This is a genomic window from Vicinamibacterales bacterium (assembly GCA_036496585.1).
Classification (GTDB): Bacteria; Acidobacteriota; Vicinamibacteria; order Vicinamibacterales; family 2-12-FULL-66-21; genus JAICSD01.
This window is the reverse complement of record DASXLB010000060.1, coordinates 56,932-156,089: the sequence shown is the minus strand read 5'-3', so window position 1 is coordinate 156,089 and position 99,158 is coordinate 56,932. Positions and strand designations below refer to the sequence as shown.

At 67.4% G+C, this 99,158-nt stretch carries 82 protein-coding genes (1 of these 82 running past the window's edge); 53 read left to right on the top strand and 29 right to left on the bottom strand.

Annotated features, from left to right (window positions below):
* On the top strand, positions 1 to 2,023 hold a 2,023-nt coding region (locus tag VGI12_18085; protein ID HEY2434588.1), incomplete at its 5' end, for an alkaline phosphatase D family protein.
* A gap of 66 nt (positions 2,024 to 2,089) precedes the next feature.
* The gene (locus tag VGI12_18080) at positions 2,090 to 4,297 is read left to right on the top strand and encodes a DUF3738 domain-containing protein (protein HEY2434587.1); all 2,208 of its coding nucleotides are present in this window, start codon (positions 2,090 to 2,092) and stop codon (positions 4,295 to 4,297) included.
* Between the two features lie 165 nt (positions 4,298 to 4,462).
* Here VGI12_18080 and VGI12_18075 read toward each other — a convergent pair whose 3' ends face one another.
* The 6 genes from VGI12_18075 to VGI12_18050 all read right to left on the bottom strand — a co-directional run bounded on the left by VGI12_18075 (position 4,463) and on the right by VGI12_18050 (position 13,377).
* Entirely contained in the window at positions 4,463 to 5,467 is a 1,005-nt protein-coding gene (locus tag VGI12_18075; GenBank protein ID HEY2434586.1) for an ROK family protein, read from the bottom strand.
* Between the two features lie 94 nt (positions 5,468 to 5,561).
* Entirely contained in the window at positions 5,562 to 7,019 is a 1,458-nt protein-coding gene (locus VGI12_18070; GenBank protein ID HEY2434585.1) for a multicopper oxidase domain-containing protein, read from the bottom strand.
* 294 nt (positions 7,020 to 7,313) lie between these two features.
* Complete coding sequence (locus VGI12_18065; GenBank protein ID HEY2434584.1) at positions 7,314 to 8,486, bottom strand: efflux RND transporter periplasmic adaptor subunit; 1,173 nt, start codon at positions 8,484 to 8,486, stop codon at positions 7,314 to 7,316.
* Positions 8,483 to 11,644 (bottom strand): efflux RND transporter permease subunit, encoded by a 3,162-nt coding sequence (locus tag VGI12_18060; GenBank protein HEY2434583.1) that lies wholly within the window; start codon positions 11,642 to 11,644, stop codon positions 8,483 to 8,485. The genes VGI12_18065 and VGI12_18060 overlap by 4 nt, the downstream gene beginning before the upstream one ends.
* Positions 11,645 to 11,647: 3 nt before the next feature.
* The gene (locus VGI12_18055; GenBank protein ID HEY2434582.1) at positions 11,648 to 13,054 is read right to left on the bottom strand and encodes a TolC family protein; all 1,407 of its coding nucleotides are present in this window, start codon (positions 13,052 to 13,054) and stop codon (positions 11,648 to 11,650) included.
* 17 nt (positions 13,055 to 13,071) lie between these two features.
* Entirely contained in the window at positions 13,072 to 13,377 is a 306-nt protein-coding gene (locus VGI12_18050) for a PadR family transcriptional regulator (protein ID HEY2434581.1), read from the bottom strand.
* Positions 13,378 to 13,663: 286 nt separating this feature from the next.
* Here VGI12_18050 and VGI12_18045 point away from each other — a divergent pair, with 286 nt between their 5' ends.
* From VGI12_18045 to VGI12_18030, 4 genes are all read left to right on the top strand, one after another.
* The gene (locus VGI12_18045) at positions 13,664 to 15,841 is read left to right on the top strand and encodes a PAS domain S-box protein (protein ID HEY2434580.1); all 2,178 of its coding nucleotides are present in this window, start codon (positions 13,664 to 13,666) and stop codon (positions 15,839 to 15,841) included.
* 235 nt (positions 15,842 to 16,076) lie between these two features.
* Positions 16,077 to 16,667, top strand: a complete 591-nt coding sequence (locus VGI12_18040; GenBank protein HEY2434579.1) for a cupin domain-containing protein — start codon at positions 16,077 to 16,079, stop codon at positions 16,665 to 16,667.
* Positions 16,668 to 17,021: 354 nt separating this feature from the next.
* A complete protein-coding gene (locus VGI12_18035; GenBank protein ID HEY2434578.1) occupies positions 17,022 to 19,565 on the top strand; it encodes an ABC transporter permease in 2,544 nt (847 codons plus the stop codon).
* A gap of 45 nt (positions 19,566 to 19,610) precedes the next feature.
* Positions 19,611 to 20,306 carry an aldo/keto reductase gene (locus VGI12_18030; protein HEY2434577.1) on the top strand — a complete coding sequence of 232 codons (696 nt, stop codon included), beginning with the start codon at positions 19,611 to 19,613 and terminating at the stop codon, positions 20,304 to 20,306.
* A 7-nt stretch (positions 20,307 to 20,313) separates the two neighbouring features.
* On the opposite strand, the gene VGI12_18025 is transcribed toward VGI12_18030, so the two are convergent.
* The 3 genes from VGI12_18025 to VGI12_18015 form a co-directional block, all read right to left on the bottom strand.
* Positions 20,314 to 20,685 carry a VOC family protein gene (locus VGI12_18025; protein ID HEY2434576.1) on the bottom strand — a complete coding sequence of 124 codons (372 nt, stop codon included), beginning with the start codon at positions 20,683 to 20,685 and terminating at the stop codon, positions 20,314 to 20,316.
* A gap of 286 nt (positions 20,686 to 20,971) precedes the next feature.
* Positions 20,972 to 23,518, bottom strand: a complete 2,547-nt coding sequence (locus tag VGI12_18020; protein ID HEY2434575.1) for a sugar-binding protein — start codon at positions 23,516 to 23,518, stop codon at positions 20,972 to 20,974.
* A gap of 160 nt (positions 23,519 to 23,678) precedes the next feature.
* Entirely contained in the window at positions 23,679 to 26,027 is a 2,349-nt protein-coding gene (locus VGI12_18015) for an ADOP family duplicated permease (protein HEY2434574.1), read from the bottom strand.
* A gap of 243 nt (positions 26,028 to 26,270) precedes the next feature.
* Here VGI12_18015 and VGI12_18010 point away from each other — a divergent pair, with 243 nt between their 5' ends.
* From VGI12_18010 to VGI12_17980, 7 genes are all read left to right on the top strand, one after another.
* Complete coding sequence (locus tag VGI12_18010) at positions 26,271 to 28,628, top strand: hypothetical protein (GenBank protein HEY2434573.1); 2,358 nt, start codon at positions 26,271 to 26,273, stop codon at positions 28,626 to 28,628.
* A gap of 58 nt (positions 28,629 to 28,686) precedes the next feature.
* Positions 28,687 to 29,898, top strand: coding sequence for a hypothetical protein (locus VGI12_18005; GenBank protein ID HEY2434572.1), 1,212 nt, complete (start codon positions 28,687 to 28,689; stop codon positions 29,896 to 29,898).
* A 97-nt stretch (positions 29,899 to 29,995) separates the two neighbouring features.
* Complete coding sequence (locus tag VGI12_18000; protein HEY2434571.1) at positions 29,996 to 32,467, top strand: ABC transporter permease; 2,472 nt, start codon at positions 29,996 to 29,998, stop codon at positions 32,465 to 32,467.
* Between the two features lie 99 nt (positions 32,468 to 32,566).
* Positions 32,567 to 32,947, top strand: coding sequence for a hypothetical protein (locus tag VGI12_17995; GenBank protein HEY2434570.1), 381 nt, complete (start codon positions 32,567 to 32,569; stop codon positions 32,945 to 32,947).
* A 262-nt stretch (positions 32,948 to 33,209) separates the two neighbouring features.
* The gene (locus VGI12_17990; protein HEY2434569.1) at positions 33,210 to 35,243 is read left to right on the top strand and encodes an adenylate/guanylate cyclase domain-containing protein; all 2,034 of its coding nucleotides are present in this window, start codon (positions 33,210 to 33,212) and stop codon (positions 35,241 to 35,243) included.
* Positions 35,240 to 36,358, top strand: a complete 1,119-nt coding sequence (locus VGI12_17985; GenBank protein HEY2434568.1) for a M48 family metalloprotease — start codon at positions 35,240 to 35,242, stop codon at positions 36,356 to 36,358. Before VGI12_17990 ends, VGI12_17985 begins: the two co-directional genes overlap by 4 nt.
* A gap of 41 nt (positions 36,359 to 36,399) precedes the next feature.
* A complete protein-coding gene (locus VGI12_17980; protein HEY2434567.1) occupies positions 36,400 to 37,800 on the top strand; it encodes a mechanosensitive ion channel family protein in 1,401 nt (466 codons plus the stop codon).
* Here the strand turns inward: VGI12_17980 and VGI12_17975 are convergent, their stop codons facing one another.
* The 6 genes from VGI12_17975 to VGI12_17950 all read right to left on the bottom strand — a co-directional run bounded on the left by VGI12_17975 (position 37,801) and on the right by VGI12_17950 (position 44,511).
* On the bottom strand, positions 37,801 to 38,295 hold the full coding sequence (locus tag VGI12_17975) for a hypothetical protein (protein HEY2434566.1): 495 nt from the start codon (positions 38,293 to 38,295) through the stop codon (positions 37,801 to 37,803).
* Complete coding sequence (locus VGI12_17970) at positions 38,296 to 39,477, bottom strand: hypothetical protein (GenBank protein ID HEY2434565.1); 1,182 nt, start codon at positions 39,475 to 39,477, stop codon at positions 38,296 to 38,298. It abuts the gene before it with no gap.
* Positions 39,478 to 39,554: 77 nt separating this feature from the next.
* Positions 39,555 to 40,532 (bottom strand): ornithine cyclodeaminase family protein, encoded by a 978-nt coding sequence (locus VGI12_17965; GenBank protein HEY2434564.1) that lies wholly within the window; start codon positions 40,530 to 40,532, stop codon positions 39,555 to 39,557.
* A 46-nt stretch (positions 40,533 to 40,578) separates the two neighbouring features.
* Positions 40,579 to 42,270 (bottom strand): gamma-glutamyltransferase, encoded by a 1,692-nt coding sequence (gene ggt / locus VGI12_17960; GenBank protein ID HEY2434563.1) that lies wholly within the window; start codon positions 42,268 to 42,270, stop codon positions 40,579 to 40,581.
* Positions 42,271 to 42,304: 34 nt separating this feature from the next.
* Positions 42,305 to 43,006: a glycosyltransferase family 2 protein gene (locus VGI12_17955; GenBank protein ID HEY2434562.1), complete on the bottom strand. Its 702-nt coding sequence runs from the start codon at positions 43,004 to 43,006 to the stop codon at positions 42,305 to 42,307.
* Positions 43,003 to 44,511: a radical SAM protein gene (locus VGI12_17950; GenBank protein ID HEY2434561.1), complete on the bottom strand. Its 1,509-nt coding sequence runs from the start codon at positions 44,509 to 44,511 to the stop codon at positions 43,003 to 43,005. Before VGI12_17950 ends, VGI12_17955 begins: the two co-directional genes overlap by 4 nt.
* An 85-nt stretch (positions 44,512 to 44,596) precedes the next feature.
* Between VGI12_17950 and VGI12_17945 the strand changes: the two genes are divergently transcribed.
* From VGI12_17945 to VGI12_17935, 3 genes are read left to right on the top strand one after another with little or no spacing between them, the layout of a single operon-like run.
* Positions 44,597 to 45,340 carry a class I SAM-dependent methyltransferase gene (locus VGI12_17945; GenBank protein HEY2434560.1) on the top strand — a complete coding sequence of 248 codons (744 nt, stop codon included), beginning with the start codon at positions 44,597 to 44,599 and terminating at the stop codon, positions 45,338 to 45,340.
* Positions 45,319 to 46,896, top strand: a complete 1,578-nt coding sequence (locus tag VGI12_17940) for a hypothetical protein (GenBank protein HEY2434559.1) — start codon at positions 45,319 to 45,321, stop codon at positions 46,894 to 46,896. Before VGI12_17945 ends, VGI12_17940 begins: the two co-directional genes overlap by 22 nt.
* A complete protein-coding gene (locus VGI12_17935; protein HEY2434558.1) occupies positions 46,884 to 49,004 on the top strand; it encodes a hypothetical protein in 2,121 nt (706 codons plus the stop codon). The genes VGI12_17940 and VGI12_17935 overlap by 13 nt, the downstream gene beginning before the upstream one ends.
* A 149-nt stretch (positions 49,005 to 49,153) precedes the next feature.
* Here VGI12_17935 and VGI12_17930 read toward each other — a convergent pair whose 3' ends face one another.
* Positions 49,154 to 50,056: a VWA domain-containing protein gene (locus VGI12_17930; GenBank protein ID HEY2434557.1), complete on the bottom strand. Its 903-nt coding sequence runs from the start codon at positions 50,054 to 50,056 to the stop codon at positions 49,154 to 49,156.
* A 62-nt stretch (positions 50,057 to 50,118) separates the two neighbouring features.
* On the opposite strand from VGI12_17930, the gene VGI12_17925 reads away from it, so the two are divergent.
* The 3 genes from VGI12_17925 to VGI12_17915 all read left to right on the top strand — a co-directional run bounded on the left by VGI12_17925 (position 50,119) and on the right by VGI12_17915 (position 55,016).
* The gene (locus tag VGI12_17925) at positions 50,119 to 51,933 is read left to right on the top strand and encodes a carbon starvation protein A (GenBank protein HEY2434556.1); all 1,815 of its coding nucleotides are present in this window, start codon (positions 50,119 to 50,121) and stop codon (positions 51,931 to 51,933) included.
* 62 nt (positions 51,934 to 51,995) lie between these two features.
* A complete protein-coding gene (locus tag VGI12_17920; GenBank protein HEY2434555.1) occupies positions 51,996 to 52,334 on the top strand; it encodes a helix-turn-helix transcriptional regulator in 339 nt (112 codons plus the stop codon).
* A complete protein-coding gene (locus VGI12_17915) occupies positions 52,335 to 55,016 on the top strand; it encodes an ABC transporter permease (protein HEY2434554.1) in 2,682 nt (893 codons plus the stop codon).
* A gap of 74 nt (positions 55,017 to 55,090) precedes the next feature.
* Here VGI12_17915 and VGI12_17910 read toward each other — a convergent pair whose 3' ends face one another.
* Genes VGI12_17910 through VGI12_17900 form a run of 3 tightly spaced genes read right to left on the bottom strand, consistent with a single transcriptional unit; the run spans position 55,091 to position 57,740 of the window.
* A complete protein-coding gene (locus tag VGI12_17910) occupies positions 55,091 to 55,765 on the bottom strand; it encodes a GDSL-type esterase/lipase family protein (GenBank protein HEY2434553.1) in 675 nt (224 codons plus the stop codon).
* Positions 55,762 to 56,508, bottom strand: a complete 747-nt coding sequence (locus VGI12_17905; GenBank protein ID HEY2434552.1) for a DUF6438 domain-containing protein — start codon at positions 56,506 to 56,508, stop codon at positions 55,762 to 55,764. Before VGI12_17905 ends, VGI12_17910 begins: the two co-directional genes overlap by 4 nt.
* Complete coding sequence (locus VGI12_17900; protein HEY2434551.1) at positions 56,505 to 57,740, bottom strand: dipeptidase; 1,236 nt, start codon at positions 57,738 to 57,740, stop codon at positions 56,505 to 56,507. The genes VGI12_17905 and VGI12_17900 overlap by 4 nt, the downstream gene beginning before the upstream one ends.
* A 77-nt stretch (positions 57,741 to 57,817) precedes the next feature.
* Here VGI12_17900 and VGI12_17895 point away from each other — a divergent pair, with 77 nt between their 5' ends.
* From VGI12_17895 to VGI12_17835, 13 genes are all read left to right on the top strand, one after another.
* Complete coding sequence (locus VGI12_17895; GenBank protein HEY2434550.1) at positions 57,818 to 58,228, top strand: OsmC family protein; 411 nt, start codon at positions 57,818 to 57,820, stop codon at positions 58,226 to 58,228.
* A 9-nt stretch (positions 58,229 to 58,237) separates the two neighbouring features.
* The gene (locus tag VGI12_17890) at positions 58,238 to 59,335 is read left to right on the top strand and encodes a heparan-alpha-glucosaminide N-acetyltransferase domain-containing protein (GenBank protein HEY2434549.1); all 1,098 of its coding nucleotides are present in this window, start codon (positions 58,238 to 58,240) and stop codon (positions 59,333 to 59,335) included.
* Between the two features lie 38 nt (positions 59,336 to 59,373).
* Positions 59,374 to 60,513 carry a DGQHR domain-containing protein gene (locus VGI12_17885; protein HEY2434548.1) on the top strand — a complete coding sequence of 380 codons (1,140 nt, stop codon included), beginning with the start codon at positions 59,374 to 59,376 and terminating at the stop codon, positions 60,511 to 60,513.
* Between the two features lie 297 nt (positions 60,514 to 60,810).
* A complete protein-coding gene (locus VGI12_17880; protein HEY2434547.1) occupies positions 60,811 to 61,239 on the top strand; it encodes a hypothetical protein in 429 nt (142 codons plus the stop codon).
* Positions 61,236 to 62,000, top strand: coding sequence for a 5-oxoprolinase subunit PxpA (locus VGI12_17875; protein HEY2434546.1), 765 nt, complete (start codon positions 61,236 to 61,238; stop codon positions 61,998 to 62,000). Before VGI12_17880 ends, VGI12_17875 begins: the two co-directional genes overlap by 4 nt.
* A complete protein-coding gene (locus VGI12_17870; GenBank protein HEY2434545.1) occupies positions 61,997 to 63,214 on the top strand; it encodes an MFS transporter in 1,218 nt (405 codons plus the stop codon). Before VGI12_17875 ends, VGI12_17870 begins: the two co-directional genes overlap by 4 nt.
* A 99-nt stretch (positions 63,215 to 63,313) precedes the next feature.
* Positions 63,314 to 63,535 carry a hypothetical protein gene (locus tag VGI12_17865; GenBank protein HEY2434544.1) on the top strand — a complete coding sequence of 74 codons (222 nt, stop codon included), beginning with the start codon at positions 63,314 to 63,316 and terminating at the stop codon, positions 63,533 to 63,535.
* 89 nt (positions 63,536 to 63,624) lie between these two features.
* Positions 63,625 to 64,395, top strand: a complete 771-nt coding sequence (locus VGI12_17860; GenBank protein ID HEY2434543.1) for a hypothetical protein — start codon at positions 63,625 to 63,627, stop codon at positions 64,393 to 64,395.
* Positions 64,392 to 65,702: a S41 family peptidase gene (locus VGI12_17855; protein ID HEY2434542.1), complete on the top strand. Its 1,311-nt coding sequence runs from the start codon at positions 64,392 to 64,394 to the stop codon at positions 65,700 to 65,702. Before VGI12_17860 ends, VGI12_17855 begins: the two co-directional genes overlap by 4 nt.
* Positions 65,675 to 66,592, top strand: a complete 918-nt coding sequence (locus VGI12_17850) for a hypothetical protein (GenBank protein ID HEY2434541.1) — start codon at positions 65,675 to 65,677, stop codon at positions 66,590 to 66,592. Before VGI12_17855 ends, VGI12_17850 begins: the two co-directional genes overlap by 28 nt.
* Positions 66,593 to 66,629: 37 nt before the next feature.
* Positions 66,630 to 67,421, top strand: a complete 792-nt coding sequence (locus tag VGI12_17845; protein HEY2434540.1) for an enoyl-ACP reductase — start codon at positions 66,630 to 66,632, stop codon at positions 67,419 to 67,421.
* A gap of 24 nt (positions 67,422 to 67,445) precedes the next feature.
* The gene (locus VGI12_17840) at positions 67,446 to 67,721 is read left to right on the top strand and encodes a BON domain-containing protein (GenBank protein ID HEY2434539.1); all 276 of its coding nucleotides are present in this window, start codon (positions 67,446 to 67,448) and stop codon (positions 67,719 to 67,721) included.
* Between the two features lie 61 nt (positions 67,722 to 67,782).
* Complete coding sequence (locus tag VGI12_17835; GenBank protein HEY2434538.1) at positions 67,783 to 68,466, top strand: hypothetical protein; 684 nt, start codon at positions 67,783 to 67,785, stop codon at positions 68,464 to 68,466.
* Positions 68,467 to 68,498: 32 nt separating this feature from the next.
* On the opposite strand, the gene VGI12_17830 is transcribed toward VGI12_17835, so the two are convergent.
* From VGI12_17830 to VGI12_17815, 4 genes are all read right to left on the bottom strand, one after another.
* Positions 68,499 to 71,000, bottom strand: coding sequence for an HD domain-containing phosphohydrolase (locus tag VGI12_17830; protein ID HEY2434537.1), 2,502 nt, complete (start codon positions 70,998 to 71,000; stop codon positions 68,499 to 68,501).
* Positions 70,997 to 72,679 carry a S8 family peptidase gene (locus tag VGI12_17825; GenBank protein ID HEY2434536.1) on the bottom strand — a complete coding sequence of 561 codons (1,683 nt, stop codon included), beginning with the start codon at positions 72,677 to 72,679 and terminating at the stop codon, positions 70,997 to 70,999. The genes VGI12_17830 and VGI12_17825 overlap by 4 nt, the downstream gene beginning before the upstream one ends.
* Positions 72,680 to 72,921: 242 nt before the next feature.
* On the bottom strand, positions 72,922 to 74,262 hold the full coding sequence (locus tag VGI12_17820; protein ID HEY2434535.1) for a sigma-54 dependent transcriptional regulator: 1,341 nt from the start codon (positions 74,260 to 74,262) through the stop codon (positions 72,922 to 72,924).
* Between the two features lie 63 nt (positions 74,263 to 74,325).
* Positions 74,326 to 74,742, bottom strand: a complete 417-nt coding sequence (locus tag VGI12_17815) for a PH domain-containing protein (protein HEY2434534.1) — start codon at positions 74,740 to 74,742, stop codon at positions 74,326 to 74,328.
* A 126-nt stretch (positions 74,743 to 74,868) separates the two neighbouring features.
* Here VGI12_17815 and speY point away from each other — a divergent pair, with 126 nt between their 5' ends.
* From speY to VGI12_17790, 5 genes are all read left to right on the top strand, one after another.
* The gene (gene speY, locus VGI12_17810) at positions 74,869 to 76,068 is read left to right on the top strand and encodes a deoxyhypusine synthase (protein ID HEY2434533.1); all 1,200 of its coding nucleotides are present in this window, start codon (positions 74,869 to 74,871) and stop codon (positions 76,066 to 76,068) included.
* A 64-nt stretch (positions 76,069 to 76,132) separates the two neighbouring features.
* A complete protein-coding gene (locus VGI12_17805; GenBank protein HEY2434532.1) occupies positions 76,133 to 76,555 on the top strand; it encodes a DUF5615 family PIN-like protein in 423 nt (140 codons plus the stop codon).
* Positions 76,536 to 77,375 (top strand): ROK family protein, encoded by an 840-nt coding sequence (locus VGI12_17800; protein HEY2434531.1) that lies wholly within the window; start codon positions 76,536 to 76,538, stop codon positions 77,373 to 77,375. The genes VGI12_17805 and VGI12_17800 overlap by 20 nt, the downstream gene beginning before the upstream one ends.
* Positions 77,372 to 78,601 carry an N-acetylglucosamine-6-phosphate deacetylase gene (gene nagA / locus VGI12_17795; GenBank protein HEY2434530.1) on the top strand — a complete coding sequence of 410 codons (1,230 nt, stop codon included), beginning with the start codon at positions 77,372 to 77,374 and terminating at the stop codon, positions 78,599 to 78,601. Before VGI12_17800 ends, nagA begins: the two co-directional genes overlap by 4 nt.
* Complete coding sequence (locus VGI12_17790; GenBank protein ID HEY2434529.1) at positions 78,598 to 79,497, top strand: DUF4097 family beta strand repeat-containing protein; 900 nt, start codon at positions 78,598 to 78,600, stop codon at positions 79,495 to 79,497. Before nagA ends, VGI12_17790 begins: the two co-directional genes overlap by 4 nt.
* 30 nt (positions 79,498 to 79,527) lie before the next feature.
* Here VGI12_17790 and VGI12_17785 read toward each other — a convergent pair whose 3' ends face one another.
* On the bottom strand, positions 79,528 to 80,280 hold the full coding sequence (locus VGI12_17785; GenBank protein ID HEY2434528.1) for a 7-cyano-7-deazaguanine synthase: 753 nt from the start codon (positions 80,278 to 80,280) through the stop codon (positions 79,528 to 79,530).
* Between VGI12_17785 and VGI12_17780 the strand changes: the two genes are divergently transcribed.
* Complete coding sequence (locus tag VGI12_17780) at positions 80,279 to 80,686, top strand: 6-carboxytetrahydropterin synthase (GenBank protein HEY2434527.1); 408 nt, start codon at positions 80,279 to 80,281, stop codon at positions 80,684 to 80,686. The genes VGI12_17785 and VGI12_17780 overlap by 2 nt on opposite strands.
* Here the strand turns inward: VGI12_17780 and VGI12_17775 are convergent.
* Positions 80,664 to 81,491, bottom strand: coding sequence for a transporter (locus VGI12_17775; GenBank protein ID HEY2434526.1), 828 nt, complete (start codon positions 81,489 to 81,491; stop codon positions 80,664 to 80,666). The genes VGI12_17780 and VGI12_17775 overlap by 23 nt on opposite strands.
* A 41-nt stretch (positions 81,492 to 81,532) precedes the next feature.
* Between VGI12_17775 and VGI12_17770 the strand changes: the two genes are divergently transcribed.
* Together VGI12_17770 and VGI12_17765 are read left to right on the top strand one after the other, a co-directional pair.
* Complete coding sequence (locus tag VGI12_17770) at positions 81,533 to 82,249, top strand: ubiquinone/menaquinone biosynthesis methyltransferase (protein HEY2434525.1); 717 nt, start codon at positions 81,533 to 81,535, stop codon at positions 82,247 to 82,249.
* Positions 82,250 to 82,294: 45 nt separating this feature from the next.
* Positions 82,295 to 82,723 carry a hypothetical protein gene (locus tag VGI12_17765; GenBank protein ID HEY2434524.1) on the top strand — a complete coding sequence of 143 codons (429 nt, stop codon included), beginning with the start codon at positions 82,295 to 82,297 and terminating at the stop codon, positions 82,721 to 82,723.
* A gap of 45 nt (positions 82,724 to 82,768) precedes the next feature.
* Here the strand turns inward: VGI12_17765 and VGI12_17760 are convergent, their stop codons facing one another.
* Genes VGI12_17760 through VGI12_17750 form a run of 3 tightly spaced genes read right to left on the bottom strand, consistent with a single transcriptional unit; the run spans position 82,769 to position 86,199 of the window.
* Positions 82,769 to 83,935: a CoA transferase gene (locus VGI12_17760; protein HEY2434523.1), complete on the bottom strand. Its 1,167-nt coding sequence runs from the start codon at positions 83,933 to 83,935 to the stop codon at positions 82,769 to 82,771.
* Complete coding sequence (locus tag VGI12_17755; GenBank protein ID HEY2434522.1) at positions 83,932 to 84,993, bottom strand: hypothetical protein; 1,062 nt, start codon at positions 84,991 to 84,993, stop codon at positions 83,932 to 83,934. Before VGI12_17755 ends, VGI12_17760 begins: the two co-directional genes overlap by 4 nt.
* A gap of 48 nt (positions 84,994 to 85,041) precedes the next feature.
* On the bottom strand, positions 85,042 to 86,199 hold the full coding sequence (locus VGI12_17750; GenBank protein ID HEY2434521.1) for an aminotransferase class I/II-fold pyridoxal phosphate-dependent enzyme: 1,158 nt from the start codon (positions 86,197 to 86,199) through the stop codon (positions 85,042 to 85,044).
* Positions 86,200 to 86,252: 53 nt separating this feature from the next.
* Between VGI12_17750 and VGI12_17745 the strand changes: the two genes are divergently transcribed.
* Positions 86,253 to 87,050, top strand: a complete 798-nt coding sequence (locus VGI12_17745; GenBank protein ID HEY2434520.1) for a formylglycine-generating enzyme family protein — start codon at positions 86,253 to 86,255, stop codon at positions 87,048 to 87,050.
* 48 nt (positions 87,051 to 87,098) lie between these two features.
* On the top strand, positions 87,099 to 87,800 hold the full coding sequence (locus tag VGI12_17740) for an SIMPL domain-containing protein (GenBank protein ID HEY2434519.1): 702 nt from the start codon (positions 87,099 to 87,101) through the stop codon (positions 87,798 to 87,800).
* Between the two features lie 24 nt (positions 87,801 to 87,824).
* Here the strand turns inward: VGI12_17740 and VGI12_17735 are convergent, their stop codons facing one another.
* Positions 87,825 to 89,171, bottom strand: coding sequence for a DNA recombination protein RmuC (locus VGI12_17735; protein ID HEY2434518.1), 1,347 nt, complete (start codon positions 89,169 to 89,171; stop codon positions 87,825 to 87,827).
* Between the two features lie 146 nt (positions 89,172 to 89,317).
* Between VGI12_17735 and moeB the strand changes: the two genes are divergently transcribed.
* From moeB to VGI12_17680, 11 genes are all read left to right on the top strand, one after another.
* Positions 89,318 to 90,511, top strand: coding sequence for a molybdopterin-synthase adenylyltransferase MoeB (moeB, locus tag VGI12_17730; protein HEY2434517.1), 1,194 nt, complete (start codon positions 89,318 to 89,320; stop codon positions 90,509 to 90,511).
* 48 nt (positions 90,512 to 90,559) lie between these two features.
* Positions 90,560 to 90,886, top strand: a complete 327-nt coding sequence (locus VGI12_17725) for an iron-sulfur cluster assembly accessory protein (GenBank protein HEY2434516.1) — start codon at positions 90,560 to 90,562, stop codon at positions 90,884 to 90,886.
* Positions 90,887 to 90,961: 75 nt separating this feature from the next.
* The gene (sufB, locus tag VGI12_17720) at positions 90,962 to 92,407 is read left to right on the top strand and encodes a Fe-S cluster assembly protein SufB (protein ID HEY2434515.1); all 1,446 of its coding nucleotides are present in this window, start codon (positions 90,962 to 90,964) and stop codon (positions 92,405 to 92,407) included.
* A 47-nt stretch (positions 92,408 to 92,454) separates the two neighbouring features.
* A complete protein-coding gene (gene sufC / locus VGI12_17715) occupies positions 92,455 to 93,198 on the top strand; it encodes a Fe-S cluster assembly ATPase SufC (GenBank protein HEY2434514.1) in 744 nt (247 codons plus the stop codon).
* Between the two features lie 71 nt (positions 93,199 to 93,269).
* A complete protein-coding gene (gene sufD / locus VGI12_17710; protein HEY2434513.1) occupies positions 93,270 to 94,619 on the top strand; it encodes a Fe-S cluster assembly protein SufD in 1,350 nt (449 codons plus the stop codon).
* Between the two features lie 73 nt (positions 94,620 to 94,692).
* Positions 94,693 to 95,901 carry a cysteine desulfurase gene (locus tag VGI12_17705; GenBank protein ID HEY2434512.1) on the top strand — a complete coding sequence of 403 codons (1,209 nt, stop codon included), beginning with the start codon at positions 94,693 to 94,695 and terminating at the stop codon, positions 95,899 to 95,901.
* Complete coding sequence (locus tag VGI12_17700) at positions 95,901 to 96,344, top strand: SUF system NifU family Fe-S cluster assembly protein (GenBank protein HEY2434511.1); 444 nt, start codon at positions 95,901 to 95,903, stop codon at positions 96,342 to 96,344. The genes VGI12_17705 and VGI12_17700 overlap by 1 nt, the downstream gene beginning before the upstream one ends.
* Positions 96,341 to 96,736 carry an iron-sulfur cluster assembly protein gene (locus tag VGI12_17695; GenBank protein HEY2434510.1) on the top strand — a complete coding sequence of 132 codons (396 nt, stop codon included), beginning with the start codon at positions 96,341 to 96,343 and terminating at the stop codon, positions 96,734 to 96,736. Before VGI12_17700 ends, VGI12_17695 begins: the two co-directional genes overlap by 4 nt.
* A gap of 40 nt (positions 96,737 to 96,776) precedes the next feature.
* Positions 96,777 to 97,232, top strand: coding sequence for an Rrf2 family transcriptional regulator (locus VGI12_17690; GenBank protein ID HEY2434509.1), 456 nt, complete (start codon positions 96,777 to 96,779; stop codon positions 97,230 to 97,232).
* Between the two features lie 40 nt (positions 97,233 to 97,272).
* Positions 97,273 to 98,463 (top strand): cysteine desulfurase family protein, encoded by a 1,191-nt coding sequence (locus tag VGI12_17685; protein HEY2434508.1) that lies wholly within the window; start codon positions 97,273 to 97,275, stop codon positions 98,461 to 98,463.
* Positions 98,464 to 98,566: 103 nt separating this feature from the next.
* Positions 98,567 to 99,158, top strand: the 5' portion of a protein-coding gene (locus VGI12_17680) for an MqnA/MqnD/SBP family protein (protein HEY2434507.1). Its footprint extends 236 nt past the window's final position; the window shows 592 of its 828 coding nt (coding positions 1-592); its start codon is at positions 98,567 to 98,569; the stop codon falls past the right edge of the window.

Sequence of the window (99,158 nt, the reverse complement as noted above, 5' to 3'; positions counted from 1 at the left end):
AGCCTCGCTGGCGTGGGGCGGCTTGGCGCGAGCGTCCACCACGAGCTGGACTGAGCGGCGGGACGTCTACCCAGAGGGCGTCGCGTCAGGCGATCCCGACTCGAGCAGCGTCATCCTCTGGACTCGCCGGCCGTTCGAGTCGGGCGGCCGACGTGTGCTCACGGTGGAGGTGGCCGAGGATGATGCGTTCCGGCGGGTCGTCGCAAAGGCGTCCGCGCCGGTCTCAGCGGAATCGGATTGGACGACGCGCGTGCTGGTCGGTCATCTCAAGCCCGCGCGCGTCTACTGGTACCGCTTCACCGATGGCGAGGGGAACGGGAGCCGCGTTGGCCGCACGATCACCGCGCCGCTGGCGAACGATCCACGGCCGGTCAATTTCGCCTTCGTCAGCTGCCAGAGCCTCAATGAAGGCAAGCTCAACGGCTATCGCCGGATGATCTTCGAGGATGAGCGCGCGGCGCCAGCCGATCAACTCGGTTTCGTGCTCCACCTCGGTGATTTCATCTACGAGATCGTCGAATATCCCGACGAGGTGCCGACGCGGTACGATCGCACGATCTACGACGTCGGCCGGATTCCCGATGGCGGTAAGAGCAGCAACAATTTCCACTACCCGCTCACGGTCGAAGGCTATCGCGTCGTCTACAAGGGCTACCTGGCCGATCCCGACCTGCAAGACGCGCGAGCGCGGTGGCCGTTCGTCGCCATCTGGGACAATCACGAATTCTCCTGGCAGGGGCGGCAGAGCATCGTCCAGGCCGGGGGACCTCCGCAACCGGGCCAGACCGTCAAGGTCGCCGCCAACCAGGCATGGTTCGAATATATTCCCGCGCGCGTGAAGGCGCCGAGCGGATCGCTCGACACGTTCGGCACCGTGACGGTGAAAAATGTGCCGATAGAAAAGTGGGACGACAGTGGCCTCGGGATCGAGCCCAACAACCTGAAGGCCATTAACAGCCTGATCGGGTATCGGACTTTTCGATACGGCCGGCACCTCGATCTTATTCTCACTGACCAGCACAGCTTCTGCGGTGACGACCCGACCGATGCGGAGGGCGTTGGCAAGATTTACGATCCGGCTTTTAACGGGATGTTCTCTGAACCGGCGATGATCGCGCTCGATGCCGGCCGCACCTTCAACGGCGGCAAACCGCCCGCCGAACTCAGCTTTGGCGACATAAGCATCCCGAATCCTCGAAAGGATTCACCGCCGCGCACGGTGCTCGGGACCCGTCAGAAGAAATGGTTCATGGACCAGCTCCGCCGGTCCGCGGCAACCTGGAAGATCTGGGGCAATTCGCAGGGTGCCCTCGATTTGCGGGCCGACCCCCAAAACCTTCCAGAGGGGCTGCTTCCCGATGGACTGACCTGGCCGGCCGACACCTTCGCGCAGATCGGCAGCGGCGATTATGGCAGCGCCTACCACGAGCGTGGCGAAATCTATGACCTCGTCCGCGATTCAAAGATCACGGGGTTCGCGATCGTGTCGGGCGACCGTCACAGCTTTTGGGCTGGCTATGCCGCCTCCCGATTGCCACCCGCCAAGTTCGAGCCGGTCGGGATCAGTTTCGTCGGCGCCTCGCTGGCCAGCCCTGGGGCGATGGAGGCTTATGAGCACAGTCTTCGCAAGGATCATCCGCTCCGTTCGCTGTTCCTGGCCGACCGGCCGACGGGTAAGCCCGAATGGACCTACAACATGCTCCTCAAGCACGGCGTCCGCTCGTGCCTCGAATACGCCAAAAGTTTCGACCTGAAGCGCGCTCACGCCGTTTCCAATCCGGAACTTTCTCCGCACCTTGAATTCGTGGACATGGGCGGTCACGGCTATGCGACGGTGCGGCTCACCGGCGATGAAATGCGGACCGAGTTCGTTTGCATTCCACGCCCGATCACGCGCAGCGATCGTCCCGATGGCGGTCCTCTTCGCTACCGGGTCGTCCACACGGCATCGCTCTGGAAACCGGGCGAGCGGCCTTTGCTGCGCCAGCAAGTCATCGACGGTGATCCCGGCCTTTCGATCTGAGATGGCTCAGGCCGATGAGTGCGTCCGCCGCTATGCTTGCGGTGGGGGCCGCTCGTTCGACGGCCGATGACGAGTGTCCGCTCGGCCCACTCTTCGAACGTGGTTAGCGACTGGCCGCCGAGGGTTTCCGAATCCGGCCGCGGCCGTCAGAAGCGCCTGCGGTTTTTAGGGACCGATGTGAGTGGTTGCTATACTTTTCCCATGCCAGACGAACTGCTTGCCGAGGCGCGGGCAAGGGCCGGACGGGCGCCGCTGGCAGTCAGAGGCGCAGCCCTCCTGCACATCGCGCGGGTGCTCACCACGCACGACCGGACCGAAGCCGATCGAACGCTGACCGATGCGTTGGCGGCGATCGACACGCTCCCGGAGGACGAGCGCGAGATCCTGCGCGGCGAAGCGGCCGGGCTCGCTGCCACCGTTTCGCCCGCGCGCGCGTTCGAGATTGCCGAGACGCTGACGTTCGAGCGCGCCTCGGTCATCGAAATGATGCTGTTCCGGATGTCTGACCACGGCTTCCGTCGGGAAGCAGCGGCGTATCTCAAAGAATCGGGCATCGGCACCGAGTTCCCGTTCTCGGCGGTGACCCCGACGATCGGTCAATCCGACGACGACGAAGAGCGACGCGCCGTCCTCCGGAAGTCAATTCAGGCCATGCGCGAGCGGAACCCGGATCCCACCAGACGATCGTTCCGCCGCCGGCAATTTGTCGAAACGTTCACGTACTTCTGGCCGTCGCTTCCATCTGAAGAAGCGCGCGCGGCGATTCGAGACCTGATCGACGGGATTCTCGCCGAGCCTGACGGGGCAACACGGGCGTCGTTCGGCGCCGGTTCGCACCAGGTGCGATTTTCATCGACCCACGACGGCGACTTATTCGGGATTCTTGGCCCGCTGCGTCACCTCGACCCAGAACTGGCCGGCTTTGTCGTCCAGCGCAGTCGCGACCTGTCGGCCGCAGCGGCGAAGTACCCGTATGGCATGGAGTCGATGACCGAGGCAATGACAGCCGAACAGGCGCCGCCCTCGGCCGAACAGATCGCGGCGGCCTGCATCGACGGCATCAGTGTCGGCTCGCGTTTCATTCCGATCTCCGAGGCGATCCGGACCGAGTTTGCGGAGGCGTTCGATATCGCGCTGGACCACTACGACGCCGACATCGATCCGATGCGGCCCAATCTCGTGCCACAGCAGTGCTGGCCATCGGCGGCGGACTTCAGAAACATCCTCTACAAAGCGGGCGTGCACGAAGGCGCGGTGGCGGCAAAGTATCTCGATCGGATTCCGGATCCGGCGTTGCGCCTCTTCGCGCAGATCGAGTTGGCCGCCGCGCTCGCGGGTCTCCCGCAGCTCGGAAGCCGTACGATGAGTACGGGCCGCGGGAGTCTGCGCGATATCGTGCGGCCTCAGCCACAGCCGCCTCGCGGCGACCTGCCTGCGAACGTTCCGTTCCTTCGCGCGCTCTCGACTGAAAAGCCCCGTGTGTCACCGTCGCGTCAGCCGCACATTGTGCCCGCCGCCGCGCCGGTCGCCGAGGGGCCGACCGGCGGTAACGGATCCGATTTCATCGACGTTCGCAATGCCTCGCTGAAAGGAATGTTGTCGCAGCTCCACGAGATGCCGGCGTCGCGGATCGAATGGGCGTCAAGCGTCGACGCGAACGCGCGGTTCGATTTCGCGCTCGTCCTGCCGCGACCCGAGCCGCGCACAACAATGGTCGGGTTGCTGCGCGACGGCATCGCGGCGCATTTTCATCTGCGTGTCTCGGTCGAGGATCGCGTGGGAGAGGCGTGGGTGTTGACGGCACCGAATGGCATCAAGGCTCGGGTGCTTCGCACCGGTGCAGGAACTGAAGGGTTTGCTCACTTTTCGATATCGACCAGCTCGTTTGACATCAGCTTGGACGCATCTGCGCCCGTGCCCGAAGGCATGCGGCTGGATCAGATTCTCGGGCGCCAGTTCGATCCGTCCCAGGTCGGTCCCGATCGGATGTTCGCCGAGATGCGCGGGCAGACGACGCGCCACATGGCGGCGATGATGTCCAGCGGATCGTTCAGCGGCCTCAACGCGTCGCTGAGCATCGGTGACCTTTGCACGATTGTTGAAGCGGGCCTCGATCGCCCGCTCGTCGACGAGACCGGACTGACGGGACTCTACGTCATCAACGTCGAGACGAACGCTTCGAGCGCTGGCGAGTTCCTTCCCGTCCTCGCGGGTCGCCTCGGTCTGGTTCTCTCCTCGGCAGAACGCACCGTCCCGACCCTTGTCATCGGGTGACCCGGTTACGCCGACACTGACGACTATCGTGACGGAAGGGCTAGCGCAGGCTACCAAATCCAGGGGGCGGCTCCATCAAGAACACGCGCCCACAACACGCTATTCCTCGATCTTCTTGCGGAGGATGATCGGCTCAGCGTCTTATGCGGGTGAATCCCCGCTAGCTCACAGGTGCAGCGTTTGCAGAGCACCCAACGCGGCGCCGCGTGCGCCGGCGGCATCGCCGTTGGGCATGACATGGATGCGGGGCTGCTGTTCTGCGCGCTGCGGGCCCATGCCGGCTCGCACCGCTGCGACCCACCACGCCTGAAAGTCCGGTGACACCTCGAGCGCGCCGCCGCCGATCAGGAACGCGTCGGGATCGAGAAGGTTCGTGATCTGGTCGAAGAACAAGCCGAGGGCACGCGCCTGCGTGTCGAAAATCGCCCGGCACATCTCATCGCCGCGTTCGGCATACCCGCGAACCTGCTTGGCTGCTGCCGCGACGGGGATGCCGCTCAAGGGGTGCCCACGATGCTGCTCGACGAACATCGGCAGAAGCGTTCGCTCGATGGCAGTGAGGGAGCAGACCGACTCGAGATCGCCCATGCGCCCGCAGTTGCATGGTGGCCGCAGCCCATTTAGCGCGGGAATCGCCTCACACGGAATGAGGACATGGCCGATTTCGCCACCGAAGCCATTCCGCCCCTCCACGACGCGACCGTCGACGACGAGTCCGCCGCCGAGGCCGGTGCCGATAATCGCCGACACGCTCGTCGCCGGCCTCGAGCCGAACAAAGACATGTGACCCCACAACGCTGCGGCGTTGCCGTCGTTCAGGTAAGTAACCGGGAGACCGAGCCGCGTTTCGAGCCCACCGCGCAGGTCAAAACCCGGCCAGCTCTCGTGTGCAAAGTTTGTCGATCCCCTCGCGCTCAGTACGCCCGTCGCGCTCGCCGGGCCAGGCGTGTCGAGGCCGACCGCGAGGATGGCGTCGCGGTCCACTCCGTACCTCGCCGTCACGAGGGACAAGCCATCGACGATCCGAGTCAGACAGATGTCGGCTCCTTCTTTCGCGCCAGCGGGGTGCTCCGCGAGGCCGGGAACCAGGAAATCGCCGCTGTCCGCGTCAAGCAGGGTGTAATTGATGGCGGTGCCGCCAAGATCGATACCAGCAACGATCCGACGCATATTACGAATGTTATCAGGTACCAAGACTGCGCGGTGAACGCGTCGACGCCGTCCTCGTTCAACGGCTGGCCGCGATAAGTCGCGTAGGATTGCCCTAAGGCGCGTATCGAAACAGGGCCATGAAACCGAAGTCCATGTGCACTTGCTGATGGCAATGGAAGAGCGTCGGACCAGGATTGTCGGCGATGAAGTCGAACTCCAGTTCTTGGAAGCCGCCTAACATCACGACATCCTTCATCACGCCGGTCGTGGGTTTTCCGCCGACGCGCGTCAGCTCGAAGCTGTGCCGATGTAGATGCAGCGGATGCACGTCGTCGCTGGCATTACGAAACTTCAGCCGGTAACGATGTCCCCGCTGCAGCGTGTGCATCGGCGTCATGGCGTCAGGCGAGAATGCCGAGCCATTCAGCGTCCAGACGTTGAAGCCGTGCGCTGCCGCATTCTGCTTGCCGATCGTGAAGTCGATCGTTTCGTCCGGCGATGGCGAGGTCGGTCTCGACTTGCCGAACCGCGCGTAGTCCCAACGAAACGGCTGCGGTTTGCTCCACTGCGCCGATCCTTTTCGCCCGGCGTACTCGACCACGATGCCCATGCCGTGGCGGCGGTCATCGTCGGCGAGATCGCCCATCACCCAGACACCGGGATGCTTCATCTCGACGATGGCAGAAATCCGCTCGGCCGTGCCCAGCCATAGCACCGGTACGTTCGTTGGCGTCGGCACTGGGTTCCCGTCGAGTGCCAGGACGCGAAAGACGTGCCCTGGCAGGGCGAGGCTCCGGATTTCGGTCGCGCTCGCATTGAGGACGTGGAACAGGATGCGCTCGCCCTGCTTCACCCGCAAGGGCTCGCCGTGGCCCCGCATCCGTCCGTTGATGCTGAACAAATCGTAGCCGGCCTCGAAGCCTTTCTGCGTGCCTTTGCGTCCGGCGTCGGCCGCCTTGCCGATGTCCTGCAGCGTTTTGAGCGGTGCGCCCGCCAGCATGTCCATCGCCATGTCGCCGCCGCGGCTCCACGACGGCTCGAACTCCTTCAAGACGAGAAACACCTCGCGGTCGTAGGCGCCGGCGTTCGTCTTCGGCTCGATGTACACGGGGCCGGCTTGACCGGTGTAGGTGCCCCGATTCAGGTCCGCGCCCGCCGCAACGTGCGTGTGGTAGAACCGGAATCCAGACGGGCGCGGGATAAACGAGACGCGGCGCCTTCCGTGCGCGGGGACGAACGGCGTGCCTTCTTCGGCGGCACCGTCCACCTCGCTCGATACGGACTGACCGTGCCAATGCACCAACTCCGGCGTGTCGGTGTCGTTGACGATGTCGACCACGACCGGCTGTCCCTCCTTGAAGCGCAGCAGTGGACCAGGGAATTGATCGTTGTACAGCGTCGTGGACACGATGTGTCCAGGCGCCAGATCGACAAGCCCGGTGGCAATGCGGATCGTGTAGTCGGCTGTGACACCGGTGGGCTGCGCGTCGAGACGAAGCGGCTGAGATATCGCCCCAGCAAACGGCGCGAGTCCCGCAAGCTTGAGGAAGGAGCGGCGATCGATTGTCATCTGCGGTACCGTCCGAATACAGCCACCGACCAGGGGCTCGCGCCGAACGCGCCGAGCTGCGCGGCGCTCCGCCAGCGTCCCCACCAGTCGAATCCATCGAACGCGCCTTGCAAGGCACGCGAATCACTTCCGAGCCTTCGAAGACTCAACATGAGTGGCGCCGCCTCAATCGTCATCAGCAAACCGCACAGCGTCAGGACGGCGGATACAAAGGCCGGCACTGCTGCTCCCTGAACACTGTGGCAGCGACCATCGACGCGTGTGTCCGATTCATCGGAAATAGTCAACGCGGTCTCACGCGATCTTGCTCAGTTTGGGCCGCACTTGTGTTCCAGATCGGAGTTCATCGGTGCCACGAACAGCAATTTCGTCTCCGGACTTGAGATCGCCGAACACCTCGACGAGCGGCCCGGAGGCCAGCCCGGTCTTCACGTCGACCCATTCCGTGCGGCCACTGCGTACGCGGATGACAAAGGTGCGGCCGGTTGTGCTGGCAACGCTGCCGCTGGGCACCAGGAGCGAAGGCGTCGTTCGCCGCACCGGCCAACGGACCTGACAAAAGGTGCCCGGGGCGAGCCGCCCGTCGGCGTTATTCACCTCAAGTTCAACCGCCATCGTCCGCGTAATGACATCGACCGCCTGCGAAATCCTCGCGACCGTTCCGGAGAACGTCTGGCCCGGATAGGCCGCCACTGAAAAGGTCAGCGCAGTACCTGGGGTCATACCTGCGGTATAGGCTTCGGGGACGGGGATCACGAGCCGCAGGCGATTGCTGGCCACGATGCGCACGATGGGTGCGGCTCCCGATCCTCCCGCTGGCCCTACGAGCGCGCCGGGATGTACGTTGCGCTCGGTGACGACACCCGCAAACGGCGCCGTGATCCGGAGATAGCCTTCCATGTCGCTGATCGATTTGAGCGCCTGGCGGGCCGCTTCCACGTTTTGTTGCGCGGCGGCGATCTGTCCCTGATCGGCTTCCACTGCCTTCTGGGCCACGAGGACGTCATTACCAGCCACCACACCCGGCGTAGCCGATGCCGCCTTCAACTTGTCGTACGTGCTCGACGTGGCTTCGGCCTTCGAGCGAACGGCGACGAGTTGGGCCTCGGCACTCTGCACCTTCGACCGCGCCTCGGCTTTCTGCGCGCCGAGCTCGGGCGCGTCGAGAACGGCGAGCTGCTCGCCGGCCTTCACCCGCGAGCCTCGGTCGACACTGATCGTCTTGACGAAGCCGTTCACGCGGGAATACAACGCCACAGTCTCGTAAGGGGCCAGCTCACCGGGTAGCGACAGCGTGACGTCGAGCGGTTGCTCAACGACCCTGACTACCTCGATCGTCGGCGGGCCTGACGGCGCGGACTTGTCGGTTGTCTGCGCCGGCGCCTTATCGCGACACGCCCCGACGGCCAGCATCGACAGCACGGCCGACACGGTGCCTGCTCGCGTCATCCGTCTCTGCACGCTCATACCGCTCCCTGCCCACGATGGGCGCTCGCCGGATCGTCGGGATCCAAAGACGGCGACCCGACACGCACTGACTGCTGCACTAACGAATAGACCGATGGCAGCACGATCAGGGTCGCAACCGTGGCCGCCGCAAGACCACCAATCACCGCGCGCCCAAGCGGTGCCGTCGCCTCCGCCCCTTCACCCAGCGCCAGCGCCATCGGGACCATGCCGGCGATCATCGCGGCACTGGTCATGAGCACGGGCCGCATGCGGGACTTGGCGGCCTCAATGGCGGTTTGCAGCGGCGAGGTCCCGTGTATGCGGGCCTGTTCGGCAAAGGTCACGAGCAGGATGGAGTTCGCCACGGCGACGCCGACGGCCATGATCCCGCCCATGAACGACTGCACGTTTAGCGTCGTCCGCGTGACGAACAGCATCAGCACCACGCCCATCAGAGCGGCCGGCACGGTGGATACCACGACGAAGGCGAGGCGCAACGACTGAAAATTCGCGGAGAGGAGCAGGAAGATGACGACCACGGCCACAACAAGTCCGGTCGTGATGTTCGTGAAGGTCGCGCGCATCGCGCCGATCTGACCGCGCACCGTGACCGCGCCGCCGCGCGGCGGCGCGCCCGCGCGCGCAATCGCGGCGTCCACCTGGCCGACCGTGCGTCCCAAATCCTGGCTTGCAATGTTCGCGGTCAGGGTCACCATGCGCTGGCCGTTGATGCGATCGTACTCGCCGACGATCGTGGCGTCGTTGATGGTCGCCACGTCACCGAGCATCGCGTGGGCGCCGCGATCCCCGCTCACCGGCACCACGCGGAGATCGTCGAGCGTCGTCACTTGCGGCTGCGGCACCTCAACCTGCACCTGAAAAGCGATGCCGGTGCGCGAATCGGCCCAGTAATTGGGTGCCACGAAACGGCTGGACGAAGTCGACGCCGCAAACGATCGCCCGATCTGATCGACGGTCACACCGAGTTGGCCCGCCATCTGGCGGTTCACGTCGACCTGAATCGCCGGATAGTCGAGGGCTTGGCCGTACTGCAGATCGCGTAGTGCTGGAATGCGCGCGAGTTCGTCCCGCATCTTGGCGGCGAACGTCCGGCTGGCAGCGAAGTCCGGGCCGGTGATGGCGACCTCGACCGGCGTCGACGTGCCGAAGTTCATGATCTGGTTGACGATGTCGCCCGGCTCGAATGAGAACTGCGCCATGGGAAAGCGCGTTTTGAACCGTTCTCGCAGCGTTTCCTCGAAGTCGACGAGCCGAATGCCCGCGGCTCGCCTGAGCGCCACCTGCAGCACGCCTTCGTGCGACCCGCCGGTCCACAGGAAGATCGTGTTGATCGGATATGACGAAGGCTGAACGCCGACATACCCGAGGCTGATCTCAACGTTGTTCGGGCCGGCAGCGCTCTTGATCTCGTCGAGCACGTCGGTCGCGAGGCGCTCGGTCGACTCGAACTTGGTGCCGGCGGGCGCGCGGAATCGCAGCCGGAATTGGCTGACGCCGCCGGCCGGGAAAATCTCGCGTCCCAAGTTGAGACCAACGAGTGCCACGACAGCAATGGTGACGACCGCATAGACCACGACCAGGAGCCAGCGCGCCGGAGCGAGCGCTTGCAACATTCGGCCGAGACGCTCACGCAACCGATCCACCCAGTCGGTCGTATGAGCGGCCTTGGGCGACGTCTGATGTCTGCCGAGCAGCCAGACCGACAGCACCGGCACCAGCGAACTGGCGAGAAAGAACGATGCGATCATCGAGAAGCCCACCGCAAGCGAGAGCGGCACGAACAGCGATCGCGAGACGCCGCTCATGAAGAACGACGGCACGAACACCGCCACGACGGAGAACATCGCCAGCAGGCGAGGGACGACGACCTCCCCGCTGGCGTCAAGCACGGCGCGCGCGACCGATCCGCCGCGCGCCAGATGGGTATGGATGTTCTCGATCGCGACCGTCGCTTCGTCCACGAGGATGCCGACAGCCAGCGCCAGACCGCCCAGCGTCATGACGTTGATCGTCTGACCGGCGCCCCATAGGGCGATCACCGCCGCCAACAACGCAAACGGAATGGTGACGACAACGATGGCACTGCTGCGCCAGTCGCCGAGAAAGATCAGCACCATCACACCGGTCAGAAGGGCGCCGATCGCCGTCTCCCGCAGCACGGCCTGCAATGACATCGACACGTTGCGCGACTGATCCAGTTCGTAGCTCACTTTGATGTCGTCGGGCACGAGCGCCTGGAACCGAGCGAGGTTCGCTTTGACCTCACTGACCACATCTAGCGTCGAGGCGTTCGGCCGTTTCGTCACTGGAATGTAGACGGCGCGACGGCCGTCGACCAACGCATAGGCGGTCGGAATGTCCGTGCTGTCGCTGACCGAGCCGATGTCGCGAATCGAGATCGGCGGTCCTGCGCCCATACGGATCGGCAGTTCAAGCAGGTCGTTGATGTTGGAGACCACGGCATTCATGGCCGAGATGCGCGTTTCATCGCCGATGTTGACACTGCCCGACGGCATGATCACGTTTCCCGTCGTCACGGCCTTGATCACGTCGTCCGGCGACATGTTGTACGAGCGGAGGCGATTCGGATCGACGCGGATCACAATCGTTCGCTGGCTGCCGCCGAACGGCGGCGGCGACGTAAGACCGGGCAGCGTCGCGAACTGCGGACGGACGCGATTCAGCGCGAGGTCCTGGATCTCGCCGAGGCTCCGGCTCTCGCTCGAGAACACCAGATAGCCGACCGGCACCGTGCCAGCGTCGAAGCGCATGATGAACGGTCCCACCGTGCCGGGCGGCATGAACGCGCGCGCACGGTTGACGTAGCCGATCGTTTGCGCCAGGGCCTCCGCCATGTCGGTGCCGGCATGGAACGTCAGCTTCAGTAAACTGGTGTTCTGGATCGACTTCGATTCAACACTCTCGATCCCGTTCACGTATAGGAAGTGGTACTCGTAGTAGTAGGTGATGTACCCCTCCATCTGAGCCGGGCTCATCCCGCCATACGGCTGCGCGACATAAATCACGGGCAGATCGAGATCAGGGAAGATGTCGGCGCGCATCCGACTGACTGCAAAGACGGCCGTCAAAGCCACGGCCATGACGGCGACCAGGACCGTGATCGGACGACGGAGAGCGGCCCGAATCAGCCACATCGGTCAATGAACTCCAGAAGCAGGGGGCAGCAGCGAGAGAAAGGGCGCGAGCGTGCCTTGCGAGACCGATTGCGCCAGCAGAGCGTGCCACACGTCGATGCGTGCCAACTGATCCTGCACTTCCGCCTGCGCCAGCAGACTCTGCGCGTCGGCGACTTCGACAATGCTGGCAAGGCCGGCTTGATAGCGCGCGCGGGCCTGCGCTTCCGTCTGCGTGGCCGCCGCTAACTGGAGAGGGGTATTCGCCGCGATCGCACGGGCCGCGTCCAGCATGGCGGTTGCGGTCCGCTGCTGACTCGTGACGGTCAGGAGCGCCTCATCGAACAGCGCCGTCTGCGAGCGCGTCGTAGCCGCCGCCGCAGCTTTTCGCGCGCGAAGGCTAGTGAAGTCGAAGACGTTCGGAAACACAATCTGCACGCCAGCGGCCCAGTTCGTGCGCTCGAGTCCAAGGCCGGCAACACTACCGTCCAACTCGCCGTTCGGGTTCGCGCCGCTCCCGCGCGCAAACAGGCTGGACTGCAGGTAGAAGCGCGGCAAGTCCGTCCGTGCGAGGACATTTTCCTGAGTCCGAGCGGCGTCTACGTCGGCTTGGCGCACCAGTGTCAGTGGATGCGGCACAGGACCGGCAGGCATCACGGCGGTCGGCACATGATCGATCAAAGACGCGGCGTCGATGGTTACGGCACCCGTCGTTACGCCAAGCGCGCGGGCGAGCGCGATCTGTCCGAGCGTGACCGCCTTCTGCGCTTGAATCAGCCGCGTCTGGGCGGCAGCGCGTTCGGCGTCGCTGCGCGACGCCTCCGCTCCTGGCCGCAGTTGATTGTCCACGAGCGTGTGGACGGCCCGAGACAGCAGGTCCCGGCGATCGAGATCAGCCTGGAGCGCCGCGACCGTCCGCTGCGCGCCGGCAATGCCCAAGAATATGTCCGCGACTGCTGCTTGAATGTCCAGGCGCGTTAAGGCTTCCCCGGCGCGCGCGCGGGCGACAGCAACCTCCGCGGCTGAGACGTTTGCCCGCCGAAGACCGAAATCGACCGGCTCCCACGAAAACAGCGCACCAACCGCGCTTCCCCACACGCTGCCGCTCGACGCCGAGGGAAGGACAGGCCCGGACATCGCCGGGATCACCGATTGCGGAAGCACCTGGCCGAAGATGTTGTTGGCGGTGCCGAGGTTCGACTGCCACAGCGAATCGAGCCTCGGCAGGTATGCCGATTGCGCCACGGTGACACTTGCGGCGGATGCGTCGATCTGCTCGAGCGCGGCGCGGACGGTTGGATAGTGATCGACGGCGTACTGGATGGCCTGATCGAGGGTGAACACTTGTGGCCCCGCAGGGGGCTGCGCCGCCGCAAGCGTCGGCACCAGAAGACCGACACAAGACCAGGCACACAGTTCGATTCGTTTCATGGGTCAGCTGATGACCGTCAGTCGTGTTCGAACATTTCGCCGAAGAGCTCTTGCACGCGCTTCCGCGCCGTTGCCAGCGCCTTGCGGCCGAGGGCCGTCGCACGGTAGACACGACGGTTGCGGCCGTCTTTCTGCATCAGGCGAGACACCAGATAACCCTGCTTTTCCATGCCGTGCAGGATCGGATAGAGCGTTCCGGCGCTGAGGCGGTAACCGTGATGGCCGAGTTCATCGATCATCCATTGTCCGAAAATAGGCTGTTCGGCTGCGTGGTGCAGGATGTGAAGGCGGATCAGGCCATTGTAGAGGTTACGATCTTCCATCGGTATTCGATGTCTGATATCGATATCGAGTCGCGAGTGTAGAGTCAGCAATTGGATCTGTCAACACGATGACCCGCCGTCGGACCGCCGGGGTCACTTTTGGAAGAGTGGCGTTCGCCCGACGGCATCTGCGATAGGCCGCGCTCCGCGACGCCGTGAACGCCACGATCCAACCTCGTGCGCAGCGAAAAACATTCTGCGCCCGCTTCACCGCACACGACACAGTTCTCGACCGTCAGCACCCTGGACAGCGCTTTCCGAGCGGATTCGTTATCATCCGACCAGGATGCGCGCGGGAACCGTATCGGGCCTCACCAGCGGAGTCGCGATCCGCCGCTCGTCCTGGTGTGTCGTGGGGATGCTGCTGTGCGTACTTGCCGGTTCTGCGAGCGCAGCACCAGCGCCGAAAAACGTCGTGGTGCTGTTCAGCGACTTTGGACAGCGCACGAACTTCCTGGATTTGTTCGAAACGTCGTTGCGCTCCCAGGTGCCGGCCCCCATCACGTTTTACGAGGCCTATCTGGACTCCCCGCAGGGGGGTGACGCATCGTATCTGCGGAGCGAAGCGGACACCCTTCGACGTCGATACAACGGACTGAAGCTCGACGCTGTGATTGCCGTCGGACCGTCAGCGCTCCAGTTCGCGTTCCAGTATCGCGACTCGATCTTTCCGGCTGTGCCGATCGCGTTCACCGGACTCGCCACTCGGCAATTCGCGGGACAAACCTGGCCGGGCGTCACCGGCCTGACCACGCCCGTTGGCCTGGGTGAAACCATCGATCTGGCGCTTCGGCTTCAGCCGGACACGACGACCGTCGCCGTGATCGCGCCGAGGGAGGATCCTTACTGGCTGGCGGCAACCCACACCGAGCTCCTTCGTTACCACGACAGGATCAAGGAGCTCTACTTCTACGGCCCTGCCAATCGTGAGTTATTCGAGAGAGTGACGGCCCTGCCCGCACACACCATTGTGCTGTTTCATTTCGCGCCGCCAGTATCCGGCCAGCCGCCGCTCGCCGGTCTGGATCTCATCGACGCGGTTGCAGCGAAGATGCCGACCTACTCCGCATGGCGATCGCTCTGCCTCGGTCACGGATGCATCGGCGGAGCATATGGAGACAGCGCGAAAGAGATCGTGCACTCCGCAGAATTGACGGCGCGCCTGCTCGCAGGGGTGCGAGCCGAAAGCATTCCTGTCGTGAACGCCGCCAGTCTCACCGTTCAGGTCGATTGGCGGGCACTCCAACGATGGCACCTTCCCGTCTCGTCCCTTCCGCCAGGCAGCGAGGTCTTATATCAGGAGCCCTCTCTGTGGGAACGCGGCCGTCGATACTTCATTGCCGGGGCGGCTGTCATTGCGCTTCAGACATTGCTGATTTGTGCACTGTTCTGGCAGAGGGCACAAAAGAGAAAGACAGAAGGGGCGCTCCGCCAGTCTGAGCAGAAGTTCTCCAAGTCGTTCCGCCGAAGCCCTCTTGCCGTCACGCTCACGCGCCTGAGTGACGACCGCTACCTCGACGTGAACGATACGTTCGAACAACAGACGGGGTGGACGCGCCAGGACGTCATCGGCAGGACCCCTTTCGACCTTCATCTCTGGGAAACCCCGGATGAGAGGATGTCGATGGTCGAACAGCTTCGGACGACTGGCACCGTGCGAGATCTGGAATTCAGAGCGCGCAAAAAGGACGGGACGATCATCACGGTTCTTGGTTCAGCGGAGTTGATTGACGTGGATGGCGAGCCGTGCGCGCTATGCGTCGCTGCCGACATCACCGAACGGAAGTTGGCGGAGGAGGCGCTTGCTGGTGTCGGTCGCAAGCTGATCGAAGCGCAGGAGGCCGAGCGCACGCACCTTGCAAGGGAATTGCACGACGACATCAATCAGCGCATTGCCGTGCTGGCGATGAATCTTCACATGCTGCGGCGAGGACTGTCTCCCTCTGAGATCGACACCGGCGAACGCCTCGATAACGCCTACGAGCAGGTGAGGAACCTGGCGGCCGACATTCAAGCGCTGTCCCATCGCTTACATTCGTCACGACTTGAATACATCGGCCTGGAAAGGGCAGTGAGCGGGTTTTGCCGGGAGCTGTCAGAGCGGCAGAAACTGAAGATTGAACTCCACGTCGAGAACCTCCCCGACGCGCTCCCTCCCGAAACCGCTCTGTGCCTGTTTCGAGTGTTGCAAGAGGCTGTTCACAACGCACTGAAATATAGCGGTACGAGTGAGTGCGACGTCACGCTGACGGGAAAAGCCACCGACATCCAACTGGTCGTGCGAGATTCGGGAGCTGGCTTCGATCCCGACAATCTCAAAGGTCAGGGACTGGGGTTGATCAGCATGCGGGAGCGGCTGCGACTGCTCAAAGGTCAGCTGTCGATCGAGTCGCGACCGCAGCACGGCACGACCATTCGAGCGAGTGTCCCCGTGGATATGAAAGTGCCGGTGCTCTCGCGCTAGTGGAAGTGGCGCAGGCCGACGGTCGCGCCGTCATCCTACACGCTGAGCGTCTGAGAGCGCGCTGCTCCCGCGACCATCACGCAGCTCTCTCGGGGCGGCCAGTTCCGTCGCGGCGCGCGCGATCTGGTCATGGCGGCACGACGCGGAACGATCCCGGCCCAGGCGCAGTCTGGCGCCGTGTCACGGCGTACACTGCACCCTGAGGTGACGGGTGAAATCCATAACACTTGCGACTGTGGTGACAATCGTCGCGATGGTGACGGGCGGGCTGTGCACGGCGGTGTCCCGAGCCGATCAATCCGCTGCGGTTCGACGTTCAGACGCAACGGTCCGCCCACTCCTGATGGAAAAAGACGAGGGAGAGCTGCGGACTCGCCGCATTCACACGGACGGCAGTTCCCCGGCGTCCTCCCAATTCATGCTGAAGGTGAGCCCGAAGAACAATGGCTCCCGGGATCTCGTAGCCGGGACTGAACTGCTGGCCCCGGGAGCGACATTACCCAAACACAGGCACCTGATTCAGGATGAAATCCTGCTGATCCAGAGCGGAACGGCACACGTGTGGCTCGGAGAAGAGGAGCGCGATCTCCATGCGGGAGGGCTGGTTTTTATCCCGGCCAATACGTGGATCAGCGGCAAGAACATCGGCACTGAACCGATCGCCCTGACGTTCGTCTTCTCGGCACCGGGGTTCGAGGAGACGATGAGATGTAACTCCGTGCCCGCCGGTGAGACACCGACCCCAATCACCCCGGAGGAGCAGGTGGCCTGCGCCCACCTCGGGCACTCCGAGAGCGCGGCCCGGCCAGCCAATTCGAAGAAGTGAGCAGACGCGAATACCCGGTCGTGTGGCCTTTCGCGGCCACGGCTCTCTGGCGGCGGTCCGTTGAACCTGATGGTTCGTTCGGCCTGACGCGCACGAGCATGGTCTGGCAGGACCGTTCGAAACTGAGGCCTGCCGCGCAGATTCGGCCCTCAGTTGCTTGTCGCAGGAAGTTGTCGCGTCATGGAGTGGTACGTCGTTTCCTCCGCAGTCGATGCGTGTTCGAGTACAGGGTCTTGATCCTGAAAAACTCTACCTTCGCAGTATGCAGACGCTGCCGATCACGTCCGAAAGGCTCGGCGAGCTCGAGGAGTGTGCACGTCGACGTGGAAAACGCCTGCCGATGCTCTGGGGACAGTGATTGAATCGCTGGCCCGAATGGCCTTTGACAAAATGACTGCTGATCAATTTGCGATCGATGTTCGCGGGGGGTTCAAAGCACTCGTCCGATCGCCGGGGTGGACGGCGGTCGCCATTCTCTCGATTGCGCTGGGTATCGGCGCCAATCTGCTGGTCTTTGCCATCGTCGACGCCGTCCTGCTTCGGCCATTTCCGTACCACGATCCAGGAAAGTTGACGTTTCTATGGGGAGCGAAGTCTCAGGAGGTCCGCCGAGGGATTTCCGGTCCAGACATGGAGGATTGGCGGCGTGAAAGCCGCTCCTTCATCGACATCGACGCCTTCCTCGAACAGATGTCGTTCAGCGTGGGAGATGGTGGTGACACTGTCGGCGGCGCCTGCGTCGGGCCCTCGGTGTTACCGATTCTCGGTGTCGCTCCGGCGCTAGGGCGGAACTTCACTGTTGCGGACACCGTTGGCGAAGGACGGCCCGTCGTCATCGTCAGTGATGCGTTCTGGCGAGCGCGAATGGGCGCCTCGCCTTCTGTGATCGGCTCGGCGCTCACCCTGAACGGACGCTCGTATCAGGTGGTCGGCGTGGCACCCAGGGGATTCTTCTTCCCCGACACGAACTCGCAGATTCTCCAGGCATCGCCCTGCGGCATGGCGAATTTCCGCGAACGTGGGTCACCTGTCATGCACGCGATCGGCCGACTTCGAGACGGTGTGTCGCTTGCGCAAGCACAGGCAGATCTCGATCTGATCAACAAACGACTGGCACAGGCGTACCCGGACACCGACAGGGACGTCACGGTCGGGCTCCAGCCAATTCGCGATGTCGTCGTCGGCAAGTACGAGCGGGCGCTCTGGCTCCTGCTCGCGGCTGTCGGTCTGGTGCTGTTGATCGCGTGCGCGAACGTTGCGCATCTGCAGCTGGCCCGCGGCGTCGACCGGCAGGTGGAGCTGGCCGTTCGGTCAGCAATCGGCGCCGATCGTCGTCGCTTGTTCGCACAGCTCCTCACAGAGAGTCTTGTCGTCGCGTCGGCCGGCGCCGCGTGCGCGCTGGCCCTGGCGTGGCTCGGCATTCGTGTGGTTCGGTCGCTGTCGCTGATCGACATCGCCCGCATCGACGCGGCGCGCGTCGACCTGCGTTTGCTCGTGTTCGCGGCCGTCCTCGCACTCGTGGTCACGGTCGTCGCTGGTGTCTGGCCAGCGTGGAAGAGCGCGGGCGTCCACGTCAACGACACGCTGAAGGTCGCAGCGGGCAGCATCACGGTAGCGCCGAGGCGCGCGGCGCGCGAACTGCTCGCGACGACCGAGCTGGCGCTGGCGACAGTCCTGCTCGTGAGCGCTGGACTATTGGTTGGGAGCTTCGTCCGCTTGAGCACGGCTCGGTGGGGGTTCGATCCTCAGAATCTCTTCATCACGGCTGGATTGAAGACCCCGCCGGCGGCCGCGGCGTCGCCGCAGACGTTCGCGGCATGGACGGCGGCGATTCGCGCCCGCATGCGTGCCATCCCTGGCGTGGACTCTGTTGGCGCCGGTGCAGGAATGCCCTTGGACTATGTCTGGTCTCCGTCGCAAGTCCGCGTCGACGGGACCACGACCGACGGCGCTGGATGGACGATCTGGGAGGGATATTTTCACGCGCTCGGTACTCGCGTAATCGAGGGCCGCGAGTTTGGGGCGGGCGACTCTGCATCGGCGCAGCCGGTCGCAGTCGTGAGCCGCGCGTTCGCGCACAGGTTCTGGCCCGACCGGCCAGCGGTCGGACACACGTTTCAGTTGATGTATTTCCGCACTGTCAACGACAAGATCGCGCCGGATATCGAAGCACGGATGAAAAAACGCGATCGTTCCGTGCTGAACGATCCGGCCGCCTGGGAAGTCGCGGGGGGCATCACCTGGCATGTGATCGGAGTCGTCGAAGACGTTCGCGCCTTCGGTCTCGACCAGTCGCCGGAGCCCACCTTCTATCTCAATTTCCATCAGGCTCCGGCGCGCTGGAATATTCGCAGCCACGAAATGTTTTCGGTTCGGACTCACGGAAACACTGCCGCGCTTTTCGATGCCATCAGGAACGCCGTCGCTTCGATCGATCCGACGGTACAGGTGCGTTCGGTTCAGTCGGTGTCCGAGCTCGTTGCCCGCTCGATTGGAGGGCGGGGCTCGACGCGCCTGATGACGCTCATCTCGGGCCTGTTCGCCACGCTCGCGCTGGTTCTCACGATGAGCGGTGTCTTCGGCATAGTGCTGCACACGGTCAACCAGCGCCTGCCGGAGATCGGAGTACGGATGGCGCTTGGCGCAGATTCCGGCGACGTGGCCCTGCTGCTGCTGTCATACGCAGGGCGAATCATTCTGCCGGGCATTGCGTTAGGGACGACGGTCGCGTGGGCAGTATCGCGACTGCTCAGTTCGCTCGTGTTCGAAATCACGCCGACCGATCCCGCGACGTACGTTGCCAGCATCGCGCTCTTGATCGCATGCGTCCTGGTGGCTTGCATCGTTCCAATTCGTCGCGCGATGCGGTTCGACCCAACCAAGCTCTTTCGGGCGTGAGACACCAGCGCCTCTCAGTCCATGACTGTTCCAGAATGAGCAGGCATGAAGTGCCGGACAACCCCTCACGCAGGAACTGACGGAGCGGGATCGGTTGCTGCGAGTGATGCTCTCGTAACCCTTGGGGCGCTGACCGATCTGGTCCGCCAGGGGAAAATCCGCTATATCGGTACCTCGAAGCTGAGCCCGTCGCGGATTGTCGAGGCGCAGTGGGTTTCTCGTGACCGGCACTTGGAACGGTTCGTAACCGAGCAGCCCACCTACCCCATCCTGACGCGCGGCATCGAGCCCGAGATCCTGCCCACCGCCGGCCGCTATCGGATGGGCGTCATCACCTACAGCCCCCTCAACGGCGGCTGGCTATCCGGGGCGTGGACCCGCGATGGTGGTGCGCCCGAGCGGGCCCCGGCCCGGCGCCGCCTGCGGGAAAGGTTCGACATGGCACTGCCCGCGAATCAAGCCAAGCTCGATGCCGTCGAGAAGCTGGGCGCCCCGGCCGCCGAGGCCGGGATCACCCTAATCCAGCTGGCGATCGCGTTCGCGATCAACCACCCCAGCGTGACCGCGGCGTTGATCGGTCCGCGAACACACGAGCACCTCGAGTCCCAGCTGTCCGCCGCCGACGTCGTGCTGGACGCCGCGGTGCTAGATCGTATCGACGAGATTGTCCGCCCCGGTGTGACGCTGAATTCCGCAGACGTGGTCAGCCCACCTGACGACCCGTCGGCGCGTCGCCGGTAGCAGTTCGCTATTCCGAATTCGCTCCGAACGCGAGGAGGCGGCCGTCACAGTCCTTCAGGACGAATTCCCGCGAATGCCACGTTGTGTTGACAAGGTCTCGCGTGAACTCCACACCTCGGGCGGCGTACTCGGCGTACAACGCGTCCGCGTCGTCGACGAACAAGTAGGCGTCGAGGAGCTCGTCGTCGTATTTGTCGGGATTCGGCGCGGGCGGGTCGGCGCAGCGGAAGTGGATTCTGTGCTCGTCGCGCGCGACGATGGCATAGACCGGCGGATCCTGCCAGGTGCCGAGACAGTCGAAGCCGAGCTTGTCCTGGTAGTACATAAGCGTCGCGCGCATGTCGGTTGTGAAGAACTGGGGCGCGATTTGACGAATCACGTCCGCAACTTACCACGCGCACGATTCGAGAAAAACAGTCTCCGGTTGTCACCCGAGCGGCATGTGTCGCTGGACGAATGGCTGGCCCAGCCTCAATCAGAATTCACGCGGGCGACGCCGACACGGTCGATATTTCCTGCGTGGCCACATACCGCGTAACCCCGTAGCGGTACTAACCTTTGCTCATGCTTGCTAAGGCTGCATGAGCGGTTGGCCAGCTACGCGACGGGTGTCCACCGAAGCGCGAAGCGCAGAGCCGGCGCATGCGCGCGCATGACAATGCCGTTCACGATAACCACTTGTGGAAGTACCAGCCGTCGGTTCCGGCGACGCCGTTGCGTCCCCCGGTGATGGTGTTGAATCCGCCCCAATAGTAGTCGTAGGGACTCGCGGTCCTGTTGTTGGAGACTTTCAGCAGGTACGGATCGGTATTGAGCCGGTTCGCTTCGGCCTCGGTGAGCGTATGTGTTCCGAAGAAGAAGTCGCTCAGGAACTTGCCTTCGACCGCGGCGCTGGCCGCGCCGTGCGGATCGCCCTTCGACACGTAGTTGCCGCTGTTGAACTTCACCCGCGCGTCGCCATCCACTCCCATCGTCCTGTACACCGCCTTCGCGATCTGCAGGCTTATGTTGTCGGTCATGGCGCCGTCGTTGTAGTCGTTGAGGTTCGTGTCGATGAGAATCGCGCGATCCGGCGCGAGGGTGGCGACCAGTAGCGCCTGGTCGAAGGGCAGCCGGCCGTAGCCGCCATAGCCGTAGGAACCCGCCTCGTGCCTGTACATGTGTCCGTAGGGCATGAAATGACGGAATAGTTCCGTCTCCCGGACGCGGTTGTGACGATAGCTGTTGCCAGGTCCTTCGGTGCCGTGCGCAACGATCGCTTCCGCGCCAGCCTCATAGAACGGAGTGCGGCTGAAGTCGTAGGCCTGCCCCTGGGCGTTGTAACGCCAGTTGGCCGGTCCGGTCGCTCCGGCGCCGCCGACGACAGCTACCTTCACGCGTTCGTCGAAGAGCGCCGCGACGAACGCATTCTTCCCGCCGATCGAGAAACCCTTGGTGACCGCTCGCGAAGGGTCGATCTTCGCACGCAGGCGAGGATTCTGGGCCGCGGCGCTCTCGAGGATGTCGAGAGCGACCGACACACCGGTGGCGTTGGCGATCAGGATGCTCGAGTCCGCTGACGCGCTATTGCGGTCGTACGGAAACAGCTTGTAAAAGGTGCCGTTGCGGTTGGGCGATCCCCACGCACCGGCGTCGCTCCGGCTGTCTCCCGCCCAGACAGGGAAGGGCACGCTGGCGATCCCGTTGGCGCTCCAATTGCCGCCGAACGAAATCGGCGCGGGCTGGCCGTCCGGCACTGCGGCCGGCAGCGCCACGGGGATCGTCCAGTCCACGACAACACCGCCGCTGAAGCGCGCGTTGGTCGGCGTCACACGCGCGGTGACGCTGGGATTGCCGGTGCCGTCGTAGCTGTTCTCCGTGACGGCGATCGTGTAGTCGACGCCAAGCCTGGGTTTGTATCCATACTCGTAGAACTGCGCCAGCTCCAGGAGCTCCTGCCGGCGCTCGGCCCAGTCCTTCGCGTTGGCGACCATGCCTTTCGCGCCTTTCGTCTTGTCGAAGAACTGCCAGATGTTCGGCAGAGTGTTCAGGGTGGGCAGCTCGTGAGGATCGGGATATTTCTGGTCGGCCCATCGCAGCGCCGCGAAGGCGCGACAGACCTCGAGTAGGGCGGCGTTCTTCTGCGCGCGAGTCGCACCGGGACGATCTTTGACTGCTGCATACGCTTGCTTTGCCGCAGTCATGCGCGCGGCGGACTGCGGCGTCCAGACCGCGCCACCAGGATTGCTCCTGGAGTCCCAGAAACGGATGTCCTCATCCGCCCTCCAGGCGCTCCACGCGAAGGGCGCCGTCTTGTTCCAGCCCGAGAGCGTGACGACTGCCCAGTCGCGGTTGCGGACGCGTTCGGAGTTCGGCAGATTCGAGTTGCCTTCACGTCCGGCCAGGACGTTCGTGCGACTCAGCTGAGTAAAGGACGCACCCTGGTCGAAGACGCCAAGTTCGAGGCCGATCTGCGTTCCATTCGTCAGCGGGCGTTCCCACTCGTCGCCCCAGCCCTCGATCTGCAGGGCAACCTCATACGTGTAGTTGACGCCGCCGCCCGCGTGATAGCCGGAGGACGCGACTGCCTTCAACCGCGTCGAGTAGTCCTGGTTGTCGGGATTGAAGAACGAACCGAGCGAGGGAATACCCGCGTTGGTGAACGACGTCACCGACGTCAACGCGGGATTGGCGCCGGCAAAGAACACGCCCTGGGTGTCGGTTTCCAGTCCCCACTGGTCGTTGAACACGTCCATCCAGGCGAACAGTCCGTCGGTGTCGGGTGTGTAACTCGCGTTGTTCCAGATGGGCGTTCCGGCGTCGGATCTGGTGGCGTCGCCGGTGACCTCGACCAGCAGATAGAGGACGGGCCCGTCCCACAGCAGCCGCATCGTGCCGCGCGCCGTGGCGTCGGGCGCCTCGGCCGTCATCCCGGCGTTGAACGCATGCGAGATGGGGAAGGCTGTGGCGGCGTCCCACGCTGCTTCGCGGACGCCGTCGATGACGATGGGGCGGCTGGTGAACGTCGCGGTCACCTGAGCCCTCGTCGCCGAAAGTCTGGTGCTCTGGTTGTTGCCGCCTGGCGCCATCCGTTCGAGGACGGCGGTATTGTTTACGAATTTCTTGTCACCCGGCTGGTCGTACGGGTACTGGTCAGCGGCCGCGGCAATCGCCAGCGATGCCCCGACGCCCGCCAGTCCTGCGACCGCCCAAACCCATCGGCGCGTCGGCATCATCAGTAATCCAACTTGATCGGCAAGTGGTGATCCCGCTCACTCACGATCACGCGAGCGCGGCCGTCCGCCGGGCATTCTCCATGAATTCGACAGAGAGCCCCTGGTGGCGTCTCAATGTTGGACAAGAATAGCGGATCAGTGGGCGATTCAGCGCACTCTACCGCTTCAGCGTCACCATCGGATCGACGCGCATCGCGCGGCGCGCCGGCCACCACGAGGCCAGGAGCGTCACGCCGCCCAGCAGCGCCACCGCCGCGACAAGCAGGCGGACGTCGAAGGCACGCACACCGAGAAAGATCGACGACAGAAACGCCGTGAGCGCGGTCGCGAGCAACAGCCCCGTCCCGACGCCCGCCACCGCGACCGTCAGGCCGCGCGCCAGCACCAGGCGGCGCACGGCGCCGGTGGACGAACCCAAAGCCATCCGGATCGCGATCTCCCGGCTGCGCCCGTTCACCATGATCGCCATCACGCTGTAGACGCCCAGGCCGGCCAGCAGGAGCGCGATGCCGCCCAGCGTGCCGACGACCAGCCCCTGCGAGCGACGGTCGCTCGCGTACCACTCGTAGGCTCCGGTCATCGTGCTGGTGCTGATCGCCAGTGAGTGATCGATGCCCTGCACCGCCTCGCGCGCCTGCGCCGCGATCGGGAAGGCGTCGGACGTCGCGCGCATCATCAGCGACACCTGGTTCGCGAGCGCCAACGGCAGGTACAGCTGATTCTCGGGCGCGGCCGGGAGCTGGCGCTGGCTGACCTCGCCGACGACGCCGACGACGGTGTACCAACCTTCGCTTGCCACATTTCCCGTTAAATGCACTCGCGTGCCGATCGGATCGCGGTCGGGCCAGTAGCGCCTCGCCATCCGATCGTTGATGATGACTGCGCGATCGCGCGGGTGCCGCGCCTCGGCAGGCGTGAAGGCGCGTCCGCGGCGGATGGGGATGCGCATGGCGGCGATGTAGCCGGCGTCGACGAAGCGGACGGAGCCAGAGGGAGGCAGCTCCGTCGGCCCGGCATTCTCCGGCGCGAATGACGTGTAGGGCAGGTCGCGGTCGATCAAAGGAAGATGACTCGCCGCCGCCACCGCCGTGACGCCGTTCACCGCTCGCAGACGGTGTGTGGCGGTATCGATGAACGCGAAGCGTTGCTCCGGCTGCGCGTAGGCGTTGCCGGTGAACGCGACCTTGACCGCCAGAATCCCGTTGCGGTCGAAGCCCGGGTCGATGTCGTCGAAGCGCAGCGCGCTCGTGACGATCGACGCCGCGCCGACGACGAGTGCGAGCGACAGCGCGAGTTGCGCGGCGACCAGGAGACTGCGGCCCCGCTGCGGCCCCGGCCCCGGCGTAGCGGCGCCGGCGTCGGCCTGCAGCACGCCGCGCAGATCGACCCGAGTACCAGCAAACGCCGGCGCGAGTCCGAACACGAGCGCCGTCGCGAGCGACGAGCTCAGCGCGAAGATCACGACCCGGGCGTCGATCGCAAACGCGATCCAGGCCGCACCGTCGGGCTTGCCGACCGTGGCCGCGAAGAGGTCGACGCCCCACTGCGCGAGGATCAGTCCCGTCATGCCCCCCGCCACCGCCAGCAGCACGCTCTCGATCATCAACTGCCGCACGAGCTGACGGCGATCGGCGCCGATGGCCGAGCGCAGCGCCATCTCGTATTTGCGCGCGTCGATCTGGGCCGCGAGCAGTCCCGCAAGATTCGCGCACGCCAGGAGCAGCACGAGCGCCGCGGCGGCGAGCACGAACACCGCCATGGCGCGTTGCTTGGCTCCAATCATCTGACGGCGTAACGGGACCGTCGCGGCGAACGCGTCCGGGGCCGCACTTGTCAGCGCCGCGTCAGCCCGCGCCGGCGTCGCACCCGGCGCGAGCCGCGCCACGATGTCCACCCTCAGGCCGTCGGATGTCCTGTCGAACGGTATCCAGACCCGCGAGTCCTGAGGAAAGCTGAAGGCGCGGGCGGCGACGCCGGCCACGGCGTAGGTATCGCCATCCAGCGAGAACGTCGTGCCGACCACATCGGGACTCGATCCCCACTCGGCCGCCCAGAGATCGTCGCTGACGACGGCCACCCGGGTGCCCGCGTCGGTCATCGCAAGAGCCCGCCCTCGCTGTACCGGCACACCGAGGAGCGAGAAGAGATCGCCGGCGACGTGCGCGACCTGAACCTGCCGGGCCAGTCCTGGTCCGGCGACAGTCGCGGCGTGCGTCCGATAGGCGGCGAGGCCCGCAAACGTCGCGTCCGACTGACGCAGGGTGGCGAACGTGTCCAGCGACAATGGCGATCCGCCGGACGTCCGCCGGTCGATTGTGCGGACAGCGACGAGCCGGTCGGGATCCGCGAACGGCAATGGACGAAACGCTACGGCGTTCAGGACGGCGAAACACGTCGTCATGGCCCCGATGCCGAGCGCGAGCGTGATGATGACGACGAGGGCGAAACCGGGACGCCTGGCGAGCATCCGGGCGGCGACGCGCAGTTCCTGGAGAAGGGTGCCCATGTGAGGCGCTGGCTGAGCAACCAGTGTGCCACGGCATTCTGCCGGATTATCGAATGGGCGCCGCACCAGCGAACGTCGGTGGGTGGCCGCTTCCGGGAAAGGGTGTTCGGCTTCGCACAGCCTCGGCTACAGCTGCAGCCGATCGACCAGGCCATCGCCGCTCCGTCCGTGCGCATCACCGACGGCGGTCCGCGGCGGCGGTCGAAGCGGCCCAGCGCCGCGATCGGATAAGCTCGCGTCCGCATGAAGCGTGCGATCGCGGGTGCCTGCCTGCTTCTGGTTCTCGCCGCGGGGGTGTGGTGGCTGCGCTCTCATCGACAAGCGCCGCTCTCTGGCGTCCGAACCGAGGGTGGTGACGCACCCGTCGCGGGGAGTGGCCTCCCGACAGAGCTGGCGCAGGATCGAAAGACGAATGCGCTGAGCGCGGCGTTCGACGGCGGCACGCTGCCGGCCCCGCTGCCGATACCGGCCGATATGGACCCGGGACGCCAGGCCGAACGGCTGGCCGCGGCCGTGGCGCGCGGCGATGCCCAGTCGACCGCGGCGCTGGTCGCGGCGGTCAGCGCCGCGGGCTACGACATCCGCGGCGACAACGGGACCATCAGTGTTCCGGCCCCTTCCGCGCGGCGTCAGGGTCTCGTGCTCGACGCGTGGCTCGTCGCCGGCCTGGCGAAGTTGTACGGCGAGGGATATGGCGTCGGCCTCGACGCGCTGGGATCGGCGTTTGCGAAAGGCGATTCCGTCATGGCCGGGAGCGACTTCGGCGGCGACGTGCTGACTGGCCTACGTGCCGCGGCCGACAGTCCGAACGATGGCCTTCGCTTCTGGGCCGCCTTCATCAACGAGCTTGGGCGCCGGCATACGGAGCCGATCGCCCTCCTCGATTCGGACACCGGGCCGCAGGTCCGCCTCGATGCGATTCAAGTCGCCCTCATTCTGAGTCGTCTGGGCGGCGAGATCGCCGCAGCGGCCCACGCAAAGCAGACCGGCACGACCGGCCGGTTGCGCTCCGACGTTGCCGCGCACATCGTGCTGGCCTCGTATCAAGCGCCGCCTGCCGAAACCGCGCCATGCGCAACGGACGAAATTGCCAGCGACGTTCTCGACTACACCTCGCTCACCGCGACGACGGCCTTCAGCCAGATTGCGACCCGCGTCGGGGAAAGCGCCGCGAGCTACGCCGAGATGGCCGGAAGGGGATCGGTCGCCCTGACGCTGCTCAAATTCCTCGCGAGCTACGCGGCTCTCGACGTGCAGCTCGAGATGCGCGGCCAGCCGCTGGTGCGCACGCAGAACAAGGCGGCTGGCGAGAAGAAGACCGTCACCGCGACAACGAAGATCAACACCGGCAAGTGGCAGTACCTCAATTGCACGCGGATCATGCTCAACGCGGCCGGCCTCGATTTCAGTCTGCCGGGGGATGGGCCCATCGTCAACGCCAAGATGACGTTCACGCTCGTCGAGGGCGGCGGCGCGACCGGCTTCGCGGCGGCGCTCCAGACGGCGGAGCATCTCGACGACATCATGAGCGGCAAAGACGATGGCAGCCAGTACGGTGCGCTGGTCTATCTCGAATCGCCGCATCGCGGCCCGAAGATGGACGGCATCGAATACACCAACGGCGACGGGCAGGCGTCCATTGTGGTCGTCGGCGTGCCGCAGTTCCGCGATCTCAGCCACGAGGCGCTCCAGAAAATCGACCAGCGCGGCGCGGTCGCCGTCTATGTGCAGCTCAAGCCGACCAAGCTGACCAGCAAGGCGCAAGCCGTGGGCACGATCGGCGACATGCTCGGGTCGATCGTCGCGGGGCTGACGGGTGATTTTCTGGGGATGACGGTCGGGGTCGCGACCGAGACCGCGTACCGCGCGCAATGGTACGAATCAAATCCCTATGTCTTCCGGGTCCAGGACTGGCTGCAGTGTGAGCAGGGCTGGACCGGTACGGTCGTCGTCGAGCGGACGCTCGACGAAACCAAAGATCTTTCCGGGCCTGTCAAGGATGACGCCGGCAACGTCCACGGCTCGCAGCGTGGCAGCGCCATCCATACGTTGACCGACGTCACGACCTATACGTTCACCGCCGACGATTCGGGCGGCTCGCAGGTCAAGGGGCTGCGGAGTTACTTCGAGCTCGAGGAACGCGTGCTCGATTCGAAAACCGACACCGCCTGCGCCAACGAGGGCGCCGGCGGTAGCGGTACGTTTCACGAGGAAGAGTCGACCTCGAAGATCGGCGAAGGCAGCGACCGGGCCGCCGTGGTGTTCCAGCTCGATCTCGACGCCCTTCCGAATCCTCCGCCCTCGCCGATGGCCCACATCGGCGCGGTGAACGACGAGACCGCGCCAATGACGCTGACCACGCACCATGAGAAGGTCTCCGGCGGCCACCGCCAGTGCGTCAACAGCGGCCCGCATGAGGAAACGCCCGAGAACGTGCATACGGACTCGAAGGACCAGCAGATGGTCGCGATGACGGCATTCGACGCGCCGCAGAATCCGAGTCATCCCGATGAACTGCATGGCAGCAAGAGCGAAGTCGGCGCCGACGGCGTGAAGACCACGATTACCTGGAACCTGTCGCGCTGCCACAAGAGTCAGTAGCGCTTCAGCTGCCGGCTCGTCTCATAGGTGCACGGGCCGCTCGTCTACAATGCCGCGCATGACTCACCGCTCTCTTTCGGCGATCTCGCTCGGCGTGCTGCTTGCCGGCGTCTCGTCGCCCGCGCAGACCCGCACCGACGAGTACACCCACTACGAGTTGCTGCCTCCTTCGACGTCGGCGGTGAAGGTCACCTACGAGGCGAGCGCCACTACTGAAGGCGCACGGACGTTCGTCGACGACGTGGCGAAAGGCGCGCGGATCAGCGACGTCGTTGTCCACGACATGATGACGGGGCAGCCGCTGGCATTCCGCGTGAGCCCGGCCTCGATCGCCGTCACGCTCGCGCGGCCGGTCCCGCCGCGAGGGCAGGGACGGGTCCGCATCGAGAAGACCGTGGCGGACCCGAAGGCCTACACGCGAGCGGGGGAGGCGGGGACATTCACCGTTCCCCTCGGCGCGGGCCGCCACGACCTCGTGCTGCCCGAGGGTTACCAGCTCACCGGCTGTAACATCCCCGTTCGGATCCTGGCGGAAGCCGACGGCCGGACGAAACTCGATCTGATGAACGTGGCGCCCGGCACGGTGACGCTGGTCGTCACGCTGAGAGCCGGCGCGCTGACGGGGGACGCGGCCAAGCCAGCCGCGCTGACGAACAATCGCAGCTGGGAACCGCCTCCGACGCAAGGACCGACCGAACGTCAGCGGCTCGCCGAGCGCGCGCATCTCGATCGCGACATCGTCTATTTCCTGCAGGAGCCGGCGACGCACGCCTTCTCGCTCTACCACGACTACACGGAATCGCGTCCGGGAGTCGACAAGTACATCAACATCGTCCGCGGCGGCAGCCGATCCTCGGATCCGTCGGCGTACATCCTCGATACGGGAGAGGCGCTGAGGCACGAGACGCTGAGGGGCGCAGAGATCACCGCCAAGCAGATCGACATCGGCGAGCCGGTCACGCCGCAAACCGAGATCGTCGCGTCGTATTTCGAGCCGGTGAAGCCCGGTCAGTCGATCCGCCTGCGGCTGTCGGAAACCTATACCGCGCCGGAGAGCTATCGCCTGGACGGCCACGACCTCGTCTTCGAGCGCAGCCTGGGACGGACGCGCAACTCGGTCGTCCTGCCCGACGGGTGGTATCTGACTGCGTCCTCGATCCCCGCTGTCGTGTCGGAGACTCCGGACCACCGCGTCCGTCTCGACTTCGTGAACAACCGTCCGGACAGCCTGGACGTGTACATCAAAGGACGACAGCGACCGTTGAAGTGAGGTCGACACGTCCGCACACAAAGGCGCTACTCAAACCATAAACTTTGTGTTACAAAGGTAGTGTGATTGAATCCCGGGTGTGGGCTCTGCGGCGCCTATGGAGCGAAGCCCGATGACGGCGGTCTCGTGGCTCGACTGGAAGCTGGGCGCGCGTCTGCTGCTGAAGTATCCCGCGCTCACGATCGTCGGGGGCCTCTCGCTGGCGGGTGTCATCGCGATCGGGTCGGTTGGCATCGAGCTCGCTGACGAGCTGCTGTACAAACGGCTGCCGTTCGATGACGGCAGCCGGGTCGTGCGCCTCGAGACGCAGGACACCGCGGCGTCGCGCGTGGAGCCGAGGGTACTCTACGACTTCGCGATCTGGCGGCGGTCCCTGAAAACCGTAACGGAACTCGGCGCCGCCCGCCTGAGCGAGCGCAACGTGCTCACCGGTGAAGGCCGTTTCGAATCGCTGCGCGTCGCGGAGACTACGGCGTCTACCTTTCCCCTCACCCGCGTGCCGCCGCTGCTCGGCAGACCGTTGCAGCCGGCGGACGACATGCCAGGTGCGGAGCCCGTCGTCGTCCTGGGCTACGACGTCTGGCAGAGACAGTTCCTCAACGACCCGGCGATCATCGGGCGCGCCGTGACCGTGGGCCGCACGGCTCGTACCGTGGTGGGCGTGATGCCGCCGCGCTTCGGCTTTCCGCGCAATCAGCAGCTATGGGTGCCGCTGCCCATTCAGGCTGCGGGACCGCGGGAAGGGCCGGCCGTGCAGGTGTTCGGACGGCTCGCTGACGGAGCGAGCTGGCAGGACGCCGCGGCGGAGCTCGACGTCGTTTCGGCACGCCTCGCCGCCGACCAGCCGACAACCCACCGGCAGTTACGTACGCGGGTTCGCGCCTTCGCCGGGCGCACGCCGGGTGATCCGCTGCAGTTGGAGGATCTGGCGGTCCACGCCATCGTCCTGCTGCTGCTCGGGGCAGTGTCGGCGAACGTCGCGACGCTGATCTTCGCGCGCACGGCGATGCGAGAGCCGGAGATCGTCGTCCGCCACGCGCTGGGCGCGAGCCGTGCCCGCGTGATCGCGCAGATCGTCACGGAAGGACTCGTGCTGGCCCTCGCGGCTGCCCTGCTGGGGCTCGTCGTGGCCCAGGCGACTGTGCGCTATGCCTGGGCCCGGGCGAGCCAGATCGTCGGGGACGGCCTGCCGTTCTGGGTGGATCTGAAGCTGGAGCCCGCCACCATCGCGTATGCGCTGCTCCTTGCGCTCGTCGCCGCCGTACTGATCAGCCTGCTGCCGGCGCTGAAGGCCACAGGCTCATCGATCCACCGGGGGCTGCAGGACAGCACGAGCACCGGCGGGACGATGCGGTTCGGCGGCATCTGGTCGTTCATCATCGGTGCGCAGGTGGCCTGCACGCTGCTGTTCGTGCCCGCCGCGGTGGGAATCTTCACCAACACGCTGCACGACCAGTCGACGTCGGCGGCGTTCCCAACGGAACACTACCTCACCTTCCGCCTCACGATGGACGATGAGGCGCCGGCCGGCGAGCGCGGAGCGCCTGACGATATGCAGATCGCCGCGCATCGCGCGCGTGCGTTCGAGGATCTCGCCAGCCGGTTGCGTGATGAGCCGAATGTGACCCAGGTGACCTACGGCGATCGTCTGCCGACGACGTCGCCGGAGTGGGTGGCGGTGGAAATGGAGCAGGACGGTGCGCCTCCGGCTCGCGTGGTCGGCAACTACGAGGGCGGATTCGCGATGGCTGCTGTCGGTGCCGGCTATCACGAGGCGTTCGGCGCGAGGATCGTGGCCGGTCGCGGCTTGCGTCCGGCCGACGCCGGGGCGCCCAGCGGGCCCGTCGTGGTCAACGAGGCGTTCATGCGAGTCGTGGGCAGGAATCCGGTAGGCGCACGGGTTCGCACGCTTCAGCGAGGCAGCGAGCGCGAGCTGGGCCCCTGGCACGAGATCGTCGGCGTGGCCACCGACCTGTGGACGTTCCCCGCCGATTGGAGCGAGGCGGCGTACATCTATCGCGCAGCCTCTGCGGCGGAGTCCGACCCAATCGTGGTCGCGGTGCGCTCGGCGGGGGACGCCGCGCCGCTGGCGTCCCGCGTTGCCGCTCTTGCGCGGCAGGTCGATGCGGGTCTGCACTGTCGGGATATCGTGACCCTCGGCGACATCGTCGCACAGGAGCAAGTACGGATGGTGGGCGGCAGCGCCGTGTTCGGCACCGTTCTGCTCGTGGCGGTGGTCTTCTCCGCGGCCGGTCTGTACGCGCTCATGGCCGTCGCGGTGGCGCGCCGCACCCGAGAGATCGGCATCCGTATCGCGCTCGGCGCCAATCCCCGGAACGTGCTCCGCACCGTTTTCGCCCGTGCCGGTCGCCAGCTTGGCGGCGGCATCATCGCCGGCAACAGCCTCATCCTGCTCATCGCGTGGCGCGCCGACAGCCTGACCGCGGATCTCCTCGTCTCGTCAGTGATTACGTCCATCATCATGGCGGCCGTAGGCGTGCTTGCGTGCGCCGCACCGGCGCGCCGGGCGCTGCGTATTCAACCGACCGAGGCGCTGCGGCAGGGGTGACGTTTCCGGAGGCGTGAGCTGAGCGGCGATACTTCCGAACAAGTCGTAGACGCTCTACGTCTATACTGTGGCGCGGCAACCGAAAACCGGGAGGGTCGAATGAAGGACAACGCGATCCTGGTCGTCACGTCTCTGCTCTCGCTCCTCCTGCTGACCCTTCACGTCACGGATGACATCGTGCGCGGGATATCCAAGGCGGAATCCTCGAACACGGCGCTGGTCGTCCTCGTGATTTTCCTGTATGGAACGCTGGTGCTCGCCGAACGGCGATCGGGCCACGTCATCATGCTGCTCATCGGACTGTTCGCGGCACTCATGCCCGTCCTGCACATGAGAGGAGCCCATTATCCCGAGATCGCCAGGTCCAGCGGCGGCTTCTTCTTCGTGTGGACGCTCTGGGCGCTCGGCGCGGTCGGGGGCGTCACGTTCGTCCTCGCGGCGCGCGGACTGTGGAGTCTGCGACAGGGGGCGCCGAAGTAGTCCAGGCCGTCGAGCACTTCCTCTGGCGCGACGACGCCAGGGTGGAGGTGGAGCTGGTGGCGGTTCACGGCGGCGGACACGGCATCCCTCAGCCGTACCGGCGCCGTCCGCGGCTATTGGGTCCGTCGCCCACGGAATCCAACGGTCCCGATGAGATCTGGGCCTTTTTCGAATGCCAGCGGCACTGACCTCACGACCGCCAACGGCCCCCGCACCGCCCGTTCGAGCCTACGGTAACATTGGCGATCACCGGCAGCAGAACATGATTCGCAAGACAGCCATCGGCCTCGGCATCGGCGCGCTCGCCGCCGCGGCGGTGCTCGTGGTCGCTGCGACCGGCGACCTGCTCGACCGCTATGAGCTCACGACCTACGACTGGCGCATGCGCCTCGCCGCCGCGCCGCAGTCGGTCAACCGCGACATCGTCTTCATCGAGATCAACGATCTCAGCATTCGCAAGCTCCAGGAGAACTTCCGGATGCGCTGGCCGTGGCCGCGCGTCGCGACCGGCCTGGCGATCGAGTTCCTGCATCGCGCGCCGGCGAAGGTGGTCGCGATCGACGTCGCGTTTCCCGAGCACGACTACGTCGAGCAATACAGCTTCGACGATCCGTCCGACAAGTGGAGCGGCTCGAACAGCGACGCGAACCTGTCGCAGAACGTCCGCGCCTCCGGCAATGTCGTGCTGCTGGCCGATGCCGTCTACGAGGGGCAGGTCGGGTCGGCGAAGGATCGCGAGGCGGCGGCGTGGCAGGGGTCGCCCTTCCAGGTCGGCGCGATCGCCGAGCCGCGGCCCATCGTGCTGCCGCCGTACCAGTCGTTGACCGACGCCGCGGCGGCGCTCGGCCACAACTTCCTGGTGAAGGATCCCGATGGCGCCGCCCGTCGGCTGTCGCCGTTCATCATCTCTGACGGGAAGACGCTGCCGTCGCTCGGTGTCGCGGCGGCGCTGCTGGCCGCCGGGGTGCGCCCGCAGGACGTGTCGGCCGAGGCGGGGACGTTGCGGATCGGCGACCGGCGCATTCCGCTCGTCCGCCATGCCGTCGGCGGGCGCGACCAGTGGTCGATGCTCGTCAACTATCGGGCGCCGGCGCTGGTTCGGGACAACGCCGGCGAGCTCGTCCGGCCGTATCCGTCCTACCAGTTCTGGGACGTGTTCCGCTCGGAGCAGCAGCTGCTCAACGGCCAGCCTCCCGCCATCGATCCGGCCGTGTTCCGGAACAAGATCGTGTTCATCGGCCTGAGCGCGTCGGGGCTGCTCGACGTGTTCGACACGCCGATGAGCACCGACCAATCGGGCTCGATGCCGGGAATCCAGCTGCACGCGAGCATGACCGACAGCATTCTCGCGGGCCGGTTCATCGCGCCGGCGTCGGCCGCGGCGCGGGTCGGGTCGCTTGTCGTCACCGCCGCTGCGATCGGACTGCTGGCTGCATTCCTGCCATTTACCGCCGCGACGACCGCGTCGGTGGTGCTGCTCGCCGCCTGGACGGGGGTCTCGATAGCGGCGTTCAGGAACGGCCTCTGGCTGAATCTGGTGCAGCCGGTTGCCGGTGGCGGGCTGGCCCTGTTCTGCGGCACGGCCTATCAGTACTTCGTGGAAGGGCGCGAGAAGCGAAAGGTCGCCACGCTGTTCGGCCGCTACGTTTCGCGCGACGTCTACGCGCAGCTGATGGCCAATCCCGCACTGGCCGCGCTGGGGGGCGGGCGGCGGGAGATGACGGTGCTCTTCTCCGACATCCGCGGGTTCACGTCGATCACCGAGCGCGGCGAGCCCGACGCGCTGGTCGCTCAGCTGAACGAGTATTTCTCGCGGATGGTGGCGATCGTGTTCAGCCACCATGGCACCGTCGACAAGTTCGTCGGCGACATGGTGATGGCGCTCTTCGCCGCGCCGCTCGACGATCCCGCGCACGCCGAGCACGCGGTGGCGGCGGCGGTCGACATGGTGCACGCGCTTGCCGAGCTGAACCGCGACTGGGCCGGGCGGGGCCTGCCGCAACTCGACATCGGCATCGGGGTCAACTCCGGCGACATGATCGCCGGCAACATCGGATCGTCGGCGATCATGAGCTACACGGTGATCGGCGACAACGTCAACCTCGGGTCGCGGCTCGAGTCCCTCAACAAGGACTACCGGACCCGGATTATCATCAGCGACGCTACCAGGGACCGCCTGACGACCGCCTACGATCTGCGTCCGCTCGGCGACGTCGTAGTCAAGGGCAAGAGCACGGCGGTCTCGATTTTCGAAGTCAAGGTACCGACTCCGCTGATTGAGGTGCAGACAACATGAAGGCAGCAGCATTCGTCCTCTCCGCGATCTTCGTCGCGGGCGCCGCAGCGCCGGCGCGCGCGCAGTTCGGCGGTGCGCTCGGCAAGATCAAGAAGGGCGCCGATACGGCCGCCTCCGCCAAGAAGCAGTACGACGACTGGAACGTCACCGACGCGGAGGAGCGCCAGCTCGGCGAACAGGTCAGCACGAAACTGCGCCTCCGCTTCGGCGTCACGCAGGATCCGAGCCTCACGAAGTACGTGACCCTGGTCGGCACGGTCGTCGCGCAGGGCAGTTCGCGTCCGGGGCTCGACTGGCGATTCATCGTGCTCGACACCGACGGCGTCAACGCCTACGCGGCGCCGGGAGGGTTCATCCACATCACCCGCGGCCTGCTCGGCCTGATGAAGAACGAGGCAGAGCTCGCCGGCGTCCTCGGCCACGAGATCACCCACGTCACCAAGAAGCACACCGTCGAGGCGATCAAGCGCGGCAAGGAGATCGATATGGGGGCCAACGCCGCCGGCAAGGGCGGGATGACCAAGGACATGATCGCCAAGCTTGCCGATAAGTCGTTCCAGAAGCTGTTCGACGGGGCGTACAGCCGCGCCGACGAGAGCGAGGCCGACGCGATCGGCATCCAGATCGCCAGCAAGGCCGGCTACGCCGCGAACGGTCTGGCGACGGCCCTTCAGAAGGTCGCCGATCGCAACGCGAATCAGAGTGAACCGAACGGCTTCTTCGTGTCGCACCCGGTCATCAAGGATCGCATCGCCGCCATCAACAAGGAGATCGGCGCCGACAAGCTCGCCGGCAAGGCGCTGGTGGCGGCGCGCTACAAGCAGGACGTGACCTTCGACGCCAAGCCGCTCAGCGAGATCCCGACGGTCGACGCGGGCGCGTCCGGGCTGGCGAGCGGCGAGAAGAAGAAGACCGACGCGCGCGACGACTCGAAGAAGAAGGGCGGCACCACAGAGAGCGGCGGCAAGCAGCAGGCGTCGGCGCAGCAGACCGCGTCGGCCGGCGCGCGCGGCGGCGTGCCGGATCGCGACGCCAAAGGCGGCAGCAACCCGGCGCCCGTCCTGGTCAAGCTGACACCGGCCGAGATCACCGCCTTCAAGAAGGACATCGTCTGAGCCACGCCGAACACGTCATCCTGGGCATCACGGCCGTCGCCGTGCTGCTCGGGACGATGAGCCTGACCGTCAACCGGCTGGTGCGGCGCAAGCTGCGCTTGTCGGTGGCGCTGCTCGTCGCCTTCGTCGCGTCCGATCTCGTGCTGATGCTCTGGGACACCCGCCTGCATCTCTCGGGCGAGACCATCTCCGAGTTAGGCGCCTTTTCGCGGCTCGCGGTGGCGGCCGCGATCATCAACGCCGTCGTGGTGCTGGTGATCAACCCGCTGCGCGAAGACCGCGTCCCCGACCGGTTCCCGACCATCCTGCAGGACGCGGTGGTGCTGGCCCTGGTGCTGCTCGCTTCCACCTTCCTGAGCCAGCAGCTGCTGACCACGTCCGCCGTCAGCGCGGTGGTGTTGGGGTTTGCGCTGCAGGATACGCTCGGGAACGCCTTCGCCGGGCTCGCCATCCAGAGCGAGCGCCCGTTCCACGTCGGCCACTGGGTCAAGATCGCCGACTTCGAAGGGCGGGTCGTCGAGGTCACGTGGCGGGCAACGAAGCTGCGCACCAAGGCGGGCAACCTGGTGGTCGTGCCGAACAACGTCGTCTCGAAGGAGGCGATCACCAACTATTCGCAGCCGGCGGCGCCGATGCGCCTCTCCGTCGACGTCGGCGCGTCGTATCTGACCGCGCCCAACCAGGTGAAGGCGGCGATCCTCGAGGCGGTACGGCACTGCACCCACGTGCTGCAGGCGCCGGCTCCAGACGTGGTGCTGCAGGCGTTCGACGCCTCGGCGATTGCCTACAAGGCGCGCTTCTGGATCAGCGACTTCGGCGAGGACGAACTGGCGCGCGACGAGGTCCGGACGGCGATCTACTACTCGTTCCAGCGCCACGGCATCGAGATTCCGTGGCCGATCCAGATCGAATACAGCCGCGACTGGAAGGACCCCGACCCGCGGGCCAAGGCCGATGCGATCGAGCGCGTGCTGACGCGCATCGACCTGTTCGCCGGGATGCCGCCGGAGTTCAGGCGCGAGCTCGCGCTGGCCGCCGGCAGCGCGGTCTACGGCGCCGGGGAGACGGTGGTGCGACAGGGGGACCCCGGCCAGTCGATGTTCGTGGTGGCGCAGGGGACGGTGGCGGTCCTCATCGAAGAGACGCGCACGGAGGTCGCCCGCATCGAGGCCGGCGGCTATTTCGGCGAGATGTCGCTGCTCACCGGCGACCCGCGGACCGCGACCGTGCTGGCCGTCGGCGACGTCGAGGTGATCGAGATCGGCGCCGATCTGTTCCGCCGCTTCGCCGCCGTCCATCCCGAAGCGCTCGAGCGGATCGGCGCGGCCGCACTGGCCCGGCGGGCCGGCCTCGAAGCGGCGCGCAGCGCCGTCAACGGCGCCGCGGCCACCGAAACCGCGACGTTCATGTCGCGGATGAAGAAGTTCCTGCGCGTCGGCTGACTACTGCGTCCACACCAGCACGCGTCGCCCGCGCGCGTCCTTGTGGTCGACGATCAGCGTCGGTCCGAAGCGTTCGAGATCTTCGACGGTCAGCCGCAGCTTCGCGAGGTCGACATCCTCGCCGCCCATCGAAAAGCGGGTGCCGCCCGACTTGAGCCGCAGCAGCCAGAACGGCAGCTCCATCGTGATCACTTTCTCGTTCTCGGCGTCGAAGGCCATCACGTGCAGCGTCTCGGGGCGGCCGGCGCCGGCCGGGCGATCGGTGTTCGCTCGGATGAACTCGCCATGATCGTCGAGCTCGATGAGCGGGGCCTGCCCGGCGAACCGCGTCCGGACGGTGTCGAAATCGGTCGCCGCGGCGGTGGTTGTCGTCGGCCGCACGTCGACGTGCGAGCGCACGAACCACAATCCGGCCGCCGCCAAGGCGACGATGCCGAGGATGCCGATCGCGATGACGCCGATGATCGCCCAGACCCAGGTCTTGACTCTCGCCATCTATCGAATCTTTCTCGCCTCGTCGACGCAGATCGGATCGTTGCCGGCTTCGCAGTCGGCCATCGCGCTCGCCGCTTCCCGCTTCGCCGTATCGGCGTTTCCCTGATCGACCGCGATGCGCGCGGTTTCGAGGTGCGCGCGCCCTTTCACCCACGTCAGCGAGTCGGGCCCCAGCGCCACCGCCAGGTCTTCGCGCGCCTCGGCGAAGCGCTTCAGGCGCACCCGGGCGGCGCCGCGCTTGTAGCGCCAGAGCGCTTCCTCTCCCGGCATGCGCGGCCGCGGATCCCGGGCCAGTGTCTGGAGACCCTCGGTCAGCACCGTGTCGGCCTCCCGCGCCCGGCCGGCGCGCAACGCCGTGGCGCCATTCTCGAGGACGATCAGCCGGTTGCGAGGAAACTGACGGTGCAGCTCTCCCAGTACCCGTTGGGCATCCTGATAGCGATGCTCCCTGTTATAGAGCAGAACGAGCGCGAACTCCGCGTCGGCGCGATTCTCCGCGTTCGAGGCGGCGGTTTCCTCGATCATCTTCAGGCCGCGTTCCTTGCCGCTGCCGAACCCGGCCATGTAGGCCATCATCCGCATCGGCAGCGACAACGTCGAGACGATGTAGCGATAGGTGCCGACGACGAGCTGCGGCTCCTTGCTCGACGGGTCGAGCGCCATGGCCTGCTCGCACTCGTCGTAGCTGCGCCGCGCCCCTTTGAACCCGGCCATCATATGGCCCTCGACCGAGGCCATGTACGAGGCCTGCAGGCCCAGCGAGGAGCCCAGATTGAGATGGGCGAGTGCGTCCGTCGGGCGGGCGGCGACGTCGTGCTCCGCGAGTTCGACGGCCTTCGCCGTTTCGCTCCGGAACTCGGCGTCGAGCTCGGGCGGCGGCTTCTTCAGCGTGACGGTCGACTTGGAGAAACCGCCCAGATAGTGATCGACCGTGACCGCGCCGCGCAGGAACAGGACCTTCAACCACAGCGTGGCGGCAAGCGCGCGGTGGTTGTCCGGGTTCGACGGCTCCTGGGCCACCGCCTGCCGAAGCAGCCGGGCGGCCTCGTCGTAGTCGAGGTTGTAGGCGAGATCCGTGGCGCGATCGCGCAGCTCACGGGTGCTCTGGGCCGATAGCGGCGCGGCGATCAGCAGGCAGATCGCCGCGACGGCGATCGCCAGCCTCGTGGGTCCGGTCCGCACCATTACCTATGATAGCTGCGTAACGGATGACCGATGGCCAGGCGTACGGCACAGTCGGCCGGCAGCGAACCGCGAACCTACACGATCACCCCGCGCCCCAGCCCGGCCGCCACCGATCGCTCGAAGGCCAGCCTCGCCGCGGCGACGTCTTCCACAGCCATACCCAGCGATTTGAAGATGGTGATCTCGTCAGTGGTGCGCCGCCCCGGATGACGTCCGCCGATGACCTCGCCGAGCTCGGCCGCGATGTGCGAGGCCTCGATGGCGCCTTCCTTCATCGGGATCACCAGGTCGCCGGCTTCGGCCAGTGCGCCTTCGCGCGAATCGACGAACACGCATCCCGCCCGGACGAGCGCCGTATCCATCTCGCGTTGATTGGGACGGCAGGCCCCGACGGCGCAGACGTGCGTGCCCTCGCGCACCACGTCGCGCGTCAGCACGGGCTCGGTCGACGCGGTCACCAGCGCGATGACGTCGGCGCCGGCGGCCGCATCGCGAGCCGTCGCCACGGCTTCGACTCGTACGCCTGTCGACACCGCCAGGTCGCGCGCCAGCGCCGCGGCGCGATCGCCATGCCGCCCCCAGACGCGAATCGAGGCGAAGGGGCGGACCCGCAGCAGCGCTGCCGCATGACTGCGGGCCTGCACGCCCGTCCCGAAGATCGCAAGCGCGCGCGCATCTTCGCGCGCCAGTCGTCTGACCGATGCCGCCGACACGGCGGCCGTCCGCGCCTCGGTGATGTAGCGGCCGTCCATGACCGCCTGCAGTTCGCCGGTCTCCGGATCGTGCAGGACGATCGTCGCCAGGTGCGAGGTCAGTCCGCGGGCCGGATTGCCGTGATAGACCGACACGAGCTTGGTGCCGAGCGCCGGCGGGTCCTCGAGGTAGGCCGGCATCACGCCGTAGAAGCCGTGGCCGCCCGTGTCCACGACGCTGCGGAGCGGCTGCCGCACCGCGCCCGCTGAGAAGCGCTCGAGCGCCGTCTCCATCGCGGCAATCAGGTCGTCCATCGGCAGGACGGCACGCACGTCCGCTTCTGTCAGGAGCACCGGCATACGCCGCGCACGTTAGCACACGCCACGTTCGCCAGCGCCGCCGCGGCTACCAGCCGGCCGCCATCCCGTCTTTTCTCGGATCCGATCCCGCCTGCAGCACGTGCGTCTTGGGGTCGATGAGAATCCCCTGGAACCCACCCCAGACGCCGACGCTCTGGATCAACGTGTAGCCGCGCGCGGTGAGGCCGGTCCGCGCCTCCTCGGAGAACGCCGATTCCAGCGCCAGTCCCGCGCCGCTGTCTCGGAACCGCGGCGCCTCTCCGGCCTCCTGGATGTTCATCCCGAAGTCGATCAGGTTGACGAGCACCTGCGCGTGCCCCTGCGCCTGCATGTCGCCGCCCATCACCCCGAACGACACCCAGGGCACGCCGTCCTTCATCACCATGGCCGGAATCAGCGTGTGGAACGGCCGCTTGCCCGGCGCGATCTGGTTCGGGTGGCCGGGGGTCAGCGTGAAGAGGTTGCCGCGGTCGTGGAGCATGATCCCGGTGTCGCCCGCGACAATGCCCGAGCCGAAGGTCTCGTAGAGCGACTGGATGAGCGACACGACGTTGCCGTCGGCGTCGGCCGCCGTCAGATACACGGTGTCGCCCCGGCCGATCGGCTCGTCGAGTCCCTGCGGGGTGGTGCGGCCGTCGAGCGACAGCGGCCGGTGGTCCGACGCCCTGGCGGGATCGATCTCGCGACGTCGGCTCGCCGCGTAGTCCTTCGACAGCATCTGCGCGACAGCGGACGTCGGCGTCGAAGACGCATCGCCGATCCACGCGCCGCGATCCGCGAAGGCAATCCGCTTGGCCTCGACCAGCGTGTGGAGATAGCGCGCGGTGCCCCAGCCCATCGCCGCGAGGTCGTAGCCCTCGAGGATGTTGAGCATCTCGAGCGCGGCGACCCCCTGCGTGTTCGGCGGCAGCTCCAGCACCTGGTAGCCGCGGTAAGTGGTCGAGATCGGATCCACCCAGTCGCCGTGGTGGCCGGCCAGATCCTTCGCCGTGACGAGACCGTGGCGCTTCTCCATCTCGCCGGCGATGGCGGCGCCGATCGCGCCGGTGTAGAACGCGTCACGGCCCTCCCTGGCGATCAGCTCGAGCGACGCCGCGAGGTTCGGGTTGCGGAAAACATCGCCGGGCCTGGGAGCCCGGCCGTCGATCAGGAAGGTCTTCGCCGCATTCGCGTCGCTCGCCAGCATCGGCTCGACGTCCTTCCACTGGCCGGCGATGATCTCGCTGACCGCATAGCCGTCGCGGGCGTATCGGATCGCCGGCTGCAGCGCGGCGCCAAGCGAATGGGTTCCGTATTTCGTCAGCAGCTCGTTCCAGCCGTCGACCACGCCGGGCACCGTGACGCTCAGCTCTCCGCGCAACGGGATGCGCCGGGCGCCGCGCCGCGCGAACTCGTCCGGGGTGGCGAGCGAACCGGCGCGGCCGCTCGCATTGAGCGCGTGCACTTTGTGGTCTTTCGCGGAATAGACCATCGCGAACAGATCGCCGCCGGGTCCGTTCATGGTCGGCTCGACGACCGAGAGGACCATGGCGGCGGTCACCGCGGCGTCGACGGCGTTGCCCCCGCTCTGCAGGACGCGCAGGCCGGCTGCCGTGGCGAGCGGCTGGCTCGTCGCGATGACGCCGTTTCGCGCCAGGACGACCGAGCGCGTGCCGCGGAGGTTGCCGGCTGGACGATCACCGGCCGGCTGCTGCGACCAGAGGGCGGCGGCGATCATGATGGCGGCGGCGATTCGCATCGGCGCATGCTATGCGATCCCGCCGGCGGCCGCGTCAGCTCACCGAACGGAAGCGGGTCCGGATGATCGTCCAGAGGACGATCGCGGCGTGATGCGCCCGGATCTTCTTGCCCTGGTCGTAGGTGCGGCCGTGGTAGGCGATCGGCACCTCGTAGTGCGTCTTGCTGCGGCGGATCACCAGGCACAGGATTTCCGCCTGCTGTTCCCAGCCCGTCGTCCGCAGCTCGTCGGCGTCGATCAAGCGACGGCGGAAGAGCACGTAGCAGGTGTAGAGATCGGTAAACGTCTTGTTGAACATGACGTTGAACATGTTCGTGATCGCCTTGTTCCCGATCTTGTGCCACAGATAGTGGACGCGGGTGTAGAGCGGCGCGAGGAAACGGCTGCCGACGACGATGTCGGCGTCGAACTGCCGGACGGGGAGGAGCAGCTTCTCGTATTCCGACGGGTCGTATTCCAGGTCGGCGTCCTGGAACAGCACGTAGTCGCCGGTGGCGGCGCGCAGCGCCGACTTGACCGCGGCTCCCTTGCCGCTGTTGACCTCGTGATTGATCAGCGTGTCGTAGAGATCGGGGCGGGCCTCGAGCTGCCGGCGCGTGCCGTCCTTCGATCCGTCGTTGACAACGATGACCTCGAAGGCGACGTCGTCGACGTGCTGTGCGCGCACGCGTTCGAGGACGTTGACGATCGTCGCTTCCTCGTTGTAGGCCGGGACCAGAATCGAGACGCGAATCATCGCGCCGCGTCGATCTCCGAGCGATCGCTGCGCCGGAAGATGAAGCCGGGCAGCAGGCCGGCCGCCCCCTGTCCCGTCGAGTGCTCGTAGCGGAGCGCCGGACGTGCCTGCGGATAGGGAAGACCGAGGCTGGCGCGAACCGAACTCTCGACCCAGTTGCGCCGGGCCACCAGCTCTTCGGACGACAGGTAGTCCGTGTAGACGAACGCCTGATAGCCGCCGTTCGGATCGCCCTTGTAGTAGTCGGCGACCACGAGGAAATCGATGTCGAGGGCGTGCAGGCGGTCGCCGGTGCGGCGATACGTGTACGTCCACACGCCGCTGCGGCTTTCGTGCGGCAGCGCCTCGTCGTAGTAGGGGGTGCCGGGATAGGCGGTGATGACCGTGCAGTCGAAATCGTCGGGGGCGACGCGCAGCAGCCATTCCTGGGTTTCGCGCGTCGTCTGCTCCGATTCCGCCGGATGGCCGACCGACATCAGCGCCTTGACCTTGAGGCCGGCCGTCTTCGCGGTCTCGATGGCGCGGGTGTTGTCGTCGAGCGTCGCCTTCTTGTTGATGTTCTCGAGGATGCGCGGGCTGCCCGATTCGAATCCCGACAGCAGCCAGCGGAACCCGGCGCGGTACATCGCCGCGGCCTGCTCGCGGGTGAACAGCTCGGCCTTGACGAAGCCGCGGAATCGGAACTCCGCGCCGACCTCCTCCTGGAGCTGCGCCAGCGCGTTCATCAGCCCCACCATGTTCTTGTTCACGTTCAGTTCGTCGTCGTAGAACATGAAGCCGGTGTAGCCGTGCGACTGGTGCAGCATCCGCACTTCCGCGACGATCGATTCGGTCGATCGCGTCCGGATCAGCCGCAGCGACTTCGAGTTGCGGCCGCCGCAGAAGCCGCATTCGAACGGACACCCGAGCTGTGCGATCAGGCTCGTGCTGCGGTGGCCTTCGATGTCGTAGCGATAGGTCGTCATGTCGACCAGGTGGCGCGCCGGCAGTGACGTGGATTCGTAGGCGGCGTTGGTCAGGAACAGCCCGCCGCGCGGGTCGTCGCCGTCGACCAGCCGCGGCGCATCGGCCCGTAAGGCCTCGAAGACGGCCAGCTCGCCGTCTCCGCTGACCAGCACGTCGGCAAGGCGCTCGAGGCGTCCCATCGCCTCGCGGGCCCGCCCGGCGCGTCCGGCGCGATCTTCCAGCTTCACCGCCGACGCGGTCAGGGTCACGTGCGGACCGCCGAGCACGATCCGGATGTCAGGCCGGACGCTGCGGATTCGCCCGACGATGTGGACGACGGTCGGAAGCTGCGGCGTGGTGGTCGTCACGCCCGCGACAGTGGCTCGGCTTCGCGATAGGTGCTCTTCCAGCGCGTCGAGATAGTTCTCGGTCCCGGACAGATCGAGATGCTCGACGGCGATCCCTTCGCGCTCGAGGGCGGCGGCAACTTTGAGGATGCCGAGGTTGATGAAGACGCGCTCGTCCAGCAGGAAGATGGACGGCGGGGTGATCAGCAACACGGTGTGTGGATACGCAGCACTGGCCATCGGATTTACTGTAGGTCCTTATCGGCCGGAAGGCTACCGTCCGATACCCATCACGGTTATGCAACTCCCGTTCGAGCTCGACGCGCTGGCGGAAGCCCGCAACTATCAGCGGTGGGTGTTCGACGCGGTGCGGCCGTTCCTGGGGCGCCGCATTCTGGAGGTGGGTTCTGGCATCGGCAACATGTCACAGTGGCTGCCCGCCGACGACCTGCTGGTGCTCACCGAGACCGAGCCCATGCTGCTCGACCTGTTGCGCGAGCGCGTGCCCCAGTACTTCGGTCCGCTCGCCGGCCACGTGCGCATCGAGCCGCTGTCGCTCGGCGCGGCCGGTCCGTCGGCGATCGCGGTGCTCAACGCGCTCGATCTCGATACCGTGATCTCCTTCAACGTGCTCGAGCACATCGAAGACGACCGCGACGCGCTCGGTCGCTTGATCGGCCTGCTCAGGGGCGGCAGCGCACGCGAGCGCCGACTCGTTTCGTTCGTGCCGGCCCAGTCCTGGGCGCTCAGCGACCTCGACCGCTATTACGGCCACTTCCGCCGGTATTCAAAACAGCGCATTCACGACCTGAGCCGTGAGCTGGCGCCAGACGCCGAGCTGTCGGTGACACCGTTCAATGCCCTTGGCCTCCTCGGGTGGGTGTGGAGCACGATGATTCGCAAGCAGACGACCATCGACAGACGAGCGGTGAGCGCCTACGACGCGCTCTGCCGCTACACGCGACACGTCGACGATTTCGCGTGCCGCCGCCTGCGCTACCCGCTGGGACAGTCGTTCGTGTGGGTCTTGACGCTGCGGTGACGCCGCGACCCTTCGCGCGCGTCGTGCCGTGGCTCGCGCCCCTGGGGGCAGCCGCCGGCGCCGCCGTCCTGCTGGGCGTCTGGGCGCCGGGCTACCTGTTCGGACAGGGGTTTCCGCTCGATGACTCGTGGATTCACGCCGTGTACGCGCGCGAGCTGGCCCGGAGCGGCATGCTCGCTTACAACCCGGGCGTCCCCGCGACTGGCGAAACCGCGCCGCTGTGGCCGGTGGTGCTCGCCCCGCTCCATCTCCTGCTGCCGGGCCTGGGGGCGATTGTCGCGGCGACCAAGCTCACCGGACTGGCGCTCCACGCGGCGGCCTGCGCGCTGCTCGGACGAGCGCTGGCGCGGGAAGCGCCGGATCGGTGGGGCGCCGGCGCCGCTGCCGCGACGCTGGTCGCGCTGCATCCGCACCTGGTGGCGGCGAGCGTGTCCGGCATGGAGGTACCGCTCGCCGAACTCGTCATCGCCATCCTCTTCAGCGCTTCCGCGACGCGGCGTCTCCCCTGGCTGGCCGCCGCCGGCGCCGCCGCGATCGGCGCGCGTCCCGAAGTGGCGCTGATCGCCGTGCTGCTTCCAGCGCTGTTGTGGATCCGCGCGGCCGCGCGATCGGCCGTCGCGCTGTCTTTCGCATCGCTCGCCGGCGCCCTGGCGGCGCTCGCCGCGCTCGGCATGCGCAACTATGCCGTGTCGGGGATGGCGCTGCCGGCGACCTTCCACGCCAAGGCGAACCGCGGCGCGATCTTCGATCCGCAGCTGCAGCACATGGGATTCGTCGATCTGCTCGGACAGATTCCGCTGCTCGATCATGTCGCGGTGCTCGTCGTGCTCATCGCGATCGCGCTGATCGTGCACCGGAAGGCGGCGACCGGCCTCGAGCGGGCAGGCCCGGCGCTCTTTCTGAGCGGCATGGTGTTCTGTGCCGTCTCGTTCGCCCTGATTCCGCCGGTCGATCCGCCGGCCTTCTACCATCAGCGCTATGTCCTGCCCGGGGTGATGCTCGCTATCGCCGCGCTGCCGGTGCTCGCCGACAACGTGTTGACGCGCTTCGTCACGCAGGCGCCGCGCGCGGTCGCGCCGGTACTCGCCCTGGCGCTGGCCGCCGCCGCACTGGCGGCGTTTCCGGCGCGCGCCCGCCATCTCGCAAACGATGCCCGGAACATCGACGACGTCCAGGTGGCGTTCGGCCGTGAACTGTCGTCGCGCCCGCCGACGGCCACCGTGTGGGCCATCGACGCCGGCGCGATCCGCTTCTTTGGAAGCCCGTTCGTCGTCGACATGATTGGCCTGAACACGCCGGAGCTGCTCGGTCCGGATGCGCAGAACTACCTGAACGCGCATGAGCCCGCGTATCTGGACTACTTTCCCGGCTGGTCGCGAATCGAGGTGAACGCGCCGGTGCAACTGCCGGCGCGCGCCTTCGTCGCGAAGACGCCCTACACCGTGACCAGCGCGGCGTCGATGCGGACGCACGTGCTGGTCACCTGCACGCCGCCGCAGCTGGCCGGGCGGTTCGTCGTCCGCGGCCGTCCCTGGGAGTTCCGATGCTCTTCGTGAACGCGGCCGCGGGCGTCGTGCTCACGGCCGCGGTGTTGTGGTGCGCCTACGCCGTGGCCTGCCGTGTGTTTGCGGACGCCCCGGCCTCGACAAGGCTGACCGCCGCGGCCGTGCTGATGTTCTGGCTGCTGACGGCCGCGTTCCTGCTGCTGTCGGCCGTCCGGCTTTTCATGGCTCCCGTGTCGATCGCCGGGTGGGTGTGCGGCGCGGCGCTGGCGCACCGGTGGGCGCGCCGCACGGACGACCCGCGGGCGCGGCTTGCCGCCGATCGTGTGGCGATTGGAGAGTGGTGGCGCCTGATTGGCGCGCCGCTGCGCATCCTGATCGGAATTGGCGCCGCCGTCGTGACGGCGCGGCTCGTCCACGGACTGCTCGCCCCCTGTCTGACCTGGGACGCCCTGACCTATCACCTCTACCGGCCGGCGGTATGGGTGCAGTCGAACGGCTTCGTTTCAACCTCGGGTCCCGACGCATCCAGCTATTACACGTGGTTCCCTGTCTACGGCGACGCCGTCTGGGGATGGTGGCTGCAGGCGATGCACGGCGACGTCGCGATCTCGCCGGTGGCGGTCGGCATGTGGCTCATGGTGCCGATGGCGACGTATGCGTGCGTCCGGACGATGGGAGCGGACCCGGTACGCGCGACGGCTGCCGCCGCGGCGCTCGCCTTCATGCCCGCCGTGATCGTGCTCTCGGCGGTGGTCTACAACGACAACCTGACGCTGGCGCTCTATCTGGCGGCGACGCTGTTCCTGATGCGTTTCCTGACGACGCGCGGCCGCGCCGACGGGCTGTGCGCCGTGGCCGCGATGGCCGTGCTCGTCGGCGTCAAGGGCGGTCTCGTGCTTCCCGCCTACGCGCTCGCGGTTGCGGTCGTCGTCGTGCTGGCGCCGTCGGTGTCGACACGCCTCGCCGCGCTGGCCATCGCGGTCCCCGGTGTCATTCCCGCGCTCTCCTCCTGGATCGTCATGGGCTCGCCGGTGTATCCGCTGACCGTGCGCCTCGGCGGCCACCTGCTCTTTCCCGGCAACGTCCTGCTCGAGCAGCTGCTCTACGCCGGGTGGATGACGAACGACTGGGCGGCGGACGCGGCCGCCCGGGTGTTCGCCCGCATGTTCTACCCGTGGGTGCGGATGAACGCCGATTTCCTCAACCTCGGGCTGGGCCCGCTGATCGTCCTGCCGGTGGCGATTCCCGGAGTGATCGTCGCGTGCCGCAGCAAGGCGAATCGCGCCGGCGTCGCGTTCCTGCTCCTCGGCGCGCTGCTGACGATTGCATCGATAGCGGGTGGCCCGAACCGCGGACTGATTCTCTGGTGGTGGGGCCTGATGGGGCGTCTCGTCGACATCGCGGCGGCGGCGGTGGTCGTGTACGCCGCCGCGTTTCCATCGCGCGTGAGCACCTGGCTGCTCGCGGTGGCGGCGGCGGCGGGCGCGCTGGTGTCGTGGCCGCGCGGCCTCTCGGAGGTCGATCTCGTCGCGGCGCGCTACGTGCTGCCGGGGCTCGCGGCGGTGGCGGTTGGCGTGTGGCTGGCCGGCCGCGTGTTGCCCCGCCTGCGCCTGCCGCTCTACGCCGGCGGGTTGATCGTTGCGTTGACGCTATTCATCGACGCGCGCGACGCGTTCCGCTACCCGTTCTATCACGCCGCCGCCGCGTGGCAGGCCTACGACGTGCATCCGATCGACAACCGCTGGACCGCAAGCTGGCCGATCTGGCAGCGTCTCGATCAGGATCGTCCGCTCACGGTCGCGGTTACCGCGGGATGGGATGGGATCGGCCACAACTGGTACCGATACCCGCTGCTCGGACGTCGCCTGCAGAACCGCCTGATCTACCTTCCCATTACCGCTGACGGACGCATCATCGACTACGGCGGTCCTCCGCCCGACGTAGCGCTCTCCTGCGACGCCTGGCTGGCACGGGTCCTCGACTCACCGGCGGACTATCTGGTCGTGCTGCCGCCGATGCCGCCGGAGTCGGAATGGCCGACGCACCTGCCGACCGTGTTCACGAGCGAGGCACGGATCCCCCTGTTCGACGCCCGGCTCTACAGTATCCATCGCGGCGCGCGACGGCCCACCTGCGCGCCGACGCCCGCCGGCAGCTAAACCGAAAACCGGGATCTCTCGTCTAACGTTCTGAAAGGCGGCTTAACAGCAATGCGGTACTTCGATTGGGATATCTCGAGCCACGCCGAAAAGCTGGTAGCCCTGCTTCTCGTCGTGACGGTCATCGCGGTCCTCGTGTAAGACTCGCGTCATTGCACGCCCGTGGCCGCGGCCATGTAGGTCTTCCGGGCCCTGGCAGTCATCCCGGCCTTCTTCACGCGCACTTCGAGCTTGTGAATTTTCCCGTCCAGCGTCTCGGGCGAGAAGCCGAGGACGTACTGGCTGTGCAGTTCCTGCGCGACGCGCGTAAACGTCTCGTTCAGGTCGGCGCCACGCTTCAGCTCGAAGTAACCGCCGCCTGAATCCTCCGTCAGCTTCTTCAGCCCCTTGTCGGGCGCGCTCCGTACCGTGTGCTGGCCGTTGAAGTACACGCTCTGGAAGCCGACGCCGTAAATCATGATGTCTTTTTCGCGGGCGTGGTCCATCACCTTGCCGACGCCGAGCTTGCTGTCGGTGTCGTCGCCGTCGGTGAACAGCACCACGACCTTGCGCCCGTCCATCGGCTCGAGCCGCCGTACGCTTTCGTCGGCCGCGTCCCACAGCCGCGTCGGATACCCGAAATCCAGCTCGTTCTTCAGCAGGTAGATCAGCCGATCGCGGTTGTCGATGAACTCGCCCGGGTGGAACTTGATCTTGTCGTTGAACTCGCCGACCTGCGCCTTGTCCTCCGGCAGCAACCGCAGCAGGAACTGCTCGACCCCGTCCTTGAGGAAGTCCAGGTTGCCGGTCATGCTGCCGCTCGTGTCGAGCATCACGACGGTCGTGATCGGCACCGGCTTGTTCTCGAAGACGGTGATCGTCTGCGGCTTGAGGTTGTCGAGCACTTCGAAGTCGTCCTGCTCCAGATCCGGGACGAGCTGCTTCTCGGTGTTGGTGACGGTGACGTAGACCGGAACCGACAGGGTCGAGACCTTGATCTTCTGGCCCTGGCCGGCGGCGGTCACCGTGAGAGCGGCCCCGATTGCCGCGAACGCGAGGACGAGACTGCGCATAAATCTTCCTGAGGGTGCTGGCTCCCTCAAATATACCAAGCCCACTGGGTAGAATGCCCGTCATGCGGGCGCTTTACCTGGTTCTACCGGCTCTCGGCATCCTGGCCGTCGCCTACCGCTATTACAGCGCGTTCATCGCGGCGCGGGTAATGTGCCTGGACGACGCCCGACGCACGCCTGCGCACCAGCGGCCGGACGGGCAAAACTATCACGTCACCCCGAAATGGGTGCTGTTTGGCCATCATTTTGCCGCAATTGCCGGCGCCGGGCCGCTGATCGGGCCGGTGCTGGCCGCGCAGTTCGGCTACGCGCCGGGTCTCATCTGGCTGGTCGCCGGCGTCTGCCTGGCGGGCGCCGTCCACGACATGATCATCCTGTGGGCGTCGACCCGGCGCGGCGGCTGTTCGCTCGCCGACATCGCGCGCCGCGAGATCGGGCCGGTGGCCGGCACCACCGCCGCCGTCGCCATTCTCTTCATTGTCATCATCGCGCTCGCCGGTCTCGGCCTCGCGGTGGTGAACGCGCTCGAGCACAGCGCCTGGGGCACCTTCACCATCGGCATGACGATCCCGCTGGCGCTCTTCGTCGGGTGGTACATGTATCGGCTGCGTCCGGGACGGGTGGCAGAGGCGACGGTCATCGGCGTCACCGGGATGCTGCTGTGCGTGGTGCTTGGCAAGCCGCTGTCGGTGTCGCCGATCGGCCATTTTTTCGTGTTCGACCGGACGCAGTTGATCGTGCTGATGGCGGGATACGGATTTATCGCATCGGTCCTGCCGGTGTGGCTGCTGCTGGCGCCGCGCGACTATCTCAGCTCGTTCATGAAGATCGGCACGATTTCGCTGCTCGTGCTCGGCGTCATCGTCGTCAATCCGGCGATCGAGGCGCCGGCATTCTCGCGGTTCGTCGGCGGCGGCGGTCCGATCGTGCCGGGACCGCTCTTCCCGTTCGCGTTCATCACCATCGCCTGCGGGGCGATCTCCGGCTTTCACGCGCTCATCTCGTCGGGCACGACCCCGAAGATGATCGATCGCGAATCGGACATCCGGCCGATCGGCTATGGCGCGATGCTGATGGAGGGGGTGGTCGGCATCATGGCGATCATCGCCGCCTGCGCGATGGAGCCCGGCGACTATTTCGCGATCAACACGCCGCCCGCGGTGTTCGCGACGCTCGGCCTGTCCGTGACGAATCTGCCGGCGCTCCAGGCGGCGGTCCACGAAAGCGTGGTCGGGCGGACCGGCGGCGCCGTCTCGCTCGCCGTCGGCATGGCGCAGATCTTCGCCGGCATGCCCGGCATGCGCCAGTTGCTCGACTACTGGTATCACTTCGCGATCATGTTCGAGGCGCTGTTCATCCTCACGACCATCGACGCCGGCACGCGCGTGGCGCGCTTCCTGGTCGGCGAGTTCTTCGGCCGCGCCTACGCGCCGTTCGCGCGGCACGACTGGCTGCCGGGGGCGCTGCTGACGACGGGCCTGGTCGTGGCGGCGTGGGCCTACTTCATCTGGGCCGGCAGCATCTCGACGATCTGGCCGATGTTCGGCATCGCCAACCAGCTGCTGGCCTCGGTGGCGCTCGCCGTCGGTACGACGGTGATCATCAATGCCGGCCGCGCGCGCTATGCGTGGGTGACGCTCGTGCCGCTGTCGTTCGTCGCGGTCAGCACGCTCTGCGCCGGCGCGCTCAGCGTGCGCGACAATTTCTATCCGATGGCGATCGGCGCCGACGTCGGCGCGCACGTCCAGGGCTATCTGAACTCGCTGCTGACGGTGGCGATGATGGTGTGCGTGCTCGTCATTCTGGCCAGTGCGTTCGCGAGCTGGGTCGGCGTGCTGAGCGGCCGGCGGCAGCCCGTCCCGGAGCCGGCCGGCTGACGCTCGTCCCGGGGTTCGTGTCCAGTCCACAGCGCCGACGTGCTAGAATGGATATATCCAATATGGATATGTCAGAGGCGATGAAGCCGGCCGTCCTTCACATCCTGCTGGCCCTCGCCGACGGCGATCGCCACGGCTACGCCATCATGCAAGCCGTGCGGGAGCAGAGCGGCGGTGCCGTCCCGCTCAGGACAGGAACCTTCTACCGCCACCTCGCGGCGCTGATCGACGCGGGATGGATCGCCGAGGCGGCGGGCCCGCGCGGCGACGACCCGCGCCGTGGCGCCTACTACCGGCTGACGGCGCGCGGCCGCGACGCGCTTCGCGCCGAGCGCACCCGCCTGGTCGAGCTGCTGGCGGCGTTCCCATCCGGGCGGGCCATCCGCAAGAGCCACTCGTAGATGGGCGAACGCTGGGTCTCGCTGCTGCTGGCTTGCTACCCGGCCGCGTTCCGCGCCCGTTTCGGCGACGGCATGCGCGACACGCTCGCACGCGATCGCGAGCAGGCGCGCGCGCGGGGCAGGGTGGCGCTCGCCGTGTTCCGGGTTCAGTCACTGTCTGACGCACTGCGATTCGGTCTGGCCGAACGCCGGCCAAAAGGAGCCTCGATGCGGTCGTTCTTCACCGTCGATCTGCGCGATGCGCTGCGCTCGCTGCGCGCCAGCCCGGTCCTCACGCTGGTCGCCGTCGTCTCGCTGGCGCTCGGTATCGGCGCCAACGCGGCGCTCTTCTCGATCCTCAACAGCCTGATCCTCAAGACGCTGCCCGTTCACGATCCGGCGCGGCTCGTCATGATCGACGGCGGCTCGTGGACCAATCCGATCTGGGAGCAGATCCGCGAGCGCCGCCGCGATCTCTTCGAGGACGCCTTCGCGTGGTCGGCCGGGCCGGTCAACCTCGCGGTCCACGGCGAAACCGATGCCGTCGACGGCGTCTGGGCGAGCGGCAACATGTTCGACGTGCTCGGCGTGCCGGCGTTCCTCGGACGGACGTTCACCGAGGCGGACGACGTCCGTGGCGGCGGCGCCGAAGGCGCGGTCGCGGTCGTTGGCTACGGCTTCTGGCAGCGCCGCATGGGGGGATCTCCCGACGCGGTCGGCCGGCGCCTGACCGTCGACGGCATCGACGTCACCGTGATCGGCATCGCGCCGCGCGGCTTCCTCGGTCCAGACGTCGGCCGCAGCGCCGACGTCATCGTCCCGATCGGCGCACGGACCCTCGTCGCCGGGCAGTCACAGGTGCTCGAGGCCCGATCGACCTGGTGGCTGGAAATCATGGGGCGTCTGAAACCGGGCCAGACGATCGACGAGGCGGCCGCGACGCTCGACGCGGCCCGCCCGCAGATCCGGCTCGCGAGTCTGCCGGCGGCCTGGCCCGCCAAGATGCAGGCCCGCTTTCTGTCGGAGGCCTTCACACTGACGCCGTCCTCCCACGGGGACTCGTCGCTGCGACGGAGCTACACCGGTCCGCTGCAAATCGTGCTTGGCCTGGTCGGCGCCGTCCTGATCGTCGCCTGCGCCAATCTCGCCAACCTGCTGCTGGCGCGCGCCGCGTCGCGGCGCCACGAGTTGAGTGTCCGCCTCGCGCTCGGCGCGTCGCGCTTCCGCCTGGCGAAACAACTGCTGGCGGAGACGGCGATTCTCGCCGCGGCCGGCGCCGGCATCGGGCTGCTCGTCGCGCAGTGGGGCAGCGCGCTGCTGGTGCGCCAGATCGCGACGCCTTCGGCTGGCGTCACGCTGGATCTCTCCATCGACTGGCGCGTGATCGCCTTCACCACCAGCGTCGCCGCGTTGACCGCTCTCGTGTTTGGCGTGGCGCCCGCCGTCGGTTTGACGCGCCTCGCGCCGCAGGACGCGATCAAGGAACAGACCCGCACCGTCAGCGGCGATCGACGCTTCGGCCTGCGCAGCGTGCTCGTCGCCGTCCAGGTCGGCTTGTCGCTCGCCCTCGTCGTCGGCGGGCTGCTGTTCGTCCGGACGCTGACGTCGCTGTCGAGCGCGTCACTCGGGTTCAACCCCGAGGGCCTCGTCTCGATCCACGTGGACGCGCGGCGGTACGAGGGCGGCACGCGTGAAGCCAAGACGCAGCTCCTGGACCGCCTGCGAGACACCGCGGCGGCGGTTCCCGGCGTCACCAGTGCTTCGCTGTCGGTGCTGACTCCGATCGATTCGGCGCGCTGGAACACCAGCGTCGACGCCACGCCCGCCACCGCGGGTCTGACCGACCGTCAGCGCGTACCGTGGGTCAACGTCATCTCGCCGGGCTGGTTCCGCACCTACGACATGCACCTCATTGCCGGGCGCGATTTCGACGCGCGCGATACGGCCGGCGCCGAACGCGTGATGGTGGTGAACGAATCCTTCGCGCGCCGGTTCTTCGGCAAGGGTCCGGCCGTTGGCCAGCAAATCAGAGCGTCCCTCGACGGCAGCAACAACCGCCCGTATCGTATCGTCGGGATCGTGAACGACGCCGTCTACACCACGGCGCGGCGTGGATTCGAGCCGACGATCTATTCGCCAATCGCGCAGCTCGGCGACGTGCCGACGACGGCGGCCGTTACGGTGCGGGCGGCCAGCGGGCCCGGCGGCCAGCTCGCGCGCGATCTGTCGACGGCGCTCACGCAAGCCGATCCGAAAATCTCGTTCACGATTCGCCCCCTCTCCGCGCAGCTGAGCGCGTCGATCCGCCAGGAGCGCCTTGTCGCCATGCTGGCCGGCTTCTTCGGCGCGCTCGCGCTGCTGCTCGCGGCGATCGGGCTCTACGGCGTGACAGCGCACTCGGTCGCCAGCCGCCGCGCCGAGATTGGCATCCGGATGGCGCTCGGTGCCGATCCCGCCGGCGTGATCGGGCTCGTGCTGCGGCGCCTCGGCTGGCTGCTCGCCGCCGGCATTGCGCTCGGCATTGGGGCGAGCTGGTGGACGGTCGTCCTGTTCGAGAAGCTCCTGTTCGGCATGCAGCCGCGGGACCCGCTGACGTTTACGCTCGCCGCGGGCACGCTGCTCGCCGCAGGTCTGCTGGCCGGCTGGTTGCCGGCTTACCGCGCGGCGCGGATCGATCCCGTGCAGGCGCTGCGCGAGGCGTAGCCCTGCTGCGGGCGCGGGTGCGGGTTGCCGCAAGCCGAGGCGGAGACCCGCGAGGCCGGAAGCCGGGAAGAGCGTCAGCGTGACTTCAGCGCGCGCTCAATCGCCGGCGCGATCGCGTCGGCCATGCGGTGGTAGCCGGCGGCGTCGGGGTGCAGGCCGTCCGGCGAACTCGCCAGGCGGTCGGGATCGCCCGGCGCCGCGACAGCGGCGCGCGTGTCGGCGAACGTGACGACACCGCCGTCGGCCTGAGCGCGGATCCAGGCGTTGACGTCCTGCATGCGCGCGTTCTGATCGGGCGTCGCGGTGTTGTAGGGGATGATCGTCCCGGCGACGACGGCGATGCCGGCGGCGCGGGCGCGACGATACATCGCGGCGAGCTGGTCCTTGACGTCCTGCGCAGGACGCCCCTGATACACGTCGTTCACGCCGGCGACGATCACGACGACGGCCGGCTTCTTCGCGATGACGTCCTCGTCGAGGCGCGCCGCGATGGCGTCGCTTCGCTGCGCGTTGACGCCCTGGTTGATTACGTCCCAGCCGGGATGCGTCTTCATCAGCCAATAGGCGTACTGGCTGGTGACGTCGCCGCTGCCATCGGGTGGCATCTCCCGCGGCGACTTGAACGCCGGCGTCCCGGCCGTCGTCGAGTCGCCCATCGCGACGATGCGAACCCGCGCCGGTGTCTGCCATAGCGCGGTCATCATCAGCACGCTGACAATCATGCCCTGACCCGCCATCCGCGCCGTCATTCGTCAGTGAGCAGGCGGAGGATTTCCGCGAGGTGCGGGTTGTGGGAATCGCGCGCCAGCAGGTCGCGCGCCCGATCGGCGGCGTTGCGGCCGGCGAAGTCGCGCGCCGTCGGATCGCCGCCGGCGACGAGGACGGCGCGGAGCGTCTCGGGATCGCCCGACATTGCCGCCTTCATCACCAGCGTGACGCCGCGGTCGTCGCGGGCGCGGGGATCGGCGCCGGCGGCGAGCAGGGCGCGTACGGTGGCCGCGTCGCCGCGGGCGAGCGCAGCCTCGAGCCCGTCGTCTTTACCGCGCACCTCGCGCGCCGGATCAGCGCTCACGTAGCGCGCCACGCCGGACACGTCGTCGATCCGCTTCTCGATTTCTTTCAGGGCCGCAGGGCCGCTGACGTAGTCCTTGATCCGCTTGTGGCGGTTGCCGATCGCGACCTCGGTGTACGTCGTCGGATGATCGGTTATCAGCGCGGTGTACTCGTCCTTCATCTCGAAGAAGCCGGCCTTCTCGATCTCCGCCGCCAGGGCGCGAACGGCCGCCCTGTCGATGCGCCACTCGTGCGCGCCGTCGACACGCACGAACTGCCGCCCGTCGTAGGTGACGCGGCCGTCGTCGGCGATCGTCACCGTGTAGACCGGGCACCTGCCGAAACAGGGCGTCCGCTCGAGCGTGATGCGCACCGTCTCCTGTGCGAAGGCCGGCCCGGCCGAGAGCGCGGCCAGCAGCGCAACGGCCGATGTCTTCATTTGAGGAGTGCCGTGGACGGTCCGCGCTCGGCCTGCAGCGTCTTGGCGACCTTTTCGGCCTCGCCGAGCACGCGCAGGATGTTCTCACCCAGGATCTTCTTCACGTCGCCGTCGCTGTAGCCGCGCTTGAGCAGTTCGGCCGTCAGGTTCGGATAGGTCGACACGTTGTCGAGCCCGGGAATCGTCTGCGTGATGCCGTCGAAGTCGCTGCCGATGCCGATGTGATCGATGCCCGCCACCTTGCGGATGTGATCGACGTGGTCGGCGACCTCGGCGACGGTTGCCTGCGGCATCGGGTGCGCGGTGGTCCACGCGTCGACGCCGGCTTTCACGGCGGCCGCGTCGCCCGGGTGCGCCGCCTTCAGGCGGTCCTGCTCCGCGGTCTGCCGGGTGTTCCAGTCGTTCACCTGCGGCGAGACGAAGCCCGGCACGAACGTCACCATGATGACGCCGCCGTTCTTCGGCAGCTGCCGCAGGATGTCGTCGGGGACGTTCCTGATGTGATCGTTCAGCGCGCGCGCATCGGAGTGCGAGAAAATCACCGGCGCCCTGGTCACCCGCAGCGCCGACGCCATCGTCTCCGGCGAGACGTGGCTGAGATCGACGAGCATGCCCAGGCGGTTCATCTCGCGGACCACCTCCTCGCCGAACGGCGTCAGGCCGTGGTGTTCGGCCGGGCCGTTGGCCGAGTCGGCCCACGGCGTGTTCGCGGTGTGGGTGAGCGTCATGTAGCGCGCGCCGAGCCGGTAGAACATGCGCAGCGCGCCCAGCGAGTTGTCGATCGAGTGACCGCCCTCCATGCCGATGAGCGAGGCGATCTTGCCGCCCGCGTGGATCCGCTCGACGTCGGCGGCCGTCAGCGCCAGCTCGAAGGCCTCGGGATACTTCTGCATCATCCGGTGGACGATGTCGATCTGCGCCAGCGTGGCGGTGACGGCGGCCTGGCCCTGCAGCTCGACCGGCACGTACACCGACCAGAACTGGCCGCCGACGCCGCCGGCTTTCAGCCGCGGGATGTCGGTCATGATCGAGGGCTGCGGCGTCCGGATGTCGAGGGTCTCGAGGCTGCCGGCGGGATCGTGCTCCCGCAGCGCCATCGGATAGTCGTTGTGGCCGTCGATGAGCAGCGAGTGCGCGTGGAGCGCTCTGGCGCGCGCGAGATAGTCGGGCTGCGCGGGGGCGACGGTCATGCCGAGCGCCACCACGCCGACGAAGCTGAAGGCACGAAGCATGTCCTCACTATAGTTGGGGGTAATGCCGATTTGACCGCTGTGAGATTGAGCCGTAAGATTTTCGCGCATTCGCACCGATGGCAGCCAAAGCGCCGACCACCGTCGAGATCGTCTGGACCCGCGAGCTCGTGTTCGAGGGCACCTCCGGCGACACGTCGATGATCCTCGACAGCGCCGGCCAGGCCGGCCCCTCGCCGGTGCAGGCGCTGATCTTCGCGCTCGCCGGCTGCATGGGAATGGACGTCGTCTACATCCTGCAGAAGGGGCGGCACGAGCTGCGCGGCCTCAGGGTGTCGGTCGTCGCCGATCGCGCCCAGACCGACCCGCACCGCGTCACCGCGGTCACGGTCGATTTCGCCGTCACCGGCCAGGTGCCCAGGGAACAGGTGCAGCGCGCCATCGAACTCTCGCACGACAAATACTGCTCCGTCTGGCACTCGATGCGCCAGGACATCGCCGTTCAGACCCGATTCTCCGTTGCGGAGTAGCGGAGCGGCATGATGGCGCCGGTCGGACGCCGCACCTACCTCGACGCGCTGCGGGGCGTGGCGGTACTCGTCATGATCGAGGCACACGTCATCGACTCGTGGACGCGCGCCGCCGACCATCAGACGCACGCGTTCCGGCAGTCGCTGGTGCTCGGCGGCTTTGGCGCGCCGCTCTTCCTCTTCCTGGCCGGCGTGGCCGTGGCGCTGTCGGCCGGATCGAAAGCCCGCCGTCTGGCCGATATAGGCGCCGCGACACGCGCCGTGCAGAAGCGCGGCCTGCAGATCTTCCTGCTGGCGTTCCTCTTCCGGTTCCAGTCGTACATCCTCAGCCACGGCGAGTTGTGGACCCTGCTGAAGATCGACATCCTGAACGTGATGGGCCTGTCGATTGTCGGGTCGGCCACGATCTGGGGCTCGGTGCGCTCACCGCGTGCCCGCCTCATCGCCTTTGCTGCGGCGACGGCCGGCTTCGTGTGGCTCGCGCCGGGAATCCGGGCGCTCGAGGTCCTGGGCCCCTTGCCAGACTGGGTCGAGGGCTACCTCCGGCCGATTCCCGGGCTCTCGAACTTCACGATTCTTCCCTGGACGGCGTTCGTAACGGCGGGTGCCATGACCGGTGTGCTGCTCGACGAGGCGCGTGTCACGGCGGCCGACCGCCGGGTCACGGTTGGCCTGGCTGTCACGGGACTGCTGCTGGCGGTCGTCGCCTGGCGATGCTCGTTCCTGCCGCCGCTCGACCCCCGGTCGCGCTTCTGGTCGACGTCGGCCAGCTTTTTCTTCATCCGGCTGGGCCTGATGGTGGCGTCGGTCGGGGCTGTCGCGCTGTGGGAGCGGCGGCCCACCGCGGGCCGGCGCTGGAGCCCGTTGCAGGTGCTCGGGCGCAGTTCCCTCTTCATTTACTGGATTCACGTCGAGATGGTCTACGGCCTGATCTCGCTGCCGCTTCATGGGGCATTTACCCTCGCTGGCGCATGGGCCGCCCTCGGCGCCTTCTGCCTCCTGATGCTGGGAGTGGCGGTGGCGAAGGATTGGATGTCAGATAAATTCAATAGGTCCAGCAATTTACGTGGTAGCCTGAGCCGCGCCGCTCAGCCCTTGATGTTCTAGCGCCGACGCAATATAAAACACCAGACACTGGAGGCCTATTGATCAGCGTCGCAGCCATCCGGATGCAGCAGTTCGGGGTGCAGTTCTACCAAGCCTCGCTTTCGGCCAACGACATCGACAAGCTCGTCCGCTTCGAGGTGCTCGACTACGGTGAGCAGGCGCAGCCCGTCCGCGGCGGCCGGAAGAAGAACCCGCCGGCGCCCTCCAAGGTCAACTGGGATCTGCTCGAGAAGCGCATCGCCTCGAGCGACAAGGCCTACCAGCGCGCGATCATCCGCCGCAAGATAGACGAGCTCGTGGCCTACTACGAGCAGTGCCGGCAGGCGCGCGACCTGCCGTCGATCGCCGGCGCGGTCATCATCTCGTGTGACGAGGCGCTCAAGTTCGAGCCGGTCGCCGAGGATTCGCCGCTCGGCACGCTGAAAGTGCCGGAGCGTGAAGGCATCCTGCGCGCCATCGACGGGCAGCATCGCCTCCTCGCGCTGCACGCCGATATCGATCGCATCCGCGCCGACAAGTTCGCCGTCCCGGCGATCATCTTCGACCGCCTGCCTGAGGACCACGTCGTCCAGATGTTCGTGACGATCAACGCCAAGCACACGCGGCTGAACGCGTCGCACCTCGTGTCGCTCTCGGGACGGCAGCTCTATCGCGACGACAACCTCGCCGCCGCGCACGACGTCGTCCGCGCGCTGAACGACCGTGAAGACTCGCCGCTGTACGGCGAGATCAAGCTGCTCGGCGTGGGGACGGGGCGCGTGGCACAGGCGCCGCTCGCGCAGGAACTCAAGAAGCTGTTCGCCGCCGACGCCTTCGGCCAGGGGCGCAAGGGGGACCAGTTTCGCGAAGACGGCAAGAAGTTCTTCGTCAACTACCTCAAACAGATCGCGCAGGTGTTCGGGGCCGCCTGGAACGGCCGCAAGTACAGCATCAAGAGCGCGACCGCGCTGCGCGCATTCATGAAGGTGGCTCCCGACGTCGTGCGGCGGCTCGACCAGGAGCACGCGGACCGGACGGACTTCCGCGCCATCGGCCGCGTGATTTCACCGTGGGGCCGCCGCATCGGCGACCTGCGTTTCGAGACCGAAGGCGCCTGGAAGCGCGGCGGGACGACGGTCGATTCCCTGGTCAAGGAGCTGCGGCTGGCGCTGCAGTACCCGGAGGGAACCTCGGTGTGATTTGGAAATGTGGAGATGCACATTCCCACATAAAAAAGGGGCCCCACGATCTTCTGTGAGGCCCCACGGGATTTGCGGGCGACCCGGCTCCCCAGCAACTCACGGCTCCCTGCCGTAAATATTCAGGCCGCTCGCATCCCCTTAGAAGGCAAGCGGTGTACCTGCGGATTTCCTGAGGATTTTCGGTGTCTGCGGTTCGGCCGGCAACAGTTTTCGCGGGCCGATTACAGAATTGGCGAGCCGCGCCGTCGGACGGGCGCCTGATACGGGCGCGGCGTGTCGACCCTGTGAGGCCCGATGTTCATTGTCCGAAGGATGATGCCGCTGGCGGACGATCAGGTCGGCGAGCTGCGCGCCCACGTCGAACGGCACGGCTTTCATCTCGTCGACGCGGATCCCGACGATGCGATCCGGGCGAAGTACGGGAAGCTGGCGCGCCTGCAGGTGACGGGACCCGTCCAGAAGGCGTTCCGCACGCCGATCGACGACCCCCGAGCACGGGCGATCGTGGCGGCGCCCACGCGGACGTTCGGAGAGCCGCCCGTGCAGCTGCGGACTCTCGGTGGCACGGTGCCGATCGCGCCCTTCATCGACGCGCTCGGCTGTCCCGCGCTGCTATTGCCGACGGTCAACTTCGACAACAACCAGCACGAAGAGAACGAGAACCTGCGTCTCGGCACCTTCTTCGACAGCATCGTCACGATCGCCGCGGTCCCCAGGCAATGATCATCGACATCAATTGCGACATGGGGGAGTCGTTCGGGCCGTGGAGGATGGGCGCCGACGAGCAGGTGATGCCGCACATCACATCCGCCAACGTCGCGTGCGGCGCACATGCGGGCGACCCGACGGTGATGCGCCGGACGATGCGGCTGGCGCGGGCGTCCGGGGTCGCGGTCGGCGCGCACCCGGGGTTCGCTGACCTTGTGGGGTTCGGGCGCCGCGAGATGCAGGTGGATCCCGCCGAGCTCGAGGACTCCCTCATCGCGCAGATCGGCGCGGCGGCCGCGATCGCGAAAGCGGAAGGCGCCGTCCTGCAGCACGTCAAGGCGCATGGGGCTCTCTACAACATGGCGGCGCGCGAGGCGCCGCTGGCGGCGGCGGTCGCGCGCGCCATTCGGGCCTGTGACCCCTCGCTGGTCATGTTCGGCCTTCCGAATTCGCGGCTGCTCGACGCCGGACGCGCAGCCGGGCTCCGCGTCGCGGCGGAGGGCTTTGCCGACCGGAGCTACGAGGCGGACGGGTCGTTGACGCCGCGTTCGCACCCGAACGCCGTCATCCACGAGACCGACGCCGTGGTCGCACGCGCGCTACGCATGGTGCGCGACGGCGTCGTGTTGACCGCCGGGGGGGACGCGGTTGCGCTGCAGGTGCAGACGATCTGTGTGCACGGCGATACGCCCGGCGCCGCGCAGCTGGCGGCGCGTCTCGGGGCGGCGCTTGGCGAGGCGGGAGTGCGGGTGCAGCCGATCGGCTCGTGGCTGTGAGCTGGTGGCACGACGCGGACGTCGACGCCTGGCGCGCGCTCGCCGCCGGCATGGTCGGGTGGATGCTCGACGCCTTCGACGTGATGCTGTTCGCGCTCGTGCTGCCGAGCCTGAGCGCCGAGCTGCACATCACCAACGCCGAGAGCGGCATGCTCGGCTCGGTGATGCTGGTGGCGGCCGCCGCCGGCGGCGTGGCGTCCGGCCGCCTCGCCGATCGCTACGGCCGCACGCGCGTGCTCATGTCGAGCATCGCGCTGTACTCCGTCTTCACGTGTCTCTGCGGCGTCGCCACCACGCTTGCGCAATTCGTCTGGCTCCGCGTCTTTCTCGGCATCGGCATGGGCGGCGTCTGGGCCAGCGGCGCGGCGCTCGTCTCGGAATCGTGGCCGGCATCGAGCCGTGGCCGCGCGCTCGGCCTGATGCAGAGCGGGTGGGCCATCGGCTACGGGCTGGCGGTGTTCGTCGCCGGTATCGTGCAGCCGCGCTACGGCTGGCGGGCGGTGTTCTTCGTCGGTATCGTGCCGGCGCTCTTTGCCTTGTGGATCCAGCGCCGCGTACGGGAGCCGGAGATCTGGCGCCGCGCCGCCGCGGAGGCGCCAACCGAAACCGGGTTCGCCCGGCTGTTCACGGGCGACGTCGCGGCGCTGACGATCGTGCTCACGCTGATGAACGCGTGCACGCTGTTCGGATGGTGGGGCTTCAACCTCTGGCTGCCGAGTTATCTCAAGTCGGCTCCGGCGCGAGGCGGCGCAGGCCTCACCGGCGCCGCCACGACCGGGTACCTGCTGCTCATGCAGGCGGGCATGTGGGTCGGCTACGTCACGTTCGGCTTCGTCAGCGATCGGATTGGCCGCAAGACGAGCTACGTGGCCTATCTGCTGTCGGCGGCGGTGCTGCTCGGCCTCTACGTGTCGATCCGGCAGCCGATGGTGCTGCTGGCGCTCGGTCCGTTCGTCGCGTTCGCCGCGACGGGCTACTTCAGCGGCTTCGGCGCGGTGACGGCAGAGATCTATCCGACCCGCATTCGCGCGACCGCGCAGGGATTCACCTACAACATCGGCCGCGTGGCCAGCGCCGCGGCTCCCTACCTCGTCGGCACGCTCGCCGACACGCACGGGTTCGGCGCGGCGCTCCTCGTCTGCTCCGCGGCGTTCGCGATCGCGGCGATCTTCTGGGCATGGATTCCGGAGACGCGCGGGCGGACGCTCGCGTAGAGCCCATTCCAGGTACGGAGCGGGACAGCACGTGAGCGCAGAGGAGTCCCGCTGGCACCCCCTGCCGCCCGCCGCCTCGCGGATCTATACTGTCGCTCGATGCTGAAGGGTTCGAAAGCCGTCGTCGTCCAGAAGGTCCAGCCGGTCAGCATCCACGGCCAAATTTCCTACGACGTCTACTACCTCGAGCCCGACGATTCGCAGGCGCAGGTGCGGCTGGCGCGCGTCGGCAAGGAGTCGATGCCGATGGGGCTGGAGTCTGGCGACGCAGTCGAACTCCACTACGTCGTCGGCGTGGTCACGCACATTACGAAGCGGTAGACCCGCGGGGCGGCGCCCCGGCGATCCACGGCCGGGGCTTGCGCTACACTAGGAGCTGCTTCCCGCCTCCGTTGTCAGGAGTTCCAGTCATGTTTTTCTCGAGAGTTGCCGCCGTGGCGGTGCTGCTGTCCGTACCGCTGTTGGCGCAAGCTCCTGCGGCGAAGAGCCAGGCGCCGGCCGCGGCGGCGGCGCTGCCCGATGCGCGGACGATTGTCGACCGTCACATCAAGGCCGTCGGCGGCCGCCAGGCGGTGCTCGCGCACAAGTCGATGCATGCGACCGGCACGCTCTCGATTCCGGCGTCCGGCATCAGTGGCCCGGTCGACATCTACGGCGCCGCGCCCGACAGCGTGCTCGTCCGCACGTCGGTGCAGGGAATCGGCGAAATCATCGACGGGTTCGACGGGACGCATGGCTGGTCGATCAGTCCGATGACCGGTCCGACGCTGAAGGCCGGCAAGGAGCTGGAGCAGACGAAGCTCGACGCCGACTTCTACAGCGAGCTGCGCGATCCGAAGAAGTACACGCTGAAGACCGTCGAGAAGACCACCTACGACGGGCGCGACTGCTACAAGATCAGCGTCAAGCGGATCGACGGCAGCGAGGATTTCGATTTCTACGACGTCGCCACCGGGCTGCGCGCCGGCAGCATCAACACCCGCGAAACGCAGATGGGCACGATGACGGTCTCGAACGTCGAGAGCGGCTACAAGAAGTTCGGGGCGCTGACGCAGGCGACGGTACTGACGCAGAAGATCATGGGCGTCGAGCAGAGGATCACCATCGAGACGGTCGAGTACGACAAGGTCGACAGCTCCATGTTCGAGCCGCCCGCCGCGATCAAGGCGCTGATCAAGTGACACGACGTCTCGCCGCGGTCCTCGTCCTGGCTGCCGCGGCGGCGGTGCAGGGTCCCGCGGCCGGGCTCGCCGCGGCCCAGGCGTACAAGGCGGCGGAGACCTTCGACGCCGTCTGGACGATCGTTCGCACTACTCATTTCGATCCGGCCTTCGACGTCGCCGGGTGGGATCGGGCCAGGACCGAACTGCGCCCGAAAGCGATCGCCGCGTCCACGCCCGGCGAGCTGCGCGGAGTGCTGCGCGAGATGCTCGGACGTCTCGGTCTCTCGCATTTCGCGGTGATCCCGGCGACTCCCGACGCGCCGAACGACCACGTCGATCTCTCGGCCGAACCCGGCCTCGACACCCGTCTCATCGACCGGCAGCTGGTCGTGTCTTCCGTTGAGGCCGAAGGGGGCGCCGCCGCTGCCGGCGTCCACACCGGTTGGATCGTCGACGCGATCGACGGCACGCCGGCCGCCACCCTGCTGCAGCCGCTCACCGATGCGATGCCGCCGCGCATCGCGCAGGTCGAGGCGTGGCGACAGGCGGTGACGCACCTGCGCGGTCCCTATGATTCACGCGTCAACGTCACCTTCACCGACGGCGCCGGCGTCGAGACGACCAAGTCGATCGCCCGCGGCGGCGAGCGCGGCGAGCCGGTCACCGTCGGCAGCCTGCCGACCATGTTCGTGCGGGTCACCGCGACGCTGCAGCCGACGCCGGGCGGCCACCAGGCGGGCGTGATTGCCTTCAACGTCTGGATGGCGGCGGTCGATCGAGAATTCCAGCGCGCGATCGATCGCTTCCGCCATGCCGACGGCATGGTCATCGACCTGCGCGGCAACCCCGGCGGGCTCGCGGCGATGGTGATGGGCATCGCCGGACACTTCACGCCGAACCGCGACACGCTCGGCGTGATGCGGACGAAAGAGAGCGAGCTGCGCTTCAACGCGAACCCGCGCCTGGTGAACGCCGAAGGGCAGCGCGTCCAACCCTACGACGGTCCCGTCGCGATTCTCGTGGACGGCATGACCGGCAGCGCGTCGGAATGCTTCGCCGGCGGCATGCAGTCGCTCGGCCGCGCGCGCGTCTTCGGACAGACGTCGATGGGGCAGGCGCTGCCGGCGCTCTTCGACAAGCTGCCGAACGGCGACGTGCTGATTCACGCGTGGGGAGACTTCGTCACCGGTACCGGCGTGCGGATCGAAGGCAGAGGGGTCGTGCCCGACGTGCCCGTGGCACTGACGCGCGCGTCGCTGCTCGCCGGACGCGACGCGACGCTCGACGCGGCGCTGGCGTGGATCGACACCGCCGGGCGCCGCTGATCGCCGTGGACCTGCAAATGATCCGGGTCGGATCGGCGAGTCCTGTTCTCGAACGTGAACGAGCGCGCTCGTGTTTTGGGTCGGTGCCGCGGTTTGCGCTTGGCGGGGCGCGTCTGTTAGACTTTGACCAACACCTGCTGACGGTCGCGTCATCCCAAGCTTTTCTTCAGGACAATTCGGGGGAGTACATGGAGCAGCGCAGGCTGCGTCTCGGTGACATTCTGGACGATTACTGTCCGCGTGAACGCCGCGTGACCAATCACGCCGTCGTCGCGATGGTCGAGGAAGACGTCAAGCAGACGCGCTGCAGCACCTGCGACGCGGAACACGTCTACAAAGGCGGCAAGGCGCCACGCCGGAGGAAAGCCGAGACGCCAGGCAAGCTCTATAAGCAGGTGCTCGCCGGGCTCACCGACGACCCGACGGCTCACCTTTCTTCCTCCCTTCCCCACGAACTCGAAGACCCCGAAGACGCCGCAGACCCCGCAAGCGTCGACGAGACGCTCGACGCCGAACCCGACCACGAAGGCGCGCCGATCGAAGTGGTGGCGGATGTCATCGAGCACGCGCCTTCCCCATCGGACGCCGAAGAGATTCCCGGCGACATGGAGGACGAGCCGCAGCCGGTGTTTCCCGATGACGGCCCCGTCCACCGGCCGTTGATACGCGCGCAGCTTCCGCGGGTGGAAGGGGTCAAACCCGAGCGTCAGCTGCCCGACTTCACGATGCGGCAGGCGGCCGGCCGCAGCAACGGTAACCCGCGCAACCAGGCCGGCCAACACACCGGCAATCGCTTCGGTCGCGGCCCGCAGCGTGGCCCCGGCGGTCGCGGCGGCAGTCAGGGCTTCGGCCGGGCAGGCCAGAGTCAACGCAACCGGCGCGGGCGCTGATCCGCGCGCCGCTGCCCTCGCGTCGAGGATCCTTCGCATGTCGAGCTCACAGTCGATGGCCTCTCTCGAAGGCAAGACCGGCCTCGTCGTCGGTGTCGCCAACAAGCGTTCGATCGCATGGGCGATCGCCAAGCGGGCGTCCGAAGCCGGCGCGAAGCTCGCGATCACCTATCAGGGGGAGCGGCTCGGCGAGAACGTGCGCGATCTCGCCGAAGGGCTTCCCGATCCGCTGCTGCTGCCGCTCGACGTTCGAGACGACGCGCAGATGGCCGCCGTGTTCGAGGGCATCGATCAGCAGTTCGGCGGCCTGGACTTCGTCGTCCACGGTGCGGCCTACGCGCCTCCTCACGAACTGTCGAGCCCGTTCTCGCAGACCAGCCGCGAAGGCTTCGGCATGGCCCTCGACATCAGCGCCTATTCGCTGATCGCGCTCGCGCGCGGCGCCCTGCCGCTGATGGAGCGGCAGGGCGGCGGCAGCATCGTCACGCTGACGTATCTCGGCAGCGACCGCGTCTTCACCAACTACAACGTGATGGGGGTGGCCAAGGCGGCGCTCGAGGCGACCGTGCGATACCTGGCGGCCGATCTGGGTCCGAAGAACATCCGCGTCAACGCCATCTCGGCCGGCCCGGTCAAGACGCTCGCCGCGTCCGGCGTCTCGGGCTTCTCGAGCATCCTGCAGGTCTACCGCGATCGCGCACCCTTGCGCCGCACCGTCGACACCGCCGAGATCGCCGACGCCGCGCTGTTCCTGTTGAGCGACGCCGGCCGCGCCGTCACCGCGGAAGTGCTGATGGTCGACGGTGGTTATCACGCAACCGGCATGTAGACCGCAGAACGCCGAAGGCAGGGGATGAGGCTGCCGGCGTTCGTCCTCGTCGCGCTGCTCACTTCCGGCTGCGCGCCTCACCAGCCGTCCGACGACCTTACTATTTCCACCGAGGTGAAGATCGCACTCCTCGCCGATCGCGAGCTCGGACTCCTGCGCCTTCAGGCGACGACGCTCAACGGCGTGGTGACGCTCTCCGGCGCCGTGCCGTCGCAGACCGACGTCGATCGCGCAGTGGCGGCGGCGAAACGCGTGGCCGGCGTGCACGCGGTGAAGTCGGAGCTGAAGGTCGGCGGCTGACAGCCAACCGCCACTGCTCACGGCCTCCTGCTCACCACCCACTCTTCGATAAACTGAATCCGTGAACGCGCGCGTTCTGTCGAACGACAGCGAGACGCCGACAACCCGCCGGATCCGGATTGCGCTCGACGGGGAGCCCTTCATCTACCGTTCCGGTCAGGCGGCGACGCTCTCGGCCGGCGGCGCAACGGCCCCCTACTCGATCGCCTCGACTCCCGGCGAGACCCGGCGCCACGGCTGGGTCGAGTTCCTGGTGAAGGTAGACGGGACGAACCGCTTCGGCGCGATCGTCGAGAGCCTGGCTCCCGGCGCGCCGGTGGCCCTGAACGGGCCGATCGGCGCGTTCACGCTGGAGCGGGCCCCCGACGGGGGACCGCTGTTGTTCGTCGCCGGTGGAACCGGCATCGTCCCCTTGCGCTCGATGATTCGAGACGCCATCGATGGCGGCCGCCGTGGAAGGCTTGCACTCGTCTACTCGAATCGCGCGCCGGCGGAGTTCGCCTACCTCGATGAGCTGAACCAGCTGGCGGCGGACGGCCGCCTGACGCTGACGCTGACGCTGACCGGGAACGCCGATGACTGGACCCACGCGCGCGGCCGCGCCGGCATCTCTCACCTGGCCGAAGTCGTCGTGCCGACGACGACCGCCTTCATCTGCGGTCCGCCCGCCATGGTCGTCGAGTTGCCGCGGGCGCTCGAGTCACTCGGCCTGACCCGCGACCGCATCGTCACCGAGAGCTGGTAGCGAGGAGGAGACGCGCGGCGGCGGGCCGAGTGCTACAGGATGCCGGCGGCGGCGCGCTGGATGTCGACGTCGCTCAAATCGGCGTAGCCGGCTGGGGGCACCAGGGCGGCGGGTGGGCTGCTGTCGCGCCCAGGCCGCCGCTTCCGTCCCGACTTGTCCTGATACATGCGGCTGTCGGCGGTCGCCAGCAGCGCTTCGTACGACTCGCCATCCTGCGGGAACACCGCCGCCCCGATGCTGATCCCGAGCTGCAGGCGCTTGCCGGGTCGCGCCTCGAAGTACACCTCGTCGATCCCCTTCTGCAGTTCCTGGCGCTTGTGCTCCGCCTCGTCGGCGCCGCAGCCCGAGAGCACGACGATGAACTCGTCGCCCGCGTAGCGGACGCAGATGTCGTAGGGGCGGATCGCGGCGCGCAGCACGCGCGCCACTTCGCACAGCGCCCGGTCGCCGACGTGGTGACCGTGGTTGTCGTTGATCTCCTTGAAGCTGTCGAGGTCCATGACCATCAGCGAGACCTCCGACTTGAGGCGCTCGGCGCGCGCCAGCTCGCGCGTCAGGTGCATGAACAGGAAGCGGGTGTTGGGAAGACCGGTCAGCGGATCGGTCAGCGAATCTTCCTGCGTCTGCTCGAAGAGCATCGAGTTGTTGATGACGGCGGCGGCCTGCTCCGAGACGCGGTCGAGCAGCCGGCGGTGGTCGTCGCGATAGAACGCGGCGTCGGTGTGATAGACCGACAGCGTGCCGATGAACCGCTCGTTGAACATCAGCGGGCAGACCAGCGCGGATTGCAGCGTCGTCGAAAGATGGCTGAGCCCGGCGGCCTCGAGGTCGGCGCTCGGACGCGCGTTGACCAGCGGTCGGCGGTTGCGGGCCACCCAGCCGGTCAGCCCTTCGCCGGTGTGCACGGCGATCTGCTGGATGACCTCGGCGTCGGTTCCGGTCGCGAAGCGGCAGCGCAGCGTCTCTGTTTCTTCGTCGAAGAGGAAGAGGGCGGCGCAGGCGAACGGCACGAGGTTGGTCAGCTTCGCCGAAATGAGCGCCATCGTGTCGGACACGCCCAGGCTGGTGCCCATGGCCTGCGCGATCTCGTAGAGCGCGTAGATCTCGCGGTGGGCGAGGGCGATATCCTCGAAGACGTTCTTCTTGGAGAGCTCGGGCGCGAGACCGGTCGCCGGCTGACCCTGCGGCGGCTGCTCTTCCGGCGCCGTGCGCCGGACCTGCTGATCGAGCTGCAGCGCCTCTTCCTGAAGCCGCGGCAGCAGTTCCGTGAAGAGCGCGACGACCTGCGGGTCGAGCCCTTTGCCCGCTTCCTGCTGCAGCAGCCCGATGGCCGCTTCGGCGCTCATCGCCTTGTGGTACGGCCGCTCGGCCATCAGCGCGTCGAAGTAGTCGACGACCGACAGGATACGCGCGCCGAGCGGAATTTCTTCCCCCTTCAACCCGACCGGGTAGCCCTTTCCGTCCCAGCGCTCGTGATGGCTGAGGATCAGCGGCGCCACCGGATACGGGAACGGCACCGAGCTCACGATGTCGGCGCCGACTTTCGGGTGTGCGCGGATCTTCTGGAATTCCTCCGGGGTGAGCGGACCAGGCTTCGACAGGATGTGTTCTGGCACGGCCAGCTTACCGATGTCGTGCAGCAGCGCCGCCGTCTTCACACCCTGGATCTCGTTCTCGTTCATGCCGAGGCCGCGCGCGAGCGCCGCCGCGTAGAGCTGCACCCGGCGGATGTGGAGCTGGCTGGTCTGGTCCTTCGCGTCGATGGCGAGCGCGAGCGCTTCGATCGTCGCGAGGTGGAGGTCCGCCATTTCCTGCGTGTGGCGGCGCTCGTCCTCGACGCGTCCGAGATACACCTTGTAGCTCTTGTAGGTCAGGTAGATCGGGAACGCCGCGAGCGCCAGGACCCAGATCGCCCAGGTGCTCTGCAGGCCCATCAGGAACGCCGCCAGTCCGGCCGCGGCGGCGCCGACGAAGTAGCTCGGCGCGCTCCACAGGAAGTTCTCGTGCCACACCTTCAGCAGCGGCTGGCGCATCGAGAGCGCGATCGCCGTCGCGACGGTGAAGGTGTTGAACACGAAGTAGGCCGTCGCCGCGCCGATGAGCGGCTTGGCGATTTCCAGGCTCTGAATGACACCGGCGTGCCCGCCCATCCAGTGATAGACGACGCCGGCTGCCTGCACCGTGATCACCAGGCACGCCATGCTGAAGAGCGTGCGGTGGATCGGGTTGCGCTCCTTGATCCGGAACGTGCACTGGCTGAACGCGCTCGCCGCCGCCACCACCATCGTTTCGTTCGGCCCGAGGAGGAGCAGGGCGGCGAAGTCGACCGCGTACGACACCGACATCGTCGACGAGCGCCGCGCCAGCGGCAGGTTGACCTTGAACACCGACGTGATCGACGAGAGCAGCAGCAGCGTCAGGAACAGCAGCGGACTTCCCATCAGTCGAAACGGGAAGAACGCGGCAAACAGCACCGCGCCAATCGCGATGATGGCACCGACGTAGATGCGGGCGGCGAGCGGGAGCGCCTTCATCTCAGCGATCCGTTCGCGGGGGTGACCCGGCGCGGCCGGGGTCCGGCTGGCGGGGCGGTCCAGAGGACGTCGTCGACCTCGTCCGCGGTCCCCCAGACGATGTTGTCGGATTCGCCGGATGCCGACGTGGCACCGACAGTCCTGCCCGCGTTAGAGTTCGTGGCCGCTCCGAGATCGTTGCTGCCGCCACCCTCCTCCGTTCCCTCGACACCGACTGTCCCCCAGAGGGCCCCCGTTGCCCAGACGGGCGCGGTGTCGATGAGGGTGCGGCCGGCAAGCAGATGGTTGCCCCAGATCACGTGGCCGCTCCACGGCGTCGGATCCGTATGCGTCGTGGAGGCATCGAACGTGCCCCCCGCGGCCAGCGACTGAGCCAATTCCACGGCACCGCGTGCGTTCAGGAATCCCGCTCCCTCGGTGAGCTCGTCGTAACCGGCGCGGCTCTCGGCCGTGAACTGCAGCACCGCTTTCACCTGGTTCGGCGTCAGCGTCGGATTGGCCTCCAGCATCAGCGCAATCGTGCCGCTGACGACCGGCGAGGCCATGCTGGTGCCGCTCAACGACAGATACGGCTCGGTCGCAGTCGGGACCGTGCCCCACAGCCGCATCAGCGGCTTGGTCGTGTAGAGCGTGCTGCCTGCTTCCGCGAGCGACTCGATGCCGACGCCGGGCGCGACCAGATCGGGCTTGGACTGGAGGTCGATCGCGCCCGGCCCGCGCGAGCTGAACGGGGCGACCGTGTCGTCGGAGCGGTCGGCCGTGCCGTTTTCGCTCGACGCGCCGACCGTGATCACCCAGGGGGCGTTCCCCGGCGCGCCGATGCCGCCGTATTGCGGCGACCCATCTGCCGCTTTTCCAAGATTGCCTGCCGCCGACACCACCACGAGGCCGGCCTCGACCGCGCGCCTGGCAGCCAGCGTCAGCGGGTCGGTCGTGTACGACTCGTAGACGCCGGCGGCGACCGACAGGTTGACGATGCGCAGGTGCAGCGCGTCCTTGTTGGCGATCGCGTAGTCGATCGCGGCGATCACGTTGCTGATGTAGCCCTGCCCGGCGCCGTCGAGCACCTTCTCGACGAGGAGCGTCGCGCCGGGCGCGATGCCGCGTCGCCTGCCGCCCGAGTCGTAGCCGCTGCCCGCGAGGATGCCGGCGACGTGCGTGCCGTGGCCGTAGTCGTCGTAGGGCGCAGCCTGGAAACCCACGAAGTCGGCGAATCGGACGACCCGGTTCGCGCCGAGGTCGTCGTGCCAGGCGGTGACGCCGGAGTCGACGACGGCGATGCCGACGCCGTTGCCGTCGAGTCCGAGGGTCTGCTGGACGTAGGTCGAACCGATGGTGGCGCCGGTCCGCTCGAGCGTGGCCTCGATACGGCGATCGAGGCTTACCCGGCTGACGCCCGGCTGGCTGGCCAGCTCGTCGAGCGCGCCGTCAGGGACGTCAGCGACCTGCGCGCCGACCGAGGCGAGCCGGCGTCCGGCGGCCCCGTGGGCGCGGCGGATCACGACGTCTCCGTTGATGCCATCGTCGAGTCGAACGATGACGCGCGAGTGGCCGCGCGGTGCCAGCGCGCGTTCGCGCAGTTCGGAATCCAGCTTGCCACCGGCGGGCAGCCCTGCCCCGACCGGCGTCGAACACGCCAGCAGCAGGAGACCGATCGACAGCAGCCGTGACAGCTTCATCGCAGGGTAGGCGGACAGCCGCCTGAGGTTCCGTCGATCTGCAAGGCGGCTGCCGGAGAGCTGCATCCTTTGATGTCTCCGCAACGCATTGATGATAGGACAGTTAACGGTATCTTCGGATCGGGATTTACGCGGCGGGACCAAGATCCCGTATCGAAACTGTGCTGTTTCTGAACAGTTCCCTGTCAATTCGGTCGCAACTCGTTACGACTGAGCGACCTGAGCGTGTTTCGATCCGGCGGCTACTCCGCCTTGTCCGTCTTGGTCCGCGAGGCGGGAGGCGCCTCCTCGAGTCCGTATTCGACGATCTTTCGATACAGCGTGCCGCGGCTGATCTCGAGCACCGCGGCGGCCTGCTTCTTGTTCCAGTGCACGCTCTCCAGCACGCGCCCGATGTGGGCCCGCTCGGCATCGGCCAGCGACGGCAGCCGTTCGCGCGACGATTCGACTGGCGTCTCGGCGGCGTGCAGGAACTCGACGTCCTGCGGACGGATGACGCGGCCGGCCGACGACAGCGCGGCGCGGGAGACCGTGCTCTCGAGTTCGCGGATGTTGCCGGGCCAGTGGTACTGCATCAGCAGATCTGCGGCCTCGCGCGAGAACGCCTTGCCGTCGAGCGCGAGCCCGTTGGCTGCGCAGTAGCGCGCGAGGAACCGTTGCGCCAGCACGGGAATGTCGGACGAGCGCTCGCGCAGCGAGGGCAGCCGGATCGAAAACGCGTTGACGCGGTAGTAGAGGTCTTCGCGGAACCGCGTGTCGCGCACGAACTGGTCGAGCGGGCGGTTGGTCGCCGAGATGAGGCGGAAGTTGACCTCGATGGAGGTGTTGCCGCCGAGCCGCTCGAAGCGGCGCTCCTCGAGCACGCGCAGCAGCTTGGCCTGCGCCATCAGCGACATGTCGCCGATCTCGTCGAGGAAGAGCGTGCCGTTGTTGGAGAGCTCGAGCCGCCCCGGCTTGCGCTCGTGCGCGCCGGTGAACGCCCCTTTTTCGTAGCCGAAGATCTCCGACTCGAAGAGCGTGTCGGGGAGGGCGGCGCAGTTGACCGCCTGGAAACGATGGGTCGCCCGGCGCGACAGCTCGTGGATCATCCGCGCCACGAGCTCCTTGCCCGATCCGGTCGGCCCGAGGATCAGCACCGAGATGTCGGACTTCGCCGCCGTGCGGATCCATTCGAAGATGACGAGCATCTTCTCGTCGCGGCCGATCATCTCGCGGAAGCGCTGGACGGCCGGCGAACGGTCTTCGCTGCTGACGGTGGCGCGGCGCTCGAGGAACTCGTCGAGGAGATCGTGCACGGCGTCTCCCTCGGGCTGCACGAAGCCGTAGCGCGGGGCGCCGCCGCCCGGCGGCGTGATTTTCTTGGCGATCCCGAAGGCGACCAGTTCGCGGACGCAGTTGTCGACGTCGAGCCGCATGCGGCCGAACGTCTGCATCAGCGCTTCGACGTCGAAGTTCTCGTCGGGCCGGGCGCAGATGAAGCGCAGGATGCCGGCGCGCAGCGGCGATTGCACGAGTCCGGTGAACCGTGCCGCCACCTCCGCCGGGTCGGCGCGCCGTGCCATCAGGTTGTCGGTATTAGACATCGGTCGCGGCAACGGGCATGTCCGGCTCCCTGCCGGGGGTGGTCGAACAGGCCTTGCCGCCCGTCATGGGCGGGGACCGTCCTTGTAGTACGCCGACTGGTATTCGTTGATCAGGCGCTTCATCTCGATCGCGTCGTGCTTCCGGTGTCCGTGGCAGCGCACCGGGTCGGTGCCGCCGGTGGTTTCGATCTCGATGTTCGAGAAGAAGAGGTTCGTCGAGATGTCGACCGACGCGACGTGTGCCATGTGAATCGTGTGCTCCCGCCGCCCCACCCAGCCCGGCACGTACTGCACGACCTCGGTCGGCATAATCGCCACCTGCGCGGGCAACAGATGGTTGCCGCGGCTCCAGCGGCTGGCCACGAACACGTGTTCGCCGGGCAGACGCCGTCCGCGCGCCGCCACGGCGGCCACGAGACCGGCCAGCACCACGACGGCGCCGGCAATCACCCAGACCAGCAGCGAGTGTGTATCCGTCATCCTGACGCGCGGAGGAGTACAGTCGCTCTCCCGCCCCTAACCTGTCAAGTCAGGTTTCGGCTCGAGCGCGGGCCGACTGCACACTAGCCGTGTCATTCCGCGATCCGTCTGCTATTCTCCCGATATATGCCGCACCGTCCTTCGAGCGACGCACACGGCCCGACCCAGGCCGAAGGACGAGCGCCCGCGTCGAAGGGTCCCGGCCGCTACCTCGAAGGCAAGCCGATCCGCTACTACCGGCCGACCGGCGATCAGGCCGTGCGGACGCTCATCGACGGCGGGTTTCAGGCGTTCAACGCCGGCCGTCTCTCGGAAGCCTGCACGATCTTCGCGGACAAGATGCTGGCGCCCGACAATGACACCACCATCGGGCTCACGGTCGCGGGGGCGCTCACGCCGGCGGGGCTCGGCGGCTGCGTCATCGAGCTGATGGAGCGGGGACTGATCGACTTCGTGATCAGCACCGGCGCCAATCTCTACCACGATCTCCACTACGCGCTGAACTTCACGCTGCACCGCGGCTCGCCGTTTCTCGATGACGTCGAGCTCTACGAACAGGGCATCATCCGCATCTACGACGTCCTGTTCCCGGCCACCGTCCTGCTCGAGACCGACGCGTACATCCGCGACTTCCTGGTGCGGTCGAAGATGTCCGGGCCGGTGCCCACCTCCGAGCTGCACTACCGTTTAGGCCAGGATCTGCTGGCGCGTCAGCCCGGCTGCGCCGAGTACTCGGTGGTGGCGAAGGCGGCGCAGTGCGGAGTGCCGATCTACACGTCGTCGCCGGGCGACAGCTCGATCGGCATGAACATCGCCTATCACGAGCTGATGAACGGCAGCACGTTGATGATCGATCCCAACCGCGACGTCAACGAGGTTTGCGCCATCATCCTGGCCGGCCACAAGAACGGCTGCGTGATCCTCGGCGGCGGATCGCCGAAGAACTTCTACCTGCAGGGACAGCCGACGCTGTGGGAGGTCTACGGCATCCCCAAGGGCGGCAACGACTATTTCATCCAGATCACGACCGACCAGGTCGTCTGGGGCGGCCTCTCGGGCGCCACCCCCGCGGAAGCCGTGAGCTGGGGCAAGGTGAACCCCGGCGTGCTGCCCGACACCGTCGTCACCTACTGCGACTCGACGATCGCCTTCCCCCTTTTCTGCGAATACGCCGTCGGCTCCGCGCACAACCAGCGGCCGCGCCGTGAGCTGGTGCACAAGCGCGACGCACTCGTAGCGGACCTCCTCAAACAAGCAAAGAACACGAAGGGGAAGGACGCGAAGGAGCTCGGTAAGGAACCAGCGGCGCTGGATAGACACCGATGATGAGCGCACGTTCCTTCGGTTCCTTCGCCTCCTTCATACCCTTCGCATCCTTCGTGCTTTGAAAATGGGCACACTCTTTTCCGAGCTCGGACCGTTTGTCGAACAGGCGGCGACCCGGCCACGTGTCTACGCGGACGCCAACGTGCCGCTCGGGGCGATCGGCTACATGCGCGAGCGCCTGGGATGGGACGTGCTGTCGGTCATCGAGCACGACGACTTGCGCCGCGCCCGCGACATCGAGCACTATCGCCTCGCCCGTCAGCTCGGGCGCACTCTGGTGACCCTCGATCGCGACTATCTCGACGACCGGTCGTTCCCTCCTGACGAGGGCGCGGGGGTGATCGTCTTCTGCGTCCCCGACGAACGGTGGCTGCGCCGGCTGCTGTTGCGCGCCGATCGTGAGCTGTTCCGGAACCCGGAGCCGCGCCCGCTGCCCCTGGAGCGGCGCAAGGTGGAGTGGCATATCGATGCACACCCTCGGTCTTGACCTGTCCGATCCGGCCTGTGCCCGCGCCGTCGTCGTCGACGATGCGGGACGGATCGTCGCACGCGCGGTCGGCGGAGATGCGCGCGACGCGGTGCACGAGGCGACCAGCCTCCAGCCGGCCGATTTCGGCGGCGTCGCCAGTCCGGTCGAGGATGCTGACGTGCCGCTGTCGGAGCCGCGCATCCTCGCCCGCTGCACGCCCGGCGCCGCGGCGGTCGCCGCAGAGCACTGGGTCGGCGCGGCAGTCGGCGCCCGCCACGCCATCTGCCTGCACATCGGCGACGACGTGTTTGCCGGGCTGCTGCTCGACGGCCGGCCATGGACGGGCGCGCACAACCGCGCCGGCGCCGCGGCCTGGCTGGCGATCAACCCGGTCGAGCGGCAGGACTACCGCCGGCGCGGCAGTCTCGCCGCGGAAATCTCGTCGAAGGGAATAGCCCATCGCCTGTCGTGGCGCATCCAGGCCGGCGACCGGTCCCGCGTGCTCGAGCTCGCCGGCGGATCGGTCGACGCGATCACGGGCGCCATGGTGTTCGACGGCGCGCGCCTGGGGGACGGCGTCGCGATTTCGGTCGTGCGGGATACCGCGAAGTACATCGGCATGGCCGTCGCGACGCTCGCCGCCGCGATCGACCCGGAAGTGGTCGTGGTCAGTGGCAGCATCGCGGTGGCCGATCTGATGCTCGACGCGGCGCGGCAGGAGTGCACGCGGCGTCTGCCGCCCGAAGCCATGACTGACCTGCGCGTCGAGTTCTCCACGCTCGGGGCCGACGCGATCGCGCTCGGCGCCGCGCGTCTGGCGCAGCTCGCGCGCGCATGATCCGCCTCGCGGGCGCCGACCTGGTGTTGCCCGGCCGTATCCTCTCCGGCGGCGTGCTGGTGGTCGACGGGGACCGGATCCGCGAGGCGGCGGCTGTGGCATCCGAGCCGCCGCCAGATGCGTCACCTCACGCCGATCTGCACTTCCAGTTCCCCGATCACTACATCGTTCCCGGCTTCATCGACGTCCACGTGCACGGCATCGAGGGGACCGATTCGCTCGATGGCGGCGATGCCATCGCCGAGATGGCGGGCAGGCTGCCACGGTATGGCGTCACGGCCTTCTGTCCGACGTCCATCGCCTGCGACCCGCCGGCGCTTCGCGCGATGCTCACGGGCGTCCGCCGCGCCCGCACGACCCGGCCGCCGGGCGGCGCCCGCGTGCTCCCGGCGCACCTCGAGAGCAACTTCATCAACCCGGAATACAAGGGGGCGCAACCGGCCGCCTGCCTCCGCACCCCGGGTCGCGATCCGCGAGGCGCGCGACTCTCGAGCCCCGAATCCTGGACCGGCGACGACATCCTGGCGGAGATCGCGGCGGCCCGGCCTGATGTCGGTATCGTCACGGTGGCGCCCGAGGTCGACGGGGTTGTCGATCTGATTCGCGATCTGGCGGCGCACGGCCACCATGTCTCGCTCGGCCATTCGGGCGCGACCTACGAACAGGCTCTCGCCGGCATCGAGGCCGGCGCCCGACAGGCCACCCATCTCTTCAACCGCATGACGCCGGTCGCCCATCGCGCCCCCGGACTGGCGGGCGCCGTGCTCGAGTGCGACGAGGTGATCGCCGAGCTCGTCAGCGATGGCGTGCACGTGCACCCGGCGATGATGCGGGTCGCGCTGGCCGCCAAGCGTCCGGAGCGCATCATGGCCATCACCGATGGGACCGCCGGCTCCGGCCTGCCGCGCGGCGTCACGTCCCGGTTGGGGGGGCGGACGATCACGGTCGGGGATGCCGCCTACCTCGAAGACGGGACCATCGCCGGCAGCACGTTGACAATGGATCGGGCCTTTGCCCTGCTGACGTCGGCGGCAGGTCTCAGCATGCCCGACGCGGTTCTCGCGTGTGCGACCACTCCCGCCCGTGCGTTGGGCCTGCAGGGGCTGGGCGTGCTCGCGCCCGGAGCGGTCGCCGATTTCGTGGTGCTCGATCGCGAGCTGCGGGTCGTGCAGACGTGGATTGCCGGAACACTGGCATACGACCGAACGTCCAACGGATCTGTATGAAATCTGTACTCCCCGTCATGCTCGGTCTTTCCGCCGCGACCGCGCTCTGCGGCTGCGTGGTCGTCGACTCGCAGGCGCACATCACCCGCGAAGAGAAGCGCTTCGCCGTCACCGGCGCGCCAGAATTGAGGCTGACGACCGTCGACGGGGCAATCGACGTACGAGCCGGAGACGACAAGGAAGTCGTCGTCGAGATCGAGAAGCGCGGACCGACTCTGGAAGGGGTCGCTCAGCTGACCGTCGCGACGAAGCAGGACGGCAACCACATCGAAATCGAAGTGAAGCGTCCGGCACGCGAGCAGGTGTTCTTCGGGATCGGCTCGACGCCGACCGCCCGGTTGATCGTCCGGATGCCGCGTGGCGGCAGCCTGGCGGCGAAGAGCGGTGACGGGTCGATCACGTTGGAAGGCGTGCAGGGCCGCCTCGACCTGCGCACGGGTGACGGCAGCATCCGCGTGCGGGGGAGCGGCGGCCAGTTGACGTTCGCGACCGGCGACGGATCGGTCACGCTCGACGACACGACAGGCACGGTCGACGGGGAGACGGGCGACGGCAGCGTCAGCGTTACAGGTGTACCCGGCGCCGTGCGCGTCCGCACCGGCGACGGCAGCATCACGCTGCGCGTCGATTCGGGTACCAGGATGACCGACGACTGGTCGTTGACGACAGGCGATGGCGGCGTCGCCATCTACCTGCCCAAGGATTTCGCGGCCGATCTCGACGCCCATTCGGGCGACTCCATCCGGAACGATCTGGCGATCAGGGCGGAAGCCGGCGACGACACGCACTCGCGCAGCGACGAGGAGAAGCGCACGCTGCGCACCCAGCTCGGCGCCGGCGGCAAGACGCTCAAGATCCGCACCGGCGACGGTTCCATCCGTCTGAAGGCGAGCTGACATCCTGCCGCGTGTGCGGCGTCCCCGAAGTCAGCGTGCGGGCGGTGTCCGATAAGGTGTCGGGTCCACGGCCCCGGCTTCACGAAACGCATCGCGCCGCTCGCGGCACTTGCTGCACTGTCCGCAGTGCTGTCCGTCGCGCGGCTGCATGCACGAGAGTGTCAGCTCGAACGGCACGCCGAGCTCGACGCCGCGCCGGATCACGTCGGACTTGTGCATCTGCGCGAATGGCGCCTCGATGGTGATCGGCGCCGCCAGACCGAGCGTGAGCGCGCGCGCCAGGGCGTCAAAGAACTCCGGCGTGGCGTCGGGAAACGGATTGCCCGCCAGCGTCCCGAGCAGCAGCCGTATGCGCTGCTCCGGCGATTGGGCGGCGGCGAGCGTGGCGCGGGTCATGTAGACCGCAGCCTTCGTCGCGAGCAGGACGTTGCGGCCGTGAACGTAGACGTCCTCGTCGGGCGTGTCGAACGCCGGCGGTTCGCCGCGCACGGCCCAGTGCGACGCCGCGAAGACGTCGCGGACGTCGAAGGCCAGCGTGACGAGCGCCTCGATGCGGCCGGCGAAGGGCGGGCGCGCGAACAGCCTCTCCGCCATCGCGCGTTCTTCGGCCTCCCAGGCAAAGCCAACGGAGACGTAGATCGGCTGGACGCGTTCTCCCTGCGCGAGCGCGCCGGCGGCGAGCACCGCGCTGTCGAGGCCGGCTGAAAACAGCACGGCCGTGTCGGGGCCGGGCACCGCCGCGCCGTCGGGGGCTGCCGCCGCTCGCTTATACTTTTCGATCATGTATCTCGTGACCAAGCGGATCGAGTTCTGCTACGGACACCGCCTGCTCGACTACGACGGCGTCTGCAAGCATCCCCACGGGCACAATGCCTCGGTGGAAATCGAGGTCCGCACCGATCGGCTCGACAGCCGGAACATGGTCGTCGACTTCAGCGACATCAAGCGGATCGTGAAAGGTTGGATCGATCGCGAGCTCGATCACAAGATGATTCTGCGGCAGGACGATCCGCTCGTCGCGCCGCTGCGTCAGCTCGGCGAGCCGGTCTATCTGCTCGACAGCAACCCCACCGTCGAACGTATCGCCCGGCTGATTTACGACCAGGGGCGCGCGCTCGGTGTCGATATCCAGGCGGTACGGGTGTGGGAGACGCCGACCTCCGTCGCTACTTACGCGGAAGCCCCTTGACCGGTCCTTCGTAGGAGAAATACAGGAAGAGCGCGGTCGAGGTGTCCCCCTGCGTGCGCGTCACCGGCGCGGCGATGCCGAGCACGATCTGCTTGTCGTCGCCGACGTTCCAGCCGCCGCGCACGCCGGGCGAGATCGTGGACGCGGTCGCATGACTGGTCGCCAGCGACGCGTTCGGATCGACCGGCGTGACGGTGCCGGCGGCGTCGACGATCACCCCTTCCAGCATCAGGTTCAGCATCTGGCGGGCGCGGTAGATGATGCTGCCGGCGGCGGACGGCGAGAAGAGCGACGCGTCGCCGGCGGTCCGCTGCCAGGTGAATCCCCCGTTCCAGTGAAAGTAGAAGTCGCCGCGGTGCTTGCTGAACGGGAGATTGACCTGGACGCCGTGGGTGCCGGCGCCGGCGGCCACGCGTCCGGTCGGCAGAATGGCGCTGATTCGCGGCGAGAACGCCGGGTGGCCGTCCCCCTCTTCGAGTACCTGCAGCCGGTAGTTGATCAGCACGTCTCCCATGCCGCTAGTCCCGTCGAGCGCCTGCACCGGGATGGTGTACGACAGCTGATGCCTCGTGCGGGGCACCGGCCATTCCTGCGTGAACGTGAACTGCCAGTCACGCACCGTGAGCCGCTGGAAGGTGAAGATGTTCTGGACGACGTGCGGATCCTGGTTGAAGGCTTCCTCGACGAGGAAGGAGTTGTCGATGATCTTCCAGTCCTCGTCGGTGCTCGTCTGCGCCGCCACGCTGCGCGCGGCGGCGAGCCAGATGAGCACGCAGACGGCGAACGGCGCGGCGCGATGGCGCATCAGCGGGCGATTGTAGCGCGGCGGGGGTACGATAGCCGTCGATGACCGGGCTCAGCGACGCGCTCGCGAGCGAAGACGGGAAGGCCCGCTACGTTCGCGGCCTCTTTCACACCATCGCGGGCCGCTACGATCTGATCACGCGCGTGCTGTCGTACGGCTGCGATCAGCGCTGGAAGGCGAGGCTGGTCGAGCTGTCGCAGCCGCGCGCCGGCCTGCGCGCGCTCGATCTCGCCACCGGCACCGGCGACATCGCGTTCGCGCTGGCGTCGCGCGGCTGCCGGGTCACGGCCCTCGACCTCACGCTCCGCATGCTGCAGCTCGCGGGCGGCAAGCCCGGGGGCGCCTCGGTCGGCCTGATCGCCGGCGACATGATGGCGCTGCCGTTTCCGTCGAACGCCTTCGATCTCGTGACGAGCGGATACGGCATCCGCAACGTGGCCCGCATCGAAACGGCGGTTGCCGAGATCCGGCGCGTGCTCAGTCCCGGCGGACTGCTGCTGTCGCTGGATTTCGACCGCCCATCGAACGCCCTCGTCCGCGCCGTCTATCTGGCCTACCTGTCGGCGGTCGGATCGGTGCTGGGCCTGACGCTGCACGGCGATCCCGATACCTACCGCTACATTGCCGAATCCATCCGCCGGTATCGCGGAGCCGACGGCGTCTCCGCCCTGCTGGCGCGATCGGGATTTGCCGAGTGCCGGGTGATTCCGCTGCTCGGCGGCCTGATGGCAATCAACGTCGCGCGGCGGCGGGACTGAAGGCGCCCACTCGGGCCTCGTGACGGCGTGGGATACCATCTTCGGATGGAAATCTCCGACGTCCGGCGGCGTGTGCGGGCGGCAATCGAGGCGGCGCGAACGCGCGCCGAGGCACGGCGTGCCAGCCGGGATGAGGCCTCGCGCGCGTGGGAAGGCGTCCGATCCGACCTCGCCGTTCCGGCGTTCCACCAGGTGGCGTCGGCGCTCGTCGGTGAAGGCCATCGCTTCAAGGTCGTCACGCCGGGCGAGGCGGTCCGTCTGACGCCGGACCGCGGCGGCGAGGAGTTCGTCGAGCTGGCACTCGTCACCGAGCGCGAGGAGCCGGCGCTGGTGCTGACCTCGACGCGCGGCCGCGGCCGCCGCGTGATCACCACCGAACACGTGTTCCGCGATGGTCCGGCGATCGCGTCGGTCAGCGAGGAAGAGATCGTCGCCGCTCTCCTCGAGGCGCTCACGCCGTTCCTCGAACCCTGACCGGCCTCCGCTCTGCGAAGGCTGCGCGCGGGTCGAGGTCAGGGCTTACCCGGCAGCCAGGTCCGCTTCGCTCAAACCGAGTTCGCTCAGAATGGCGGCGGTGTGCTGGCCGAGCGTCGGGGGGGCCGTCCGGACGGAGGCCGGCGTCTCCGACAGCTTGACCGGGGTGCCGAGGACGCGGAGGCTGCCCGCGGTCACGTGCTCCAGCGGGACGATCATCTGGCGCGCGGCGAGCTGAGGATCCGCCAGCGCCTCGCTGACGCTGCGGACCGCGCTGCACGGGACTCCGGCGGCGGTCAGCGCGGCGATCACGTCGGCGCGCCGCCAGGCAGCGAGCAGCCGCGTGAGTTCGCGCCGCAGCGCCTCGCCGTGCCGCACCCGCGCCGCGTTGGTGGCAAAGCGTGCGTCTCCGAAGAGCGCCGGCTCCCGCAGCACGTCACAGAGACGCTGGAACTGGACGTCGTTGCCAACCGCCAGCACGAACGTGCCGTCGGCCGCCTCGAACGTGTCGTACGGCGCGATCGAGGGATGACGGTTGCCCATGCGTACCGGATCGACGCCGGCCACGAGCGCGCTCGAGGCCTGGTAACTGAGCAGCGCGGTCACCGCGTCGAGCATGGCGATGTCGACACGCTGTCCCTGTCCGGACCGCGCGCGCGCGAGCAGCGCGGCAAGGATGCCCTGCACGGCGAATAGCCCCGTCGCGATGTCTCCAATCGCGACGCCGACGCGAAACGGCGGCCCGTCGCCGGCGCCGGTGATGCTCATCAGGCCGGCCTCCGCCTGCATCATCGCGTCGTACCCCGCTTCGAGGCGGCGCGGCCCAGTCTGCCCGAAGCCCGAAATCGAGCAGTAGACGAGCCGCGGGTTCTGCCGCCGCATCGCCTCGTACCCGAGTCCCAGCCGATCCATCGTCCCGGGCCGGAAATTCTCGACCACGACGTCGGCGCGCGCAACCAGCTCGTCGAGCACACGGCGGGCGCGCGGATGCTTGAGATCGAGCGCGACGCTTTCCTTGTTGCGGTTGACGCTCAGGAAATACGCGCTCTCGCCGCCGACAAACGGCGGACCCCACGCGCGGGTGTCGTCGCCGCGTCCTGGCTGCTCGATCTTGATCACGCGCGCGCCCAGATCGCCGAGCTGCATCGTGCAGTACGGCCCGGCCAGCACGCGGCTGAAATCGAGCACCGTCAGGCCATCGAGCGGCGTCATACGCGCGCCGATCGCGCCGGCGCGTGACGCCGGCGGATGGTGACGAGATCGGTCAACAGGGCGTAGGCCGTCTGCGTCAGACTGCCGCCCAGTTGCGAGATCGCGATTTCGCCCAGCAGGTCGGTGTCGAGGATGAGCGCATTCGCCATCCCGCGCAGTCCGGCGAGCAGATCGGTCTCGGGGAGCTCGAGCGGCCGCACCGCGGTCACCAGGCCGCCGGGCGTACTGCGCGCCGACGCGACGAGCCGGACGCGCATCCCTTTCGCCTTCGCCGCCATGGCGAGCCGCGCCGTGGCCGGCCCGATGCCTTCGCGCTCGACCGCCTGCGGAGTCATCCGCGCCCGCATCATGACGTTGGCGAGCGCCGCCACCTTGGCCGCCGCGTCCCAACCGTCGACGTCGAGCGAGGGGTCCGCTTCGGCGATGCCGGCGGCCTGCATCCGTGCCAGCGCCGAATCGAAGCTCTCGCCGTCCTCGAGCGCGCTCAGGATGTGATTCGTGGTGCTGTTCACCACGCCTCGGAAGCCGCGGATCTCGACCGCCGGGAGCGTCTCGCGCACCAGGTTGAAAATGGGGACGCCGTCCATGACGGCGCCTTCGAACAGGAACGATCGTTCGCGATCGGCGGCCAGCGCGCTCAGCTCCTCATAGGCGAACGCGGCCGGCCCCTTGTTGGCGGTCACGGCGTGGCAGCCGGCCTGCAGCGCAGCCCGGATGTGATCGATCGCCGGCTGTCCAGCGCGGATGTCGAGGGTGGTCGTCTCGACGAGCACCTTCAGCGGCGCGTCGCTGCCGACCAGACGCTGGATGACGTCGAAGCTGCCATCGGCCTCGATCGCGGGCTCGACGATCGAGTGGCCGGCCTCGATCTTCCGGGCGATGTCAACCGCGTCGATCCCGGCCTCGCGGAACACCGCGCCATGCTGTTTGGTGGCGATCCCGACGACGCGGCATTCGAGATCGTAGTCGAGCGCCAGCCAGTCGCGCCGTTCTTCGAGCAGGCGCGCGAGGCGGCGGCCGACGTTCCCGAGCCCGACGAGCGCGAGGTCAGCGCGCATGACGGTCCAGGGGGCTGCGGTCGGAGCAGGCGGAACAGACCTGTCGACTCAACAGCTCCGGATCTCCTGCGGCTCTCCCAACCCGACGCTGTCGAGGAGCTCGCCGATGTGGCTCAGCGCGGTGGTCAGGTGCTGCGGGTGCGAGCCGAAACCGATGCGCAGCCAGCCGTCCATGTCGAAGAAGTCGCCGGGCACGACGAGCACGCTGCGCTCCTCGCGCAGCCGCCGCGCCAGCTCGGAGGAGCCGATGCGATGGCCGTAGCGCACCATCGCGATCGCGCCCGCCTGCGGCGGCACGTGCGACAGGCCGTCGTGCCGATCGATCCAGTGCCGCAGGAGCGCGTAGTTGCTGCGGATGATCATGCGGGTGCGCGAGATCAGCGTCTCGCGCTTCGCCGGCGCGAGCGCGATCTGCGCCAGCCGATCGCTCAGCGCTCCAGGCGCGATGGTGGTGTAGTCGTGCACGCCCCACAGATCGTCGATCAGATCGGCGGGGCCCGCCGCCCAGCCGATGCGCAGTCCCGGCAGCCCGTAGGCCTTCGACAAGCCGCTCGTGACGACCGCGCGCTCGTAGCGTCCCCACACGGTCGGCGTGTCGCTGCCTTCGCGCTCGGCGCCGCAGTAGATCTCGTCGCCGACCACCCACGCGCCGACCCGCGCGGCGATCCCGCAGACGCCGTCGAGCGTCGCGGCGTCGAAGCAGGCGCCGGTCGGGTTGTTGGGGTTGCAGATGAAAATGGCGCGCGTGCGCGTTGTCACGATCTCGTCGAGCTCCGCCAGGTCGGCGGTCCAGCGCGCCGCGTCGCCGCTCCCGGTCTGGCGCAGCGGCCACGGCCGCACGGTGGCGCCGAGCGCGCGCGCCAGGCCGGGCACCTGCATGTAATTGGGAACCATCAGCACGATCTCGTCGCCTGGCTCGACCAGCCGCATCAGCAGCACGAAATTGGCTTCCGATCCGCCGTTGGTGACCTGCACGTGCGCGGCGCCGGCGCCGGGATAGAGCGCCGCGATCGCCTCGCGCAGTTCGACGCTGCCGTTCGTCTGCGGGTAGCCGAGCTCGATCTGCAGCACGCGATCGTGCACGGCGGCGCTGTCGAGCAGATCGGCGGCGCGCAGCGGCTGCACGCCGCTCTCGGACACGTTCCACGCAACACGGTTTTCCCAGATCGACTGGAAGCGTTCCAGCGCGAACGGCTCGATACGCATCTCCCGAAAAGTGTAATCGAAAAGCAGGGGTGCGCTATTCTTGTGCGGGACCGATGACGTCCGATCTCGCGCCCAAGCTCGCGCTCATTCCCGCCGGAGAATTCGTCATGGGTTCGGACGACGCCGAGGAAGACGAACGCCCGGTCCATCGCGTCCACGTCGACGATTTCCACCTCGCCGTGCAGCCGGTGACCAACGCCGAGTACGCGCGGTTCCTGCGCGAGACCGGGCACCGCGCGCCGGCGATCTACGAACTGCCGCTGGTGGTCAAGGCTGGCGGCGTCGAGCGTGAGCGCTCGTTCCGGCAGCTCGGCGCCCCCTACGTCTGGCAGGACGGCGATCCGCCGCCCGATCGCGCCGATCATCCGGTGTCGCTCGTACGCTACGACGATGCCCTGGCGTATTGCGCGTGGCTGGCGGCCGGCACCGGCAGGCCGTTCCGCCTGCCGACCGAGGCCGAGTGGGAAAAGGCCGCGCGCGGCGGCGAGGAGTCGAAACGATATCCATGGGGCGATCGCCTCGACGGCTCGAAGGCGAACTTCCTCGTCGATCCCTCGGTCAAGTCGGACCACGGCACGACGCCCTGCCGGTCCTATCCGCCGAATCCGCTGGGGCTCTTCGACATGGCGGGAAACGTGTGGGAGTGGATTCACGACTGGTACGACCCGCGCTATTACGCCTCGTCGGCGGCCCGCAATCCGACCGGTCCGGCCGCCGGGCATCTGCGCCTGCTGCGCGGCGGGAGCTGGCTCGTGGCCGACGTCCGGATGCTGTCGTGCAGCCATCGCCACAAGGTGCCCCCCGACACCTACTCGTACGCGATCGGATTCAGAATCGCCTGCAGCGCGTGAGCACGGACCGGCGCGGCCTGTTCCGCCGGGTCAGGAAGGACGCACACCATGAAGACGCTCGCCGTGATTCTTCTGCTCGCCGCCGCTCCGGCGCTGGCGCAGCAGCCCGCGTCGCAGCCCCAAACGCCGGTCATCGTCACCGGCGGCGACGGTGTCATCACCAGGGCTCCCGACCGCGCCTGGGTCAGCATCGCGGCCGAGAGTCGCGCCAAGACGGCCGTTGACGCGCAGCGGATGAACGCCGACGCGATGCGCGCGGTGCTGGACCGGGTCAAGGCGGCCGGCATCCCCGCCGATGCGATCCAGACCACCGGCTACAGCCTGCAGCCCGAGTTCGACTACGCCAACGGGCGCCAGACGCTGCGTGACTACGTCGCCCGCAATCAGGTGCAGGTGAAGATCGACGCGCTCGCCAGGACCGGAGACGTGATCGCCGCCGCGGTGGCGACCGGCGCCACCAGCGTCAGCAACGTCCGGTTCGACCTGAAGGATCGGGACGCCGCCGAGAAGGAGGCGCTGCGGCTGGCGGTGCGCGACGCGCGCGGCCGCGCCGACGCGGCGGCGGAAGGCGCGGGCGTGGCCATCGGCGGCGTGCAGCGCATCGACGAGCAGCGCGACGCACCGCCGGTCGTGCGGCCGGCCGCGAACTTTGCGGCGATGCGCGCCGACGCGGCGCCGGCGCCGTTGCCGGTCGAAGCCGGCGAGATCGAGATCCGCGCCCACGTGACGATGGTGGTGTGGCTGAAATAGCGGCGGCGGCAGTCGACGGCCGCGCTAGCCGTGGCCGTCGTCGAAGAGACCGGCCAGCTGCGGGGCGCCGAGTGGACGAGGCGTCTCGTCGATCACTTCGAGGTCGGGCAGGTCCTCGCCGGCACTGACGCCCTTGTCCTTGAGACGCCGCGCCGTGACCAGCACGCGGGTCTCGAGCGTGCCCACCGCGCCGTTGTAGGCCCCCACCGCCTTGGCCAGGCTCCGCCCGACGTTCTCCCAGTGCTCGGCGAGCTTCGCGATCCGCTCGTAGAGCTGCCGGCCCAGCTCGCTGATTTCCATCGCGTTGCGGGCGATGGTCTCCTGCTGCCAGCCGTAGGCGATGGCGCGCAGCAGCGCGACCAGCGTCAGCGGGCTCGCCAGCATTACGCCCTTGTTCATGCTGAACTCGAGCAGCCCGGCGTCGTGCTGCAGCGCCGCGCTGAGCAGCGCCTCTCCGGGCACGAACATCACGACGATGTCGGGCGCCGGCTGGAACTGCGTCCAGTAGGCTTTGTTGCCCAGCCGCACCACGTGGTCCTTCACCTGGCGCGCGTGGTCGCGCAGCTTCTGCTCCCGCCGCGGCTCGTCGTCACACTCCAGCGCGTCGAGAAACGCCGTCAGCGCCACCTTCGCGTCGACGACGACGTTCTTGCCGCCCGGCAGCCGGACGATCACGTCCGGGGTCAGGCGGCCGTCCTCGCCGTGGACCGATTCCTTGATCTCGAAGTGCTGCCCCTCGACCATGCCCGCAGCTTCCAGCACGCGTCGCAGCTGCAGCTCGCCCCACTGGCCGCGGACATTCGGCGAGCGCAGCGCGCTGGCGAGCCGGCTCGTCTCGGTGTGGAGCGACGCCTGGGCCTGCCCCAGCGACCGGAGCTGCTCGGTGAGCGCCGCGTGAGAGGTGGCGCGGTCGCGGTCGACGTCCTGCAGCCTGGCGTCGACCTTGGCCAGCGAGTCGCGCAGCGGCGCGACGAGATCGTCGATCGCCTTCTGGCGGGTCGCGAGGTCGGTCATCGCGGTCGACTGCAGCTCGCCGAACTTCTGACGCGCCAGATCGAGGAAGCGGGTGTTGTTCTGCGCGAGGATGTCGGCGGAGAGCGCCGCGAAGGCGTCCTTCAGCGATGCGCGCGCCTGCTCGAGGACGGCCAGCTTGTCGGCAGCGTTCCGCTGCTCGGCGTCGAGCCGCGCCCGCAGTGCGGCTTCCGACTGCTGCGCGCCGGCGAGCGCGTCGCGCGCCGCGGCCAGCGCCGCCGTCTGCTCGTCGAGCGTGCGCTTCGCGTCGGCGGCGCGGCGATCCGAGCCGACGGCCCACGCCGCGGCAGCGGCCGTCGCGGCGGCGAGTGCGGCGATGAGCAGAAGCGTGAAGGACAACGTTACCGAGTGTAGGCGAACAGATCGCGAACCTCAAGGCGAGCGATCGCGTCTGACGCCGCCGCCTTTGTATCGCGCCGCGCTGACAGGGCAGGTCACGCGCAGAGACGATCGGACGAGCGCCCCGCTCCGCCTATCATTGAATCGTGCAGCTCACGCCGGTTGAACGGCAGCGCTACAGCCGCCACCTGCTGCTGCCCGAAATCGGGGAAGCGGGCCAGCGGCGACTCAAGGCGGCACGCGTGCTCTGCGTTGGCGCCGGCGGCCTGGGTTCGCCGGCCCTCCTCTATCTCGCGGCGGCCGGGGTCGGCACCATCGGGATTGCCGACGGCGACGCCGTCGACGACACCAATCTGCAGCGGCAGATCATCCACGGGGCGGCGGACGTCGGCCGGGCGAAGACGGCCTCGGCGCGCGACCGCATCGCGTCGATCAATCCTGGCGTGTGCGTGGAGACGTGCGACGAGCGTTTCTCGGTCGCCAACGCGCAGCGCTTCGTCGGCGCGTTCGACATCGTCGTCGACGGGACCGACAACTTCCCGGCGCGCTACCTGGTGAACGACGCCTGCGTGCTCTACGGCAAGCCCAACGTGTGGGGGAGCGTCCACCGCTTCGAAGGGCAGGCATCGGTGTTTGCGGCGCCCGGCGGCCCCTGCTACCGCTGCCTGCACCCTGAACCGCCGCCGTCCGGCCTCGTGCCGAGTTGCGCCGAGGCGGGCGTGCTCGGCGTACTGCCCGGGCTCGTCGGGACCATCCAGGCGACCGAGGCGATCAAGATGATCCTGGGGATCGGGGAACCGCTGGTTGGCCGCGTGCTGCTCTACGACGCGCTGCGCATGCGCCTCAGGACGATCGTGCTGCGAAAGGATCCGGATTGCCCGGTCTGCGGCACCCGTCCCTCGATCGCGTCGCTGCGCGAAGAAGAGGCATACTGCGACACGGGCCCGACCGACAGTCCCCTCGTCGGGATGACCGCCGCGCAGTTGAAGGCGCGGATCGACGGTGGCGGCGCGCCGGCGATCCTGGACGTGCGCGAAGCGTGGGAGACGGCGATCTGCCGCATCCCCGGCGCGATTCTGATTCCGCTCGGCGAGCTGGCACAGCGAAGCCGCGAGCTCGACCCCGCCGTCGAGGTCGTGGTTTATTGCCAGGCCGGCGGCCGGAGCGCGCGAGCGGTCGATCTGCTCCGTTCGCACGGATTCGCCGGCGCGGTGAACCTGGCGGGGGGCATCCGAGGCTGGCTCAGCGAAACGGACCCGTCCGGCCCACATATTGAGACCGGTTCTCAACCGCCAGAGTCGCGCCGACAGTTCTTGCGTCGAAAGGGCGGCGAACAGTAAAATAAGACTGTTCTGGTCGGCATTGTGGAGCCGGCCGTCCGAACCGCCATGCTGCAGATCAGCGACAACGCCGCGAAACTCATCAGGAAGATGACCGCGAAGAACGGCTTTACCGAAGGGGGCCTTCGGATCGGCATCAAGGCCGGTGGCTGTTCGGGTCTCAGCTACACGTTCGCGTGGGAAGCCGCGCCGCGCGACGGCGACCACGTATTCGACGGACCCGACGACTCGCACGTCTACGTCGATCCCCGGAGCTTTGTCTACCTCGACGGGACCACGCTCGACTACGACACGAGCCTGGTGAGCAAGGGCTTCATCTTCAACAACCCGAACGCGAAGTCGTCGTGCGGGTGCGGGACGTCATTCAGCATATGACGCTCGCCGCGTCGAGGCTCGCTGAGCCTGCGGCGTCGATCGGTAACTTGCGGCACTGAACGTCCAGTCAAACCCATGTCGACATCAACTGAAACGATCGAGCGTCTCGCGACCCAGGAATACAAATACGGCTTCTACTCGGAAGTCGAGAGCGAGACGATCCCCAAAGGTCTCAACGAAGACGTCGTCCGGCTCATCTCGCAGAAGAAGAACGAGCCCGACTGGCTGCTCGAGTGGCGTCTGAAGGCGTACCGCCTGTGGCTCACGATGAAAGAGCCGACCTGGCAGAACGTCAAGTACGACCCGATCAACTATCAGGACATCGCCTACTACTCGGCGCCCAAGAAGAAGCCGGTGCTCAACAGCCTCGACGAGGTCGATCCCGAGGTGAAGCGGACCTTCGACAAGCTCGGCATCCCGCTCGAGGAGCAGAAAATCTTTGCCGGCGTCGCCGTCGACGCGGTGTTCGACAGTGTCTCGGTGGCGACCACCTTCCGCGAGAAGCTCGGCAAGATGGGGATCATCTTCATGTCGTTCTCGGAGGCGGTGCAGCACCACCCCGAACTCGTGAAGAAGTATCTCGGCTCGGTCGTGCCGCACACCGACAATTTCTTCGCCGCGCTCAACTCGGCGGTGTTCAGCGACGGCTCGTTCGTCTACGTGCCCAAGGGCGTGCGCTGCCCGATGGAGCTCTCGACCTATTTCCGGATCAACGCCAAGGACACGGGGCAGTTCGAGCGCACGCTGATCATCGCCGACGCGGGCAGCTACGTCAGCTACCTCGAAGGCTGCACGGCGCCGATGCGCGATGAAAACCAGCTGCACGCCGCGGTCGTCGAGCTGGTCGCGCACGACGATGCGACGATCAAGTACTCGACGATCCAGAACTGGTATCCCGGCGACAAGGAAGGCAAGGGCGGGATCTACAACTTCGTCACCAAGCGCGGCCTCGCGCAGGGCCGGAACTCGAAGATCACCTGGACGCAGGTCGAGACCGGCTCGGCGATCACCTGGAAGTACCCCGGCTGCATCCTGCAGGGGGACGGGTCGATCGGCGAGTTCTACTCGGTGGCGACGACCAACAACTGGCAGCAGGCCGACACCGGCACCAAGATGGTGCACGTCGGGAAGAACACGCGCTCGACGATCGTCTCGAAGGGCATTTCGGCCGGCCACGGCCAGAACACCTATCGCGGACTCGTCCGCATCGGCAAGAACGCGAGCCAGGCGCGCAACTACTCGCAGTGCGACTCGCTGCTCATCGGCGACAAGTGCGGCGCCCACACGTTTCCTTATCTCGAGATCCGCAATACCACCGCCAAGGTCGAGCACGAAGCGTCGACCTCGAAGATCGGCGAGGACCAGATTTTCTACTGCCGGCAGCGCGGCATCCCGACGGAAGACGCCGTCAACATGATCGTCAGCGGCTTCTGCAAGGAAGTGTTCCGCGAGCTGCCGATGGAGTTCGCGGTCGAAGCGCAGAAGCTGTTGTCGGTGTCACTGGAAGGATCCGTCGGGTAAGACGGGTTGGCCATCGGGAATTCGGAGCTGGGAGTTCTGTAGTGAGCATGCTGGACGTCAAGAATCTGCACGTGCGCGCCGAGGGGAAAGACATCCTCAAGGGGCTCGATCTCCGGGTGAACGCCGGCGAGGTACACGCGATCATGGGGCCCAACGGCTCCGGCAAGAGCACGCTGGCCCGGGCGCTCTCGGGGCACCCCGAGTATGAGGTGACCGCCGGCGAGGTGCTGTTCGAGGGGGCCGATCTCCTCGAGATGGATCCGGACGAGCGCGCCCGCGAGGGGGTGTTCATGGCCTTCCAGTACCCGGTGGAGATCGCCGGCGTGAACAACGCCTATTTCCTCAAGGCGGCCGTCAACGCCGCGCGCAAGCATAAAGGCCAGCCCGAGCTCGACGCGATGGAGTTCATGCAGGTCGTCCAGGAGAAGTCGGCGCTGCTCGAGATCGACAAGACGATGCTGCAGCGCAACGTCAACGAGGGCTTCTCCGGCGGCGAAAAGAAGCGCAACGAGATCTTCCAGATGGCGCTGCTCGAACCGAAGCTGGCGATCCTCGACGAGACGGATTCCGGCCTCGACATCGACGCGCTGAAGCTGGTCGCCAACGGCGTCAACGCGATGCGCGGTCCCGGCCGGGCGTTCATCGTGGTCACCCACTACCAGCGGCTCCTGACCTACATCGTGCCCGACTACGTGCACGTGCTCAGCCACGGCCGGATCGTCAAGTCGGGCGGCAAGGAGCTCGCTCTCGAGCTCGAGGCCAAGGGCTACGGCTGGATTGACGCGGCGTGACGACTTCCACAGAGCGGGACACCAGCGGATTGGGCGTTGGCACCTGGGATTAGCGGGCAATTGAGACAAAGATGACGCAGTTAGCAGAAAAGGCGGCGGTGTTCGGCTCGGCGTTGGAGAAGCGTCCCCACGGGGGACCGCGCTGGCTCGACGATCTGCGCGGGCGCGGGGCGGCGCGGTTCGCGGCGATGGGCCTCCCGACGGTGCGCGACGAAGACTGGCGCTTCGCCAACGTCGCCCCGATCGGCGCGGTCGATTTCCAGCCGGCCGGACCGATCTCCGGCACCGCCGACCGCCTCCACGGCTTCGCCTACACCGACGCCGCGATCCGGCTGGTCGTCGTCAACGGCCGCTTCGACCCGACCCTGTCGCGCACCCGCGGGCTGCCCAGCGGCGTGCACGCCGGGTCGCTCGCGGCCGCCCTCAAGGACCACGCCGACGTCGTGCAGCGCTATTTCGGACAGCTCGCCGACCTGAATACACGCAGCTTTACGGCGCTCAACACGGCGTTCGTCGACGACGGCGCGTTCGTGCACGTGCCGGAGCACGTCTCGCTCGAGACGCCGATCCACATCGTGTTCGTCACCGGCGCGGAAGGGTCGCACGTGATGGCGCATCCGCGCACGCTCATCGTCGCGGCGGCCGGCGCGCAGGCGACCGTCATCGAGAGCTATATCGGCGCGCCCGGCGACACCTACTTCACCAACGCCGTCTCGGAGGTGTTCGTCGGCGAGAACGCCGGCATCGAGCACTACAAGGTGCAGCAGGAATCGACCGACGCGTTCCATATGGCGGCGCTGCACGCGCACACCTCACGGAGCGCCCGCTTTTCGTCGCACTCCTTTTCGCTCGGCGGCCGCATCGTCCGCAACGACGCCGGCGTGATCCTCGACGGCGAGGGGGGCGACTGCACGCTCAACGGGCTGTATCTCGCCGATCGAGATCGGCTGGTCGACAATCACACGACGATCGACCACGCCAAGGCGCACTGCGGCAGCCACGAGGTCTACAAGGGCATTCTGGGCGGCAGCGCGCGGGCGGTGTTCAACGGCAAGATCATCGTGCGCCAGGACGCGCAGAAGACCGACGCCAAGCAGACCAATCGCGCGCTGCTGCTCACCGACGGCGCGACCATCAACACCAAGCCGCAGCTCGAGATCTTCGCCGACGACGTGAAGTGCACGCACGGCGCCGCGATCGGCCAGCTCGACGAAGACGCGATCTTCTATCTGCGCGCGCGCGGCCTCTCCTACGACGAAGCGCGCGACATGCTGATCCATGCGTTCGCCGGGCAGGTGCTCGACGGCGTCCGCCTCGAGCCGCTGCGTGTCTCGCTCGAGACCGAGCTCTATGCGCAGCTGGCCAGGGACCTCGCGGAGGTCGACAAGGACAAAAATGACGCCGGAGATCGCCGGGTCTGACCGACCCGGTCTACACGCTCGGGCCAACGTCGCCAGTCCGGATTCGTCAGCGCCGGCTGTCCGGCCACTGGACGTGGCGAAGATCCGCGCCGATTTTCCGATTCTCGCGCAGCTGGTCCACGGCAGACCGCTCGTCTACCTCGACAACGCCGCCACCACCCAGAAGCCGCGGGCGGTGCTCGACGCGCTGACTGCGTATTACGCAGGGATCAACGCCAACGTGCATCGCGGCGTCCACGAGCTGAGCGGCCGCGCGACCGACGCCTACGAGGCGGGGCGGGAACGGGTGCGCGCCTTCTTCAACGCGAGCTCGGTCCGCGAGATTGTCTTCGTGCGCAATGCCACCGAAGGGATCAATCTCGTCGCCCACAGCTTCGTCCGGCCGGCGCTGCAGCCAGGGGACGAGGTGCTAATCTCGGCGATGGAGCACCATTCGAACATCGTGCCGTGGCAGATCGTCTGCGCGGCAGCCGGCGCGCGGCTCCGGGTGGCGCCGATCGACGATCGCGGCGAGCTGCAGCTCGACGAGTTCGAGCGGCTGCTCGGTCCGCGCACGCGGATCGCCGCCATCACCCACATGTCGAACGCCCTCGGCACGATCACGCCGGCGGCCGAGATCGTCCGGCTGGCTCATCGCCAGGGCGTGCCGGTCCTGCTCGACGCGTCGCAGGCGGCTTACCACATGCGCGTCGACGTCCAGGCGCTCGGCTGCGACTTTCTGGTCGCCACCGGCCACAAGCTCTACGGGCCGACCGGCATCGGTGTGCTCTACGGCCGCGAGAGCCGGCTCGAGGCGATGCCCCCGTTCCTCGCCGGCGGCGACATGATCGGCTCGGTGACCTTCGAGAAGAGCACCTGGAACACGCTGCCCTACAAGTTCGAAGCCGGCACGCCGCACATCGCCGGGGCGATCGGGCTGCACGCGGCGCTCGACTACCTCGACGGCGTCGGCCTCGATTCGGTTGCCGCACACGAGCGCGACCTGACCGCGTACGCGACCGGCGTGCTCGCCGCGATCGACGGTGTCCGCCTCATCGGCACCGCCCCGGACAAGTCGAGCATCCTGTCGTTCGTGATGGACGGCATCCACCCGCACGACATCGGCACCATCGTCGATCGTGAAGGGGTGGCGATCCGCACCGGCCATCACTGCGCGCAGCCGTTGATGGACCGGTTGGGCATTCCCGCGACCGCGCGCGCGTCGCTGGCGATGTACAACACGCGGGAGGAGATCGACGGCCTCGGCCGCGCGCTGCGGAAGGTGCGCGAGGTGTTCGCGTAATGTCCGACCTCACCGATCTCTACCAGGAGGTCATCCTCGACCACAACCGGAGGCCGCGGAATTTTCACGCGCTTGAAGACGCGAGCCACTCGGCGGAAGGCTACAACCCGCTCTGCGGCGATCGGCTCACCGTCTACCTGAAAATTCAGGCCGGCGTGGTGGTCGAGGTGGCGTTCGAGGGGGCGGGCTGCGCGATCTCGAAGGCGTCGGCGTCGCTGATGACCGACGCCGTGAAAGGGAAAACGGCCGCCCAGGCGCGCGAGCTGTTCGATCGTTTTCACCGCATGGTGACGACGCCGCCCGAGGTACCGGTCGAGGATCTCGGCAAGCTCTCGGTGCTCGCCGGCGTGCGCGAGTTCCCGATCCGCGTGAAGTGCGCGAGCCTGGCGTGGCATACGCTGAAGGCGGCCATGGCCAACGAAAAAGGGACGTCAACCGAATGAAGCCGCTGCCTATGATTCAGGAAGCTCCGCCGCCGGCACCCGAGGGGACTGGATCCGTCGACGGCTTGATGGCCGATCCCGCCACGACCGACGCGCTGCGTCCGGCGATCGAGGCGGCGCTGAAGAAGGTCTACGATCCCGAGATCCCGGTCGACATCTGGGAGCTGGGTCTGATCTATGACGTCTTCGTGACCGCGGCAGGCGTCGCGGCCATCAAGATGACGTTGACGGCGCCCGCCTGCCCGGCCGCGCAGATCCTGCCGGGGCAGGTCGAGCAGGCGGCCAGGTCGGTCCAGGGGATCACCGACGCGAAGGTCGAGATCGTCTGGGAGCCGGCGTGGTCGAAGGATCGCATGTCGGACGCGGCGAAGCTGCAGCTGGGGATGTGGTGATGCGGGCACAACGGGCTCAGGGTCGAGGAATGGGGCAGCGATGCTGAGATTGTCGAAGAAGGCAGACTACGCCCTGATCGCGATGAAGCACCTGGCGACGCACAGCGACGTGGCGTCGGCCAGCGCGCGCGCCATCGCCGAGGAGTACAACATCCCGCTGGAGCTGATGGCCAAGGTGCTGCAGGTGCTCGCGCGGCGCGGCCTGCTCGCCTCGCACCAGGGCACGCGCGGCGGCTACACGCTGTCGAAGCCGACGTCCGCGATCTCGGTCGCCGACATCATCCAGGCGATCGACGGTCCGCTGACGGTCACCGCGTGCTCGACCGAGGATGAGCAGTGCGAGCAGTTCCACCGGTGCAACGTGCGCGATCCGCTCTGGCGGATCAAGGACCGCATCATCACCGCGCTCGAGACCGTCTCGCTGGCCGAGATTTCGTCGGAGGTGCCGGTGCCGCCAGACGTGTCCCGGGTATCGTTCAGGGGACGAACGCTATAGAAGGACGCGAAGGATTGCGAAGGACACGAAGGATCGTACTGTGAAACCTGTCTACCTCGACTATCACGCCACGACCCCGGTCGATCCGCGCGTGCTCGAGGCGATGCTGCCGTACTTCACCGAGAAGTTCGGCAACGCCGCCAGCCGGCAGCACGCCTGGGGCTGGGAAGCCCGGGACGCAGTCGACGAGGCGCGCGCCCGCGTCGCCGCGCTGATCAACGCCGCCCCGTCCGAGATCACGTTCACCAGCGGCGCCTCCGAATCGAACAACCTGGCGCTGAAGGGGGTGGTGGCGGCCGCCCGCGCCGGTTCGGACGCCGACGCCGCTTCGACGGCGGCCCGTCACGTCGTGACGAGCGCGGTCGAGCACAAGTCGGTGCTCGACGTGTGCCGCGGCTTCGGCGAGGTCGGCTGCGACGTCACGGTCGTCGGCGTCACGGCGAGCGGCGTGATCGACCTCGAGGCGCTCGCGCGCGCGGTACGCCCGGGCACGATCCTCGTCAGTGTGATGGCGGCCAACAACGAGATCGGCACGATTCAGCCGCTGGCCGAGATCGCCGCGATCGCGCACGCCGCCGGCGCGCTGTTCCACACCGACGCGGCACAGGCCGTCGGCAAGATTCCGATCGACGTGGCCGCCGCCGACGTCGACCTGCTGTCGCTGACCGCGCACAAGTTCTATGGCCCGAAGGGCTCGGGGGCGCTGTTCATCCGCAAGCGCCGTCCGCGCCTGTCGATCCCGCCGCAGATTGCCGGCGGCGGACAGGAAAACGGGCTTCGTTCCGGCACCTTGAACGTCCCCGGCGCGGTCGGCCTCGGCCGCGCGGCCGAAATCTGCCGTCTCGAGATGGCGGAGGAGTCGCGCCGCCTGGCGGCGCTGCGCGATCGGCTGCTGGCCGGGTTGCGCGCGCACCTTGCAGGCGGCGTCCACGTGAACGGGACCCTGAGCCCTCGGCTGCCGCACAACCTGCACGTCAGCTTCGACGCCGTCGAAGGCGAGGCGCTCTTGATGGCGCTCGGCGACCTCGCGGTGTCGACAGGCTCGGCGTGCGCGTCGGGCAGCCAGGCGATCTCGCACGTGCTCGAAGCGATTGGCGCAACGTCAGACCGTGGCCGCGCTTCGATCCGCTTCGGTCTCGGCCGCGGCACGACCGAGCAGGAGATCGACATCGCGATCGATCGCGTGACGGCCGTCGTCACTGCCCTGCAGAGGAGTGCCGCGGCGCGCTGACCGCGCTCTCTGCCGCGATTCCGCGTCTTCTCCGGCGCCACGCCCCCCACAGGCCGGCGCCCCCCACGTTGTTCATGCACGCGTCTTCAGTTGGAGTAGTCAGATGCGAATCACCGTTGCCCACAGTCCCGATTCCGACGATGCGTTCATGTTCTACGGACTGGCTTCGGGCGCGGTCGACACCGGCGGCGTCGAGGTCGAGCAGGTGCTGTCCGACATCGAAACGTTGAATCGCGCCGCGTTCGAAGGCAAGTACGAGGTCACCGCCGTCTCGTTCCATGCCTACGCGCACCTCGCCGACACCTACGCGCTGCTGCCGCACGGCGCCAGCATGGGCGACAACTACGGCCCGATCGTCGTTGCGAAGGATCCGTCGGTGAACGGCGTCAAGGGGCGGAAGATCGCAATCCCCGGGACGCTCACCACCGCCTATCTCACGCTCCGGATCTACGAGCCGGACTTCGAGTACGTCATCGTCCCCTTCGATCAGATCGAAGCGTTCGTGGCCGACGGCAAGGCCGACGCCGGACTGCTGATCCACGAGGGGCAGCTGACGTACGCGGAGAACGGCCTGCGCAAGATCGTCGACCTCGGCGAATGGTGGAGCGCCCGCACGGGCGGGCTGCCGCTGCCGCTCGGCGGCAACATCATCCGCCGCGATCTGGGCCCCGACATGATCCGAAAAGTCTCGACAC

Bases quoted from the DNA above. Each gene is read 5' to 3' on its own strand.
- VGI12_18080 (HEY2434587.1), top strand. From the start codon at position 2,090: ATGACGAGTGTCCGCTCGGCCCACTCTTCGAACGTGGTTAGCGACTGG.
- VGI12_18075 (HEY2434586.1), bottom strand. From the start codon at position 5,467: ATGCGTCGGATCGTTGCTGGTATCGATCTTGGCGGCACCGCCATCAAT.
- VGI12_18070 (HEY2434585.1), bottom strand. From the start codon at position 7,019: ATGACAATCGATCGCCGCTCCTTCCTCAAGCTTGCGGGACTCGCGCCG.
- VGI12_18065 (HEY2434584.1), bottom strand. From the start codon at position 8,486: ATGAGCGTGCAGAGACGGATGACGCGAGCAGGCACCGTGTCGGCCGTG.
- VGI12_18060 (HEY2434583.1), bottom strand. From the start codon at position 11,644: ATGTGGCTGATTCGGGCCGCTCTCCGTCGTCCGATCACGGTCCTGGTC.
- VGI12_18055 (HEY2434582.1), bottom strand. From the start codon at position 13,054: ATGAAACGAATCGAACTGTGTGCCTGGTCTTGTGTCGGTCTTCTGGTG.
- VGI12_18050 (HEY2434581.1), bottom strand. From the start codon at position 13,377: ATGGAAGATCGTAACCTCTACAATGGCCTGATCCGCCTTCACATCCTG.
- VGI12_18045 (HEY2434580.1), top strand. From the start codon at position 13,664: ATGCGCGCGGGAACCGTATCGGGCCTCACCAGCGGAGTCGCGATCCGC.
- VGI12_18030 (HEY2434577.1), top strand. From the start codon at position 19,611: ATGAAGTGCCGGACAACCCCTCACGCAGGAACTGACGGAGCGGGATCG.
- VGI12_18020 (HEY2434575.1), bottom strand. From the start codon at position 23,518: ATGCCGACGCGCCGATGGGTTTGGGCGGTCGCAGGACTGGCGGGCGTC.
- VGI12_18015 (HEY2434574.1), bottom strand. From the start codon at position 26,027: ATGGGCACCCTTCTCCAGGAACTGCGCGTCGCCGCCCGGATGCTCGCC.
- VGI12_18010 (HEY2434573.1), top strand. From the start codon at position 26,271: ATGAAGCGTGCGATCGCGGGTGCCTGCCTGCTTCTGGTTCTCGCCGCG.
- VGI12_18005 (HEY2434572.1), top strand. From the start codon at position 28,687: ATGACTCACCGCTCTCTTTCGGCGATCTCGCTCGGCGTGCTGCTTGCC.
- VGI12_18000 (HEY2434571.1), top strand. From the start codon at position 29,996: ATGGAGCGAAGCCCGATGACGGCGGTCTCGTGGCTCGACTGGAAGCTG.
- VGI12_17995 (HEY2434570.1), top strand. From the start codon at position 32,567: ATGAAGGACAACGCGATCCTGGTCGTCACGTCTCTGCTCTCGCTCCTC.
- VGI12_17990 (HEY2434569.1), top strand. From the start codon at position 33,210: ATGATTCGCAAGACAGCCATCGGCCTCGGCATCGGCGCGCTCGCCGCC.
- VGI12_17985 (HEY2434568.1), top strand. From the start codon at position 35,240: ATGAAGGCAGCAGCATTCGTCCTCTCCGCGATCTTCGTCGCGGGCGCC.
- VGI12_17975 (HEY2434566.1), bottom strand. From the start codon at position 38,295: ATGGCGAGAGTCAAGACCTGGGTCTGGGCGATCATCGGCGTCATCGCG.
- VGI12_17965 (HEY2434564.1), bottom strand. From the start codon at position 40,532: ATGCCGGTGCTCCTGACAGAAGCGGACGTGCGTGCCGTCCTGCCGATG.
- ggt (HEY2434563.1), bottom strand. From the start codon at position 42,270: ATGCGAATCGCCGCCGCCATCATGATCGCCGCCGCCCTCTGGTCGCAG.
- VGI12_17955 (HEY2434562.1), bottom strand. From the start codon at position 43,006: ATGATTCGCGTCTCGATTCTGGTCCCGGCCTACAACGAGGAAGCGACG.
- VGI12_17945 (HEY2434560.1), top strand. From the start codon at position 44,597: ATGCAACTCCCGTTCGAGCTCGACGCGCTGGCGGAAGCCCGCAACTAT.
- VGI12_17935 (HEY2434558.1), top strand. From the start codon at position 46,884: ATGCTCTTCGTGAACGCGGCCGCGGGCGTCGTGCTCACGGCCGCGGTG.
- VGI12_17930 (HEY2434557.1), bottom strand. From the start codon at position 50,056: ATGCGCAGTCTCGTCCTCGCGTTCGCGGCAATCGGGGCCGCTCTCACG.
- VGI12_17925 (HEY2434556.1), top strand. From the start codon at position 50,119: ATGCGGGCGCTTTACCTGGTTCTACCGGCTCTCGGCATCCTGGCCGTC.
- VGI12_17920 (HEY2434555.1), top strand. From the start codon at position 51,996: ATGGATATGTCAGAGGCGATGAAGCCGGCCGTCCTTCACATCCTGCTG.
- VGI12_17915 (HEY2434554.1), top strand. From the start codon at position 52,335: ATGGGCGAACGCTGGGTCTCGCTGCTGCTGGCTTGCTACCCGGCCGCG.
- VGI12_17910 (HEY2434553.1), bottom strand. From the start codon at position 55,765: ATGACGGCGCGGATGGCGGGTCAGGGCATGATTGTCAGCGTGCTGATG.
- VGI12_17905 (HEY2434552.1), bottom strand. From the start codon at position 56,508: ATGAAGACATCGGCCGTTGCGCTGCTGGCCGCGCTCTCGGCCGGGCCG.
- VGI12_17900 (HEY2434551.1), bottom strand. From the start codon at position 57,740: ATGCTTCGTGCCTTCAGCTTCGTCGGCGTGGTGGCGCTCGGCATGACC.
- VGI12_17895 (HEY2434550.1), top strand. From the start codon at position 57,818: ATGGCAGCCAAAGCGCCGACCACCGTCGAGATCGTCTGGACCCGCGAG.
- VGI12_17890 (HEY2434549.1), top strand. From the start codon at position 58,238: ATGATGGCGCCGGTCGGACGCCGCACCTACCTCGACGCGCTGCGGGGC.
- VGI12_17880 (HEY2434547.1), top strand. From the start codon at position 60,811: ATGTTCATTGTCCGAAGGATGATGCCGCTGGCGGACGATCAGGTCGGC.
- VGI12_17875 (HEY2434546.1), top strand. From the start codon at position 61,236: ATGATCATCGACATCAATTGCGACATGGGGGAGTCGTTCGGGCCGTGG.
- VGI12_17865 (HEY2434544.1), top strand. From the start codon at position 63,314: ATGCTGAAGGGTTCGAAAGCCGTCGTCGTCCAGAAGGTCCAGCCGGTC.
- VGI12_17860 (HEY2434543.1), top strand. From the start codon at position 63,625: ATGTTTTTCTCGAGAGTTGCCGCCGTGGCGGTGCTGCTGTCCGTACCG.
- VGI12_17845 (HEY2434540.1), top strand. From the start codon at position 66,630: ATGTCGAGCTCACAGTCGATGGCCTCTCTCGAAGGCAAGACCGGCCTC.
- VGI12_17840 (HEY2434539.1), top strand. From the start codon at position 67,446: ATGAGGCTGCCGGCGTTCGTCCTCGTCGCGCTGCTCACTTCCGGCTGC.
- VGI12_17830 (HEY2434537.1), bottom strand. From the start codon at position 71,000: ATGAAGGCGCTCCCGCTCGCCGCCCGCATCTACGTCGGTGCCATCATC.
- VGI12_17825 (HEY2434536.1), bottom strand. From the start codon at position 72,679: ATGAAGCTGTCACGGCTGCTGTCGATCGGTCTCCTGCTGCTGGCGTGT.
- VGI12_17820 (HEY2434535.1), bottom strand. From the start codon at position 74,262: ATGTCTAATACCGACAACCTGATGGCACGGCGCGCCGACCCGGCGGAG.
- VGI12_17815 (HEY2434534.1), bottom strand. From the start codon at position 74,742: ATGACGGATACACACTCGCTGCTGGTCTGGGTGATTGCCGGCGCCGTC.
- speY (HEY2434533.1), top strand. From the start codon at position 74,869: ATGCCGCACCGTCCTTCGAGCGACGCACACGGCCCGACCCAGGCCGAA.
- VGI12_17805 (HEY2434532.1), top strand. From the start codon at position 76,133: ATGGGCACACTCTTTTCCGAGCTCGGACCGTTTGTCGAACAGGCGGCG.
- VGI12_17800 (HEY2434531.1), top strand. From the start codon at position 76,536: ATGCACACCCTCGGTCTTGACCTGTCCGATCCGGCCTGTGCCCGCGCC.
- nagA (HEY2434530.1), top strand. From the start codon at position 77,372: ATGATCCGCCTCGCGGGCGCCGACCTGGTGTTGCCCGGCCGTATCCTC.
- VGI12_17790 (HEY2434529.1), top strand. From the start codon at position 78,598: ATGAAATCTGTACTCCCCGTCATGCTCGGTCTTTCCGCCGCGACCGCG.
- VGI12_17780 (HEY2434527.1), top strand. From the start codon at position 80,279: ATGTATCTCGTGACCAAGCGGATCGAGTTCTGCTACGGACACCGCCTG.
- VGI12_17785 (HEY2434528.1), bottom strand. From the start codon at position 80,280: ATGATCGAAAAGTATAAGCGAGCGGCGGCAGCCCCCGACGGCGCGGCG.
- VGI12_17775 (HEY2434526.1), bottom strand. From the start codon at position 81,491: ATGCGCCATCGCGCCGCGCCGTTCGCCGTCTGCGTGCTCATCTGGCTC.
- VGI12_17770 (HEY2434525.1), top strand. From the start codon at position 81,533: ATGACCGGGCTCAGCGACGCGCTCGCGAGCGAAGACGGGAAGGCCCGC.
- VGI12_17765 (HEY2434524.1), top strand. From the start codon at position 82,295: ATGGAAATCTCCGACGTCCGGCGGCGTGTGCGGGCGGCAATCGAGGCG.
- VGI12_17760 (HEY2434523.1), bottom strand. From the start codon at position 83,935: ATGACGCCGCTCGATGGCCTGACGGTGCTCGATTTCAGCCGCGTGCTG.
- VGI12_17755 (HEY2434522.1), bottom strand. From the start codon at position 84,993: ATGCGCGCTGACCTCGCGCTCGTCGGGCTCGGGAACGTCGGCCGCCGC.
- VGI12_17750 (HEY2434521.1), bottom strand. From the start codon at position 86,199: ATGCGTATCGAGCCGTTCGCGCTGGAACGCTTCCAGTCGATCTGGGAA.
- VGI12_17745 (HEY2434520.1), top strand. From the start codon at position 86,253: ATGACGTCCGATCTCGCGCCCAAGCTCGCGCTCATTCCCGCCGGAGAA.
- VGI12_17740 (HEY2434519.1), top strand. From the start codon at position 87,099: ATGAAGACGCTCGCCGTGATTCTTCTGCTCGCCGCCGCTCCGGCGCTG.
- VGI12_17725 (HEY2434516.1), top strand. From the start codon at position 90,560: ATGCTGCAGATCAGCGACAACGCCGCGAAACTCATCAGGAAGATGACC.
- sufB (HEY2434515.1), top strand. From the start codon at position 90,962: ATGTCGACATCAACTGAAACGATCGAGCGTCTCGCGACCCAGGAATAC.
- sufC (HEY2434514.1), top strand. From the start codon at position 92,455: ATGCTGGACGTCAAGAATCTGCACGTGCGCGCCGAGGGGAAAGACATC.
- sufD (HEY2434513.1), top strand. From the start codon at position 93,270: ATGACGCAGTTAGCAGAAAAGGCGGCGGTGTTCGGCTCGGCGTTGGAG.
- VGI12_17700 (HEY2434511.1), top strand. From the start codon at position 95,901: ATGTCCGACCTCACCGATCTCTACCAGGAGGTCATCCTCGACCACAAC.
- VGI12_17695 (HEY2434510.1), top strand. From the start codon at position 96,341: ATGAAGCCGCTGCCTATGATTCAGGAAGCTCCGCCGCCGGCACCCGAG.
- VGI12_17690 (HEY2434509.1), top strand. From the start codon at position 96,777: ATGCTGAGATTGTCGAAGAAGGCAGACTACGCCCTGATCGCGATGAAG.